Origin of the sequence: Bartonella sp. AD13SXNS (genome assembly GCF_042196465.1) — a bacterium.
Taxonomy (GTDB): Bacteria; Pseudomonadota; Alphaproteobacteria; order Rhizobiales; family Rhizobiaceae; genus Bartonella.
In genome coordinates, this window is sequence record NZ_JBHIQI010000002.1 from 57,672 (window position 1) to 173,014 (window position 115,343).

At 36.8% G+C, this 115,343-nt stretch carries 81 protein-coding genes, 1 tRNA gene and 2 pseudogenes (2 of these 84 cut by a window edge); 47 read left to right on the forward strand and 37 right to left on the reverse strand.

Annotated elements, in window-relative coordinates:
• Positions 1–482: the 5' portion of an energy transducer TonB gene (locus ACFIMQ_RS02325; protein ID WP_375616104.1), read on the reverse strand. 304 nt of this gene lie to the left of the window's left edge; the window shows 482 of its 786 coding nt (coding positions 1–482); the start codon lies at positions 480–482; its stop codon lies off the left edge, out of view.
• Positions 483–732: 250 nt separating this feature from the next.
• On the opposite strand from ACFIMQ_RS02325, the gene ACFIMQ_RS02330 reads away from it, so the two are divergent.
• The 5 genes from ACFIMQ_RS02330 (at position 733) to ACFIMQ_RS02350 (ending at position 7,030) form a co-directional block, all read left to right on the forward strand.
• Positions 733–2,910, forward strand: a complete 2,178-nt coding sequence (locus ACFIMQ_RS02330; RefSeq protein WP_375616103.1) for a TonB-dependent hemoglobin/transferrin/lactoferrin family receptor — start codon at positions 733–735, stop codon at positions 2,908–2,910.
• Between the two features lie 265 nt (positions 2,911–3,175).
• Positions 3,176–4,219 (forward strand): hemin-degrading factor, encoded by a 1,044-nt coding sequence (locus ACFIMQ_RS02335; protein WP_375616102.1) that lies wholly within the window; start codon positions 3,176–3,178, stop codon positions 4,217–4,219.
• A gap of 11 nt (positions 4,220–4,230) precedes the next feature.
• Positions 4,231–5,118 carry a hemin ABC transporter substrate-binding protein gene (locus ACFIMQ_RS02340; RefSeq protein WP_375607731.1) on the forward strand — a complete coding sequence of 296 codons (888 nt, stop codon included), beginning with the start codon at positions 4,231–4,233 and terminating at the stop codon, positions 5,116–5,118.
• 29 nt (positions 5,119–5,147) lie between these two features.
• Positions 5,148–6,227 (forward strand): FecCD family ABC transporter permease, encoded by a 1,080-nt coding sequence (locus ACFIMQ_RS02345; RefSeq protein WP_375616101.1) that lies wholly within the window; start codon positions 5,148–5,150, stop codon positions 6,225–6,227.
• Entirely contained in the window at positions 6,224–7,030 is an 807-nt protein-coding gene (locus ACFIMQ_RS02350; protein WP_375616100.1) for a heme ABC transporter ATP-binding protein, read from the forward strand. The genes ACFIMQ_RS02345 and ACFIMQ_RS02350 overlap by 4 nt, the downstream gene beginning before the upstream one ends.
• A gap of 1,168 nt (positions 7,031–8,198) precedes the next feature.
• Here the strand turns inward: ACFIMQ_RS02350 and ACFIMQ_RS02355 are convergent.
• On the reverse strand, positions 8,199–9,173 hold the full coding sequence (locus ACFIMQ_RS02355; protein ID WP_375616099.1) for a phage tail protein: 975 nt from the start codon (positions 9,171–9,173) through the stop codon (positions 8,199–8,201).
• A 2,346-nt stretch (positions 9,174–11,519) separates the two neighbouring features.
• Here ACFIMQ_RS02355 and thiC point away from each other — a divergent pair.
• From thiC to ACFIMQ_RS02400, 9 genes are all read left to right on the forward strand, one after another.
• Positions 11,520–13,346: a phosphomethylpyrimidine synthase ThiC gene (gene thiC, locus ACFIMQ_RS02360; RefSeq protein WP_375616098.1), complete on the forward strand. Its 1,827-nt coding sequence runs from the start codon at positions 11,520–11,522 to the stop codon at positions 13,344–13,346.
• Positions 13,343–14,293, forward strand: a complete 951-nt coding sequence (locus ACFIMQ_RS02365; protein ID WP_375616097.1) for an FAD-dependent oxidoreductase — start codon at positions 13,343–13,345, stop codon at positions 14,291–14,293. Before thiC ends, ACFIMQ_RS02365 begins: the two co-directional genes overlap by 4 nt.
• 3 nt (positions 14,294–14,296) lie before the next feature.
• On the forward strand, positions 14,297–14,494 hold the full coding sequence (gene thiS / locus ACFIMQ_RS02370) for a sulfur carrier protein ThiS (protein WP_375616096.1): 198 nt from the start codon (positions 14,297–14,299) through the stop codon (positions 14,492–14,494).
• 2 nt (positions 14,495–14,496) lie between these two features.
• Positions 14,497–15,267, forward strand: coding sequence for a thiazole synthase (locus ACFIMQ_RS02375; protein WP_375616095.1), 771 nt, complete (start codon positions 14,497–14,499; stop codon positions 15,265–15,267).
• Positions 15,267–15,872 carry a thiamine phosphate synthase gene (locus tag ACFIMQ_RS02380; RefSeq protein WP_375616094.1) on the forward strand — a complete coding sequence of 202 codons (606 nt, stop codon included), beginning with the start codon at positions 15,267–15,269 and terminating at the stop codon, positions 15,870–15,872. Before ACFIMQ_RS02375 ends, ACFIMQ_RS02380 begins: the two co-directional genes overlap by 1 nt.
• The gene (locus ACFIMQ_RS02385) at positions 15,863–16,621 is read left to right on the forward strand and encodes a hydroxymethylpyrimidine/phosphomethylpyrimidine kinase (protein WP_375616093.1); all 759 of its coding nucleotides are present in this window, start codon (positions 15,863–15,865) and stop codon (positions 16,619–16,621) included. The genes ACFIMQ_RS02380 and ACFIMQ_RS02385 overlap by 10 nt, the downstream gene beginning before the upstream one ends.
• A 442-nt stretch (positions 16,622–17,063) precedes the next feature.
• Complete coding sequence (locus ACFIMQ_RS02390; protein WP_375616092.1) at positions 17,064–17,891, forward strand: uracil-DNA glycosylase family protein; 828 nt, start codon at positions 17,064–17,066, stop codon at positions 17,889–17,891.
• A gap of 73 nt (positions 17,892–17,964) precedes the next feature.
• A complete protein-coding gene (pepN, locus tag ACFIMQ_RS02395; RefSeq protein WP_375703311.1) occupies positions 17,965–20,592 on the forward strand; it encodes an aminopeptidase N in 2,628 nt (875 codons plus the stop codon).
• Positions 20,593–20,880: 288 nt separating this feature from the next.
• Positions 20,881–23,202: an ATP-binding protein gene (locus ACFIMQ_RS02400; protein ID WP_375616090.1), complete on the forward strand. Its 2,322-nt coding sequence runs from the start codon at positions 20,881–20,883 to the stop codon at positions 23,200–23,202.
• On the opposite strand, the gene ACFIMQ_RS02405 is transcribed toward ACFIMQ_RS02400, so the two are convergent.
• On the reverse strand, positions 23,189–23,734 hold the full coding sequence (locus ACFIMQ_RS02405; RefSeq protein WP_375616089.1) for a methylated-DNA--[protein]-cysteine S-methyltransferase: 546 nt from the start codon (positions 23,732–23,734) through the stop codon (positions 23,189–23,191). The genes ACFIMQ_RS02400 and ACFIMQ_RS02405 overlap by 14 nt on opposite strands.
• A gap of 706 nt (positions 23,735–24,440) precedes the next feature.
• Between ACFIMQ_RS02405 and carB the strand changes: the two genes are divergently transcribed.
• The 3 genes from carB (at position 24,441) to ACFIMQ_RS02420 (ending at position 29,925) form a co-directional block, all read left to right on the forward strand.
• Complete coding sequence (gene carB / locus ACFIMQ_RS02410; protein WP_375616088.1) at positions 24,441–27,926, forward strand: carbamoyl-phosphate synthase large subunit; 3,486 nt, start codon at positions 24,441–24,443, stop codon at positions 27,924–27,926.
• A gap of 258 nt (positions 27,927–28,184) precedes the next feature.
• Complete coding sequence (locus ACFIMQ_RS02415) at positions 28,185–28,394, forward strand: cold-shock protein (RefSeq protein ID WP_100128310.1); 210 nt, start codon at positions 28,185–28,187, stop codon at positions 28,392–28,394.
• A gap of 328 nt (positions 28,395–28,722) precedes the next feature.
• The gene (locus ACFIMQ_RS02420) at positions 28,723–29,925 is read left to right on the forward strand and encodes a pyridoxal phosphate-dependent aminotransferase (protein WP_375616087.1); all 1,203 of its coding nucleotides are present in this window, start codon (positions 28,723–28,725) and stop codon (positions 29,923–29,925) included.
• A 2,033-nt stretch (positions 29,926–31,958) separates the two neighbouring features.
• Here the strand turns inward: ACFIMQ_RS02420 and ACFIMQ_RS02425 are convergent.
• Positions 31,959–32,864, reverse strand: a complete 906-nt coding sequence (locus tag ACFIMQ_RS02425) for a LysR family transcriptional regulator (RefSeq protein ID WP_375616086.1) — start codon at positions 32,862–32,864, stop codon at positions 31,959–31,961.
• 41 nt (positions 32,865–32,905) lie between these two features.
• On the reverse strand, positions 32,906–33,862 hold the full coding sequence (gene trxB / locus ACFIMQ_RS02430; RefSeq protein WP_375616085.1) for a thioredoxin-disulfide reductase: 957 nt from the start codon (positions 33,860–33,862) through the stop codon (positions 32,906–32,908).
• Between the two features lie 311 nt (positions 33,863–34,173).
• Here trxB and ACFIMQ_RS02435 point away from each other — a divergent pair, with 311 nt between their 5' ends.
• The gene (locus ACFIMQ_RS02435) at positions 34,174–35,568 is read left to right on the forward strand and encodes a TrkH family potassium uptake protein (protein WP_375616084.1); all 1,395 of its coding nucleotides are present in this window, start codon (positions 34,174–34,176) and stop codon (positions 35,566–35,568) included.
• A gap of 1,255 nt (positions 35,569–36,823) precedes the next feature.
• Here ACFIMQ_RS02435 and ACFIMQ_RS02440 read toward each other — a convergent pair.
• Both ACFIMQ_RS02440 and greA read right to left on the reverse strand, forming a co-directional pair.
• Positions 36,824–37,882, reverse strand: a complete 1,059-nt coding sequence (locus tag ACFIMQ_RS02440; RefSeq protein WP_375616083.1) for a glycosyltransferase family 4 protein — start codon at positions 37,880–37,882, stop codon at positions 36,824–36,826.
• A gap of 16 nt (positions 37,883–37,898) precedes the next feature.
• Positions 37,899–38,372, reverse strand: coding sequence for a transcription elongation factor GreA (gene greA, locus ACFIMQ_RS02445; protein ID WP_375616082.1), 474 nt, complete (start codon positions 38,370–38,372; stop codon positions 37,899–37,901).
• A 325-nt stretch (positions 38,373–38,697) separates the two neighbouring features.
• Here greA and ACFIMQ_RS02450 point away from each other — a divergent pair, with 325 nt between their 5' ends.
• The 3 genes from ACFIMQ_RS02450 to ACFIMQ_RS02460 all read left to right on the forward strand — a co-directional run bounded on the left by ACFIMQ_RS02450 (position 38,698) and on the right by ACFIMQ_RS02460 (position 43,076).
• A complete protein-coding gene (locus ACFIMQ_RS02450) occupies positions 38,698–39,012 on the forward strand; it encodes an SH3 domain-containing protein (RefSeq protein WP_375703384.1) in 315 nt (104 codons plus the stop codon).
• Positions 39,013–39,272: 260 nt separating this feature from the next.
• The gene (gene uvrB / locus ACFIMQ_RS02455) at positions 39,273–41,582 is read left to right on the forward strand and encodes an excinuclease ABC subunit UvrB (RefSeq protein WP_375703312.1); all 2,310 of its coding nucleotides are present in this window, start codon (positions 39,273–39,275) and stop codon (positions 41,580–41,582) included.
• 687 nt (positions 41,583–42,269) lie between these two features.
• Positions 42,270–43,076: a BA14K family protein gene (locus tag ACFIMQ_RS02460; protein WP_375616079.1), complete on the forward strand. Its 807-nt coding sequence runs from the start codon at positions 42,270–42,272 to the stop codon at positions 43,074–43,076.
• A 71-nt stretch (positions 43,077–43,147) separates the two neighbouring features.
• On the opposite strand, the gene ACFIMQ_RS02465 is transcribed toward ACFIMQ_RS02460, so the two are convergent.
• Positions 43,148–43,798: an MBL fold metallo-hydrolase gene (locus ACFIMQ_RS02465; RefSeq protein WP_375616078.1), complete on the reverse strand. Its 651-nt coding sequence runs from the start codon at positions 43,796–43,798 to the stop codon at positions 43,148–43,150.
• A gap of 142 nt (positions 43,799–43,940) precedes the next feature.
• Here ACFIMQ_RS02465 and ACFIMQ_RS02470 point away from each other — a divergent pair, with 142 nt between their 5' ends.
• Both ACFIMQ_RS02470 and ACFIMQ_RS02475 read left to right on the forward strand, forming a co-directional pair.
• Entirely contained in the window at positions 43,941–44,645 is a 705-nt protein-coding gene (locus ACFIMQ_RS02470; RefSeq protein ID WP_375616077.1) for a response regulator, read from the forward strand.
• An 8-nt stretch (positions 44,646–44,653) separates the two neighbouring features.
• Positions 44,654–45,994: an ATP-binding protein gene (locus ACFIMQ_RS02475; protein ID WP_375616076.1), complete on the forward strand. Its 1,341-nt coding sequence runs from the start codon at positions 44,654–44,656 to the stop codon at positions 45,992–45,994.
• A gap of 46 nt (positions 45,995–46,040) precedes the next feature.
• Here ACFIMQ_RS02475 and ACFIMQ_RS02480 read toward each other — a convergent pair whose 3' ends face one another.
• Entirely contained in the window at positions 46,041–46,541 is a 501-nt protein-coding gene (locus ACFIMQ_RS02480) for a YbjN domain-containing protein (protein WP_375607755.1), read from the reverse strand.
• A 376-nt stretch (positions 46,542–46,917) separates the two neighbouring features.
• Positions 46,918–47,181, reverse strand: a complete 264-nt coding sequence (locus tag ACFIMQ_RS02485; protein WP_375616075.1) for an accessory factor UbiK family protein — start codon at positions 47,179–47,181, stop codon at positions 46,918–46,920.
• 304 nt (positions 47,182–47,485) lie between these two features.
• On the opposite strand from ACFIMQ_RS02485, the gene lgt reads away from it, so the two are divergent.
• The 4 genes from lgt (at position 47,486) to ACFIMQ_RS02505 (ending at position 52,297) form a co-directional block, all read left to right on the forward strand.
• Entirely contained in the window at positions 47,486–48,364 is an 879-nt protein-coding gene (lgt, locus tag ACFIMQ_RS02490; RefSeq protein ID WP_375616074.1) for a prolipoprotein diacylglyceryl transferase, read from the forward strand.
• On the forward strand, positions 48,339–49,418 hold the full coding sequence (locus ACFIMQ_RS02495; protein ID WP_375616073.1) for a class I SAM-dependent methyltransferase: 1,080 nt from the start codon (positions 48,339–48,341) through the stop codon (positions 49,416–49,418). Before lgt ends, ACFIMQ_RS02495 begins: the two co-directional genes overlap by 26 nt.
• Before the next feature lie 102 nt (positions 49,419–49,520).
• Positions 49,521–50,303, forward strand: coding sequence for a peptidoglycan editing factor PgeF (pgeF, locus tag ACFIMQ_RS02500; RefSeq protein ID WP_375703313.1), 783 nt, complete (start codon positions 49,521–49,523; stop codon positions 50,301–50,303).
• A gap of 1,061 nt (positions 50,304–51,364) precedes the next feature.
• Positions 51,365–52,297, forward strand: coding sequence for a ribose-phosphate pyrophosphokinase (locus ACFIMQ_RS02505; RefSeq protein ID WP_375703314.1), 933 nt, complete (start codon positions 51,365–51,367; stop codon positions 52,295–52,297).
• Here the strand turns inward: ACFIMQ_RS02505 and ACFIMQ_RS02510 are convergent.
• Positions 52,294–53,793: a helicase HerA domain-containing protein gene (locus ACFIMQ_RS02510; protein ID WP_375703315.1), complete on the reverse strand. Its 1,500-nt coding sequence runs from the start codon at positions 53,791–53,793 to the stop codon at positions 52,294–52,296. The genes ACFIMQ_RS02505 and ACFIMQ_RS02510 overlap by 4 nt on opposite strands.
• A gap of 287 nt (positions 53,794–54,080) precedes the next feature.
• On the opposite strand from ACFIMQ_RS02510, the gene ACFIMQ_RS02515 reads away from it, so the two are divergent.
• Positions 54,081–54,710 (forward strand): 50S ribosomal protein L25/general stress protein Ctc, encoded by a 630-nt coding sequence (locus ACFIMQ_RS02515; protein WP_375616070.1) that lies wholly within the window; start codon positions 54,081–54,083, stop codon positions 54,708–54,710.
• Positions 54,711–54,786: 76 nt separating this feature from the next.
• Positions 54,787–55,362, forward strand: coding sequence for an aminoacyl-tRNA hydrolase (gene pth, locus ACFIMQ_RS02520; protein WP_375616069.1), 576 nt, complete (start codon positions 54,787–54,789; stop codon positions 55,360–55,362).
• Positions 55,363–55,778: 416 nt separating this feature from the next.
• On the opposite strand, the gene ACFIMQ_RS02525 is transcribed toward pth, so the two are convergent.
• Positions 55,779–56,519 (reverse strand): L,D-transpeptidase, encoded by a 741-nt coding sequence (locus ACFIMQ_RS02525; RefSeq protein WP_375616068.1) that lies wholly within the window; start codon positions 56,517–56,519, stop codon positions 55,779–55,781.
• Between the two features lie 270 nt (positions 56,520–56,789).
• On the opposite strand from ACFIMQ_RS02525, the gene ychF reads away from it, so the two are divergent.
• The gene (ychF, locus tag ACFIMQ_RS02530) at positions 56,790–57,893 is read left to right on the forward strand and encodes a redox-regulated ATPase YchF (RefSeq protein WP_375616067.1); all 1,104 of its coding nucleotides are present in this window, start codon (positions 56,790–56,792) and stop codon (positions 57,891–57,893) included.
• A gap of 155 nt (positions 57,894–58,048) precedes the next feature.
• Here ychF and ACFIMQ_RS02535 read toward each other — a convergent pair whose 3' ends face one another.
• From ACFIMQ_RS02535 to petA, 4 genes are all read right to left on the reverse strand, one after another.
• Entirely contained in the window at positions 58,049–58,489 is a 441-nt protein-coding gene (locus ACFIMQ_RS02535; RefSeq protein WP_375616066.1) for a PRC-barrel domain-containing protein, read from the reverse strand.
• A gap of 112 nt (positions 58,490–58,601) precedes the next feature.
• Positions 58,602–59,498 (reverse strand): cytochrome c1, encoded by an 897-nt coding sequence (locus tag ACFIMQ_RS02540; protein ID WP_375703316.1) that lies wholly within the window; start codon positions 59,496–59,498, stop codon positions 58,602–58,604.
• On the reverse strand, positions 59,492–60,748 hold the full coding sequence (locus tag ACFIMQ_RS02545; protein WP_375616064.1) for a cytochrome bc complex cytochrome b subunit: 1,257 nt from the start codon (positions 60,746–60,748) through the stop codon (positions 59,492–59,494). The genes ACFIMQ_RS02540 and ACFIMQ_RS02545 overlap by 7 nt, the downstream gene beginning before the upstream one ends.
• Positions 60,749–60,752: 4 nt before the next feature.
• Positions 60,753–61,301: a ubiquinol-cytochrome c reductase iron-sulfur subunit gene (gene petA, locus ACFIMQ_RS02550; protein WP_375703317.1), complete on the reverse strand. Its 549-nt coding sequence runs from the start codon at positions 61,299–61,301 to the stop codon at positions 60,753–60,755.
• 721 nt (positions 61,302–62,022) lie between these two features.
• On the opposite strand from petA, the gene ACFIMQ_RS02555 reads away from it, so the two are divergent.
• Complete coding sequence (locus tag ACFIMQ_RS02555; protein WP_375612986.1) at positions 62,023–62,499, forward strand: tRNA (cytidine(34)-2'-O)-methyltransferase; 477 nt, start codon at positions 62,023–62,025, stop codon at positions 62,497–62,499.
• A 485-nt stretch (positions 62,500–62,984) separates the two neighbouring features.
• On the opposite strand, the gene ACFIMQ_RS02560 is transcribed toward ACFIMQ_RS02555, so the two are convergent.
• On the reverse strand, positions 62,985–64,238 hold the full coding sequence (locus ACFIMQ_RS02560) for a CCA tRNA nucleotidyltransferase (RefSeq protein ID WP_375703318.1): 1,254 nt from the start codon (positions 64,236–64,238) through the stop codon (positions 62,985–62,987).
• 250 nt (positions 64,239–64,488) lie between these two features.
• On the opposite strand from ACFIMQ_RS02560, the gene ACFIMQ_RS02565 reads away from it, so the two are divergent.
• The 5 genes from ACFIMQ_RS02565 to ACFIMQ_RS02585 all read left to right on the forward strand — a co-directional run bounded on the left by ACFIMQ_RS02565 (position 64,489) and on the right by ACFIMQ_RS02585 (position 72,710).
• Entirely contained in the window at positions 64,489–65,520 is a 1,032-nt protein-coding gene (locus tag ACFIMQ_RS02565) for an AAA family ATPase (RefSeq protein ID WP_375703319.1), read from the forward strand.
• On the forward strand, positions 65,521–66,432 hold the full coding sequence (locus tag ACFIMQ_RS02570; protein WP_375703320.1) for a DUF58 domain-containing protein: 912 nt from the start codon (positions 65,521–65,523) through the stop codon (positions 66,430–66,432).
• Positions 66,429–69,227 carry a DUF4159 domain-containing protein gene (locus ACFIMQ_RS02575; RefSeq protein ID WP_375703321.1) on the forward strand — a complete coding sequence of 933 codons (2,799 nt, stop codon included), beginning with the start codon at positions 66,429–66,431 and terminating at the stop codon, positions 69,225–69,227. The genes ACFIMQ_RS02570 and ACFIMQ_RS02575 overlap by 4 nt, the downstream gene beginning before the upstream one ends.
• Complete coding sequence (locus tag ACFIMQ_RS02580) at positions 69,224–71,320, forward strand: glutamine amidotransferase (protein ID WP_375703322.1); 2,097 nt, start codon at positions 69,224–69,226, stop codon at positions 71,318–71,320. The genes ACFIMQ_RS02575 and ACFIMQ_RS02580 overlap by 4 nt, the downstream gene beginning before the upstream one ends.
• Before the next feature lie 499 nt (positions 71,321–71,819).
• A complete protein-coding gene (locus tag ACFIMQ_RS02585; RefSeq protein ID WP_375703323.1) occupies positions 71,820–72,710 on the forward strand; it encodes a metallophosphoesterase family protein in 891 nt (296 codons plus the stop codon).
• 1,405 nt (positions 72,711–74,115) lie between these two features.
• On the opposite strand, the gene ACFIMQ_RS02590 is transcribed toward ACFIMQ_RS02585, so the two are convergent.
• The 12 genes from ACFIMQ_RS02590 to ACFIMQ_RS02645 all read right to left on the reverse strand — a co-directional run bounded on the left by ACFIMQ_RS02590 (position 74,116) and on the right by ACFIMQ_RS02645 (position 89,195).
• Entirely contained in the window at positions 74,116–74,940 is an 825-nt protein-coding gene (locus ACFIMQ_RS02590; RefSeq protein WP_375616055.1) for an outer membrane protein, read from the reverse strand.
• Between the two features lie 765 nt (positions 74,941–75,705).
• Positions 75,706–78,651 (reverse strand): bifunctional [glutamine synthetase] adenylyltransferase/[glutamine synthetase]-adenylyl-L-tyrosine phosphorylase, encoded by a 2,946-nt coding sequence (locus tag ACFIMQ_RS02595; protein WP_375703324.1) that lies wholly within the window; start codon positions 78,649–78,651, stop codon positions 75,706–75,708.
• A gap of 77 nt (positions 78,652–78,728) precedes the next feature.
• On the reverse strand, positions 78,729–80,111 hold the full coding sequence (locus ACFIMQ_RS02600) for a sensor histidine kinase (RefSeq protein WP_375616053.1): 1,383 nt from the start codon (positions 80,109–80,111) through the stop codon (positions 78,729–78,731).
• On the reverse strand, positions 80,108–80,794 hold the full coding sequence (locus ACFIMQ_RS02605) for a winged helix-turn-helix domain-containing protein (RefSeq protein ID WP_375607776.1): 687 nt from the start codon (positions 80,792–80,794) through the stop codon (positions 80,108–80,110). Before ACFIMQ_RS02605 ends, ACFIMQ_RS02600 begins: the two co-directional genes overlap by 4 nt.
• Before the next feature lie 71 nt (positions 80,795–80,865).
• Positions 80,866–82,377, reverse strand: coding sequence for a Do family serine endopeptidase (locus ACFIMQ_RS02610; RefSeq protein WP_375616052.1), 1,512 nt, complete (start codon positions 82,375–82,377; stop codon positions 80,866–80,868).
• 186 nt (positions 82,378–82,563) lie between these two features.
• Entirely contained in the window at positions 82,564–83,016 is a 453-nt protein-coding gene (locus tag ACFIMQ_RS02615; RefSeq protein WP_375703325.1) for a cytochrome c-type biogenesis protein CcmH, read from the reverse strand.
• 1 nt (position 83,017) lies between these two features.
• On the reverse strand, positions 83,018–84,997 hold the full coding sequence (locus ACFIMQ_RS02620; RefSeq protein ID WP_375703326.1) for a heme lyase CcmF/NrfE family subunit: 1,980 nt from the start codon (positions 84,995–84,997) through the stop codon (positions 83,018–83,020).
• Positions 84,998–85,004: 7 nt separating this feature from the next.
• On the reverse strand, positions 85,005–85,484 hold the full coding sequence (gene ccmE / locus ACFIMQ_RS02625) for a cytochrome c maturation protein CcmE (RefSeq protein ID WP_375703327.1): 480 nt from the start codon (positions 85,482–85,484) through the stop codon (positions 85,005–85,007).
• Between the two features lie 312 nt (positions 85,485–85,796).
• Positions 85,797–86,555: a tetratricopeptide repeat protein gene (locus ACFIMQ_RS02630; protein WP_375616048.1), complete on the reverse strand. Its 759-nt coding sequence runs from the start codon at positions 86,553–86,555 to the stop codon at positions 85,797–85,799.
• Between the two features lie 298 nt (positions 86,556–86,853).
• Positions 86,854–88,272: an ATP-binding protein gene (locus tag ACFIMQ_RS02635; protein ID WP_375616047.1), complete on the reverse strand. Its 1,419-nt coding sequence runs from the start codon at positions 88,270–88,272 to the stop codon at positions 86,854–86,856.
• Positions 88,269–88,937: a response regulator transcription factor gene (locus ACFIMQ_RS02640; RefSeq protein ID WP_375703385.1), complete on the reverse strand. Its 669-nt coding sequence runs from the start codon at positions 88,935–88,937 to the stop codon at positions 88,269–88,271. Before ACFIMQ_RS02640 ends, ACFIMQ_RS02635 begins: the two co-directional genes overlap by 4 nt.
• A gap of 21 nt (positions 88,938–88,958) precedes the next feature.
• Positions 88,959–89,195, reverse strand: coding sequence for a hypothetical protein (locus ACFIMQ_RS02645; protein WP_375703328.1), 237 nt, complete (start codon positions 89,193–89,195; stop codon positions 88,959–88,961).
• A 338-nt stretch (positions 89,196–89,533) separates the two neighbouring features.
• On the opposite strand from ACFIMQ_RS02645, the gene ACFIMQ_RS02650 reads away from it, so the two are divergent.
• From ACFIMQ_RS02650 to ACFIMQ_RS02680, 7 genes are all read left to right on the forward strand, one after another.
• Positions 89,534–91,684: a transglycosylase domain-containing protein gene (locus ACFIMQ_RS02650; RefSeq protein ID WP_375703329.1), complete on the forward strand. Its 2,151-nt coding sequence runs from the start codon at positions 89,534–89,536 to the stop codon at positions 91,682–91,684.
• A 17-nt stretch (positions 91,685–91,701) separates the two neighbouring features.
• Positions 91,702–92,298 carry a DUF1214 domain-containing protein gene (locus ACFIMQ_RS02655; RefSeq protein WP_375616043.1) on the forward strand — a complete coding sequence of 199 codons (597 nt, stop codon included), beginning with the start codon at positions 91,702–91,704 and terminating at the stop codon, positions 92,296–92,298.
• Positions 92,291–92,830, forward strand: a complete 540-nt coding sequence (locus ACFIMQ_RS02660) for a hypothetical protein (RefSeq protein ID WP_375703330.1) — start codon at positions 92,291–92,293, stop codon at positions 92,828–92,830. The genes ACFIMQ_RS02655 and ACFIMQ_RS02660 overlap by 8 nt, the downstream gene beginning before the upstream one ends.
• Positions 92,831–93,359: 529 nt before the next feature.
• Positions 93,360–94,145: a DUF1499 domain-containing protein gene (locus ACFIMQ_RS02665; protein ID WP_375703331.1), complete on the forward strand. Its 786-nt coding sequence runs from the start codon at positions 93,360–93,362 to the stop codon at positions 94,143–94,145.
• 393 nt (positions 94,146–94,538) lie between these two features.
• Complete coding sequence (locus ACFIMQ_RS02670; protein ID WP_375703332.1) at positions 94,539–98,378, forward strand: autotransporter outer membrane beta-barrel domain-containing protein; 3,840 nt, start codon at positions 94,539–94,541, stop codon at positions 98,376–98,378.
• Between the two features lie 145 nt (positions 98,379–98,523).
• Complete coding sequence (locus ACFIMQ_RS02675) at positions 98,524–99,495, forward strand: HlyD family type I secretion periplasmic adaptor subunit (protein ID WP_375703333.1); 972 nt, start codon at positions 98,524–98,526, stop codon at positions 99,493–99,495.
• On the forward strand, positions 99,495–99,959 hold the full coding sequence (locus ACFIMQ_RS02680) for a toxin-activating lysine-acyltransferase (RefSeq protein ID WP_375607790.1): 465 nt from the start codon (positions 99,495–99,497) through the stop codon (positions 99,957–99,959). The genes ACFIMQ_RS02675 and ACFIMQ_RS02680 overlap by 1 nt, the downstream gene beginning before the upstream one ends.
• Positions 99,960–100,184: 225 nt before the next feature.
• On the opposite strand, the gene ACFIMQ_RS02685 is transcribed toward ACFIMQ_RS02680, so the two are convergent.
• A tRNA-Gln gene (locus ACFIMQ_RS02685) sits at positions 100,185–100,259 on the reverse strand.
• 1,293 nt (positions 100,260–101,552) lie between these two features.
• Between ACFIMQ_RS02685 and ACFIMQ_RS02690 the strand changes: the two genes are divergently transcribed.
• Positions 101,553–102,155: a superoxide dismutase gene (locus ACFIMQ_RS02690; protein WP_375616037.1), complete on the forward strand. Its 603-nt coding sequence runs from the start codon at positions 101,553–101,555 to the stop codon at positions 102,153–102,155.
• Positions 102,156–102,236: 81 nt separating this feature from the next.
• Here ACFIMQ_RS02690 and ACFIMQ_RS02695 read toward each other — a convergent pair.
• Positions 102,237–104,329 (reverse strand): annotated as a pseudogene (locus ACFIMQ_RS02695) (S9 family peptidase).
• Positions 104,330–105,155: 826 nt separating this feature from the next.
• Here ACFIMQ_RS02695 and ACFIMQ_RS02700 point away from each other — a divergent pair.
• The gene (locus ACFIMQ_RS02700) at positions 105,156–105,593 is read left to right on the forward strand and encodes a MucR family transcriptional regulator (RefSeq protein WP_375607792.1); all 438 of its coding nucleotides are present in this window, start codon (positions 105,156–105,158) and stop codon (positions 105,591–105,593) included.
• Positions 105,594–105,692: 99 nt separating this feature from the next.
• Here ACFIMQ_RS02700 and ACFIMQ_RS02705 read toward each other — a convergent pair whose 3' ends face one another.
• Together ACFIMQ_RS02705 and ACFIMQ_RS02710 are read right to left on the reverse strand one after the other, a co-directional pair.
• Positions 105,693–106,103 (reverse strand): SufE family protein, encoded by a 411-nt coding sequence (locus ACFIMQ_RS02705; RefSeq protein ID WP_375607835.1) that lies wholly within the window; start codon positions 106,101–106,103, stop codon positions 105,693–105,695.
• Positions 106,104–106,241: 138 nt separating this feature from the next.
• The gene (locus ACFIMQ_RS02710) at positions 106,242–106,586 is read right to left on the reverse strand and encodes a DUF5330 domain-containing protein (RefSeq protein ID WP_375703334.1); all 345 of its coding nucleotides are present in this window, start codon (positions 106,584–106,586) and stop codon (positions 106,242–106,244) included.
• 1,020 nt (positions 106,587–107,606) lie between these two features.
• On the opposite strand from ACFIMQ_RS02710, the gene ACFIMQ_RS02715 reads away from it, so the two are divergent.
• The gene (locus ACFIMQ_RS02715; protein ID WP_375703386.1) at positions 107,607–108,446 is read left to right on the forward strand and encodes a peptidoglycan-binding domain-containing protein; all 840 of its coding nucleotides are present in this window, start codon (positions 107,607–107,609) and stop codon (positions 108,444–108,446) included.
• Between the two features lie 139 nt (positions 108,447–108,585).
• On the opposite strand, the pseudogene ACFIMQ_RS02720 reads toward ACFIMQ_RS02715, so the two are convergent.
• The 4 genes and pseudogenes from ACFIMQ_RS02720 to ACFIMQ_RS02735 form a co-directional block, all read right to left on the reverse strand.
• A pseudogene (locus ACFIMQ_RS02720) lies at positions 108,586–109,493 on the reverse strand (integrase); the annotation flags it as partial.
• 705 nt (positions 109,494–110,198) lie between these two features.
• The gene (gene ppdK / locus ACFIMQ_RS02725; RefSeq protein WP_375703335.1) at positions 110,199–112,865 is read right to left on the reverse strand and encodes a pyruvate, phosphate dikinase; all 2,667 of its coding nucleotides are present in this window, start codon (positions 112,863–112,865) and stop codon (positions 110,199–110,201) included.
• 166 nt (positions 112,866–113,031) lie between these two features.
• The gene (locus ACFIMQ_RS02730) at positions 113,032–113,688 is read right to left on the reverse strand and encodes a DsbA family protein (protein WP_375703336.1); all 657 of its coding nucleotides are present in this window, start codon (positions 113,686–113,688) and stop codon (positions 113,032–113,034) included.
• An 83-nt stretch (positions 113,689–113,771) separates the two neighbouring features.
• Positions 113,772–114,272: a DUF721 domain-containing protein gene (locus ACFIMQ_RS02735; protein ID WP_375616033.1), complete on the reverse strand. Its 501-nt coding sequence runs from the start codon at positions 114,270–114,272 to the stop codon at positions 113,772–113,774.
• A 201-nt stretch (positions 114,273–114,473) separates the two neighbouring features.
• Between ACFIMQ_RS02735 and mutY the strand changes: the two genes are divergently transcribed.
• Positions 114,474–115,343: the 5' portion of an A/G-specific adenine glycosylase gene (gene mutY / locus ACFIMQ_RS02740; RefSeq protein WP_375703337.1), read on the forward strand. It continues 189 nt past the right edge of the window; the window shows 870 of its 1,059 coding nt (coding positions 1–870); it begins with the start codon at positions 114,474–114,476; the stop codon falls past the right edge of the window.

Genomic DNA, 115,343 nt, shown 5'->3' on the forward strand with positions numbered 1-115,343 from the left:
CTCTGTCTAGCGGTAGATGAACGCACGGACTTTGCAGGCGGCAGTTTCACGACTGCTTTTGGCATTGGTATCGTTTTCTTTTCAAATATTTTATCTTCTACTTTTTGAGGAAGAGATTCTTCCAGAGATTTTACTGCAAAATCATCTTTTTCTACAGTATGCTGGAGCTCTTCCGGTTGAACTTCCTCCACTGTTTCCAATATCTCTGGCTCTTGCTCTGCAAGATCTGGCTGCAATCGTTCTGGTTCTGTGCTGACACTTGATAAATCTATATCACGATCTGGATTCGACGAATCTATATCAACATCAAGATATAGAGCCTCTTGGGCAAGAGTTAGCATAACCGTCGACGGGAGCATACCATTATTCACACCAGTATTTCGAAAATAAAACTGTGCTCCCAATGCTATATGCAAAGAAAGAGCGCCAACAAATGCACCAAACCAAAGAATTGATAACTGCCTCGTATTTGTAAAGCTCATAGTTTCTTCCGCCGCACTTTCTCTGAAGTGCAATTATTGAGTATTTCATCTCATTAAAACAGGCTATTTTGAAATTGCAACTTTTTTCTTGACTGATTTTATCATGTTTAATATGGTCTCTACTATGATTTTATCTTTTTAAATCATTCCTGCTTGGTTTGCTAAGTTATGATAGGGTTAAATCAAGCATTTTTATAGGTAAAACTTTAAACTGAGAGAGGGGATGTTTAAAAAAAGGTTATAATGTGTTATGCGAATAAGACGAGAAAATATCCATAAAAGCTGCATGATTTTAGGTGCGCTGTCAGTCTGTATACCTTCATTTGTTTTTGCACAAAATAGCGAGAAGAATGTTGTAACTGAACTTAAACCAATCCTTATTAAAGGAAAAAAGATAGAGGATACTTCAAATTCAATAACCATTCTAACTGATCGTAAAACCGATAAGAATATTGATGAAAAACAAATAAGTGATGTTTATGACGTTAATCGTCTTAATCCTTCCGTATCCTATAATTCAGAAAATAACAGTTTTGTTGTTCGTGGCTTAGATGCAAACCGTGTTCTTACGACAATGGATGGTATTTCTCTTCCATGGTTTAATGATATATTCCGTGGTGGAGGTGGAAACACAACTTTTGATTTCAATGCTCTTTCTACGTTTGATACTATTCAAGGATCAGATTCTAGTCTTTATGGTTCTGGCGCCTTAGGGGGAATCATTGCATTGCGTACCCTTAATCCTGAAGACCTTATTGTGGAAGGAAAGAATTGGGGAAGCCTTATAAAAGGTGGTTATCACTCTGTTGATAACAGCTGGCGCATCGATCAAGCTTTTGCTGTACGTAATTACCAAACATTTTTGCTTTTCCAAGGATCATATGTAAATGGTCATGAGCGCAAAAATATGGGAACAGTGGGAGGATATGAAGAACGTACACGTAAAAACCCTTCAAACTTTGATAAAAATAACTTGCTTTTTAAAATTCATCAATATTTGAGTGATAATCACCGGCTTGGTTTTACTGCAGAGCGTTTTGGTCATAAGAGTAGTACACATGAATTAAATTCGTCTAAAAGATATGCTCCAGGTTCCGTTTATGAGCGGGATAATAAGCTTCGTGAGCGGTTTTCTCTTTCTTATAATTATAATGGTAATGGTGATGCAGCTCTTGATGCGTTTAATGGGGTACTTTATTGGCAAAGGCAATCAAGTCGTTACGTTATGACTGGCGTTCGTGTTTCAGCCCCCAAAGGGGATTATTTAAGAGATAATTTCTTGCGTAATATCAATTATGGTTTCAATGCTGATGCACTTAAAAAAATGGATTTTGGCACTATAAACCACACGTTAAAGTTTGCGACTAATGTTTCTTCATCTAAATTTCATCACTATTTGTTAGGTAAAGACAATTGTCATGTAAAAGAATACGCTCGAGGATGCCTTTTTGTTCCTGCTAATCGGTCGGATTCACCAGACACCAATGGTTACAATTTAGGTTTTGTTTTTGAAGATGAAATTGGTTTGGTTGATAATCGTTTTCGTGTAACACCAGGACTTCGGTATGATTGGTACAAATATGTTCCTCAAAAAACATCTGCTTATGAAGAAGCGCTGATTTCTGATAGATTCCCTCCAGAAAGGACTGGATCGCGCTTTTCTCCTAAATTACGCATGGAATGGGATATTCGAAATCAAATAACGCTCTATGCTCAGTGGGCACAAGCTTTTCGTGCACCACGTGTTTCGGAACTTTACGTCTCTTATATCAAACCTTCTGCTTATTATGTGAAGGGAAATCCTGATCTTCAACCAGAGACAAGCAATGGGTATGATGTTGGTCTTCGGTATGGAAATGTAAATTTCGGTGGTTCTTTCAATGCCTTTATCAATCAATATAAGAATTTCATAGATACCGAGGATAGAGGGCCATCAGAAGAATTTAGGTTTGCGCGTCGGCATTACATGAATCGTTCGCGCGTGCAAATTTTTGGTTTTGAAACAAAAGCGCATTTAGTTCTTAAAAATGGTTTTCATAGTAATGTTGCTTTTGCTTACTCCCAAGGAAAAGATCTTGATAAAAATGAATATCTTAACTCAATTCCCCCTTTGAAAGCAGTTATCGGATTAGGATATGCAAAAGAGATTTGGGGAAGCGATATTATCTTTACTTTGGCAGCCAAACGTGACAAAGTCGCTGAAGGGTCTGACTACCAAAAAATTCCAGGGTATCATGTCGTTGATATGACAGGGTGGTGGAAGCCATTCGGTGAAACGGGACCTGTTCTAAGAGCTGGTGTTTATAATCTTTTCAATACAAAATATTGGAATGCGTCGAGTCTTCCTTCTGGTAAAAGTTCAACACCGAAGGATTATTATAGTCAGCCTGGTCGTAACTTTAAGGTGTCGTTCGTACAAAAGTTCTAATCGCTTCTATTAACTATTAGGTAAATAGAAAATCATATCGATAAAAGGATAAATTATTTGTGTTTCTATTTTCAATATCTTTAAAACTATAAAGGTTTGATAGAGCGATTTTAATTCTTTCTATTTTATCATTTTTTGACTGTTTTGCTATTGGTGATAGAGGCATATTTTGTGATAGATTGAACTCTTTAAGAGTTCAATCTATTGCCTAGGAATTATAAAATTTAAAAGTTAGTTCTTGGGTCTGTAACATAAGGTAAAATCCATGGCACATACAGCTGAAATGATTATTCGTTTACGTGAAGAAAAAAAAGAGATGCGAAACCGTGATTTTGCGGTTTCTATTGGTATATCTGAAGCGGAACTTCTTGCAGCCTATTGTACAATTGGAAAAGCAAAAAGGCTACAAATTGATGTTGCTACTCTCTTAGAAAATGCTCCTCGGCTTGGAACAGTCATGGCATTAACGCGCAATGAACATGCCGTTCACGAAATAACAGGGTGTTTTGAAAAAATTGTTCAAAACCAACATGTTCCTATAACACTTGGTGAAATTGATTTACGTATTTTTGCAAAACAATGGAAGTTCGGTTTTGAGTATGATGTTATTGTTCTTGGAAAGCCTACAAAAAGTCTACAATTCTTTGATCATCATGGCGTTGCTATTCTAAAAATCTATTCTAAAGATATGACAAATATGGAAGAGTGGAATAAACTTGTTGAAAAGCTCCTTCTTGAAGATCAGTCTCCTGTTCTTAACATTCTTCCCGTTTCTCTCCCAGCCCAGTGTGACATAACAGAATTGGACATTGAGAGATTTCGGGATCGTTGGCGGAAAATGACAGATGTACACCAACTTCATAAAATTATTTCCGAATTTAAGATTAATCGACATCATGCTGTAAAATATGTTGGCAGTGAATTTGCGGATGAATTACAAGTAGAAGCTGTTGAAATGATGCTTAACCAAGTCGCACGACAAGAACTACCAATTATGTGTTTTGTTGGTAATAAGGGATGTATTCAAATTTTTAGTGGGACTGTAAAAAATATTAAGCAAATGGGGCCTTGGCTTAATGTTCTTGATCCAAAGTTTGATCTCCATTTACTCACATCTGGGATTGCTAGTGTATGGCATGTTCGCAAGCCTATCAGTGATGGTTATGTCAGTTCACTTGAAGTTTTCGATAAAAATGATGAAATAATTGTTCAGTTCTTTGGCATGCGCAAAGAGGGTCAAAAAGAGCGTGAGGATTGGCGTTCTTTATTGAAGTCTCTTCCTCCATATCAAGAATCAGTTGTCGCTTAGAAAGATAAAATATGCTAACTCTTCTTTTGTGCAGACAACTAAGGTTTTTTCTTCTTTTTATACTGCTTTCTTTTAGCTTCTTTTCTCAACGCGCCATCGCTGAACCTACCACATATTTTTCTGAAAATGCGCGAATTGTCTCTATTGGCGGCTCTCTTACGGAAATTGTTTATGCATTAGGAGCACAAGATCAACTTGTTGCCCGTGATAGTACAAGCGTTTATCCAAAAGAAGCCCTCAAACTTCCTGTGCTTGGTTATATGCGTGCCCTTTCACCTGAAGGTGTTTTATCTCTTGCTCCAGAAGGTATCTTACTCGTTGAAGGAAGCGGTCCTGCTTCAACAATTGAAATTCTCAAAAAAACATCAATTCCTATCGTGATCATACCAGAAAATTATTCTCGAGAAAGTGTGATAGAAAAAATTCGTCTTGTTGGAAAAGCCATCCATCGTGAAGCACAAGCTGCTGTATTAATTCAAAAAGTGAGCCGTGATTTTGTAGATAATGATGCTCTTTTGGCAAAAGTAACGAAACCAAAGCGTGTCCTTTTTATTTTGTCGGTACAAAATGGGCGCGTTATGGCATCTGGAACAGATACAGCAGCAGATGGTATCATAAAACTTTCAGGTGGGATCAATGCTATTACTGATTATAAAGGCTATAAACTTCTCAATAACGAAGCGTTATTGAAAGCGAATCCTGATGTTATTTTACTTATAAAACACGGTGAGAAATCCATTAATCTTGAAAAGGTTTTAGCTATACCAGCAATCCAAGCAACAACTGCAGCCAAAAATCATGCTATTAAACAAATGGATGCTATGTACCTTTTAGGATTTGGTCCACGTACTGCAGACGCATCAAGAGAACTTATTCATATGCTTTATGGTGCAAACTAAAACGGATAAAATTGGTAGAGAATCCATCTATGGTTTATGCATCTGAAACAAAAAAAAATAAAAAAATGAATCGTAAAAATTTGAGAACAATACTCTTATTAGGTCTAATAATGTTCCTCATCTTGAGTATTTTGGGCGGACTTTTAAATGGTGCTTCAAATACTTCTTTCTTTGATTTTCTTAATATCATGTTTACGCAAGAATTTTCTGTAAGTAGTAAAACACGTGATTATCTTATATTTATCGATATAAGGCTTCCTCGCGTTATCCTAGGATTATTGATCGGGGCAGCTTTGGCTGTCTCTGGTGTTATGATGCAAGGACTTTTCCGTAATCCTCTTGCAGATCCTGGAATTGTAGGTGTATCAGCAGGTGCTGGTCTTGGTGCCGTTTTAGCAATTGTTTTAGGTTTTGCTTTTCCTGTTTCATTTGCACCTTTTCTAGAGCCTTACAAAGTTATCATGGGTGCTTTTTTTGGTGGACTTTTATCAACGATTGTTCTCTACATAATAGCGACGCATCATAACTTTACCTCTATTGCAACTATGCTACTTGCCGGTATTGCTCTTGGTGCATTAAGCGGTGCAGTTGTTGGAACATTGATTTTTATTGCAAATGACCAACAATTACGCGATATCACTTTTTGGAGTCTTGGCTCTCTTGCAGGCGCGACATGGTGGAAAGTATGGCTCGTTCTTCCTTTCATTTTTATTGGTCTTCTTTTCTCTCCCTTTTTATCACGAGCACTTAATGCTCTTGCGCTTGGAGAAGCCGTTGCTGGCCATATCGGTTTCCATATTCAACGCGTTAAGAATATTGCAATTCCTCTCGTTGCTCTTATGTGTGGTAGTGCAGTTGCTGTCAGTGGTGGTATTGGTTTTATTGGTATTATTGTTCCTCATATTTTACGTCAGATCATTGGTCCTGATCACCGCTATCTTATTCCTTACTCTGCTCTCTTGGGAGCATCTTTACTTATTTTTGCTGATACGTTTGCACGTTTAATTGTTGCCCCCGCGGAATTACCAATTGGAATCGTAACAGCGCTTTTTGGTGCCCCCTTCTTCCTGTGGATCCTTATATGCAAACGAGGAACAGCCTTTTCATGATTGAAGCAACAAATATTTGCGTTCAGCGCGGAAAAAAACAGATTCTCAATCGCATTAATCTTCAAGCTAAAAGTGGTTCTTTTACCATCATTATTGGTCCCAATGGATCGGGAAAAAGTACTTTTGTCAAAGCACTGAGTGGGGAAATTCCTTACAGTGGAAAAATAACCTTAAATGGTTATGATGTGCGCCAAACAAAAACTTATGAAATGGCAAAAATGCGCGCTGTGCTCCCACAATCAACAACACTTGTCTTTCCATTCTTAGTTCATGAAGTTGTAAGACTTGGCCTTTCTGTAAACCAATTCACCATTGCCAAAACCGAGTTACAAAATCTTATCCAGAAAGCTTTAGATCGCGTTGATCTTTCTGATTATGGTAACCTATATTATCACCAGTTATCAGGTGGAGAACAAGCGCGTGTACAACTTGCTCGTGTTCTTTGCCAAATCTGGAAACCCATTTATAATGGAATTCCTCGTTGGATGATATTAGATGAACCTATTGCTAGCCTTGATATTCAACATCAAATTATCGTTATGGATATCGCTAAACAATTTTCCCATTCTGGTGGCGGCGTTCTCGCTGTTCTTCATGATCTCAATCTCGCAGCACATTATGCAGATAGCATGATCTTGCTAAAAGAAGGAGAGATTTATTGCGAAGGAAATGCGACTAATGTTTTGACAACACAAAATCTACGCGATGTTTATCATTGTTCCTTAAACGTTTCTGAATTACCTAAAGAAGATATCCCATTTATACTCCCTCAAACAGCATCCTCTTATGAGTTTAGATCCTAAAGCAGTCAGCTTCAATCTAAAAATTAATGTACCTAGCACAATAAAGTACGCAAATATTCAAGATTCTATTTTATTTTTGATGAGCTCCTTTCTATCATCTAACGTTTTCCGCTCACATCAAAGATATTTTTGGAAAAAACTATCTGTTTAAAATCTTTCAAGATTTTACGTACTAAAAATATTTGAGATTTTATTTTGCTATCATACTTTTATATAATGAAAGTTTATACGACATAAATATGTATTTTCCTCGCTCTTTCTATCACTCTTGTCTTTAATAAAAATGATCCAGAAATACGTACAAATACCTTTGTCATAATAATTATATGGATTATTTATATTTTCTAGGGACTAGATAAAAATTAAGTACCTCTTGACAATTTGTAAAAGATTTATTTGTTGCTTTAACGACGTTATTTTTTCTCATAACATATATGCTTTTGCTTTATCTTTTTTATATTGATTTATAATGATTCTTTATCTATCTTTGTAGTCAATAAAAACATTAAATATAATCATATTTTTATTTTTCTTCCTCTATTAGAAAAATTGTTTATTGATACATCAATTGAATAAAATATTTAAAATAAATTCAATAACGCTTCTTATCGTCCCCTTAACGTAAAAACAATGCGTAATATAGGGATGAGGAGAGAGTATAGAAATAGCGTTTCTCTGCTGCTTCACAAGCATAACGATGATTCCACTCAAAGGAGTACTATCATTTACAGATAAAACCTCCACCATGGCAATGCAAAGAAATGAAATCGACAACAAGGTGAGAAATATCTTTATAAGATGAATTAACTCATACAGGGATATGCTGTTTTTGTACAAAAAAACGCTAAAAATATTGTACTTTTTTATGCCTCAGATTGAATAATTGTATCACCTTACCCCCTATCAAAACACCTTATAAAAAATATATCTCCAGATCTCTTCACGCCACAGTTTAAATGATTTTTACACATTTTCCCTATGTTATCATCAATTATAAAAAATTATATCATTAACTCTTTCCCCCAATCATTTAAAATTATTTTTTAACTCTCTCAAGTATTGTATAAAGAGTATAGATTTCCTCTTCACATACATAAAAAATAACGCGGAATTGCTCCGCGTTAACAAAATTACCAAGGTGTATAGATTATTTATGACCCGACCATACTCATGATTTTATAGCATAGACAACAGTTGCATTAACAGGGCGCGTTTCTGCCTCACCCGTATGAGAAAGAGTTATCTTGTGTGTATGTGCACCAGCAGAAGCTGTTCTCCCTTTCAGAGTCGCATTATAAGTATAATGATTCGGTAGTCTTCCAATATCACCAGTTGGCCATCCTACCCCTTGATACTCAAAATTGTGTGCATGCTCGCCTGATTCTTCAATGGTTCCAATATGCGTATGCGATTTTATGCTATCTTGTTGTTTATCTGCAAATTTTCTACCACCATCTAAACCACGGCCATCATCAAAGCCGCGTAAAAACATGCCTCTAAAATCAGGGACTTTAAAAGTTCCATAGCTGTTTTTTCCCCATTTATCACCTATTGCTTTGAATAACTGCGGATAATCCTCACACTTATAAGACTTACCATCACATAAAAGCCAACCATTTGGCACACTTTGCATAGCAAATGTTGCAATAAATCCAGCAGGAAAATTTTCTATTTTTGGTGGTGTAGGATTTAATAAATACCACCCTTCATGCTCTTTTATTAAAACACCATTATTATATACCATTTCATAAATGCCACCTCTTTGCAGTTCTCCCCCTTCTAAGGGGATAACCCCCACATCAGTGGCTTTATAGATAAGCTTTTCTCCTATATTATTAACAGTTATTGTCGTCGTGCCAATATTCGTGCCACGAGCTTTAAAACGTATGATGATATCATTGTTGTATTTCTTTATCGGTGAAACTGTCTTTAAGGTAATTAATGTTGTTTTATCTTCCGCATTTACCATAAAGCTTGAGTCAATAGATCCACCATTATCTGCAAGATATTCTCGTACGCGCTGCATCATCGCCCGCGCACTATCATTAACAGAACTAGGCGGCTGACCTTCTGCCCAATTAATGATACTATCTGAATAAGCATTTTCATCGGCCTTTAGCGACCAATCGTAAATATTAGACATTTTAAATCCCCCATTATTTTCATAATTTTTCTAACAACTTCTCGTTCTGTGCACTAGAATGCGCTGCCACTTTTTATTGCTACATCATAACCACTGCACCATCCGTATTTACACATTTTATCTCTCTTTCCTCCTTCCAATTTAATAACCTAAATTCATCAGACCTTCTTCATAACATCAGCATTAATGCAACCAATTCTAATGTGTAATATAGCCACCTCATCTGAGGTTACTTAATATCTTGTTTTGTTGTTGTGCTGTTGTTATACAGTTATATTTTCAATATCTTGCATCTCATTGCAAAATTTATAAATACTGTTCAAAATTCCCCCTACTATGGATTTCATAGAACTGTTATTGAATGTAATAACTTATCATCCGCATAGAAAGTTTTTGATTTAAACATTCTCTTTTTTATTTTTTTCAATAGCTTAAATCTATTTCGTCGATATTTTATACTCTATATTTTAAACGAAGAATCTCTCTCTTTTGACTTCCATTTATCTTAAAATTCTAAAAGTTAACTTCAAATTCTTTGTATGCATCATTATATTTTTATTCATATGCAAATACCTTGAAAGGCTCTATTTTATTCAATTTATTTCTGAAATTGTTTTACTCGATCAATACCAACATTTTTTAAACAAGCTTCTGTTCAATCTTAATGCACCATAGGAAATATATTCACTATGACCATTTTTTTCACACCTTAATTGAACTAGAAATGAAATACTTTAAATATTAAAGAAATATCACAAACCCTCATCAGATCTGATGAATATAAATTTCTTTTACTTGAATTAAAAAAACAGCCTTTGCCCCCTATAAAATGCGCGCCACTCACCTTTAAAGAGCTGTAAGCGCCCATTCTCCTCCCCCACCTAGTGTGATTACCCGCGTGTAATATTTTATTATATATGGATTCTTTTTGCAAGAACAATAAATCCTTCTGAACATGCCCTCGCAATTATTAGCTTTTTCTCTCCTTGTGGAAAGATAAGAGGAAAAATTTACTGTTTTGATAACAAATTCTGTACTGGCTAAACCAACAGAGCAAAATACATCATATCATCGAACTTCATTGTAATCATGATTTAAAAATTTAAGTAGGCTTTCTTAATATTTTACTTTGTTACATCATCAGCTTTTATAGAAAAAATCTCAACCGTGCTTACAATATCTATACCATCATTATTTCCTCTTAGAAGAAGAATAACAAGATCTCTCAATAATAATAAATAAAACTCTGAAAATTGAAGATCTTACTGTTTTATATAAGAGACTAAGCCATCATTCCCATACTTCTTACCTTCTTTCTCAGAAACTTTCAACATTGTGTTTTTTTAAGAGGTATAGTTTTATTTGAAGCGCCTTCACTCCATTTTATACCAACAATTTGTGAGGTCATTTTTACATCGTCTGCTATATTTGATATATTTTATTCCTTATATAAAAAAACCATACTCACACTGCCTTTGCGAATAAAAAACTTTTCTGTAATTTCATATATATATATTTAAACTATAAGAATTTATAAAATACGATTTGTTTTATTATCAATAAAATAAGCTATATGTCGTGATTTTTTATATAAAAATACCTTATATTTTATTCATAAAAAATAAAACTCATCTTTATTAAATATAGACGTTATTAAACTTTTTATTATTGATCATGTAAAATCGTAAATAGAATATATTCATCATTTTCTTATTTGTAATGATATCTTAATTGAACACAGCTATGAAAAAATAAGAAAGTTTTATTTTATATTCTAAATACGTAGAATAAACATAAATTTAAAGGATATGTAATAATCTGTCATGATTTCAGAAACAAAAGCATCACGACATGACACTTTATAAAAAGGGTGCTATTGTCTGAAACTGAGTAACTAGCTTAGCAAAAAAGCTACATAAAAGTAAAAGAATAAAAATTAATGGAATTGCGCAGCATATACCCTCTGGCTTTAGCTATAAATTTTATCCTCACCATTTCTTTATAAAAGACTTTAATATTATCACTGGTTATTTCATAGTATCTGCTTTTATTTCTAACGCATGTAGAAAAATCGTTAAAAATATATCTTTGTGATTGACAATGTCAGTATTTAAGCCAATCATGTGTATTCTGGCAAAAGTGTTTACGTGGGGGGAGTGCAGGTATTATTTCAAAGATATTGCGTTGATCTTTTCAAAGTAAATCTTCTTAAGCTTTATTGAAGATGACTTACTATAAAATATTATAAGCATCTCTTCATTCAAGATACATTATTGATCATTTAAATATATCTCCATTAACATCACGCCTTAGTTTTTAAACTATGTGTTTAGAAGGAAAAAGTTTGTGCCGAAAAATATTCCATCAATCAGTTGTAGTCCCTTTCCTGCCTCACGCAAAATTTATCAACAGAGTCCTCTTTTTTCTGATGTGCGTGTTCCATTGCGTGAAATTTCATTGACCGATGGGAGTGGTGAAAAACCTTTAAATGTTTACGATACTTCTGGTCCCTATACCGACAAAGATGCAGTCATTGATCTTACAAAAGGTTTACCTGCAATTGGCTCATCTTGGCTCTTTCAGCGTGCTGATACTGAACCTTATCCTGCACGCTTAGTTAAACCTGAAGATAATGGATTAACCTATAATAGCTCTGCTATTCCAACATTTGAACAAAAACGACCTATTTTACGAGCTAAAAGTGGCAAAGCAATTACACAAATGGCGTATGCACGCGCAGGTATTATTACTGCCGAAATGGAATATGTTGCTATACGAGAAAATGAAGGACTGGCAATAAAAGATCAACAAAAAGTGCACTCAGATATATTAGATGGAGAAATACCAGAAATTTATACTGCGGAATTCGTTCGTAATGAAATTGCAAATGGACGAGCCATTATTCCACAAAATATCAATCATCCAGAATGCGAACCAATGATTATTGGACGTAATTTTCGTGTTAAAATTAATGCCAATATTGGCAATTCAGCAGTGACTTCATCAATGGCAGAAGAAGTTGATAAAATGGTTTGGGCTATTCGTTGGGGGGCAGATACAGTTATGGATCTCTCAACAGGGAGAAATATTCACAATATTCGTGAGTGGATTATTCGAAATTCTCCTGTGCCTATCGGGACTGTTCCTCTTTATCAAGCACTCGAAAAAGTACAAGGTATTGCTGAAAATCTAACATGGGATATTTTTCGCGATACTCTCATAGAACAAGCAGAACAAGGGGTTGATTATTTTACCATTCATGCAGGCTTAAGATTACCATTTATTCCTATGACTGTTGATCGTGTAACAGGTATTGTTTCACGAGGCGGTTCTATTATGGCAAAATGGTGTCTCCATCATCACAAAGAAAGCTTTCTCTACGAACATTTTGATGAAATTTGTGATATTGCAAGAACATATGATATCTCTCTTTCGTTAGGAGATGGATTACGCCCTGGCTCTATTGCCGATGCCAATGATGAAGCACAATTTGCCGAACTTAAAACTTTAGGAGAATTGACAAAAATTGCTTGGGAAAAAAATGTACAGGTTATGATTGAAGGACCAGGACATGTCCCAATGCACAAAATTAAAGAAAATATGGAGCAACAACTCAATCTCTGTCATGAAGCACCTTTTTATACTTTGGGACCTCTTACAACTGATATTGCTCCTGGTTATGACCATATTACATCAGCAATTGGTGCTGCTATGATTGGATGGTTTGGAACTGCCATGTTATGTTATGTAACACCTAAAGAACATTTAGGACTTCCCGATAAAAATGATGTCAAAACGGGGGTCATCACTTATAAAATCGCCGCTCATGCTGCTGATCTTGCAAAAGGTTTGCCCAGAGCACAGTTGCGCGATAATGCTCTTTCACGTGCACGATTCGACTTTAGATGGCATGATCAATTCAATCTGTCTCTTGATCCAGAAACAGCTTGTACCTTTCATGATGAAACAATGCCGAAAGATGCCCATAAATTGGTGCATTTTTGTTCCATGTGTGGACCAAAATTCTGTTCTATGCGTATTTCCCATGATATTCGTGATGCTGCAGCACTCAAAAAAACAAAAGGGGAAGGTATGATTGCTATGGCTGAAAAATATCAAGAAAGTGGTGATCTTTATGTCGATGCATCTCAAAAAAAGAGAGTAAATAGTTGAAGAATATTCTTATTAAAGGTGCGGGTGTTGCTGGTTTAACCGTTGCTTTTATATTACAACAAAAAGGCGCTCGTGTTACTATATCGGCTCCACTAAACTCTCCTATAGGTTCATCCAGTTGGTATGCTGGAGGAATGCTTGCTCCTTATTGTGAAAAAGAAAATACTGAACAGATTGTTGAAGACCTTGGTGTACAAGCTATACACTGGTGGCGAAAAATATTTCCAGATCTTGTTACACAAAAAGGTACTTTAGTGGTTGCTCCTACGCGTGATAGAGGAGAACTTGAACGATTCTCACTTCGCACACATCATCATAGAACCATAAACCGTGCAGAAATAGCCCATCTTGAACCAGATCTTGCAGAACATTTTGACTGTGGGCTTTTTTATGAAAGTGAAGCCCACCTTGATCCTCGTAAAGCACTTATCGCTTTAAAAGAAAAACTGATAACAAATGGCGCATGTTTTGTTGATGTTAAAACATCTGAAACAAATTTTGATATGGTCATTGATGCAACAGGAATAGCACGTTTAGGAAAAGATAAAAATATACGGGGCGTGCGTGGTGAAATGCTACTCTTGCGGAGTACAGAAATTAAAATTTCCCGCCCAATTCGTCTTCTTCATCCACGATTTCCACTTTATGTTGTTCCACGACAGGATGATCTTTTCATGATTGGCGCAACGATGATTGAAAGTGACTTTGATGGTCCAATATCGGTGAGATCAATGATGGAATTGCTCAACGCGGCCTATACATTGCACCCTGCTTTTGCCGAAGCAGAAATTGTTGAATCCGGCGTTGGTATTCGTCCAGCTTATCCTGATAACTTCCCTTCTGTATGCAAATATGGTAACCATATCTCTATTAATGGATTTTATAGACATGGTTTTCTTTTGTCTCCAGAAATGGCAAAACGAGCGGTGAAATTGGCATTGGAATAAAACATGCAAATATTTGTTAATGGTGAAACACTTCAAACAGAAGCCTCTTTTCTTAGTCTCTTGCTTGTGGAATTGGGGTATGAAGGAAATTGGCTAGCAACTGCTGTTAATGCTGAAGTTGTTCCTGTAGATGCGCGTGACCAATTTATTTTGCATGAAGGAGATAAAGTGGAAATTTTAAGCCCAATGCAAGGTGGTTAATTATGTTGAATCTTTATGGACGACAATTCTCCTCTCGTCTTATGTTAGGTACAGCGCAATATCCTTCTCCTGCCATCCTTCGTGATGCTATTCATAAATCCAATACAGAAATTGTAACCGTTTCATTACGTCGAGAAAGCGCAGGTGGAAAACAAGGAGGGCAGTTTTGGCAATTCCTTCAAGAGCTCGATATAACGATACTTCCCAATACCGCTGGTTGTTATACTGTTAAAGAAGCGGTAACAACAGCCCATTTAGCTCGTGATCTCTTTAAAACCTCTTGGATTAAACTCGAAATTATCGGTAATTCAGATACCTTACAGCCAAACGTCTTTTCTTTAATTGAAGCAGCAAAAATTTTAAACAATGAAGATTTCAAAATTTTTGCCTATACAACCGATGATCTCATTGTTGCTGAAAAACTCTTAGATGTTGGCTGCCGTGTCATTATGCCTTGGTGTGCCCCTATTGGATCAGCCAAAGGCCCTCATCATACCGATGGACTGCGTTCTATCCGTGCTTATCTTCCAGATGTTACTCTCGTTATTGATGCCGGCATCGGGCGCCCATCCCATGCCGCTGTTGCTATGGAACTGGGTTATGATGCGGTCCTTCTTAATACCGCAGTTGCTAAAGCAGGTGATCCTGTTTTGATGGCTGAGGCCTTTTCCAAAGCTATTCAGGCAGGGCGTATGGGGTATAAAGCAGGTATTCTCGAAGCACGCAATGTCGCGGTCCCTTCAACCCCCGTCATTGGTAAAGCGGTATTTTGATGAAATTGGATCCTTTTTACCTCATTGTTGATACTGCTGAGTGGGTTGAACGTTTGATTCCTCTTGGTGTCAAACTCATACAATTGCGTATGAAAAATGAAGATCTTAAAACGATCCGTCAACATATCAAGCGTGCAAAAAACATATGTGATAAATGGGGGGCACAATTAATTATTAATGATCATTGGATCATAGCCATTGATGAAAAATGCAATTTTATTCATCTTGGGCAAGAAGATCTATGCAATGCTGATCTCCTTGCAATTCGTAAAAATGGTATAAGATTTGGTCTTAGCACCCATGATGAACATGAATTGGATATCGCGCTCTCTGTTAATCCTGACTATATTGCTCTTGGTCCTATTTATCCGACAATCTTAAAAAAAATGAAATGGAAACCACAAGGATTAGAAAAAATTAAACAATGGAGAAAGCGAATTGGTGCTTTACCTCTCGTTGGCATTGGTGGTTTAACACCAGAACGTGCAGTTTGTGTTTTAAAAGCAGGAGCCAATAGCGCTGCTGTTGTGACTGACATTATCCTCCATAAAAAACCTGAAGAGCGGGTACAACAATGGATCAAGGGGACCCAACCATGGCGTTAACGCCTTCTATTCTCATTGTTGCGGGTACTGATCCAACAGGAGGTGCTGGCATTGTTCGTGATATAGAAACCTCTACGCATTTTCAAATAAAAGCAAATTTAGCAATTACTTGTGTTAACGTACAAAATGATCATCACGTTGCTGAAATTGTTCCCATGAATGAAAAACTTATCGCTGCGCAAATGCGCATAGCCTTAGAAGCTAATCCTATCAGCGCAATAAAAATTGGTATGACAGGAAATCAAGCAATTATAGCAGCAATTTGTCATGTCCTCGAAGATTACCCCCATATTCCGGTTATTCTTGATCCTGTGCTGGTTGCCTCATCAGGAGGAAAACTGACAACAGAAAAAATCATAGAAATTATGATCAATCAGCTTCTCCCACATGTTACTCTTTTAACACCAAATAGAGATGAACTTGCTCTTCTTAGCCAAACCCCATTGGCATCTCATCATAAGCAAGCAATACAACAAGCAAAAAAACTTTTGTCATTGGGAGCTCGCTCTATTTTAGTAAAAGGGGGACATGCAGATGGTCCTCTTGCAATTGATAGATTCATTGACAAAACTGAAATCATCAATATTTCTGCTCCACGTTTAAAAGGAACAATGCGTGGAACAGGTTGCATTCTCTCAAGTGCTATTGCAGCCCATTTGGCACTCAATGAACCTCTTATTTCAGCTGTAAAAAAAGCAAAAATATATACCCACACATTGCTTTTAAACCATTGTAAAAACAGTTTTTAAAAGTCTTAGTATTTCTCATAAAAGTAATATTATTCTTTTATTTATAGAGTTAATATTTTTAATAAAAATTATTAACAAAGCTAAAAATATAATAATAAAAAATTTATAGTTAAATTTACAAATAAAATACTATAAAAGTTACTTTCATTAATGATTAAATAGAGCATATAATGGTCATAAATGTTATCATTTATGCCACTTGTGTTCAGTAGAAAATTCTTTTACCATAAAGAGATTAATCTGTTTAAAAAACTAAAATGGTGCATTTGAACAAATTGTACATTTTAAAATGTATATAGTCTCAAGCACCTGTATTTAAGATCTGCCTTTTTTGTGAAAAGAGAAAATGTCGTTCTTATACACTAACGCTAATGAACATATTTATAAAACTTGAAAATAATTTTATTTGATCTATAATCACTAGATCATTAGAAAAAGTAAAATGTTAAATCAAACGCCCTGCTCAATTTCCTATGAAGAACTCTTAAATTTTTATAAAGAAAGTGGTGCGGATGCCGTTCTGACAGATTTCCCTATTGATCGTTTTAAGCAGTCTGCTTCTTCAGAGAAAAAATCAACGCCTGTTGTTAACATTTCTGATAATCAACGTCCCTCCCCAAGCGTAAAATTAGATAATCACTCACTACATAACTCTAGAGCTATACAAAACGAACCCGCAGCTATTGAAAGTGCAAAAAGTGCAAAGACACTTGAAGAATTAAAGTCTGCTCTCCTTGCATTTAATGGCTGTTCATTAAAATTGACAGCAAAAAATACCTGTTTTTCAGATGGAACAGCAGGAAGCCCCCTGATGCTTATAGGCGAAGCCCCAGGACGAGAAGAGGATATACAAGGAATTCCTTTTGTGGGAAAAGCGGGGATGTTGCTTAATAAAATCCTCGCATCAATTGGCTTAACAAGAAATAATGTTTACATCGCCAACACTATTCCTTGGCGTCCACCAGGAAATCGTACACCAACACCAAGAGAAGTTGCCTTGTGCCGCCCTTTTATTGAACGGCACATTTATTTAGCACGTCCTCGTGTTCTTATAGCACTGGGAGGCGTTGCTGCACAGTTTCTTACCGGATCTCAAAATGGGATTATCCGAACAAGAGGTAAATGGCATATTTATGAAAGCGAGGATAATATAAAAATACCTGTTATGCCAACTTTCCACCCTGCTTACCTTCTTAGAACCCCTAGTCAAAAGAAGCTTACATGGATAGACTTCTTAGAAGTAAAAAATCGTCTCGATAGCCTTTTGTAATTTTTTAATCCTATCTTTCTTCTAAAATTAACACACCCTTCTTTAACTCTTAAAATGCGAATGGGAAAAAACTATGAAACAGCCAACAACATCTATTTATCGTTTGGAAGATTACCAACCAACCCCTTACGTTATCCCTAAAACACACCTTTCTTTCCAATTGGCACCAACAAAAACCTATGTTACAGCCATATTGTTTATTGAGCCCCGTCACGATACAAAAGAATTAACACCTCTTGTTCTTTCTGGTGATGATCTTACTTTAATTTCCGTTTCTATTAATGATGAGATATTAGCCCAAAACACTTATAAAGTGACGCCTTCACGTTTAGAAATTACAACGCTACCAACGGCTCCTTTTACATTGAAATTGGTTACGGAACTGAATCCTGAAAGCAACCGCCAACTTATGGGGCTTTATCTTTCAAATGGTGTTTATTGCACACAATGCGAATCGGAAGGTTTTCGTCGTATTACTTATTTTTACGACCGCCCAGATGTTCTTTCTATTTATAGAGTGAAAATTGAAGCAGATTCCCAAACACTCCCAATCTTGCTTTCAAATGGTAATTTAGTGGAAACAGGAACTTTAGAGAATAATCGTCATTTTGCCATTTGGGAAGATCCTTATCCCAAACCATCTTATCTCTTTGCTTTAGTAGGTGGAGATCTTGATAAGTTAGAAGACCATTTTACCACTGTATCTGGACGACGTATCGAGCTTGGTATCTATGTAGAAAAAGGAAAAACCGAACGAGCAACCTATGCAATGGATGCTCTTAAACGTTCCATGCGTTGGGATGAACAATGTTTTGGCCGCGAATATGATCTTGATGTTTTCAATATCGTTGCTGTGTCCGACTTTAACATGGGAGCAATGGAAAACAAAGGCCTTAACGTTTTTAATGATAAATATGTTCTTGTCGATCCTGAAACAGCAACCGATCAGGATTATAGAAATGTTGAAAGTGTCATTGCCCATGAATATTTCCATAATTGGAGCGGTAATCGTGTTACCTGTCGCGATTGGTTTCAACTCTGTTTAAAAGAAGGATTCACTGTTTATCGTGATCAGGAATTTTCATCAGATCAAAATGTACGCAGCCTACAGCGAATTGAAAATGTAAAAGCATTAAAAGCGACGCAATTTGCAGAAGATGCAGGACCTCTTGCGCATCCTGTACGTCCTCGTCAATATAGCCAAATTAACAATTTTTACACCACAACTGTTTATGAAAAAGGTGCTGAAGTTGTTCGCATGATACGAACTATTTTAGGTCCTACTCTGTTTCGTAAAGGCACTGATCTTTATTTTCAACGTCATGATGGACAAGCTTGTACAATTGAAGATTTTATTGCCTGTTTTGCTGAAGTGTCTGGTCAAGACTTCTCCCAATTCATGCTATGGTATGAACAGGCAGGAACACCCAATGTAGAAATCGATAGTCATTATAGCGATGGTGTTTTAACAATTCATGCAAAACAACATATTCCCGTTACCCCACAACAAAAAACAAAAAAGCCCATGTTTATCCCTATCGCTTTTGGACTCCTAGGACCTAATGGAGAAACCCTCCCTTATGAAACGGATACAGATATTCAATCAGATGTTATGCTTTTATCCAAGGAAAGCCAAACCTTTACATTAAAGGGTCTGCGTGAAAAACCCGTTTTATCACTGCTGCGAGACTTTTCAGCACCAATCATTCTACACACGCCATTCAATGAAAGAGAACTTATTTTTCTTGCACAACATGATGACAATCACATCAATCGCTGGCAATCTCTTAATCATTTAATGACGCAAGCTTTGCTTCAAAGCATTCAAGATAAAACACAAGAAAAAGCAACACTCCCTTCTGCTTTGCTAAAGCTGATTGAAACAATCATAACAGATGAAACCTTAGAGCCTGAATTTCGTGCCTTCTGTTTAAATTTACCTAGTGAAGTTGAGCTTGCTCATACAATCGGTAAAAATATTGACCCAGATCGTATTCATTACGTGCGCAATCAGTTTCTCGCTTCACTTGCACGAACACATCAAAAACTCTTAACAAAATTCTATGAACAAATGCAAACCCAAGAACCCTATTCACCAAACACTGTACAAGCCGGAAAGCGAGCATTCAAGAACATAATATTGGATTATCTTTCTATTGCTGAGAACAATCCAAATCGTGCGGCGACACAGTATGCAACAGCTGATAACATGACTGACCGAATGGCGAGTATTGCTGTTCTCGTGAAGCGTTTTAATGAAAGTGAGCAGGCACAAAATGCCTTAAATGATTTTGAAAACCGCTATCGGAATGACCCTTTGGTCATGGATAAATGGTTTTCTATTCAAGCAATAGTTGCTGGCACATCAACACTCGAGAATGTTCAAAAGCTCATGCAACATCCGCTTTTCTCACAAGATAATCCTAATCGTGTACGTTCCCTAATCGGTGTTTTTGCCTCTAACAATCTTACGGGCTTTAATAGGATGGATGGAGCGTCTTATCATTTTCTTTGCCAAGTCATTTTGGAAATTGACAAAAAAAATCCACAGCTCGCTTCACGATTATTAACAACTTTGCGCTCTTGGCGACAATTAGAACCCATTCGGCAACAAAAACTTGAAACGGTATTAAAAACGATTGCTGCCGCGCCAAAATTATCAAGCGATGTTGCTGATATCATCAATCGCCTGCTTACTTGAAACAAAAAATTATTTTAAATTGATATACTATAATATTTTTTAAAATAAATTCTATAAACTATTCGATCATCATTAAATCTATAAACAGGCAACCTAAGCCTGTTTATAGATCACGTTTAAAGTGCTTTTTTCTTTTCATATTCCAAATTCATAAAAGTAAAATACTTTTTTTTAAAAAAAAGACTGGACAGAAGACTCCTGTTTTGATTCATTGCACTCTCATGGGGTTATTAATGAATATCGAAGCAGTTTTTAAATCACATTATTCCGGAATTAAAGGAACAAGAGATGGCTAAATTGGACGCATATAATGCGCCAACGGAGATATATGCTGATTCAAAATCGAGCGCTCAAAGCCATAAAGCGCAGACAAAGCGTATTTATCTGTTTTCTGGCTCTACCTATCAAAAGCTTCTCTTTATTGAACCTTGGTTGCGACGCTCACTTCCTTTTGTCATTGTGGCATTTCTTATTGCGCTTGCAGCAATCCGTTTCGTATCAATCTATGATTGGCGCAACACAATTGATAAAAGCACACGTTCGACCATCATTCTCTTAGCGTCTCATATTACCAATACAATTGATCATGACTTATTGGCTGTTTCTCAGAAAGAAAAAGTCTCTGCCCTTTCCCATGGTCATTTGCAAAATATCCTCTCCACTTTTCGTAATCAAGATCTTATTAATCCCAGCACTCTCATCGCCATCGTTGATGAAAAAGGCAATGTCTTGGCTTCATCCAATTCAGAGATCAGTCTAGGAAAGCCTTTGCAAGATTTTATCTCTGACAGCATTGCTTTACAATCTCTTGGACAACACGCTGGAGTTATGAAAATCACAATAGGAAAAGATACCCCTGCTCTTGCTTCATTTCACCAAACAGAAAATGGACAATATGGCGTATTCATTAGCGAAAAGATGCAAAATAGCGCTATGGAATGGCGCAAATTTTTTTCGCTTAATATAACTCTATTCATCGGAACGAGTGGTATTATTCTTGCTCTTCTTTATGCTTATTACAATCAACTTTTACGAGCACGTAAGACTGATCTTATTTCAGAAAAAATTCAAAACCGTATTGATATGGCAATGATGCGTGGGCGTTGTGGACTATGGGATTGGAATATGGTAAGCGGACGCGTCTACTGGTCACGAGCAATGTATGAAATGCTCGGCTATGTCCCTCAAGATGCATTGCTCTCAATTTCCCAAATTAGCGCCATTATCAATCCAAATGATGCCAACTTTTTTGATCTTGCTCAAGAATTAATGGGAGGCAAAAAAAAGCATATTGATATCAATGTTCCCATGCGTCATGCTGATGGTCATTATGTATGGATGCGACTTCGCGCCGAAGTTACTGAAGAAGAAGAACCCCATTTGGTTGGTATTTCTTTCGACATTAGTGAACAGCAGCAATTGGCTGAACAAACAGCTCAAGCCGACCTTCGTATTCGTGATGCGATTGAAAACATTTCAGAATCTTTTGTCTTGTGGGATGCTGAGGGACGTTTAGTCATGTCCAACAGCAAATTTTGTGAATATGCCGCTATTCCTAAACAAATTCTACAATCAGGTATCCAACGTGCAACCGTCGAAGCCATGACCCGTCCTGCTCTTAGTGAATATCCCCTTAAAGATGATGGTACGGGTAATTTAACCAGTATTCGCCAAACTGCAGATGGGTTTTGGCTCAAAATTAATGAACGTCGGACCCAAGACGGAGGACTGGTTTGTATTGGGACTGACATTTCTGAGCTTAAACAACAACAGGAAAAATTTGAAGACAGCGAAAGGCGTCTTTTTTCTTTCATTCAAGAACTCAAACGTGCGAGAGGGAGTGCTCAACAACGCGCAACAGAAGTTGAAAAACTTAATAAAAGTCTGAAAGCAGAAAAAGAACGCGCCGAAAGTGCCAATAAGGCTAAATCAGAATTTTTAGCCAATATGTCTCATGAATTGCGCACTCCACTAAATGCTATTCTCGGCTTTTCAGATATCATGTTACAATCAACCTTTGGTCCTCTTGGTTCACAACGCTATAAGGAATATATGCATGATATTTATAATTCAGGAACCCATCTTCTAACCCTTATCAATGACATCCTTGATATGTCAAAAATCGAAGCCGGAAGATTTACGCTTGATTGTAAAAATACCGATCTTGAACCCATCATTAGTGAAGCAGTACGAACACTAACGCCTCAGGCTCAAGAAAAAAATATTGCAGTTACAACAAACATTACCCCAGAACTTCATGCTGAAGTTGATGGTCGTGCAATGAAACAGATTTTCCTTAATCTCATCTCTAATGCCGTTAAATTTACTCCTTCTGGCGGAAATATTGATGTCTGCGCTTTCAAGAAAAAAAATAATCTTATTTTTAAAATTACAGATACAGGCGTTGGTATTCCACAATCAGCAATTAAAAAACTTGGACAACCTTTTGAACAAGTTGAAAATCAACTTACTAAATCTCATACGGGCTCAGGTCTTGGATTAGCCATTTCACGCTCTCTGTTAGAACTACACAAAGGAAAACTTGAAATTACTTCAAAAGAAATGAAAGGAACAACGGTAACCATTATAATGCCCATCACACAAAGTTAAATTTGTTTTTTATTCCCTCATTTTGTTCTCTTTGTAACAAAATCTGTTTCCGTTTGGCCCCCCAGCGATACCCTGAAATAAAACCATTTTTACGCACAACACGATGACAAGGAATGATAATCGCCAATTCGTTACGTGCACAAGCACTAGCAACGGCACGAAAAGCATTTGGCATACCAATACGGCATGCTAATATCTCATATGAAATTGTTTCACCACATGGTATATCACATAGTGCCGCCCATACTTGTCGTTGAAAAAATGTACCATTTATATCTAAGAGAAAATTATATTTTTTTACCAACTTGGGCGTTTCTATCATGGCTATAATATGAGCAACTTCTCTCTTAAATGTATTGTCACCCACAACTTGTTGTGCATCACCAAAGCGTACCATAAACTCTTGTAATAATTGCTCTATAGTATCTCCTAACGCTATATAACAAATTCCTTTTTTAGACTTAGCCACCAAAAGCTTTCCTATTGAGACATCTTCTAGACAAAATATTCTCGTTTGGGAAATGTTTAGCATTTTCATTTTCTTTATATTTTTAAAAGTTTTGAACATTATACATAAAGTAAAGGGAGGATATTTTTAATCACTTTATAAAACCAAATAAGATCATCTTGAAACTATCTGTTTAGTCATTGTATTAAAATATACTCTTTTATGGAATGGAATCATACATAGATTGACTTTCTTTCTAACCTAAAGAATTAAGTCTTCAACCAGAGTCGATTTATCAACAATCCAACTTTTTTAATATATCCCAACCGCAACCATTTCATAGGATTCAGTTCATAAGCTCTACAAACAAATCCTACACTAAATTTTATCATATACTCCAACCAAAACAACTAATATGTAATTTTCATGCTCTATACCACCACTCTAAATGGTAGTATTTTACGGGATAACAAGATAAGATTTCCATTTCATTTTACGAAACTCTATTGAACCATAAATAATGGCTTATATTTCATTTCCCACAGTATACTTGAATATTCTCGTTTTTTGGAAAACTACTACTTTTTATCAAAGGTCATACTTTTTATATACTGATTAGATGACTCAAACAAAAAAAGAAATTTATCTTCAATTTTATGAAAAAAAGCATGGAAAAGACATTTTAGTGCTTACTTTCTTTGTCACTTAACTTATAAAATGACTGTAGCCTCAAAATGGAAATATTTTGCCTGCCACAATCATGCACGGATATTTGTTATAGGAAAAAGCCATGCCCAAACGCACAGATATAAAATCTATTCTTATCATCGGAGCAGGACCTATTATCATTGGTCAGGCATGTGAATTTGACTATTCAGGTACACAAGCTTGTAAAGCATTAAAAGAAGAGGGTTACCGAATTATTTTGGTCAATTCTAATCCTGCTACAATTATGACAGATCCAGATCTAGCTGATGCAACTTATATAGAGCCCATTACTCCTGAAATCGTTGCCAAAATTATTGCCCATGAACGTCCCGATGCCCTTTTACCCACTATGGGAGGACAAACTGCCCTCAACACCGCTTTATCATTAAAACGTATGGGTGTTTTAGACCGCTATAACGTTGAAATGATAGGAGCCAACGCCGATGCTATTGATAAAGCAGAAGACCGTGCTTTATTTCGCCAAGCGATGACAAAAATTGGTTTGGAAACACCACGTTCTATGTTAGCCAATGCAACAGAACTGAAAGAAGAAAATCGCCGACAGCACGCAAAAACGCGTACTGAACTTAAAGAAAAACTTTCTGGTGCTGCGCTTGACAAAGCACTCGAAGAACTTGAGCGCAACTGGCGATATACCGAAGCTGATCGCAAACAACATTATATTGCACATGCAACAGCAAAAGCAGTTCAAGCTCTTGATATTGTTGGGCTTCCAGCTATTATTCGCCCTTCATTCACCCTTGGTGGGACTGGTGGTGGAATCGCTTACAACCGCTCTGAATTTTATGAAATTATTGAACGTGGTCTTGAAGCTTCACCGACAACAGAAGTATTGATTGAAGAAAGTGTTTTAGGGTGGAAAGAATATGAGATGGAAGTTGTTCGTGATAAGAACGACAACTGTATCATTGTTTGTTCTATTGAAAACATTGACCCAATGGGGATTCATACCGGTGATTCTATCACCGTAGCACCTGCTCTTACCTTAACCGATAAAGAGTATCAATGTATGCGCAATGCTTCGATTGCTGTCTTGCGTGAAATTGGTGTTGAAACAGGTGGATCCAATGTACAGTTTGCTGTCAATCCTGAAAATGGGCGCCTCATTGTTATTGAAATGAATCCGCGTGTTTCTCGCTCTTCAGCGCTTGCATCAAAAGCAACGGGTTTTCCTATTGCCAAGGTAGCAGCTAAACTGGCTGTTGGTTATACACTTGATGAATTAAAAAATGATATCACAGATGGTGCAACACCAGCATCATTTGAGCCTTCTATTGACTATATTGTGACAAAAATTCCTCGTTTTGCTTTCGAAAAATTTCCTGGTTCATCACCTGTCCTCACGACTGCGATGAAATCTGTAGGAGAAGTCATGGCAATTGGACGCACTTTTCAAGAATCGTTGCAAAAAGCACTCCGTGGGCTTGAAACAGGACTCACTGGTCTTGATGAAATTGTAATCCCTGAACATGCTGAAGGTGATGAAAAAAATTCTATACGCTCAGCCATTGCAATACCAAGCCCTGATCGTCTGCGCTACATTGCCCAAGCCATGCGCGCAGGCTTATCTTTAAGTGAAATTCACCAAATCAGCAAAATTGACCCGTGGTTTTTAGAACAAATAGCCTCCATCATTGAAATGGAACAACGTATCCGCATCCATGGATTACCCCAAGACGCAAATAACCTGCGTATGTTAAAAGCTATGGGCTTTTCAGATGCACGATTAGCCACCCTTACTGGACAAGAGCCTGATGACATTGCAGCTTTGCGCAAATCACTGAATGTTAAACAAGTCTTTAAACGGATTGACACTTGTGCGGCTGAATTTTCTTCTCCTACAGCCTATATGTATTCAACATATGAAATTCCCTTTGCAGGTGTAAAACACTCAGAAGCATACATTTCTGAACGAAAAAAAATTGCTATTTTAGGCGGTGGACCAAACCGCATTGGGCAAGGTATTGAATTTGATTACTGTTGCTGTCATGCTGCTTTTGCACTACGTGATGCAGGCTTTGAAGCTATTATGATTAACTGCAATCCTGAAACAGTTTCAACCGACTATGACACCTCTGATCGCCTTTACTTTGAATCTTTAACAACAGAAGATGTTATCGCTATTTTAGAAGCAGAACAGGAAAAAGGCGAGTTGGTTGGAGTCATCGTCCAATTTGGCGGACAAACCCCCTTGAAATTGGCAAGCGCTCTAGAAAAACACAACATTCCCATCCTAGGCACTTCACCTGACGCCATCGATTTAGCAGAAGATAGAAATCGCTTTCAAAAACTGTTATTTAAACTTAATTTAACACAACCTCAAAATGCTATTGCTCACTCTATCGAACAAGCGCGACTCATTGCCTATGAACTAGGATTTCCATTGGTTGTACGTCCCTCTTATGTTTTAGGAGGACGTGCTATGCAAATTATTCGCGATGAGCGTAGCTTGCAAAATTATTTGCTTGAAAGTGTTCCTGAATTAGTACCAGAAGAGATTAAAGCCCGTTATCCCAATGACAAAACAGAACAAATCAATATATTGCTTGGTAAAAATCCACTTCTCTTTGACACCTATCTAACAGAAGCGATTGAAGTAGATGTTGACTGTCTCTGTGATGGCAACGAAACACTAATCGTTGGTATTATGGAACATATTGAAGAAGCTGGTATCCACTCTGGTGATTCAGCTTGTTCTTTACCAGTCCATACGCTCTCAAATAAAATAGTCGCTGAATTAGAGCGTCAAACCAAAGCATTAGCACAAGCACTTCATGTTCGGGGCTTAATGAATGTACAATATGCCATTAAAGATGACACCATTTATGTCTTAGAAGTCAATCCCCGTGCTTCACGTACTATTCCATTTGTTGCAAAAACGATTGGTCGTCCTATTGCTAAAATGGCTGCACGTATTATGGCAGGAGAAACGCTTCACGATGCTCTTCAAGCTTATGGTGGATTACCTTCTTCGCAGAAAAAACAACATATTGCCGTCAAAGAAGCAGTGTTTCCTTTTGCTCGTTTTTCAGGTGTTGATACACTTCTTGGTCCAGAAATGCGCTCAACCGGTGAAGTTATGGGACTTGACTATGAGTTTGCGCTTGCTTTTGCTAAAGCACAGCTTGGGGCTGGTGTAAAACTCCCTAAGGAGGGAACTTTATTCGTTTCTGTAAGAGATGAAGATAAAAAACGCATCTTAAATCCTATAAAACGTTTAACAGAACTTGGCTTTTCTGTTGTTGCCACAAGTGGAACACAAAAGTTTCTCACCGAACATCATGTTGAAGCAAAAAAAATCAACAAAGTTTTAGAGGGGCACCCACATATCGAAGATGCGATTCGTAATCGCCAAATTCAATTGATTTTTAATACAACCAGCACTGCCAGTGCCATCTCAGATTCCAAATCATTACGCTATGCAGCACTCATGCAAAATGTCCCCTATTATACAACAATAGCGGGAGCCGAAGCCGTCGTAGAAGCGATCAAAGCAATCAAGAAAAAGCGCCTTGAAGTACGTTCCTTGCAAAGTTATTTCAGTTAAAGTTCTTGCTATGCGGAAAAGCATACGCCTTTTGATACCCTTTCTCGATTTTTTCTTTGTACAAAAAATAGCAATTAAAGCTTGCTTTTTATTCTAAAGGCTCTTATATGAGTTTTATCGAATTTTCGGTTACGTGACTTTCTTTCCTGTGCTTTCTGCACTTTTGACGAAACTTCTCCCACCTAATTTCGATCTAAAACCGTATTGAAGAATTATAGCTTCAGTACACAATATAATTATATATCTAAGGAGTTTCCTATGTCTACAGGAACAGTTAAGTGGTTTAATACAACAAAAGGTTTTGGATTCATTCAACCTAGTGATGGAAGTGCAGATGTATTCGTACACATTTCCGCCGTTGAGCGTTCTGGTCTAAGTAATCTTAATGAAGGGCAAAAAATTTCTTATGATGTTCTTCAAGATCGTCGTTCAGGAAAATTTGCCGCTGGCAACCTTGCAGCCCTTTAAAAGTTAAATTCTGCAATATTTTATTTAAAAATCTTCGTCGTTATAGGCGAAGATTTTTTTATTTTATATAAAGCATAATTTTACTTTGTTAAAATAAAAGACTTCTTGTCTCCTTTGCACAATTTATCAAACCTCCTCTATCTTTCCTCTAAATCTTTCATAAAACCTAAGAAGAAATGACCTTGCAAAAATCTCAAAAAAGAAGAATATAAAGCCTATGTAAGAGTATTGTGGAAGTTTTTTATTGCATACAATATAATCTCTTATAAAATATTCTTAAAGCAATAATCATTTGATATAATATGATATAATATAAGGATTTTAAATTATGGCTTTTATTGCCGACAAGCTGTCTCGTATCAAACCTTCTGCAACAATTGCTGCTTCCCAAAAGGCTCGCTATTTAAAAACATTAGGGCGCAATGTTATTGCTTTAAGTGCTGGAGAGCCAGACTTTGATACCCCAGACAACATCAAAAACGCGGCTATTGAAGCTATTCGAAGGGGAGAAACAAAATACCCTCCCATATCTGGAATTCCAGAATTGCGCCAAGCAATTTCTGCAAAATTTAAAAGAGAAAATAACCTTCTTTACCAACCAGAACAAATTATTGTTGGTACCGGTGGAAAACAAATTCTCTTTAATGCATTTATGGCAACTTTGAATAGAGGAGATGAAGTCATCATTCCATCTCCTTATTGGGTTAGTTATCCAGAAATGGTCACACTTAACGATGGTACGCCTGTCTTTTTAGAAACAAAAGCGGAATTTTCTTATAAACTCCAACCACAAGAGCTAGAAGCTGCCATTACCCCAAAAACTAAATGGTTTATCTTTAACTCTCCTTCAAATCCATCAGGTGCCGCTTATACATATAATGAACTGAAAAAACTCACCGATGTTTTAGTAAAATATCCTCATGTATATATTCTCACTGATGACATATATGAACATCTCACGTATGAGGGTTTTACCTTTGTTACTCCAGCTCAAGTAGAGCCAGCGCTTTATGATCGCACACTCACAATGAATGGTGTTTCTAAAGCCTATGCGATGACGGGCTGGAGAATCGGTTATGCAGGCGGACCACAAGAACTCATTAAAGCTATGGATACCATTCAAGGCCAGCAAACATCTGGCACGAGTGTTATTTCACAATGGGCTGCAGTTGAAGCTCTCAACGGACCACAAGACTTTATCACTAAAAATAAAAGTATTTTTCAAGCACGCCGTGATCTCGTTGTTTCCATGTTAAACCAAGCTCCTGGCATTCGCTGTCCAACGCCCGAAGGTGCTTTTTATGTTTATCCTTCTTGCAAAGGACTTATTGGTAAGAAAACACCTAACGGTCAATGTATTATGAATGATGAAGACTTTGTCATAGCGCTTCTAGAAACAGAGGCTGTTGCTGTCGTCCAAGGGTCTGCTTTTGGACTTGGATTAACTTTTCGTATTTCTTATGCAACATCAGAAAAACTGCTTGAAGAAGCTTGCTTACGTATCCAGCGCTTTTGCAACAGTTTAACTTAAAGTTTTTAACATCATTTCTTGTGATTGTTTTTTTGCCGAATGTCAGTGTATCTGGGAAAATATTGGAAACTGTATCATGGGACAAGCCAATCGATTCAGCAAAAACATCCGTTAATAAACACAGTAGAAAAATGGAGGCGGCAAGTAAACATCAAAAAAATCCAACTACCCAATAAGTGTATCGATCTATTGTCATGAGAGATGAAAAACCTATTCGGGACTTCCTTTACCAAAAACAAAAATTTCGAGCTTATTAGGAATAATCTGAACTTAAAAGTTGATGCGTTTACTCCTCTCATTAAGGAAGTACGATGCATTATACTCTGTTGTTATAAATGTGCGATAAAAAACTGAATTTTAGATGAAACTAAAATGTTATAGATCCATTTATTTTAATTTATAGGTAAGAGCATCCTCCTAACGAATTTTAGTTGAATCATAATCAATGTTTTTTCCAGATACAAAGGGAATTTGTAGAAAAGTGGTATCTTGATACATAAAAAATTTAATTGTTTTTTACAGTTTTTGAACACATATATCACATGACAGATTATCAACCAAAACATCTCCAGCAGAGTTTATATTATATAATATTTTCCCCAAAACCTGAAAATCTGTTGAAGTCTTTTATCCTCCTATGGAATGAACTGATTTAAATTTTGCATCTTTTTATTTTCTCCAAGTGGAATACAAATCATACTGTATTTTATAATTACGTTAAGTTATAATACGTGATATATAAAGAGATAATTAATTATAATAATTCATTGATTTTAACTTGAATTATCTCTCCTAGAGAGATTCTCTTATTTCAAATCTGTTCATCTAAAACCAATCAAAATCGTGTTCTTGCATATCACAAGCAAAGTTTGTGTGTAGATAAAAACACTTTAAAAAGAGTAAAAATAACTCCGTATCTCAAATGCAAAAACTACGATAATAATACCAAACATGCTTCTTTATGAGTGTAACAATAGTTGTAAAAAATAAATCATATACTCTTCACATATACCGTTGTGAAATAGCGAACACTGAAAAATACTGCTTGAAGAAGCGTGTGAATTGATAAACTTTTTCTTTTCTATTTAATTTATACCTCTAAAAAAGACCTAGTATTTTTAAACATAATCGCTCTTATAATTAAGTAGCCCTTACAATTAAACATTTTCTATTTTTCGCCTTCCTCTTCACCCTAAAACGAAGAAGAATCTACCTCCTGCCGCTGTATAAATAGTCTAATCTTTCTTAATGGTTCTACCTACTAATCACTTGATTTACTTCATGTGATTTACGAGTCTCTATCTTAAATATTCACCTCACATTCTCATAAAAAGCACTTCATATATAAAAATTTACATACCTTATATCAGGTCCTAAAGACAATGTTTATGGCGTAATAGAACAAATCTCTCTCAAATTCCCCATTGAACTCTAGTATACTTAAAAAAAATTATTGAATATCCATAAGTTTTAAAATTTTTTTCTTATCATCTTCCCCTGTATGCAATTTCTAGGGGCTCTTCTAAAAATAAAAAAAAAGCCGGACAAACGCCCGGCAAATTTGGAAAATCCTCAGAGATAAAATCAATCTGACAGATCTTCGTAAGGGAACACTCAAGAAAATGCAATGGGAGGCAACATAATCAAGAGATAGCATTCTATGTCATTTTATAAGAAAAAGCACAATAAAGACTTAAGCGTATCTGCTATGCAATAAACACATAGCTTTAAATTTTCCTCAATCGTCTAGCACTCTCTTTCATTAAATATAAAAAATGTAAGCCACACCATTATATGATTGTCTCGTTTCCAATATTGTGACAGCCTTTACATTTGAGAACGTTCATAAAAGACATTTTATCCCTTTCTTCAAAAATGTTTATTCCATACGGACGGACTCTCTCCATTTGTCGCATGCAGAGAATGGTTTAATTGATTCAATATAAGCAAATTTGAAATGAAAGAATATTACGGGAGGCTCTCGTTCAAGTTGTAAAACAGTTAATTCCCCCTTATAAATTAAAGCCTTAACATTAAAAAGACCATTGACGGGCTTTTAAAAAAATATAATCTCGAAAAGCATTCAGCTTTGCCAAATTCTTTAAATTATAGGGATAACAAAAAAAAGTATCAAAAGAAGGAATATCAACCATATCAGGAAAAAGACGCACTAATCGTTCATCATTATTGACGATATAATCGGGCAGTACAGCAATACCAATATCACGCATAAGTGCATTCTTTATTGAGATGATATTGTTTATTTGTAGGATTGAAACGCGCAATGATCCATCATTTCTACCAGCTTTTTCTAGCCAATTTAAACCAGATAAATAAGGTGGAACCGGTTCACCGAACGAAATAATGCGGTGGTTATCGAGCTCGGACAATGTTTCTGGCTTCCCACAGTTTGCAATATACTTTTCCGAAGCATAAACATGCATATGAATTGTAAATAATTTTCTTTGTATAAGATCAGGTTGTTGGGGTGGATGTAAGCGAACGGCACAGTCTGCATGACACATTGTCAAATCAAGCTCTTCATCGGAAAGCAAAAGCTGAACCTGCATATCAGGATAAAGACTAAGAAATTCTGGCATACGCTCTGCAATCCACCCTGCTCCCATTCCGAAGGTTGAGGTCACACGTAAGTGACCCGTTGGTTTTGCATAGCTTTCACTTAATTGCAAACGTACACTTTCAAGCTTCATCAAAACATCATGAGCTGTACAATAAAGAATTTTTCCCTGTTCTGTAAGGATCAAACCACGCGCATGACGCTGAAATAGGGATACCCCTACCTCTTGTTCTAAAGCCGAGACTTGTCGCGAAACTGCTGACTGGGATAAATGAAGTTTTTGAGCAGCATGCGTAAAAGATCCCGCTTCTGCTGCAGCGTGAAAAACCCTTAACTTATCCCAATCTAACGGTGGTGCCACAATTATTCTACCTCTAGATTCTCTACGTTCTCAATGAGTTACTAACGCCTAGGTATATCTAAAAACCGTTCTGCTTCCAACGCTGCCATACATCCCCTTCCCGCAGCTGTTACAGCTTGGCGGAATGTTTCATCTGTTACATCCCCTGCCGCAAAAACACCAGCAATGCTTGTTGCTGTTGAGTCCGGCGCTGTCCATAAATAGCCGCCTCGCTTCTGTTTCAGTTGCCCTTCAAACAGACAAACAGCAGGATCATGCCCAATGGCAATAAATATACCCTCTGCATTCACTCTCATCTCGTGACCTGTTTTAACATTTCTCAGGCGCGCCCCTGTTACAATAGCTCCCTTTGCCCCCTGAGCGGGTAGCCCCACAATTTCTTCGACCACATGATCCCAGAGAACACGTACATTATTACAAGCCAGCAACCTATCTTGTAAAATTTTCTCTGCCCGAAACTGCCCTCGCCGGTGAACCACACTTACACTTTTTGCTACATGTGATAAATAAAGCGCTTCTTCAACAGCCGTATTCCCTCCTCCCACAACAATAACGTCCTTATCACGGTAAAAAAATCCATCACATGTCGCACACGCAGAAACACCACCACCCATAAAGGTTTTTTCACTTTCCAAACCAAGCCAGCGTGCTTGAGCTCCTGTTGCAATAATCAGCGCATCACAAGAATATTGTGTTCCTGAATCCCCATATAAGGTAAAAGGATACTTTAATAAATCAGCCTTTGTAATCGTATCATAAACAATTTTTGTCCCCATATTCTCAGCTTGTTTTGCCATTTGTTCCATCAACCATGGTCCTTGAATGGGATCAGCAAAACCTGGATAATTTTCAACATCAGTTGTAATTGTCAATTGTCCACCTTGCTGCAAGCCCGTCACCAAAACCGGCTTGAGCATTGCCCTTGCCGCATAAACCGCCGCTGTATAACCAGCCGGACCTGAACCAATAATAAGCAAGCGAATATGCGATTGTACCATTAAATCCCCTTCACTTTTTATGACTTCGTTATTTTATAAAATTATAACAAAATGCAACCTTTTAAAAAAATATTTTTCAACAGCCTAAATTATGTTGTATATATATTTCTCTTCGCGTTTTCTGAAAAGGTTTGATTACCAATTCATCAAGGCATGCTTAATGTAAGGGGTAATCTTTATCCTATAAAGAGGAAAACGTAAATTCTTATGAGCGCAAAATTATAATAAAAAGAGATTAAAGATAGGGAACGGTCATTTTTCAATTTATTATCAATGTCTGTGCACGTTTTGCATTAATCATGGGAGGAGCAATGCTTTTGCCAATTTTTGTGGATGTGCACGATAACAACCATAATTGGATAAACTTTCTCTATTCTTGTGTCATAACCACCATGTTAGCAACGCTGATTCTTTTAGCAACTAAGGGGGCTACTTGTCGTTTTTCAGCACGGCTTGGTTTTATGCTCACTGTTTGTCTTTGGCTCACAGGAAGCATCGTGGGGGCCTTACCTCTTTATCTTTCCCCTCTACCCATTTCTCTAGCAGGTGCCATCTTTGAATCTGTCTCTGGAATTACAACAACAGGCTCTACAGTCCTTTCGGGTCTTGATAATTTGTCGCGAAGTATTTTGTTATGGCGTTCTATCATATGCTGGATTGGAGGCATCGGTTTTATCGGTTTAGCCCTCTTGATTTTGCCTTCACTGCGTGTGGGTGGAGTACGACTTTTTCATATGGAATCATCTGATAAATCTGAAAAAATATTGCCTCGCATCAACCAAATTGCTAATGGAATTATCATAGCTTATGTTGGTCTCACATTGGCTTGTATGCTTTCTTATTTTGCTGCAGGCATGAATTTATTTGATGCCATTAACCATGCAATGAGTACAGTAGCAACTGCTGGTTTTTCGACTCACGATGCTTCTTTTGGCTATTTTTCTAATACACCAGCTATCTTAATTATCTCAACAATCTTCATGTTGCTTTCTGCTTTACCTTTCGTCCTTTATGTTAAATTAGTTCTTCCTGGACACTCCAAACGCTTCCTTGATCCACAAGTGATTGTTTTTCTCCATATCGTTCTCCTTTTCAGCTTTGCTTTAGCAGTGTGGCTACGGTTTCATGATCATCGCGCTTTCCATTTAGTTTTTCTTGATGCCATTTTTCACCTTTCATCCATTATTAGTACCACAGGTTATAGTGCCGAAGATTATCAACTTTGGGGCCCCTTTGCGCTTGGAATTTTCTTTATTGTTTCTTTTACAGGTGGGTGTGCTGGTTCTACTTCTGGTGGCATGAAAATCAATCGCCTTATTATTCTTTGGCGTATTACACAAACAAATATACAAAAACTTCTTTCTCCTAATGTTGTTGTAAAAGCTCGCTATGATCACTCAAATATATCAAACGATGTTGCTCAAGCCGTTTTATTTTTTGTATGTCTTTATATGTTCTGCCTTGTTATCGGCACTGCACTTTTGCTTACAACCGGTCTTGACTTTACCTCTGCCTTTACAGGGGTCTTAACCGCACTTTCAAATGTTGGTCCAGGCTTTGGAGATATCATTGGCCCTGCAGGTAATTTCTCTACAATCAATGATAATGCTTTATGGATTTTAAGTTTTTTGATGTTAGCGGGACGTCTTGAAATCATAACGATATTTGTGCTTTTTATTCCCGCTTTCTGGCGTGAACAATTTTAATACATAATACTTTATTCTACCAAGATAAAAAGTATGAACAATATGCGTAATAATATTCAACCTTCACTCAATCGACCGAAGATTTTCTGAAATTTCAATCAAATTATCATATAGATGATTATACAAGTTAACACAAAAATAATTCGGCAAGAATAATCAAGTACCAAGAGCTTTCATATTCATAACATATAACTCTTTGCTCTATTAAGCCCTTTTATCAGTAAAAATAGGCACATAAAACATTCTTTTTTATGAATAATCTCTCATGCAAAAATATGAATATTTGCTGATAAAAGTGTTTGTTCTCTTTAATAGAACAACATCTTTATGGAAAATAGAATGCCATTCTATTACAAATTTACAAACTTGTAAAAAAACATCTCACAAGACTCATCTTATTCATTTCACGACAATTCTTATGAAAGGTATAAGATCTGATTGGTCCCATCATTTTTACTTAAATAATAAAGTGCATGCCGGAACTACAACATAAGATACAAATTAGCACCATCATATTATTTTTCTGCTGCTAATGTTACAACAGACTGCATTTCAGACAATTTATAAGAAGCCTCTTTACACCTTGTCTTCAATAGTTTTTATCCACCACATGCTCTCTTCCAATTGTGACGTGCAAGTATATAGTTTTCATTGATTTACTATAAACAGATTTGACATGAAAGAATCATACAATATCCAAAGTTCTTATTCAAATTGCAAGGATAAATTATTTATATGATATCAATATATTGATCAGAGCACATTTTGTTTATAAATTTCTACTACCCGAAAATATGCACAACTATTTTATCCATGAAAATACTACAGAAAACCTCAAAATTCTTCTCTCATAAAAATAATACCATCATTATCTTTTTTAAGATAAAAATTTTTTTGCTCTACATTTAAGTCTTACAAAACGTAATAATATTAGCATGATAGCGTTAAGATAGTGCATAAATCTCTAGACTTTAAAAGTTAAAGTATTATTTTCTTATTCTAAAATATTGCTGGAATTAAAATAATTCTTCTCTCTCCTTGTATGCTTTATCATAAGCCATATATTGCTCTCAAACGTATATTTTTTAATCTTTGATCCCAAACTTTGAGAATTTCTTATAGCGTTATATGAAAGACATGATAAATTTTTTGAAATAACACTTATATAATTGAGATGTTTTCTTGATGATCATAAAAAACCTTTAAAGGAAACACTTTTTAGCATTCCTCAAGAAGATTTTTGATATAATATATTTTAAAGTGTTTTTTCGGCAAACAGTTCTTTGTAAACACTTTCAATCTTGCTTGCTTCTTTTTCCAAAGGAAAATGAGTACGAACATGGGTTAAAGCTTTCTTTCCGGCTGCTAATGTTTTTTCTACATCAGCAAAATAAGGTTCAATTGCTGCTGTTAAAGCCGCTCCATCTCCTGCTTGAACAACCGTTCCTGTTTCTGCTACTACCAACTCTTTATAAGCTCCCGCATCACTCGTTACAACCGCAACCTGTGATGCCATTGCCTCTAATGGTGTTAAACCGAAACCTTCTGTACGAGAAGGTGCCACATAAAGTGATAAACGACGATACCATAAAGGTGTATCCAGAATCTCACCAAGAAAAATAATGCGATCATTCAAATCAGCCTTAGCAATCTTTTGGCGTAATTCTTTTTCAAAATGATAATGTTGTTCTGTCGTACGACCAGCAATAAGTGCTGTCCACTCAGGATAGTGGGGCAATAATGCTATCATAGCATCAACAAATAAATCTGTTCCCTTTGAGCTACGCACACGTCCAAAACATCCTACCGCATATTTTCCTGGAAATCCTGTTGAAGAAAAGTAATCATTAAGAGTCTGTGGTGGCGTAAAACGCCTTACATCCACCCCATGCATAATAACCTTGTGAGGCACTTCTAGATAAGCGCCCGTATGCGTACTGGTAGCAATAACTCTATCCATACGGCGAATCAACCATTTGGTAAAAGGCTTATGATGGCGTTGTGAAGCCGATGTGAATATAAGCCTCAGCTTCATTCGCAAGATATCGCGTAAAAAGATCCCACAAAGCATCTCAATATTGCGTCGTGCATGCCAAATACGAAATGATTTCCCTTTCGGACTTTTCCAAAGTCCGAAAAGGTCCCTAAAGGTAAGAGCAGGCAAGTTTTGTGGTAATCCAAATCCCAGAGTAGATATACGCACCCCCTGTTCGCGCTGTAGTGGAATAAGCTGAATAATCGTAGATGTCACTCCCGACAAACGCTTTTTTAAATGAGGCGCAATAACCTCAGTTTCTTCCAAAGAGATACGCATAACAATTTAGACATAGTTAGATGTACTGAACCTCAATGATTTCGTAATTATGCGCACCACCGGGCGCATTCACCTCAATCACATCACCCTCTTGCTTGCCAATGAGTGCACGTGCAATAGGTGAAGAAATAGAGATTTTACCAATTTTTACATCAGCTTCTTGATCCCCTACAATCTGATACACCTTTTTTTCTTCAGTATCCTCATCTAAGAGTTTAATGGTTGCGCCAAATTTTATTTTGTCACCTGAAAGACGCGAGACATCTATCACTTCTGCTCGTGCGATATAATCTTCAAGCTCATTTATACGCCCTTCATTATGACTTTGCGCTTCTTTAGCTGCATGATACTCAGCATTTTCTGATAAATCACCATGCGCACGCGCCTCAGAAATTGCTTCAATAATTCGCGGACGTTCCTGTTGTTGACGCCAACGCAACTCTTCTTTAAGACTTTCAAAACCAGCTGTAGTCATCGGAACTTTTTCCATAATCCGTCCCTTTCTATTACACGGAAAGTTTAATAAAAATACAAAAAACGGCTTCCAAAATTACTTTTGGAATCCGAAAACTACGATCTTTTTTATTATATAGTACAGTATCGCTGTTTTCCATACAAAAATAAATAAAGGAAACAAAACATGCACGAATAGTGATTAAAACATCTCATTTTGGTGTTTAAAACGTTAAACTTCACTCTTCTCTTTAAAGTATCCTAAAGAAGAAAGAATTGTATTTTTTTCTGTTTTATCATAATCTAGTAAAAGAAATCATATGGAATATGAAGAGAGAAGGATAGAAATTCTTTACAGAAAAATGAAAAAAATCGTCATTTTTTTTATGTTTGGCTCTTCCTTTTTAGCCTCAACAATATCAGAGGCAGCAGATGCTTTTGTTACGAGAAATCTTAATTTTAGAACAGGTCCCAGCACTCAGTATGCACTTTGCGGCTTAATCTTTGCTGGAGAATTAGTTTTTGTCAAAAACTGTGAAGGAAACTGGTGCCATATCCGATATAACACTCAAGTAGGTTGGGTGTCATCTCGTTATCTTTCATTTAAAGATGGAAATGATCTTTATCACACATACACAATGCCTTTAGTGCCCAAACGTACCGATTATTCTCCATAACAACCATAATAACTTATGCCCTCTTGAATATCATCATGGAAAAAATGCAATAGTGTCTATGAACAATCACAAATATGCTCCCTCCAAAGAAATACTTCGAAGAATTCGTCTCATAGAAAAAACTTGATCAAGATCTTAATGAAAGCTCCAATAAACCAAAACAAATCTGTTCAATAACGTTTTGCTGTTGTTGTAATGAAATTGTAAAAATTAGTATTTTCTTTAAAATCACCAGCACGCTTCTATCAAAGGATACAACAATGAAAAATGGTGTTACTGCAACAGTAGAAGCTCTTTCTGCTCTCATTGCTTCAGGTAATCCTCTTTTTAAGAATGGTGCATTATGGACACCTCACCGCCCTATTCGTCCTGAAAAATCTGAAGGTGGTATTCCATTTCAACTCGAAACATCTTTTAAACCCGCAGGAGATCAACCTCAAGCCATTAAAACTCTGGTTGAGGGGATTCAAAAAGATGAACGTACACAAGTGCTTTTGGGTGTTACCGGCTCAGGAAAAACCTATACAATGGCCAATATCATTGAAAAAACACAGCGTCCAGCTCTGATTTTAGCTCCAAATAAAACTCTAGCAGCGCAGCTTTATGGCGAATTTAAAAGCTTTTTTCCTCACAATGCTGTCGAATATTTTGTTTCTTATTATGACTATTATCAACCAGAAGCCTATGTTGCACGATCTGACACTTATATTGAAAAAGAATCCTCTATTAATGAACAAATCGACCGGATGCGTCATGCTGCAACACGCGCCGTCTTAGAGCGTGATGATGTTATTATCGTCGCATCTGTCTCCTGCATCTACGGAATTGGTTCCGTAGAAACCTATACGGCCATGAACTTCCAAATAGCAAAAGGGGACAAACTCAATCAACGAAAACTCTTGGCTGATTTAGTCTCTCAACAGTATTATCGACAAGATATCAACTTCGTTCGTGGTTCCTTTCGTGTACGAGGGGATACAATCGAAATTTTCCCTGCCCACCTCGAAGATCGTGCTTGGCGTATTTCGCTCTTTGGCGATGAAGTGGAAACAATTACGGAATTTGATCCTCTCACCGGACAAAAAACAGGCGATCTTCAATCGATTAAAATTTATGCCAACTCACACTACGTAATACCACGCCCAACACTTAACCAAGCGATAAAATCTATCAAAATGGAACTCGTTCAACGCCTCGATGAGTTGAACGAAGCTGGACGTCTTTTAGAAGCACAACGTTTAGAACAACGTACAGTTTTTGATTTGGAAATGTTGGAAACCACCGGTTCATGTCCGGGAATTGAAAATTATTCACGTTATTTAACAGGACGAAATCCCGGTGAACCACCTCCAACTTTATTCGAATATATTCCACTCAATTCTCTTGTTTTTATCGATGAAAGCCATGTAACCATTCCCCAAATTGGTGGTATGTACCGAGGTGATTTTCGCAGAAAAGCAACTTTAGCAGAATATGGTTTTCGCCTCCCTTCCTGTATGGACAACCGTCCTTTGCGCTTTGAAGAATGGGATGCCATGCGCCCACAAACAATTGCTGTCTCCGCAACACCTGGACATTGGGAAATAGAACAATCCCATGGTATTTTTGCTGAACAAATCATTCGCCCAACAGGGCTTGTTGATCCAGAAACAGAAATTCGTCCAGCACGCACTCAAGTCGACGATGTTGTCAATGAAATTCGTAAAACAATTCAAAAAGGCTACCGCACACTAGTGACCGTCCTAACCAAGCGTATGGCCGAAGATTTAACGGAATATCTCCACGAACAAGGTATTCGTGTACGCTATATGCATTCCGACATTGATACATTAGAACGCATTGAAATTCTACGCGATCTTCGGCTTGGCACCTTTGATGTCCTCATCGGTATCAACTTGCTCCGAGAAGGCTTAGATATTCCAGAATGTGGTTTTGTTGCCATTCTAGATGCCGATAAAGAGGGCTTTTTGCGCTCTGAAACTTCCCTCATACAAACAATCGGACGTGCTGCACGTAACGTAGATGGCCGTGTTATACTCTATGCAGATACGATCACTGGTTCCATAAAACGAGCCTTACATGAGACACAAAGACGTCGACAAAAACAAATAGCCTATAATGAAGAACACCATATCACACCGAAAAGTATCAAAAAAAATATCGGAGATATTCTCAATTCAGGCTATGAAAACGACCATATTCGTACAAATATCCCTGATGTTATCGAGAAAAAAAATATGGTTGGCAACAATTTAGCATCTCATATTAAACACCTCGAAAAATTAATGCATGAAGCAGCTGCTGATCTTAATTTTGAAGAAGCAGCACGCCTTCGCGATGAAATCAAACAATTACAAAAGATAGAACTAGAACTTGCGGAAAATCCCTTAACACATCATAGCGAACAATCCATCCATGAGTCCGTGTTACAACCAAGTCTTTTCTCCAAACCAGACCTTGCACACATGGGACCAACCATGGACACTGGTATTTTGGACAATCAAAAAGGAAAATCTCGTAAAAACACCCCTAATCAAGCAACACTAAAACGAAAAAAACGCAATCAATGAAGGAGCAAGAAATTTCACACCGCCAAAACTAATCTTTAGCTCTTCTAAAAAACTGACTATCGATGAAGAGCAAACAGTATTGCCCTAAAAATAGATAACCGCAAATATTAAAAATGTTCCAACTTTTCTAAGACAACATAAGAGAGGATATTTTACAAAAATATGCCTAAACTTATTGACTTTTCAAAAAATCTTTCTTGTTCAACCCCATTATGAAAATCTTTAAAAATGTAAAAACTTCTAAAATATAAATAAATACATACAAATTTTAAAATATATCTCCCATTAAACAAAATATTACTACAAATATATTATATTTATACGGTTATACTATAATATATAATTTAATATTAATCATAATTATAATTATATAGTGATAAAATATAGGATTTATTTATAAAATAGTTATTAAATTACATTAAATTAATTGATATGAACAAATTGTTCCCAAATAAATACTTTATACAACATAGTAAAAATCATCTACTACCAATACAATCTTATCAATTAAATACAATAATTGAAATCAAAATTTTGTCATGATTTTATTTTACTGTATCTGTGATAGGTTTTACTAAATGGCTTATTTATTTGTTTTGTCACAATAAAGTCCCAAATTATTCAGGGTCTATTCAGTTTGATACGTGTAGGATGTGAAAAATAAGAATTTAAATAAGGAGCATCATTATGAAAAAAGTGATCAAGCTAGCGGTATTATCAGCAATGTCAACTGTAACCGTTTTGATGCCGTTAGATACAACGCTTGCGGATATGGCATGGGATCATAGTGACTATGTTACGAGAAAAATAGATAATACGATGAGAGATATAAATAAGCGAATAGATAATACGATGAGAGATATAGATAAACGAATAGATGATACGATGAAGAATATGAATAGGAGAGCTGATTTTCCATCTCACAATTTTAGCTCCCATTCTTCTCATAAAAAACGTGGCTTTTTTTCTGATGATTTCCAAAAGTTTGTTGATGATTTCCACAAGAGTTTTGATGATAACAAGAGCAGATTGAAAGCCAAACATAGTAAGACGGAACAACAACAAAAACAACAACAACACCATCATCATCACCACCACCATTATCATCATGTTGAAAACAAAACATATCATTACGTCGAGCGCAAAAAGACAAAACACCGTAATATTCATATAGACAACTCAGGAGATGCTTTAGCAATGGGTGTTCTTGGTCTTGCAACAGGTACAATTCTTGGTACAGTTTTTAAAAAACCAGAACAGCCACAAATTGTCTATCAAACCGCACCACAGCAAATGGTGGTGTATCAACAAATTCCACAAGAACAGATAATCTATGAAGTGCAGCAAACGGCAACGTATCAGCCACTCCAACAATCATGGGAATCTGATTGGCTTCAATATTGCAAGAAAAAATACCGTTCTTTCAACCCTAAAACAGGGACTTTCCGAGACCGTAACGGTGTCGAACACCTTTGTTATGCCCCAATAAATTAACTTTTTGACAACTTACTAGAGAAATCTTAAATGCCACAAAAAAAACGCTTTGAAGCGTTTTTTTTGTTTGCTCATATGTTAGCCTCTTGAAGAAAAGGATTGTTTTGGCGTTCATAGCCTAGATAACTTCCAGGACCATGCCCACAGATGAAACGAACGTCATCGCCTAAAGGTAAAACTTTTTCTCGAAGAGATTGCATCAATTTTTCATGAGAACAGAAAGGGAAGTCCGTGCGTCCAATAGAACCACGAAAAAGAACATCCCCCAATAAAGCGAAGCGTTCTTTTTCATTGAAATAAATGACATGACCAGGGGAATGCCCTGGTGTATGAAAAACCTTGAACACATGTTCAGCAAAACGAACGCACTCACCATCTTCTAACCATTGGTCAGGAATACAGATGCAAGCATCAGTGATGCCATAATTTTTTGCGCTTTCGCTCACGGCATCCATCACCGGCTTATCATCGCGATGTGAACCAATAATTTTAACTCCAAGGTTCTCTTTTGCTTGCATTGCTGCTCCCACATGATCAAAATGACCATGTGTTATCCAAATAGCTTCAACGGTAATACCTTTCTTTTTAATGACTTCTTGAATTCGAAGCCAATCTCCACCAGGATCCACTAGAACCCCCACTTTTTGTTCCTTATCAAAAAGCAGAGTGCAATTTTGCTGAAAAGGCGTAACCGGAATGATCTGTGTACTAAAATGACTCATAAAACCCTTTGCAAAAATAATTTTTTTCAAGTTTATAAGAAATATTTCCTTTTACTCTAATAGTAAAATAGCCTGCTCGACAGCTTTATGCAACTTATGTAGACTTAAATCTTTTGAAAAGTTAGTTTAAAGGTTTTGAAAAATGACCAATCACGTTCAAGTTTTGTGTGATGATGCCCCTCACCTCCTTGTGATTGATGACGATACACGTATTCGCAATCTTTTATTTCAGTTTCTCATTAAAAATGGATTTCGTGTTTCAGTTTCAGCCAATGCCAATGAAGCAAGACGACTGTTGGCAAATTTAGATTTTGATCTTCTGATTGTTGATGTCATGATGCCTGGTGAAAACGGTATCAGCCTTACCCATTCACTCCGCCAAACAAAAGATGTTCCTATCCTCATGCTTACCGCTTTATCAGAAACAGACAATCGTATCCGTGGATTAGAAGCAGGCGCAGATGATTATCTGGCTAAGCCATTTGACCCTCGTGAACTTCTCCTTCGCATCAACGCCATTTTACGACGAGGTTTTCCCCTTAGCCAACCTAAAATTGAGCAAATCGTTTTTGGTCCTTATATATTTTCAATTTCACGGCGCGAACTCAAAAAAGGAGGAGAAATTATTAAATTAACCGATAAAGAACAAAAAATGATGGTCATTTTTGCCGAAAATGCAGGTGACATCATTCCGCGTCATAAATTTGCAATGGGTGACAACACTATCGGTGAACGTGCCATTGATGTACAAATCAACCGCCTTCGCCGTAAGATCGAAAAAAATCCAGCACTTCCTATATGGCTCCAAACTGTGCGAGGAATAGGGTATAAACTCTCAATTGAATAGGCGCAAGAATGTTCAAACCTTTAAGATTTTTTTTTCGATGGCTAACGAAAAAAATGCCTAAACGGCTTTATGCTCGTTCTTTGATCATTATTATTGCTCCCATGGTACTTCTGCAAACGGTCATTGCTTACGTCTTTATGGAACGTCATTGGCAAATGGTAACCGAGCGTCTTTCAACTGCTGTCGTGCATGATATTTCAGCCATTATTGATATTATTGAAACATATCCACAACAAGATAACTATGAAGATATCAAGCGTATTGCACAACAACGTATGGGATTAAACATTTCTATTCTCTCTCCTGCCCCCTTACCCCCACCAGGACCTAAGCCATTTTTTGCAATTCTTGATTATTTTCTAAGCGAAGAAATCACCCGCCAAATCAACCGTCCCTTCTGGATTGATACCGTAGGAGATTCTGATCTTGTTGAAATCCGTGTCCACCTTGGTCACAACATCTTGCGTGTCTTCGCTCCACGCAGCCAAGCCTATGCTTCCAATACCTCTATTTTTTTAAGCTGGATGGTAGGAACAGCTCTTGTTTTATTGTTGATAGCAATTTATTTCTTGCGCAATCAAATAAAACCAATTCAACAACTTGCTGAAGCGGCTGAAAGTTTTGGGCGAGGTCGTCCCTTACCAAAAGGATTTCAACCACAAGGAGCCGATGAAGTCCGTCGCGCAGGCATTGCTTTTTTACGCATGCGTGAACGTATTGAACGCCAAATAGAACAACGCACGATGATGCTTTCAGGCGTAAGCCATGATTTAAGAACTATTCTTACACGTTTTAAACTTCAGCTAGCATTAGCAAATACTGACTTTGATATTAAACCGCTTGAGCAAGATGTAAGTGACATGCAAAATATGTTAGAAGATTATCTTGCTTTTGCTCGAGGTGAAGGAAGTGAAAGTGTCAAGACTTTTGATTTAAATGCTCTTATGGAAAAATTCTCCGCCGATGCTCATCTACACAAACGTCAATTTTCTTACACTATTGAAGGTCCTACAGAAATACAAGTACGTCCCCGTGCTTTCACACGCTTGGTCAGCAATCTTGTATCAAATGCATTTTGTCACAGCACGACCGTTAAACTAACTGCTAACTCTCAACAAGAATCCTTTATATTGATAATCGATGATAATGGACCTGGAATTCATAAAAATATGCGCACAGAAGTTTTTAAGCCATTCTTTCGACTTGATAAAGCACGAAATCAAGATGCAAGTGGAACAGGGCTTGGTCTTTCTATTGCCCAAGACATAGCACGCAGCCATGGTGGCAATATACAATTAGATGAGAGCCCACTCGGGGGATTGCGCGCTATTCTTGATATCCCCCGATGAATCATATTTCAGTAAACAGTCTGTAAAAAATAACAAACTTGATATTTTAGGCATTCCCTACAGTTTCAAACAAAGTGTATTGCAGTGCCTTGTAAGCGCTTTCTCCCGATAAAGCCACCATCTGAAATGCAACATAATGGCTTTCACAGGCTTTAAGTGCATGTATCAACAATGTTTCAACTTGTATATGGGATGGATGCGCCCCACCAGCCAAAAGAAGACCTTGTCGATAAATAACCGAGTTATTTCTTTGCCAATAATCAAAATGTCCCAACAACAATTTTTCATTAATTGCTAGCAATAAGCGCTGTATTTCGGCTGTTCGGGCATGTTCAATAGAAAGATCAAATGAACAAGCCAAATGAAGTGCTTCATGCTCTTCTATCCATGAAAAAGCAAGACGATAATTGGCCCGTTTCCCTTCCACACAAACGCTAATTTCATCTTGCGCATCTCGCTCAAACGACCAATCATATTCACAAGCAATCTGTTCGATAAAATCAACAGGATGCTCTTTTCTTTCTGTGGCGCAAAATGCAAGCCTCATCACAATCCTCAATCATCTTAAAACATTGTCAACAGAATATAAACCGCTTAAATTGTAACAATATTTGCTACAATCAAACCTCTTACACCAAACAAATACACATTTAAAACATCAACAAAAACACAAACACCTAGAACATAATCGCGCTCTTTAAGGAAACCTGATAATCATGAAACGAATCATCAAGTTTTTTCAGTGTATTGATACAATTTGATAGCGCCAGCCCCCCTGATTCAAAAAAATGTACTTTTACCCCAAAAAAAATCAAAAATAAATAAACGCTTCTCTCTAATAGACTCAAGATTAAGCATTTTTTAGTTTCATGCATCACATTGAAAAATTGGGGATATTTTTAAAAGATTTTTTTTTAGAAAAACTATTTTACTTTTTTCGTGTCTGCATTTTTTTCTAAATCATCAAGGCGCCTTTTCAAATCAACATTATCAGCATGAATTTTTAGCACCATCTCCTTAAAAGTCTCAAATTCTTCGCGTGAAACAAGATCAAGTTTGTTTGCTATCTTTTCAGCCTGCACACGAAAAGCTGTTCCAGCTTCACGTCGTATACCTTGCGCAACGCCAGCAGCATCTGTTGCTAATTTCGCTAATTCATCAAGAATACGGTTTGATCCATTACGCATAACATTTTTCCTTAAATTTTAATTATTAACGCACGCATTATATAGCGTATTCTCATAACATTTAGATACTGTAATTTGTTCCTTTTACCCTATTTTCACCCTCCTGTGCAGATCTTTTATAACGATTTTGTTTAATTTTTATATTCCTTTTATTACCATATTTTTTTACCACGATAAACTAGTGGAAATCTATTGCCCTTTCTAACTTGCCTCTCTCCTGACTTGACCATTGTGCATTCATCTGTCATTTCTGATCATTAGAGTCACTTCATATTCATCTCATATAATGTAAAATGCTTAATTCATGAACAATCTCGCCTGTCCAGCCATTGCTTTTCCGTCTTTTCTTGATCCTGTCATTATCCAGCTAGGTCCTATAGCACTTCATTGGTATGGACTTGGTTACGTTGTGGGTATTCTTTTTGCTTGGTGGTATGCGCAAAAATTGTTAAAAAAAATATCTCTATGGCATAAAAACCACCCTCCTATGGATAAAGAGAAGCTCGGAGATTTTGTTGTTTTGTCTGCCATCAGTATTGTTGTTGGAGGACGTTTAGGACAAGTCCTTGTATGGGATCCTATTTACTATTTTAACCATCCAAGTGCCATCATCGCCATATGGAATGGGGGAATGTCCTTTCATGGCGGACTCATTGGCATTACCATTGCAATGATCTGGTTTGCTCGTAAAAATCATATCGATATACGAGCCATGTTTGATATCATTGCTGCGGGTGCTCCTATTGGTATCGGCATTGTACGAATCTGCAACTTCACCAATCAAGAATTATGGGGCAATATTACCACATATCCTTGGGCTGTTTGTTTTCCTCTCGACCCTTACTATCTACCGCGCCATCCAAGCCAACTTTACGAAGCATTCATGGAAGGATTTCTTCTCTTCATCATCCTGTGTCTTCTTATTTTTGGTTTCAAAGCATTAAAACGTCCCGGTACTGTATCAGGAATATTTATTATAGGCTATGCAATAGCGCGCAGCATTTCTGAAATTTACCGTGCACCTCAAGAAGATCCAGAATGGTTTTCCACCCTTTTCCATTCTACTGGTTTTACCTATGGCATGGCTTTATCTCTTCCCATGCTTCTTGTAGGGTTTTATCTTCTTCTCCACGCCTTTAAATATAAACCGACAGAAAATGGCCAATCTCAAAGAAAAAATTAAAGAAATTATTGCCCTTAATGGACCAATCACTGTTAGCCAATATATGACGTTGGCAATCACCGATCCCCAATTTGGTTATTATCACACACAAACCCCTTTTGGACATGCTGGTGATTTCATTACAGCACCTGAAATAAGCCAATTATTTGGAGAGATGATTGGCATTTGGACTCTTGCAAGCTGGAAAGCTCAAGGGTGTCCTCATCCTTTTATCCTCGCTGAGATAGGTCCAGGACGAGGAACTTTGATGGATGACATTTTACGAACCATCCAAAAGCTCTCTCAAACGGCATTTAATGCTGCTGAAATTTTTCTGATCGAAATAAGCCAAAAACTCGCAAAAGAACAAAAAAAACGTCTTTTCTCTTATCAAAAACAAATCCATAGCATTGAAAATTTTAATCAAATTCCTCCAAAACCTCTCTTCCTCATTGCTAATGAATTTCTCGATACACTCCCTATCAACCAATATATTAAAGTCAATGGAGAATGGAAAGAGCGCCGCATTACAGTCAATCAAAATGGAGATTTCATCTTTATTGCTGCTCCGCATAAACTTCCCTCTTCTTGTCTACAAACCTATTGTTCTAAAGTGCCTGACGGAACAATTTTTGAACATGCGCCCTTACGGCATCAATTCATGCAACAAATCAGCCACCATTTAGTGCAAGTGACAGGTTCTGCTTTACTTATTGACTATGGTGCTTGTGAGCTTGCCTTTGGCGATACCTTGCAAGCACTCTCAAAACATAGATTTCGTGATGTTTTTGATGCCCCTGGTCAACATGATTTAACATCCCATGTTGATTTTTCTTTTTTAAAAAACATCGCTCTTAAACAGGGCTGTTTTGCTGAAATCTTCGAGCAAGGAGATTTTCTTTTTAAAATGGGGCTACTGGAGCGTGCAAAACAGCTTGGAACGGGAAAAAGCGCTCCTTTGCAAGACAAAATCCGCCAAGACATTGAACGGCTCGCTGGTCCAGATCAAATGGGAAAATTATTTAAAGTTTTATATTTCAGTGATAAAAATATCCCCATACCTCCTCAATTTTAATGATCGGCGCTTTTGTCAATAAGCACATCATTATCTGAAATATTCATTGACAAATATGAGCATCTCCACCCTCACTTCAAATAATCCCCATAAGGAACTTTTATGAAACCTACCCCTCATCCTATCCTCGCAAAAAACCTTTCTACTTTACACACCCATGGGATAAAACATGGATTTTTTACACGACAAAGTGGTGTTTCAAAAAATCTTTATCATAGCCTTAATGTCGGGAAAAGTTCAAATGATCAACCTGAACATATCGTACAGAATCGTCTTTTGATTGCCGACTATTTTTCTATTGAGGTACAAAATTTAGTCACGGTCAATCAAATACACTCCTGTAACGTTGTTGTAGCTCATCAAGCAATTATCGGTGAACCTCCTAAAGCTGATGCTCTTGTTACGACCACACCAGGACTCGTTATTGGGGTTCTTACAGCAGATTGTGGACCTATTCTGTTTGCTGATCCACAAGCCGGTGTCATCGCTGCAACTCATGCTGGCTGGCGAGGAAGCTTAAATGGAATTATCGAGAAAACAATTGCTGTTATGGAAAAGCACGGAGCTAAAAGACAATCAATAACAGCAGTTCTTGGACCTTGTATTGGTCCATGCCACTACGAAGTAACAAGTGAATTTTATAACCAATTTATGGAGTGCCATAGCAAATTTCAAAAATATTTTTTAAAAACAGAAAAAGTCAATCATTTTCGCTTTAATCTATGGGCATTTATTATAAATCAACTCAAAGAAGCAGGCGTTAATGCTTCTTGTGTAGAGCTTTGTACCTATCAAGATGAACAGCATTTTTTTTCTTATCGCCGTGCAATACACCGCAACGAACCCGATTACGGACGGCAAATTTCTGCTATTATGCTGCAATAAGTATTTTTGTCTCACAAAAAGATCAAACCTGCAAACAAAATAACGCCAATAAAAAATAAATAAGCTCTTTATGTACTATGTTTTTTCATAAAAATTCTTATTGGCTACACAAGGTATAAAAACTGTAGTGATGAGAAATAAAAACTACAAGACTTTGATTGATAATAATAATTTACTATTTTGTATGTTGAATGAGAGACCCGAATATCGCAAGATTCTCTCATTTCAAACCTGCTTATCTTGAATCAATCAAAACTATTCGCTTGCACATTACAAGCGGGGCTGGCGTATGGATAAATTTATATAAGAAAGGACTAAAATGGCTCTTATGAACCGTCTTAATGCAAGATCTGTCGCAACATTGGGAGCAGGCAAATATAACGATGGTGCCGGCTTGTTACTCCATAAGCGCACGCTTCTTTTCAATGTTTGTTTATAATGTGCTTTAACAAGGAATTATTTAAACATAAAATATCATTAGAGCTGTTTTCTATATCAAGTCATTATAGAAAAGACTAAATTGGATGATTAAAAATATCTTCACTGCCTTCACGACATCTACAAACAACAACACATCGTTTTAGAAAACACCTAAAGATACCAACAGAAATAAAAAACATGACACGCATCATGATAGGCAAGAGTATATTTAAAACGAATAATATATAGAGATGAAAAATATTTTTAAATTATGCAATAAAATTCATCGTGCTATGAACTGTCTCATTTTTAAAATAAAAGAATATATGCATTTAAATGAGATTTTTTAACAAAACTCTTTAAGCAATCTCATTAGCCAATAATCAAAACAGATAAATGGATAAGTTTTTCTCTATCACAGATACCCACCGTGCAAATAAATCACATCCTTTGTTTTTCTTACAATTTCAAGAATAAACTCTACAAAAAACAAAAATTTTTGAAAAAAGAAAACACACCGTATAGCTCTTTAACAATAATCAATAAAATTGTAATGGTTTTGTAATTGTTTTCTTGCAATTTAATAAAAAGAAATTAAAAACCGTTTCGCATTCTCACCATAATTATTCAGAGGTTCTACTATGAAACTTTTCTGCGGAAATTCTAATCCACGCCTAGCTGAAGATGTTACAAATTATTTGAACATTCCCTTAGGCAAGGCAACTGTAAAGCGTTTTGCTGATCAAGAAATTTTCGTAGAATTACACGAAAATGTACGTGGACAAGATGTTTTTGTTTTGCAATCCACATCCTATCCCGCAAATGATCATTTGATGGAATTGCTCATCATGATTGATGCCCTTCGTCGTTCTTCTGCGCGTCGTATTACAGCGGTAATACCCTATTTTGGCTACGCCCGCCAAGATCGAAAACCTGGACCACGAACTCCCATTTCGGCAAAACTTGTTGCCAATCTCATTACTGAAGCAGGCGCTCATCGCGTTTTAACATTGGATCTTCATGCAGGACAAATTCAAGGTTTTTTTGATATCCCTACAGATAATCTCTATGCTGTTCCTGTCATTTCTCGCGATGTCAAAGTGAATTATTCTCTTGAAAATGTTATTGTTGTTTCACCTGATGTGGGTGGTGTAGTCCGTGCTCGCTCGCTTGCCAAGCGCTTGAACAGTTTGCTCGCTATTGTAGATAAACGTCGCGAACGCCCCGGTGAATCAGAGGTGATGAATATTATTGGAGATGTATCGGGAAAAGATTGTCTTTTGCTTGATGATATTGTTGATTCAGGTGGAACTTTATGCAATGCTGCAAGTGCTTTGCTTAAACATGGTGCCAATAGTGTCACGGCTTATATCACGCACGGCGTTCTTTCTGGTAATGCAATCGAACGAATTACCAATTCAGAAATGAAGGAACTGGTTATTACAGATTCAATCATGCCAACACAAGCCATTGAGGAAGCACATAATATTCGTGTTTTACCCATTGCCGATCTCATTGGGGAAGCAATAGCAAGGACAGCAGCAGAACAATCCGTTTCAAGCTTATTTGGTTAAAGTGGTTCCTTGGGATCTCCTGGTGCTGTTTCAACACCAAGATCAGGAAATGCAACAATGCGTTGGCCACTAAAATGCGTATGAATAACAATGAGACCGCGTTCTTCAAAGTAGGTTAAAAGCCGACGGACGCGGCTTAAAGAATGAGTCCCATAAAGACGTGCTAAAAATGCATCGGATGGACAAGGTTTTCCGCCCAATGCGGCTTGAGCCACGTTCAAGAAGACTCCTTGAACATCTTCTTCCAAACTTTCTGATATCTGCAAAATATGTTTCCAATGTTCACTGACAGCCGTTTGTTCATCAACAAAAGCCTGAGCAATAGCCAATTTACGCCGAAATTGTGAAAGATTAAAAGGAACCTTTGACATACCATGGATACGGCAACGAACTGAAAAATCTTGATAAAGCACCGCTGTTGAACGATAAAAAGCCTCAGAATCCTCAAGAACTTCCCGAATAATATGTTCTGCTTGGCCGTCACGCTCAACATCAGAAAGTTCAGGAAATAAACTCAAGTTTTCTTCCAACAGCTCTTGTTTTTTATGTACTACCTCCTCTAACATCTCGTGCATTGATTTTTCCCTCATCGGCTCTCGTGTTTGTTTAAATGGCGTTAAAATTTCCTCTGGTGAAGCAGTAAAAACGAGCTCTTGCACATCATCCCGCTCTGTTGGAAGTGGCATTAATTTAGGACTAGAAGAGCGTGCCAAAGTTTCAACAGAACCAATAATGATTGGTAAGGGACGTCGTGATAAAGCGGGACCTAAAGCGATAAAATTTCCCCGCTCAAGATCTCTAAACATTTCTGCTTGACGACGCTCCATTCCCAAGAGATCAGCAGCACGCACCATATCAATATCTAAAAAAGTCCGCCCTATTAAAAAGTTTGAAGCTTCAGCAGCAACATTTTTGGCAAGCTTAGCCAAACGTTGTGTCGCAATAACACCAGCAAGACCACGTTTACGTCCTCGACACATAAGATTGGTCATAGCACTAAGAGAAATCTTACGTGCTTCATCAGAAACTTCTCCTGCCGCAGTTGGAGCAAACAATTGTGCTTCATCGACAACGACAAGCATAGGATACCAATAATCACGTTCCACATCAAACAGTGCCCCAAGAAAAGCCCCAACAGCACGCATCTGTTGTTCAGTATCCAAGCCTTCAAGATTAAATACCACTGAAACTCGATGTTGTCGAATGCGATGGGCAATACGAGTCAATTCTAATTCACTACGTTGAGCCTCTACAATAACATGACCAAATTTATCTGCCAAAGTTACAAAATCGCCTTCTGGATCAATTACACAATGCTGCACCCACTGAGCACTTTGCTCCAAAAGACGGCGTAAAAGATGTGATTTTCCTGAACCAGAATTACCTTGTACAAGAAGACGTGTCGCCAATAATTCTTCCAAGTCAAGAAGTGCTGGCATCGATTTATGCAAAGCACGACTCTCTGATATCTCACCCAAGGCAATCTCAACCTTCATAACATCTCCAGTGTTTGATTTTGAACATATCAGCGCATATTGGTTGATTCTCCATCCCGTACCATAATGTGTAACATTTCCTCTTTTTTAACGATAGAAATCATCGATTTTTCCCACAACTCTTGCATCTATGAATAGTTTGAATTATAGAACAAACTTCTGCGTAGACACCCTTGGAGGCAACGCAGAATGGAGCAATCGCTGCTTATCAGCGCATATCTTCATATCCATGCAAAAACTATTATTGTTTTTGAAGGATCTCCAATCATGTAAAAAGGACTTAAATTATGAGCAAAAGCTACACTCTTAAGGCCGAAAAACGCGAGCGGGTTGGTAAGGGGTCCTCCCGTGAACTTCGCCGCAACGGTCTTATTCCTGCTGTCATTTATGGTGAAAAACAACCACCTTTGGCAATAACAGTTCCCTATAAAGAAATTTTCTACAAAATTCATGCTGGTGGCTTTCGCACCACCATTGCAACGATTATTCTTGACAAGCAAAAAATTATGGTTTTGCCAAAAGATTATCAATTAGATCCCGTGCGTGACTTTCCCCTCCATGTAGACTTTTTGCGCATTTCAGCAAAATCCGTTGTAGAAGTGAATATTCCTGTCCACTTCCTCAATGAAGATACAGCACCTGGACTTAAAAAGGGTGGTGTCCTCAATATTGTTCGGCACGAAATTGAATGTACAGCTCCAGCAAGTGCTATTCCTGAAGCTATTGAAATTGATCTCTCCAGCTACTCTATCGGTGATTCTATTCACATTTCAGCAGTGCAACTGCCCAAAGATGTGACTCCCATCATCCAAGATCGCGATTTTACCATTGCAACCATTGCAGCTCCTGCTGGCATGGATATCAGCGATGAAACCTCTGAACAAGAAAATGATGATGAAGACACGCAAACTTCATAAAACTCAAAAGGCGGAAATTTTTTCCGCCTTAATTTATGAGACATTACCTTTACTCATACTTTGACTGAAGATACACATGTGGCTTATTGCTGGTCTTGGCAATCCTGGTTTACAATATCAAAATAACCGCCATAATATCGGTTTTATGGCTGTTGATGCCATTTACCAATCTTTTTCTTTTTCTCCATGGTCGAAAAAGTTTCAAGCAGAAATCTCCAATGGTTTCATAGATAATGAGAAAATTTTTCTTATAAAACCGCAAACTTTTATGAATTGCTCTGGTCAAGCGATCGGTGAAGCTTTGCGATTTTATAAATTAGATTTGAAGAATTTGATCATCATTTATGATGAGTTAGACCTGCCTCCGGGAAAAGTCCGTGTAAAAATTGGTGGAGGAAATAATGGACATAATGGTATTAAATCCATTGATACCCATTGTGGTACTAATTATTGCCGTATACGCATAGGAATTGGTCATCCTGGAAGCAAAGAACTTGTTCATCAGCATGTTTTAGGAAATTTTACCAAATCTGATCAAGAATGGCTTCCTCCTCTCTTAGAGGCAATTGCAAAAAATACTTCTCTTCTCATAAAAGATGACAAATCTCTCTTTATGAATGAAATTTCACAAACAATAAAAAATAAGAACTAACCCTAACAGCTTATTTCTCTCATCAACAAAAAAATCAACCCTTCTCTATAGAATCTTTACATATAACTTATTGATTTATAAAAAATTAATTGTTTTATATTCTTGAATAGAAATGCCAAATATCACAAGATTTATTTTAAATCTATTGATAATGAAACAATAAAAACCATTGGCTTACACCTCACAAGTTGGAAGACATATGGATAAAAACTTTTGAAAAAAGAAAGAAAAATGCCTCTTATGAATTTCCTCAAAGGCAAAATCTGTTGGGAAAATATGAAAACTAGAAAATAGAATAATGATATTTGTACATATCTTTTGAAACAGAGAAGAGGTCTATACTCTTTTTTGAAGAAAGAGAAGATTGAACAGCAAACCAAAATACTCAATGGTCCTCTCCAATCTTCTCCCTCAAATTAAAAATCATCCGGCTGAATGGTTGATTGTAGTGGATCGTAGCCATTTAATTGCTGACTGTAAACTGTAGGGTTACTCCTATTGTTTTGCAACACCACAACACGCGAACCAACGGGAACACGATTATAAAGATCAATAATATCTTGATTGAGCAAACGGATACACCCACTTGAAATAGCACGCCCAATTGACCAAGATTCATGTGAGCCATGAATACGGAAAAGTGTATCTTTTCCATTTTTGAAAAGATAGAGTGCCCGTGCGCCCAATGGATTATCGGGGCCTGGAGGCATTCCTTTCCCTAAATGACCATAACGTTCTGGCTCTCGAGCCATCATTGCTGCAGTAGGAGCCCAATTAGGCCACCGACGCTTGCGCTGTACAACCCCTTCACCTTCAAATGCTAGTCCTTCTTTACCGACTCCAATCCCATAACGTAAAGCTTTCCCATTTTCACCAATAAGGTAAAGAAAACATTCTTCCGTATCTATAACCAATGTTCCAGGAGGATAAGATGTATAATAAAGCACTTCTTGTCGCCAAAACTTTGGATCAATTGTCGCAAGATCAACAGCAGGTAACAAATAAGCCTCATTCGTTACAGGACCGTACAAAGCCTGTATCTCTGGTGGAATGTATCGAATTTGTTGAACAGGAACCGACGATATATCTGACGGATGTGTAGCACACCCAGCCAAAGCTAAAAGTGCTAAAATTAAAAAGGTACAACGAGATAACACTCTTCTATTTTCTCCGATTAATTACTTATGCAGATTTCCGTACCACAAAAAACTTAGCACACTATTAACACTAATTTGAAGTTCTCTTATTCTTGAAACTAAGAAAGTAATTAAGATAAGAAGAATTTTAAAAGATAAAAAAGTAGATTGTCTGTTATTGTAGACTTTTTTCTCATTTATTGCAATACAAAGACTATAACTCTTCTGAAAATATGCTATAAAAAAGAAGCTTTATCTTGATCATAAAATCAATAGAAAAGAAAGACTCTCATGGGCTTTAAATGTGGTATTGTCGGATTACCTAATGTTGGGAAATCAACTCTTTTTAATGCATTAACAAAAACAGCCACTGCACAGGCTGCCAATTATCCTTTTTGTACCATTGAACCCAATACCGGTGAAGTTGCTGTTCCAGATTTACGAATGGAAAAAATTGCATCAATTGCTGGTTCAAAAGAAACGATTCCTACACGCATTAACTTCGTTGATATTGCGGGGTTGGTACGAGGAGCCTCAAAAGGCGAAGGTTTAGGGAATAAATTTTTAGCCAATATCCGTGAAGTCGATGCCATTGTCCACGTTTTACGCTGTTTTCAAAACGAAGATATTACCCACGTAGAAGGACGTATTGATCCTGTTAGTGATGCAACAACGGTTGAAACCGAACTCATGCTTGCAGATCTTGAAAGTCTTGAAAGACGAATCGTACAAATCCGTAAACGGGCAACTGGAAAAGACAAAGAAGCCCTTACAATTCTACCCATTATGGAAAAAGCATTAAACATACTGCAACAGGGAAACCCTATCCGCTTATTACTCAAAGATATCTCTTCTGATGAACAGAACATTCTTAAAAGTTTAAATCTTTTAACCTCCAAACCTGTACTTTATGTTTGCAACGTAAGCGAAAATGACGCCGCTCATGGCAATAGTTTTACCCAAACAGTTGAAAAAATGGCAACAGAGCAAAATGCGCAAAGCATTATCATTTCGGCTTCTATCGAAGCGGAAATCACGCAACTGAGTGATGCTGAAGCCTCAGAATATCTCAATGCTCTAGGACTCTTTGAACCAAGTTTAAATCGCCTTATTCGCGCTGGTTATCATTTACTTGATCTCATTACTTACTTCACCTGTGGACCTAAGGAAACGCGAGCATGGACAATTGCGCGTGGTACCAAAGCTCCCCAAGCAGCTGGCGTTATTCACTCAGATTTTGAGCGCGGCTTCATTCGTGCACAAACCATCAGCTACAATGACTATATTGCTCTGGGTGGAGAAAGCGGTGCAAAAGAGGCAGGCAAAGCCCGCGATGAAGGAAAAGAATACATCGTGCAAGACGGTGATATTATGTTATTTAAACATAATACTTAAATCTTCACTCTCCTTTAATATTTTATCTTGAAAATTTTGTATTAAGTTCATGAGAGCTTACCGCAAAAATTCCCAAAGGTCTCCTGAACAAAAAACAGGTGCTATCATTATTGTGACAGCAACTGTTTTATCCATTCAAGAATGGAAATATAAAATTAGCGCGTCCACCGCCCTTCGTATTTAAATGTTGGAGCGTCCTTTAAAGAATCTTTTGTCGCATTTGTAATAAGTTTCCACTTACCATAATCATTTGTCATCTGGATTGTTTCTGGAGAAACGACCACATAACTCTCCCCTATACCAAGGAAACCACCAACTGCAACAACAAATCCCGCAATATTATTTTCACGTAAAATAATATCTTTTACTTCACCAATATTTTCATCTTCTATATTATATACCTTAGCACCTATAAGGCTAGAAGCAACAAAATCCGTTGCTAAAGGTGTTACATAACGCACAGAATTATCTATCCCTACCTGTACAATACCTGTCGAAGAAATCATTTCAGGTTTAGAAGGTCCTTCAAAAGACTGCGCATAAGTACTAGAAATCATCAAAATTGACATAAGAGTAGTACATGCAATTTTTTTCATTTTAACATCTCCGTTTTTACTTTGCTTTTACTTTATAAAACCTCAATGCATTATAAACAGATTTGTTCCTTATGTTTTTTATACTCTTTCAAAACCAGTCGCCTTATCCTTCTTACTTTATTTCATCTTTTGTTTCTTTCTCAAACTCTTCTTCTAAACTACGCCAAATACGACCTTTTAAAATATAAACAAGCCCTGCAAAAATGATTAAAAATAAAATAACACGAAAACCGGTTTTTTTACGAATTTCCATATGAGGATCGGCAGCCCACATCAAAAAAGCAGAAACATCACGGGCGTAATGTTCAATGGTTTCTGGGGTTCCATCTTCATAAGCAACCACACCATCACTCAAAGGAGGTGCCATAGTTAAAAAATTACTGGCAATAAAATAAGGATTATACCAATAACCATCAGCAACTTTTACCTTCTTCGGCGCTTCCTGATATCCTGTTAAAAGAGCTGTAATATAATCTGGACCAGCCGTATCATAATGAGTCAAAACATCCGTAATTAAAGCAGGAAAAGGTAAAGATACACCACGTGCACGTGCCATCAATGACAAATCTGGAGGATAAGCACCATTCAAAACCTGTCTTGCTTCTTCTTCATACGCAAAGGGAGAAGGAAAATAATCCGTTGCAACCCCAGCACGTTTAAAAAATTTTCCTTCTCGATTAGGACCATCACGCACTTCATACTGCCCCGCCAAAACTTTAATCTGTTCTTGATCATACCCAAGAGCTTTTAAATTGCGAAAAGCCACATATTTTAATCCATGGCAGCTGGAACAAATTTGTTTATAAACCTGTAACCCACGCCTTAATTGCGCCTTATCATAAAGCCCAAATGGCCCTGAAAAACTCCATTCTTGTTTTTTCGGAATCCGTAAAGGAAAAGAACTAAATTTCTCCTCTTGATCAGATTGATCAGAGGCATTACTGGCTAAACTCTGAACAGAAAAGCTCATAGTAATAATAACAATCAATCCAACAAAAATATTTACCATAATCTATTTTTTTTCTGTTTCAGATCTTGCATAATTGAAGAAGGAAGAGAATAATTTTTTTCAAACGTGGGCAAAATCGGCAAAATAACCAAAAAGAATATAAAATAATAAACCGTAGCCAATTGTGTCCATAAAAGAATTTTGTCACTTATTTCTCTTGACCCCAACCAACCAAGAAAAACGACATCAATAACCAACGCCCAAAAGAAAATTTTATAAACAGGTCGATATCTTGCTGAACATATTTTAGAGCGGTCTAACCATGGCACAAAAATTAAAATGCAAATCGAACTGACGAATAAAACAAAGCCAACAAAGTTTGAAGAGAAAATACCAATATCAAAAGTTATAGCACGAAGCATCGCATAAAAAGGCAAAAAATACCATTCTGGAACCACACGAAGAGGTGCCTTTAAAGGATCTGCCACACTATAATTTTCAGCCTGCCCCATATAATCGGGCATATAAAACAAAAACCAAGCAAAAAAGATCAGAAAAACAGTAATGGCAAAAATATCTTTGATCAGTGCATAAGGCGAAAATGGAACCGTTTCTTTATCTGACTGTATAGCAAGACCCGTTGGATTTCCTTGCCCAACACAATGAATTGCCCAAATATGAAGCCCCACAAAAAGAAGCAAAACAAATGATAAAACATAATGGAAAACATAAAAACGATTCAACGTTGGTTGTCCTACGACATAACCACCAAGAAGTGTCTCATGCAACCATGACCCCACTAAAGGAATCGTTTTAAAAAGCCCTGCAATCACTGAAGCAGCTGAAATAGACATCATCCCCCAAACAAGCACATAACCAAAAAACGCTATTGCCATCATGATGATATAAATAAAAATACCTGTGACCCATACCATTTCTCGCATATTTTTATAAGAACCATAATAAAGTCCGCGCGCCAAATGGATATAAACGGCAATAAAAAAAAATGAAGAGCCTACACAATGCCATGGACGAAAAAGCCAACCAAATTGCCCTTCACGCCGAAAACGTTCTCCCGTTTCAAAAGCCAAATGAATATCTGGAACATAATGCATTGCTAAGACAATACCGGTCAAAAGCTGTGACACAAGCATAATGGTCAAAATACCGCCAAATGTATAAAAGTAATTAAGATTACGCGGAACAGGAAAAATCACAAATGCATTATAAAAAAAACGAGGAAGAGGAAAACGCTTATCAAACCAACGGGCAAGTGCATTTTTAGGACAATAAGGAGAAAACCTTGTCATAACCTTATCCTATTTTGAGCAAAGTATCAGAAAGAAATTGGTAAGGAGGAATAGCCAAATTATAGTTAGCTGGACCCGACCGCACTCTTCCAGCTGTATCATAAACAGACCCATGACATGGACACAACCACCCTCCAAATTTCCCAGATTGCCCAAGTGTTACACAGCCTAGATGCGTACAAAGATTAATAACAATAAGCCAATTTTCACGTCCTTTACCTGCTGAACGCGCAAAATCTGTTGCTTCCTTTTCACCTTCAAGATTAGGATTGCGCGCTTGACGATCTTTTAGAAGTCTCAATTCAGTAGCGCGCGCATCAGCAATTTCTTTTGCCGTACGATTTCGAATAACAACAGGCTGTCCTCGCCACTTTACCGTTACCGACATCCCCTCTTCAATACCAGAAAGATCAACCTCAACAGAGGAAGATGCCAAAACAGCTTCATCTGGACGAAACTGACGGACAAAAGGCCACGCAACCACCCCCATTCCAACTGCTCCTGCAACAGCTGTTACCAAAAACAGAAAATCCCGTCTCGTCTGCTTACCCATTGCCTTAACTTAAAGAGACATTTTGCTAAAATATTTTTTTAACATACCCTCCCCCATTGTACAATGCCTGATCATTCAGTTGCCTTAACCATGAAATTGTCCCCGTAAAAAACTCTTGCCATTTGTATGGTTTATACAAAAAACTGTTTTATAATGATAATTCATCGTTTTACAGAGTGAATGAAATCCCTAAACACTGTGAGTTTCTTTTATTTCAAATCTATTCATATTAATCAATCAAAAATACTCCCCCGCCCGTGAAATCAGAGATAGCATGTAAATAAACACTCCTAAAGAAAGAAACATAGTCTTGTTATGACCATATCTCAGTAAATAAGTTGAGCTTATCGGTTATTTCTTTAACATATTTACAGCATCTCTCCCTCCCTCAATTCCAACTGGTTACATGAGTATTTTTTTCGCTTCTGTTTTTGCATAAAAAGCATATTTTGTTGATTTTAATTAAAATGGATGATCTAATCTTATTAAATATCCTACTTTTCAACATGAGCCAATCCATTTCATGGATCGCTCAATAAAATGAAGTCCCTAATAGGGAGCTTTTCTCTTATCCCAAACAGACCTGTATACATAACTTTTCCCTGAAATTTAAAGGGAATAAAAATGAACCGTAAAAAACATGTATTTCTCAAAGCATATTTTTCGAATAAATTGTGGTGCTTCTTTACAAAGTCGAAAGAAAAATCATATTATAGAGAACATGACACTTCATATAGCTCTTTTCCAACCTGATATTGCTGGTAATACTGGAACGATTTTACGTCTTAGCGCTTGCTTTGGTTTACATGTGCACATTATTGAACCTGCAGGCTTTAATCTGTCGGATCGTAATCTCAAACGCGCAGGATTGGATTATCTCGAATATGCTTCCTTAGAACGACACATTGATTGGCAACATTTTATAAGCTCCATGAAACACTTTAACCGCCGCCTGTTGCTTTTAAGTACAAAAGCAAAAACATGCTATACGCAGATATGCTATCAAAGAAATGATGTTTTACTTTTTGGTCGTGAAACAGCTGGCGTTCCCGATTATGTTCATGAAGCGGCCGATTACACATTAAAAATTCCCATGCAACCACAGGCACGCTCTCTAAATCTCGCCATGAGCGTAGCCATAACAACAGGAGAAGCATTACGCCAAATTGGTTATCATGAAAGAAACTGTAATCTATAAAAACATAAATTATCACGAAAAACAATAATACAATATATAAAGAACAGTTAGAGCGTATAATGCCTATCATTTTCCAACAATTAAGTGCTGGTAAAATAAACATTTCTTAGTGCCCATCACATCCATTTTATATCACCTCATATCACCACCTATGAATGATTAAATACTCCTCATAGTAAAAATCCAGTGAACATCCCCCTCTTTATGGTCATACAAGGTGCAAACCGCTACCACTATTCTCTTTATTCGTTCTCATTTTCGAGAATCCTTATCTTTGAGATGATTCATAAGAGACATTTTTCCTCTCTGTAATCATTTTTCCTCACTTGTGACGTGTAAGGCAATAACTTTGATTGATGTAATATGAACAGGTTTGAAATAACCTTACAGTATTGTGAACTCTTATTTCACATGAATAATGATTATTATAAATTAATATATTGACTTAAAAAATATAAACAACAGTGAGTTTATAAACAGAAATATTATAAATCAATTTTTTCTAATAGTGCATGACGATCCATTAAAAATCCGCTTTCAATCCATATCATTTCTAGCTCTTTAAGCTTTTTTCCTAAAAGTACACCTTTTGTAAAACCTTTCTTTATTAAATCGTTACCATTAATAGGAAAAGTTGGAATTTGCCATTTTTGGGCAAATTGATAAAGCTTGACATAACCCTCTGCTTTTTGCAAAGCATCACTTTTTTCCAGATGATCAAGATGTGATGCAGCGACAGACAACGATAATTGATCTAAAACTGGCTGTCGTCCATGAAAATAAATCAGTTTTTGCACAAAATGATCAGAACAGTTTTGGTTTATTATTTCTAACTCTGCCCATTCTTTTAATCGCGTTGTTTCCTTATGGGAAAAACGCAAGCGCTGTGCCATTTCATGAAGACGTACGGTGTCAGGAGGAAGAAGGCTTTCTAGCCGTAATAATGGATCAACTTTCCAACCAAGAGCCTGTTCCGTTTTCACCAATGCGTGAATTGCATCAATGCCCCATTTTTCTGTTTCAGGAAAAAGGAGTGTCAAAATTCTGCTTTGTCGCATCCATAAAAGAGCACGCGTTGGATCAAACGCCGTAAGAAGCTTTTTCATTTCTGCCCAAACACGCTCAGAGGAAAGTTTTTTTAAACCGTGTTTTAAACGAACACATGCCTTCAATCCTTGCACATCAGGGCGCCCCGCTCCATACCACGCAAAAAAGCGAAAAAACCGTAAAATACGCAAATAATCTTCGCAAATGCGATCTTCTGCAACCCCAATAAAACGAACTGTTCGGCTAGCTATATCACTCAAACCTCCCACATCATCATAAAGGTTGCCATAAGCATCACAATAAAGTGCGTTTATCGTAAAATCCCGCCGTTCAGCATCTTTTTTCCAATCACGACCAAAGGCCACTTTTGCATGACGACCATCCGTTTCAATATCGCAGCGAAGCGTTGTAACCTCATAAGAACATGAATGAGCAACCACTGTTATTGTACCAAAAGCAATCCCCGTAGGAATAGCTTTAAATCCTGCTTCTTCTACACGCGTGATAATCTGTTGTGGCAAGCAGGTTGTGGCAATATCAATATCACTAATAGGTTGCCCTAGCAGTTGATTACGTACCGCTCCCCCTACAATACGCGCCTCTTCGCCCTCCAAAGACAAAACACGAAGAAGCGTTTGGATATCGCTTTGTTGCAACCACGCAACCTGTTTGAAGTCCTGCTTCATATTCACCCTTTAACCTTTCAAAAAATCTGTCTTTATTGCTTTAAAAAACTCTCTTCATAAAATAAGCTTTTTAAGATATCCCTTATAAAAAACACGCCTATTCCTTCCAAAGAAACTGTTCTCTTCTATACACAGAATATGAAAAAAACGGTATATGATACTTCTTTTCTTTTCATTTTCTGTTACAAACAATAAGATATCCATTATCATGCAGAGAAAATTACTATTTTTGCGACAAACACCTTAAGGAAAAAATATGAGTCAACGTGATCTGTCACCCAATTCTGTGAAAAAGGTTAACACCAATCATGAGGCCCAAGTAATTATTGATGATATTGATACAGCCCATAAAGAATTGGATATTCTGCAACAAGAAATTGACAAAGTTATTTTTGGGCAAAGTCATGTGATTGAATATGCTTTAGTTGCTATTTTTGCTGGTGGTCATGCTCTTCTTGTCGGCGCTCCAGGACTTGCTAAAACACGTCTTGTTGAAACATTGGGAACAGTTTTAGGGCTTGATGAAAAACGCATCCAATTTACTCCTGACTTAATGCCATCGGACATTATTGGTTCTGAAATTATGGATTCCGATAAAGAAGGTAAACGTTCTTTTCGCTACGTTCAAGGTCCTATTTTCACGCAACTTCTCATGGCCGATGAAATCAATCGTGCCTCTCCACGAACACAATCAGCTCTTTTACAAGCTATGCAAGAATATCATGTTACCGTTGCAGGTACCCGTTATGATTTGCCACAACCTTTTCATGTTCTTGCAACGCAAAATCCTCTCGAACAAGAAGGAACCTATCCACTTCCTGAAGCACAATTGGATCGATTTTTAATGCAAATCGATATTGACTATCCTGATCTTACAACAGAGCGGCGGATTATTTTAGAAACAACAAAAGAAAAAAAATCAAATGCAAAACCAATTTTATCCGCCAAAAAATTGCAAAAAATTCAAAATATCGTTCGTAAAATGCCCCTTTCAGAAAATGTTATCGAGGCTATTTTAAAAATTGTCCGATCCGCGCGCCCTCATAAAGACAATGGCCTTGCCAATACTTATGTTTCTTGGGGCCCTGGTCCACGAGCATCACAAGCCCTTTCACTTTGTGTTCGCGCTCGTGCTCTTTATTATGGACGCTTAGCTCCCTCACTTGACGATGTTGAAGCATTGGCTTATCCCGTATTACAACACCGCATGGCGCTCAATTTCTCCGCACATGCTGAAGATATAACCGTAAAAGATATTATCAATAACCTTGTGAAAGATGCTCTTTGAATGGCACTTGGCAAAAAAGTTTTACAAAAGCCTCCATTGTTGTTGGCAGCTGAAATGCATAAGGATATTGGCAAAATGCCCTATCTCCTTCTACAAGCACGTCATATCGCCAATACACTGATAACCGGATGGCATGGACAACGTAAACGTGGTAATGGAGAAAATTTTTGGCAATTTCGTCCCTATGTTAAAGGAGAATCTATTACCCGCATTGACTGGCGTCGTTCAGCACGGGATGAAAATACGTATCTACGTGAGCATGAATGGCAAATGACACAAACCGTTTGGCTTTGGCCTGATCAAAGCGCATCAATGCATTATTGTTCACGCTTTTCTAAAATCTCTAAAGGCAATCATGCCATCATTCTTACCCTTGCCTTGGCATCACTTCTTGCACGCAGCGGCGAACACATCGCTATTCCCAACTTAATGCCTCCCACAATGGCATCCAATGTCGTAGAACGAATAGCCTTCGCTTTAGAAAATCATTCAGATGAAAATTCATTTCCGGATTTTTCAACGATTACACGCTTTTCACATGTCATTATAATAAGTGATTTTCTCGACCATCCTGAAAAAATCATCCAACATTTAACCGTTTTAACTACAAAAAAGGTGACAGCGCATTTAATTGAGATTGCTGATCCCGCAGAAGAAAATTTTCCCTATGCAGGTCGTACAGAATTTTTTGATCCTGAAACGAAAGAGAAACATGTTTCCACTAAAGCAGAAGATCTTCGTAACAGCTATTGTAAGCTGTATCAAGCACGGCGACAAGAATTGGTAAATTTTTGCGCACGCCAAGGATGGTCTTATCACGTCAATACAACAGATCAACCTTTAACAGAAACCATTTTGCATCTTGCAAATATAATGGGCGACTCTCCATTGCAAAAAAGGAGGGCACTTTGAGTTTTGCTGCTCCCTTTGTGTTACTAGGGCTTTTGTTCCTACCGGTTATTTGGTGGCTATTGCGGATAACCCCTCCATCTCCGCGTAAAGAGCTTTTTCCTCCTTTACGCCTCTTACCCAAACCAACTCATCAACAAGAAACCGCAAAACATACACCTTGGTGGTTGCTCTTGTTGCGTTTAACCATAGCGGCACTTGTTATCATAGCTTTAGCCCACCCCACTTGGAATCAAAAACCAATAAGCTTTTCCGGGTCTCAACCCCTTGCACTCATTATTGATAATGGTTGGGCATCTGTAAAAGAATGGAAAAAACGCATCTCTATCGCTGAAATGCTCCTTGCACAAGCAGAAAAACAGCAAAAAAATATTTATCTTGTTGCAACGGCTGAAAATGATATCTCCAATATAGAGCCTCAAGCAGCAAAGATTATAAAACAGCATTTAATGCATTTGCAACCGCATCCTTGGCCTGTCAACCGTGTGCATGCCTTCAAAAAACTCAGCGAAATAACCAAAGGAAAACCTCTTGATATTGCTTATTTAAGTGATGGATTACAAACAAATGAAGATGAGCAAGCTTTTGCTCTTCTTGAAAAATTAAAACCTAGAAACTTCTTATGGTATTTGGCTGATATTTCCGATTTAACCGGCATAACATCTATAGAAAATAACAATGGAAACATGGTCGCGCGTATTATCCGCTCAATAACACACGGCAAAACTCCCGCTACACTCAGCCTCTACGATTCAAATAATCATCTTCTCGGTCAATTTACGAAAAATTTCTCTGAAGGAGAAACAACAGCACTTGTTCCTTTTGATATCCCACTTGAAATCCGCAATGATATCGCTTGGATAAAGATGAATAATCAAAACCATGCTGCCGCAACCTTCTTGGTGGATAGCCATAGCAGGATAAGCCGTGTTGCTCTTCTCTCACCAGATACCAATGAAATGGCACAGCCTTTACTTGCTCCATTTTATTATATTATCAAAGCATTACAAGGTCATACACAGCTTATAACAGCCGGTGGAAGAGAGCTTTCAACGGATATTGATCATTTGCTTAAACAAAATCCATCTGTTTTGATTATGGGTGACATTGTTAACATACCCCCAAAAGCAGAAAAAAAACTTTCTGATTTTGTGAATAAAGGGGGAACACTCATCCGCTTTGCAGGAGAAAAACTCAGTAGCGCAGAACATTACGATAACCTTCTTCCGATACCACTGCGCCCAGGTCAACGTTCCCTTGGAAGTATTATGTCTTGGACAAAACCACAAAAGCTTGCACCTTTTGCAAAAAATAGCTTTTTCTTTGATCTTCCTTTTCCAGAAGATGTTACTGTCTCTCGCCAAATCTTGGCAGAACCAACCCCAGATCTTTTTGAAAAAACATGGCTTAGCCTTTCAGATGGAACCCCTCTTGTTACAGCAGAAAAACGTGGTAAAGGAACCCTCATTCTTATTCATATTGCCCCTGATCCTACATGGTCTAATCTTCCTCTTTCTGGCTTTTTTGCACAAATGTTGCAAAAACTAATCACATTAAGCACCTATGAAAATACAAACCCAACACATAGAGAAAAAAGAACAGTGGTACAAAGCCCTTGGCGAACTATAGCAGCTGACGGACAATTACAAGTCCCGCCCTCTGATGTTATTCCACTGGTCTTTGATGCTCAAAATCCACCCCGTCCTTCCTATCATACTCCACCAGGACTTTATGGTGTCAAAAACGATTTTTATGCGCTTAATCTCTTAACTCATTCATCGCGCTTGGTGAAACAATCATCATTGCCACCTTCTCTTAACAAGAGTCCTTTATCTTACGATACAAAAGAAAAAAATCTTACCGGTCCACTTTTAGGATTAGCCATCTTATTATTCGCCTTTGATAATTTTCTCATTTTATGGATGGGAGGTATTTTTTCTTTCAATAAACGGCATAATATGTTTTTCCTCCCTCTCATAATTCTTATTGCCTTGTTTGCATATGCTCCAATTCTTCATGCACAAACGACAGAAAATCATCATGATAGTGTACAAGCCGCTGGCGCAACACATCTTGCCTACGTTATAACCAACAATCGTGAAATTGATACAACGAGTAAAAGTGGTCTAGAAGCCTTAAGCCAATTTATCGCAGAGCGCACAATGCTCTCCCCTGGCTCTGTTACAGCACTTGATCTCGATAAAGATGAACTCTCCTTTTACCCTCTTATTTACTGGCCAATTGATATTGAGAGTCCTATACCAACTCCCAAAAGCCTTGAAAAAATAAATAATTTTATGAAACATGGGGGAACAATTTTATTTGACACACGCGATCAGATAAAGAGCAACCTTAATCTTGAAGGAGATGCCACTCCAGAAACGCAAAGATTACGAACCATCTTAAAAGGATTAAATATTCCATCCATCGAGCCAGCATCAACAGATCACGTTGTTGCACGTTCCTTTTATATTATGCCAGATTTTCCTGGTCTCTACCGTGGTTCACCTTTATGGGTTGAATCCTCATCAACAAACAAAAAAAATAAAAATTCTCTTGCCAGTGGTGATAACGTAAGTTCCCTTCTCATCACCGCCAATAATTTTGCCGGTGCTTGGGCACTCGATGAAAAAGGAGCATGGAAATATCCCCTTGTTCCCAATGATCCAATGCAACGTCTATGGGCATTTCGCGCTGGTTTAAATATTGTCCTTTATGTGCTTACAGGAAACTATAAAGCGGACCAAGTTCATGTTCCAGCGCTCTTGGAACGCTTTAAAAGAGAAAGAAGGCAATGATACCATTTTTCACTTTTCAGCCTTTCTTACCACTCTTTTGGATTCTACTTTTAAGTGGAATCTCCTTTCTTTTTGTCGGTGTTAATCTTGTTACGCAGCGTCAAGGCTCTTTATTTCGTCTGATGGCATTAAGCTCCCTCATCCTTGCTTTGCTCAATCCAATGATCATAAAAGAACAGCGCGAACCACTGAAAAGCACAGTAGGTATTGTCATTGATCGCAGCAAAAGCCAAACATTTGGAACACGGACAAACGATAGTAATGAAGCACGCACGCAATTAATTAAAACATTGGCGCATTATCCACAATTTGAACCACGCTTTATTGAAGCTGGAAAACTTGCTGATAATCAATATGCGCCCTCAACGAATTTGTTTGATGCTTTAACACAAGCACTATCTGATGTACCGTTCTCTCGTTATGCAGGAACCATTTTTATCACCGATGGACAAGTGCATGACGTCCCTGACCTTTCAGATCTTTATCATGACGCACCTCTCAATGCTCTAATCACAGGACACTCAAATGAATTTGATCGCCAAATAAAGTTTATTTCTCCTCCACGCTTTGCCCTTGTCAATAAACCACAAATGCTCTCTATTTTGGTAGAAGATAAAGGCATCCCCCAAGAAACAATACCACAGAAAGCCAATATTACGGTAAGTGTCAATGGACAAGAAGTTGGCCATTATTCTGTGACTCCTGGAATCATTTTTCAAACTGAAATTACCCTTCCTCATGCTGAAAAAAATATTATCCAAGCGATAACAGATCGATACAAAGGTGAACTAAGCTTTGAAAACAACCGTGCCATAACAACCATTGAAGGAATCAGAGAAAATTTACGCGTTCTTCTTATTTCAGGTGCCCCCTATAATGGAGAACGGACATGGCGTGACCTTTTGAAAGGTGACTCCAATATTGATCTTGTGCACTTTACTATTTTGCGTCCCCCCACCAAAGCAGATAATACGCCCTTAAGCCAATTATCCTTAGTGGTCTTTCCCACAAGAAAACTCTTTGTTGAAGAGATTAATAACTTTGATCTCATCATCCTTGATGGCTACCAGCACTCTGCTGTTCTACCCTTAATCTATTATGATTATATCGCCCAATATGTACAAAAAGGTGGTGCATTGTTGATGGTAACAGGACCTGAATTTACCCAAAAAAACTCACTTGCAAAAACACCTTTAATAAGCATTCTACCGGCATTGCCCAATGGAACTATTATTGAAAAACCTTTTCGCCCCACATTAACCAAAGAAGGTGAGCGCCATCCTGTCACAAGGGGTCTAGCAACACTTAACTTTCCCGCTTCTCAATGGGGACAATGGTTGCGACAAATTGCTATTCAAAATATAAACAACGGAATCGCCCTCATGAAAGGAGCCAATGAACAACCACTTTTAATTCTCTCCCATGTTGATAAAGGGCGTGTAGGCATATTGCTTTCCGATGAAAGTTGGCTTTGGGCTAGAGGTTTCGAAGGCGGAGGTCCTTATGCTGCTCTTTATCGACGAATTGCCCATTGGCTTATGAAAGAACCAGAACTTGAAGAAGAAAAATTAAGTGCGACCAGCAGTAATCATCATTTAACAATTCGCCGCCAAACCCTCAAAGAGCGTCCAGAGCCCGTCGAAATAATCTTTCCCTCTGGAAAAAAAGAAAATATTACTCTCACCAAAGAACAAGAAGGCCTTTTTACTGCAACTGTGACCACTAATGAGACAGGAGTTTTTACCATTAAAAATGGCGATTTAACAATACTTTCTTCTGTAGGGATGCTCGATAATCTTGAGTTGTTTGACTTGATTTCAACACAAGAAAAACTAGCCCCCATTATTAAGCACACTGGTGGCTACATCGGACGTTTACACCCTGAGGGAAAAGAAAATTTTCATCTTCCTCCATTCAAGCTGATTCAATCAAAAACAAATCCGTCCTCTTCCCCAGCACATTCAATTGTTCTGAAAGAAGCGACCGAAACCCGTTTAATCAATACCTTTTATTTTTCGATATTTTCTGGCTTTTTTGCACTGCTTGCCTGCCTTTTACTGTTGAGCAGCATGTGGTATCGTGAAGGTCGTTAAAAAATCTGAAATTTAGTATAATTGGTTTTTTTAAATTGAGTTTATCCTTTTACGTGTTTACGTGTCTTTTATAATTATAAAACAGTTTGATTGATAATTATAATTTGTATTTTATATTGAGTAATAACGCCAAATACAGGGGGATTTTTCTTATTTCAAATATCCATTACATCAATAAAAATCATTCTCTTGCGTATTATTAAAGAGATGCTGTATGGATAGAAACCATTGAAGAAAAGAGTGAAATACCTCTTATGAATCCTCTTAAAGCAAAGCAAGGATTTTCATAAAATTGGGGGAAAATAGTATGATGTTTTTTTTTACAAATATGTGAATCTACAACACAATGATATTTTATTAGGGATATTCTATTTGGAACATTCCGCTTGAGACATTCTTTTTTGCAAGCTAATTTTCATTTTACAATCTTTCTTGCCTTTAAGCACTAACTTATCTTATGTTTATTCTTTAAATCGTTTTTAATACTTTACGAGCTTTTATGTTTTATCTTGCCCATATATCGGATGTACATCTTTCCCCTCTCCCGCAACCTTCCCTTTTTGAACTTTCTGGGAAACGTCTTACCGGTTATCTGAATTGGCAAAAAAAACGTAAGGGGCAAATGGCAACAAATGTCTTAGAAACTTTAATGGATGCCTTGAAAAAAACAAAGCCTGATCACCTTGTGATCTCTGGTGATCTTGTCAATCTTGCTCTCGATAAGGAATTTGAACAAGCGTATCGTTGGCTCCTTAACTTAGGACAACCCCAAGATATTTCTTTGACATTTGGAAATCATGATGCCTATGTCCGCGGAGCTTTATCAAAAGCATGTACCCTCTTTAAACCTTGGATCACAGGTGATATCCCTCAAAAAAGCGCCTTTCCTTTTCCTTATATGCGCATTCGCAAAGATGTCGCCATCATAGCAACTTCTTCAGCCATCGCGACACCACTTTTTCAAGCTTCTGGTTATTTTGGTAAAATGCAAGCACAAATTTTACCGCTCTTTTTAAAGGAAGCAGCACAACACAACTTTTTTCGTGTCGTCATGATTCACCATCCCCCCTTTCCCAAAGCAACATCTTGGCATAAAAAACTACGGGATATAAAACGTTTTCTAGACGTTATCAAAGATCACGGTTGTGAACTTATTCTTCACGGACATACTCATTTACCCACATTGAATTACATCGAAGGACCAATTAAAAAAACTCCTGTTGTTGGTGTCCCTTCCGCATCACAAGCTTTTGGTGATAAAAAACCACCCGCAGGCTTTAACTTATTTTCCATTGAACGCTTACAAAACCAATGGCATTGCCAGTTGCAACGTTATAGCATTATTAACCCTCAAAACGAGATCGCATGTACCGAAACAATTACTCTTTAAACGCTTTGTAAAAACGCTTCCAAAGTTGCCCCAACAACCAAAAACGAAAATATTTTTACTTTATATTCCCTTGCAAAACATAATTTTATTTCCCTCCTTCTCTTAACAAAACAAAGTTTTACCTTTTTTATCGATAGATCAATTTCTCTCAGAGAGCTCCACATGCTAATTACTTATGTAATTTATTTTACAAACGTACCGGTTGCCTTCCTTTCTTAAAGAAGGAAAATTTCTACTACAACTGATCTATAAATAATCCGGATTCTTGTCGAACGAATTCCACCTGCTCATCGCACATGTAATTTACCTCACAAAATTCTACAAACAAACCCTACTTTGAATTTCATCACACAATCCCCCAAAAGCATCTAAGACATAAAACCCTCATACCACCACCTTAGGTGATGATATTTTATAGCATAAAGCATAATAGAATAATAAAGAAACGCATTCAGCTTCTATGCCTGAATACCAATACCATAAAAAGCCAAATAATAACTAAAGTATATAATTTAAATAACCTAACCTACTTGTGATTCATAAACAAATGATGTTGATTGATTTATCGTAAATAGATTTGAAATGATCCATTACTATTTCACTCGAAATTTATTATCGTACATTAAAAAATTAGGAAAAATAATAGATTATATTTCGATAACAGACATAGGTAATAATATTTTTTATGTTTCAATAAATTCCTAATTTTCTATCTATTTTTTCCTATAAATCACTTTATAATACTCTTTATAATTATTTTATTATTGAGTTACATTGCGGATGTAATTTTACGTTCTTTAGAATTTTTTTGCGAGCTTTTTGTTATTAAATAAAATATTTTACGATACCGCAAAACAGAAAAGTTGATTGTATGAGAGATCTTTCAAATAAAATAAAATAAAATGCCATTAGCTTGCCAATTCACATGTTGGTTTAAAAAAGCATCTTTTAAAGCACCCAAACCCATTTCCCGACGGCACCTATGAATGATGTAATGTTAAGTCCATTTAGCAACACCATCTTCACGTTTATGGAAAAGCAAGCTAGTATCAAATCTCATACTTTTCCCCCCCTAATGTAGCGACAGCCTTTAGCACTTAAGATGGTTCATAAGAAGCATTTTTATTCTTTCTTTAATGTTTTTATCTCACGACTCCCCCTCTTTTTGACGTGCAAAAGACATGGTTTTGGTTGGTTCAATATGGTATAGGTTTAAAATGAGAAAATCTTATGACACTTGGGTCTCTCACTCAACATGACAAAAAGTAGTTTATATTTACAAATCAAAGTATTGTTCGAATAAAATAGTAGCTCTTTTGAGTAAAGGATATTTACTAGAACATATCTGAAAAATAAAAGCCTCATTCGAAAATGAGACTTTTTAAGTGTTTAATTCTGCAAAAAATTAAAATTTATAAGCTACACCTACGCGGAAATCATTCGTCTTGTAGCCCATTTCAAATCTATCATGTACAAACTTCTTTTTGCCAAAATCTGAGTAACGATATTCTGCACGCACAATGATGTTATCAGTCATTGCAAAATCAACACCACCTCCAAGGGTATAGCCAATCATAGTCTTTTTTTCATCATGGAACCAATCAGAAAAATCAACTTCCTCATTTTTGCTATCAGCTACTGTCGCAAAAATATTCTGAAGTTGCGTATAAGCAATCCCTCCAGAAACATAAGGCATCATACGTTCAAGTGCAAAACCAACTTTCACTCGCGTAGCACCAGACCATTTTTGTTTTAAAGTATGCTGTATAGCCTCAATAGGCAACGCTGGAGATTCCTCCTCATGAGAATCTCTTGTGTGACCTATTCTTTCTAAAGATTTTGATGTTTCTTCAGGTTGATTTTTTGGTAGAGGGATATCCTTCGTACTTTTTTTATTAGACCACATAACATCCGTATCAATACCTATAATAAAACCATTATCGATATCAATATTGGAACCTGCATAAACGCCCCCGATAAAACCAGAAAGTTTAGGCAAATTCTCTTTTCCAACTGGATTCCATATCCCTGTCTCTTTTTTTAAATAACTTGCAGTCGTTTTGCCTGAAAAGTTTCCAATCTGCCCTCCAAGATAAAATCCTGTCCAAGAAAAAGAAGGCGCTACAATAACAGGAACAGGCTGTTCAGGAATAACGCTATCTGCCGCCTGTACGATAGAAATTGAAATTAAAGAAAATATAGATGTTGAGATTAAATACTTTGTAATCATAATTGCTCCCCTAAAAGCTAATGTGATACATAAATAATAGTAAATCGTTTCACATTTTTTGCAAAAAATCTATAGCAAAAATGACACAGTTAAAAAATTTAAACTCCTATTTAAAAATAAAATTATTTTTTAATAAATAATTATTATAAATACTTTAAAAAAATTATTTATAATTTTCTTAAATTATTACTCTATAATAGCTTTCATAGATGGATATTTTTCATTATTATCCATAATAATATAAACAACTCCAATATCAATTTTAAAAAAATGAGATATATAATCAATAAAACTTTTTATCATATTTACTTCAATATATTTGTATAATAATAAATAATATATCCACTACCTCTATAATATATTATATAAATCTAATATGATAAAAACATTATCGAATATATTATTGTGTTTAATATCTCTAACTTGATAAATATATCTAATATAATACTACTGTTTTATAACTTCTTCATATTCTTTTATCATATACATGAGAAACATCATTCGCTAAAATTTAGTCCTTATTTCTTTTTGTATAAAGAATAACACCTAGAATGATTTTTTTTGATAGAGAAACTCTTTCATGACACTTGAGGAAATAAGTAGAGAATGGTTTTTACTCTCTAGATCTCTCAAACCTATAATGACATAAAATCTCAAAATTAATATAAAAATGGAATTAATAATTTTTAAGCTTCTATAATATCTTTTTATGATTTTATCTAATAATCGCATTCAATAATTTCATAAAAGCATTATAAAATACATTTAATGTTTCATGACTTTCGTAAAAACTGAACAGACTAATTGCCCAGTTTCTGCAATTAATTTTTCAACACGAAGCAAATCAGGTTCCCCAACACTCTTTAACAAAAGATCACTTAATCCAGCTGGCATATCATTGGGATCAAAAGAATCATTTAAGCAAAGCCGTATAATTTGACTCAAGTTTGTATAGAGACCATAGGCATAATGTAAATCAGCAACACATGACTGATTAAGAAAACTATTTGGTAAATTATCTAAAATATCTGCTGTCGTCTCTCCAATGTGAAACTCAATGACATGTGTAATAAGAGCAAATTGAGCGATAAACTCCAAATCCATAATGCCACCAGACATCGTTTTAAAATCCCACTGATTTTTGGGCGGCTTTTCTTTTGCAATTAAAGAACGCATTTCGCATACTTCTTTTGCAACTTCCTCCTTATTACGAGGAATAGCAATAATTGCGCACACTTCATTTTCTAGCCTTTGTAAAAAATCAGGATCTCCTGCAATGCCTCGAGCTCTTGTTAAAGCAAGATGTTCCCATATCCATGCTTCTTGGCGATAATATTTTTTAAAAAATGGAAAAGAAACAGCAACAGGTCCTTTATTGCCTAAAGGCCGTAACCTTAAATCAACGGCATAAAGAACACCTTGGCTTGTAAGAGTAGATAAAGCAGAAATAAGGCGCTGTGCTAAACGGGTATAATATTGAGAAATATAAAGAGGCTTTTCTCCATCAGATATTTCTGCATCCTCATCGTGTTCATAAAGCAAAATAAGGTCAACATCAGAGCCCGCTGTTAATTCGCGACTTCCAAGCTTCCCCATACCCAATATGCCAACACGCCCCCCTTTAATACGACCATGAAGACAAGAAAACTCCTCTTGAACGGCAGCAAATGTTTTTGTAATCATAAGATCAGCAAGAGCAGTAAAAGCAAAACCCGCTCTTTCTCCTGTAATTGTACCATTCAAAATTCGAATACCAATCAAAAAACGTTGTTCATCTGCAAAAATCCTTAAATGGTCGAGAATTTTCTCATAAGAAAGAACATTTTCAAGAAAATATTCAAGCCGTTTTTCTAAATACGTTTTTGTGGGTAATTCTGAAAGAATATTTGGGTCTAACATTCCATCAAAAACATGAGATCTGCGTGTAATAATTTCTGCAAGACGTGGAGCTGCACCCATAATAAGGACAAGCATATCCAAAAGAGAGGGATTAGATTGCAAAAGACTAAAAAGTTGAATTCCTGAGGGTAAACCCTGTAAAAAACTATCAAAACGCAACATCGCCTCATCAGCTCGCTTTGTCGCGCCAAAAGCTTTCAAAAGAGCAGGTGTTAATTCCGTTAATCTCTCGCGTGCTTCGGCTGATTGCGTTGCTTTATAACGACCACAGTGAAGGGTGCGCATAATACGACAAATATCACTTGCTCTTTCAAAGCCTAAACGGCTTAACGTTATTAATGTCTCTGGATCATCTTCTTCACCTGTAAAAACTAAATTACCAATTTCTAAACCAAGTTCTTGCTCATTCTCAAACAGTGCTGCATAATGCTTTTCAACAACATGAAGTGTTTTTAATAAATCGTCAATAAAACTGCTCCTATCGTGATAGCCCATTAAATAGGCAACACTCATGAATTGAGTAATATCATTTGGGAGAAGATGCGTTTGTTCATCTGCAAGCATCTGAATACGATGTTCCACATTTCGCAGAAAAGCATAACTTTTTATAAGACTATCTCTCGTTTTCTCACTAATCCAACCAAGCGCATGAAGTTCTGTTAACATCGCAACCGTCTGACGTCCACGCAATTGAGGAAAACGCCCACCAGCAATGAGTTGTTGTGTCTGAACAAAAAACTCAATCTCACGAATACCCCCACGACCTAACTTTATATTATGGCCATAAGCTGCAATTTGACCATAACTTTTATGCGCATGAATTTGACGTTTGATCGAATGAATATCAGCAATAGCAGCATAATCTAAATATTTCCGCCACACATAGGGAAAAAGCTCTTTGAGAAAGTTAAACCCCGCCCTCTTATCGCCAGCGACTGGACGTGCTTTAATCATAGCTGCGCGTTCCCAATTTTGTCCACGCCCTTCGTAATAACGCAATGCAGTCCTTACTGGTAAGGCTAAAGGTGTTGATCCTGGATCTGGACGAAGCCGAAAATCAAGACGAAAAACATACCCTTCCGCAGTACGTTCTTGAATGATACGGATTAATCGACGTACCATTTTAGAAAATATGTCGACACTTTCAGAAAGATTACCAATATGAGATGATGTTTCATCAATAAAAACAATAAGATCAATATCAGAAGAATAATTAAGTTCCCCTGCTCCTAATTTTCCCATCCCTAAAATAATTAAACCACAGTCTTTTTCTGGATTTTCGCGGCTTAGCAAATTAATCTTACCATGATCATGTGCTTCTCTTAAGAGAAAACGCAATGCTACACCTAATGCTGCTTCACCCAAACGTGTCAACCAAGCACATGAAACTTCGTAAGTAAAAATACCACCCAAATCAGCTAAAGCAATGAGAATATGCGCTTCTCGTTTTTTGCGCCTTAAAGCAGCCATTAATGAAGTTTCATTTATAGTTTCATCCTGATCAATAACTGTAATATCATCTATAATTTCGCTCAGTCTTGTTTCTATATCAACGTTTAATAAAGCACTAAGATATGATGGATTGGCAATTAAAACCTCACGCAAAAAAGGAGATAAGGTCATAACCGCACTGATAAAATCAATCTGTGTTCCATGCTCTGAAATGATGGAAACAAGCGGTTCTAAACCTTCTTTCCTTGCTTGTTCTTCCATGTCTTTTAACCATTGGGAACCACTTTTATCGAGAGGACATAAAGGGAGAAGCTGTGTTTTTAAAAAAGCTTGTTTCGTCTGCGCTCCCTTGAAAAGCATTTTGCTTTCCTTTCTATTGCATTATACTTTTAAAATAGTTGTTACGTATAAAAAGAGAAAAATGAAGAAAAATATCTTTAAGGAAATAACAAAACAGCCCTAAGCCCTGGATTTGCATTTTCAAGTAACAATTCACCGCCATGAAGCTTCATAACTGCTTTTGCTATACTTAAACCAATCCCAAAACCAGCTTGTGTACGACTTTCTTCAAGACGAACAAATCGTTCTGTTACTTTTTCACGTTTATCCTCTGCTATTCCTGGTCCATTGTCGCTCACAACAACTAATAAATGTTCATCACGATATTCCATTGATAAGCAAACTTTTGCTTTCCTTCCACCTTTAGGCGCATATTTAATGGCATTATCTATAAGATTAAAAATTGATTGCGCAACAAGCTCACGATTCAACTTAAGCTCTTTATCAAATATATCCCCCAACTGAAGTAAAACACCTGACTCTTCAGCAAAAGGTTCGTAAAGTTCAATAGCATCTTCAAGGATCAATTTCATATTCATCATCTCAAGATGCTCAATTGCACTGCTCGCTTCAATGCGTGAAATCATTAAAATTGCATTAAATGTACGAATAAGTTGATCTGATTCAGCAATAACACTATCAAGTACCTGACGATATTCAAGCTTTGTTTTATTTCCCGAAAGCGCTTCTTCAGCGCGATTTCTAAGGCGTGTTAACGGTGTTTTTAGATCATGAGCAATATTATCTGATACTTGACGCAAACCAATATTTAACTCTTCAATGCGATCTAACATAACATTAAGATTAGTTGACAGTCGATCAAACTCATCCCCTACCCCAGAAACAGGTAAACGCCCACTGAAATCACCATCCATCAAACGCTGTGATGCAGCCGTTACGTGATCAATCCTTTGTAAAGCCCTCCTGCCAACAAAAAACCATATGAGTAAAGCCCCCCCAACCATTGCAGCAAGTGCAATGATTACAGCTTTATGAATAACCGCCGCAAAACGTTCTGGCTCATCCAAATCGCGTCCGATAAGAATCTTCATAGCATTAGGCAAATCAACAACAACTGCCAAAGCGCGATGTTCACTTGTTTTGCCAGGTTCTCCAAAACGGGAATACAAAAAAGAGGTAGAAATAAAACCGCTCTGATTCAAAAGGCCTAATTCAATACGTGCAACATTTCCTGCTAAAATACGCCCCATAGGATCCGTGACAAGATAAAGAAATGCACCTGGTTGTCTTGAACGATAATTAATAGTGCGCATTAATAAAGATAACCCCCCATAATTATAAGCATTTTCAATATACTTTAATTCTTCATGTAAAGCCTTTTCAGTTTGCTTTGTTAACAATGAAACAGAAAATGCTGTCATATAAATAGAAAGCCCTGTTGCCACCAATCCAAACAATAAAATATAAAGTGCTGAAAGCCTTAACGCTGTCGTGCGCATTATATTAATCAAACGATTCATGCTTTATTATCTGGCGCTTTCAGCATATATCCAGCTCCACGTACAGTATGGAGAAGTGGAACATCAAAATCTTTTTCAATTTTGGCTCTCAAACGGGATATATGAACATCAATAACATTTGTTTGTGGATCAAAATGGTAATCCCAAACATTTTCCAAAAGCATAGTGCGTGTAACAACTTGCCCCGCATATCGCATTAAATATTCAAGTAAACGAAACTCTCGCGGTTGCAATAGAATGTTTCTATCTCCCCGTTTTACTGTATGTGCCAACCGATCAAGCTCGAGATTACTTACGCAATAAACAGTTTCTGCTTCTTTAGGATTCTTCCGCCGTTGTAACACTTCAACACGCGCAAGAAGTTCAGAAAAAGCATAAGGCTTTGTCAAATAGTCATCTCCCCCTGCACGCAACCCCGTGACACGATCATTAACTTGCCCTAATGCCGACAGGATAAGAACCGGTGTTTCATTGCCTTTAGCACGCAATTCAGCAATAATAGAAAGACCATCGCGATGCAAAAGCATTCGATCAATAACCATAACGTCATAATTTTCCGTGGTCGCTAGAGTATATCCCGTATCTCCATCATAAGCAACATCAACAGAATGCCCTACTTCCAAAAAAGCTTTTTCGAGATAACGCCCCGTCTCATGATCATCTTCAATAACGAGTATCTTCATAAAACGCATCTCCATTATTTTAGTGTGTTTTAGGACAAATTTTAATAAACATTTGTCCTAAAACCAAAGCTTTATTTTTTGAAAATTGGAAGAGCAACAAAACGATTTTGATCATTTGTTCGCACTTGTAAGAGTATAGCTTTTCGTCCTAACTGCTGAGCATTTTCGATTGTGCTAATAATATCAGAGACTCGTTTAACCGGTTTATTATTCACTGTCACAATGATATCACCAGGGCGTATCCCTTTATCTGCTGCATCTGAATCGGAATCTACATCGGTTACAACCAACCCTACACCATCATCAGAAGGAATAACAATCAAACCATAATCTTCCAATGTGTCATCTAAATCACCGCGTCCACTTGAATATTTTGAACCCTCTTCTTTACTTTCATCTTCAGACATTGAAGCAAGTTTGACTTTGATATTCTTCTCTTTACCTGATCTCCAAATCCCTATATCAACCGTTTCTCCTGGTTTAATATTTGCAATACGTCTCGCTAACTCACGCGCATCGGCAACCTTTTCATTATTCACTGAAATAATGACATCACCAGCCTTAATACCAGCCTTTTCTGCTGGTCCCTTTAACGGATCAGTAACCAAAGCGCCCTTTGCTTCTTTTAGACCTATTGAATCAGAAATCTCCTTTGTTACCGGCTGAATCTGAACGCCTAACCAACCACGCTGAACTGAACCTTTTTCGATAAGTTGCTGTACAACCTGTTTGACAGTCGTTGCCGGAATAGCAAAAGCTATCCCAACGTTTCCTCCAGAAGGAGAAAAAATTGCTGTATTAACCCCAACAACTTTTCCATTAAGATCAAAAGTTGGTCCACCAGAGTTTCCTCTATTAACAGCGGCATCAATCTGAATAAAATCATCATAGACACCCGTGCCAATATCACGTCCGCGCGCTGAAACAATCCCTGCTGTTACAGTCCCACCAAGGTCAAATGGATTTCCAATGGCAACAACCCAATCTCCAACACGAAGCTTTGAATCATCTCCAAAATCAACATAGGAAAATTTCCTGTTATCATTCACTTTTAGTACGGCAAGGTCGGTTTTGGGGTCTTTCCCAATGAGCTTTGCATTCAATTTTGTCCCATCATCAAGAACAACAGAATAACTTGTCCCCTCAGAAATTACATGATCATTGGTCACAATGTAACCATCAGACGAAATAAAAAAACCCGATCCAAAAGCGACAGGACGGAGTCGCTGCGAATGATTGGGAAAATTATTTTTAGGTTTATCAAGATCATAAAACTCTTTAAAAAGCCTCTTCAAAGGGTGTTGATCTGGTAATTGATCAATACCCGGCCCACTAAAAAAGTTACTAAAGAACCAATCTTTTTTCTTTTTATTGCTCTTTACTTGTACTGCAACAACTGCTGGCTTCACTTGAGCAACGATATCTGCAAATCCCTGTTGTGGTATTAACGAAGTCAATACAGAACTTGCATGAGCTTTTGTCGTCCACAAGCTTGATGTACATCCACTAAAAAACAGTGCACTCTCCAATACTGCGGAAAAACTTACTGCAACAAATGTTTTAAAGAATGTTTTTTTTAACATTTATTCTATGCTCCTATTCAATCATTCCTTTATCCCAATTTTGATAACTTATAAAATACCTGACCTTACCGTTTTGTGTCTAAATTATTAAAATTTTGTAAGGTTTCAGTATTCCCCAATATAATACGATAAGGTTGAATGTTCATTGCAGATAATCTGAATTTTTTCTTTATATGTGCATCATTTTTAATGCAATGGCATTTTTGATTGTTCTTTTTCATTCACATAATCCATTATTTTTTCACTATTATACCGTCTTAATTGGAAAAATATGACACTGGCACCAATGATGATAATTATCAAAGGCGAAAACCATAAAAACCAAGTTTTTTTATTCAATGGTGGTTTCAAGAGAATAAATTCACCATATCGTTCAACAAGAAAGTCAATGACTTGCTGATTACTATAACCCATTTTTAATCTTTCCCGAATGAAAAGCCGTAAATCACGTGCTAAAGCAGCATCTGAATCATCAATTGATTGATTTTGGCAAACAGGACAACGTAAATGCGATGAAATATCTCGTGCGCGCGATTCAAGAATTGTATCCTTTAAAATCTCATCCGGCTCTACTGCTGTAGCTAATCGAAAAGGATACGCTGCTATAAAAAAAAATAAAATCCAACGAAATTTTTTCATCTCAATGTCTTCTCTCAAAATTTAAAGCGCGCAGTACCCTGTGGTACACGCCAATGCGAAACCAATACCCCAGAAGAGAAAGACAGCCTCCCATAGCCATTATGAAAGCCCCTAACCAAATACATATTACATAAGGCTTCCACCATATGTGCACAACAAGACCCCGATTATCGATCTGTCCCGGCACAATATAGAGCTGCGATAAGCCATGATTTTGAAGACCAACTTCCGTTGTTGATGTATTTTGACTTGAATAAAATCGCTTTGAGGCTGTTACATGACCAACAATATTTTTATTTTCATATACTTTAAAATAAAACTCCATTGCCGAATAATTTGAACCAACACCATCATGCATTGCATCAAAATAAAGAGTTTTATCCGCTATTGTCACCCTATCTCCTATATTCATGGTTAAAATACGTTCTTGCCCAAAATTGGCCACACAAACAATGCCAAATAATGTAACGCCTAATCCCATATGTGCTATTGCGGCACCAAAAACAGACCATGGCAATCGCAAAAATCTCTTAATGCGTATTAAAAAATCTGTCTTGCCATATCCACTCTTTCCCCACAGATCCGCTAAACTGCCTAAAAAAACAAATGCTGAAAGCCCAATGCCTAAAACTGCAAAAATATCATGCAACGATGTCGCGTAAAATGTTATAAAACAGATGATACCAACCAATACAAAAACAAACCACAACCGTTCAAAAACTGCGAGAAAATCACCGCGTTTCCATGCCATCATTGACCCAAATGGAACAAACAACAACAGCAAAAGCATGAGCGGTCCACAGGTAAGATTAAAAAAAGCAGCTCCTACAGAAATTTTTTGCCCTGTTAACATCTCAATAAAATAAGGATAGAGCGTACCAATCAATACGGTTGCTGTTATTGTTATGAATAACAAGTTATTTAAAACAATAAATCCTTCACGTGAAATTGGTTGAAAAAATCTTTCTGTTTTAAAAATAGGAATGCGCAAAGCAAAAAGAAGAAAAGCTGCTCCCGTAAAGAAAAATAAAAGGGCAAGAATTGCCTGCCCCCGTGCTGGATCAATAGCAAAACTATGAACAGAAACTAAAAGTCCCGAACGAACAAGAAAAGTCCCCATCAATGAAAGAGAAAAAGTCAGTAGTGCCAAAAACAAAGTCCAACTTTTTAATATTTCTCGTTTTTCGAGAACGAGAATAGAATGTAAAAGAGCTGTTCCTGAAAGCCAAGGCATCAACGAAACATTTTCAACAGGATCCCAAAACCAATAGCCTCCCCATCCTAGCTCATAATAAGCCCAATAAGAGCCAACCATAATACCCAATGTCAAAAAACACCAAGAAAGTAAAAGCCAAGGACGAATCCAACGCGCCCAGATTCTATCAATATGCCCCATAATCAATGCAGAAACTGCAAAAGAAAAACAAAGTGAAAAACCAACATACCCTAAATAAAGCAGCGGTGGATGAATTGCTAACGCAACATCTTGTAAAAGAGGATTGAGACCATTTCCCTGCAACGCTGGTGGATTCACACGTAAAAATGGGTTGGATAAAAACAGAATAAATAAAAGAAAAGCACTTGTAATCCAACTTTGGCAAATTAAAATGAGTGTTTTAAAATCTTCTGGTAAATGTTGGCTAAATAACGCCATCAATGCACTAAAAAAAGCGAGACTTAAAACCCATAACAACATAGAGCCTTCGTGGTTGCCCCAAACACCAGTAATTTTATAGAGCATCGGTTTTTCTGAATGAGAATTCTCAACAACATTCAAAACAGAAAAATCAGATACGACATGAGCGTAAATCATCACTAAAAAAGATAAGAGCAATAATGTAAAAGTGATGTATGTTAGAGGAACAGCTGTTTGCATTAACAAACGCTCTCTCCACCAAAAACCTAAAGCAGGTAATAAAATCTCTAATAAGCTTACTGCAAATGCTGCAACTAAAAAAATATGACCCAATTCAACAAGCACAATCGAATTATTTCTCCACACTGTAATGTTTTTTCAAACGATCAGCTGTTCCTTTAGGCATATAAGTTTCATCATGTTTTGCTAAAATACGCCTACCTATAAAAAAACCCTGTTTATTAAAATGTCCTTCGATAATCACTCCCTGACCTTCACGAAAAAGATCAGGTAGGATACCATTGAAAACCACTTTTTTACGCTCTACGCTATCCGTTACAAAAAAAATAACGCCCATCTCTCCAACATATTTAACAGTTCCCTTTTCAACAAAACCACCCAAACGCAAAGGGCGCCCCGTTAAAATATCTTCTCTTGTAATGTCAGAGGGCATTCTAAAAAAACTGACCGCATTACGCATTGCATAAACTATGAGACTTGCTGCAATCGCCATAACCAAACAACACAATAAGATGATGAGTAAACGCTCTTTTTTTCGCTGCTTTAAAATAACCTTCAACGAAGTAGAATTTTTTAAAGATTGATTGTTCATAGACACTCTACAAAAAAATTTTAAACACGTTAAACACGTTATATAAGCATCCATTTCTATATTTTATTTTTTAAGAGTTTTGCACATCTTCTCTATAGGTGCAACTTTTTATCCAATCTCTCACCTTTGCTAATAAGCTTACCAATAGCTTTCTTACTTTTTGCACCAATTTTTATTTAATATATAACCACTTATATTGCGCCTCTTTCCATTCTTCATTTCTGTTCTTTAATCGTCTCTACACATACCTTTCCCTTCTAGAATGCCCCCTCTTTTATCTTCCTAAACAGCTTTTCTCATCTCAATTGACGCCTATTCCTTTTCTTTGTATGGCCCACTCGATAAATTACGTAACTGAATCATCATTTTTTCAACACGTGATCGTCCTGCAAAATCTTCAGGCATTGTATCAAGAAAGCTTTGCAAAAATTGCACTGCCTGCACAGTTTTTCCTGCTTGATGAAAGGCATCGGCCAACAATAAGCGCGGATAAAAATCTGTTGGCGCTAAATCCGCTGCTTTTTGAAAAGCATTTTGTGCTTCTTGCGTTATCATTCCTCCTTCATAACCAACCAATGCTAAACCATATCCTACAAGTCTTGGAGCTGTCTCTCCATTCAAACGAAGTGCATCTAAATAAGCATTGACCGCCTCTTGAAAATGGCGCTCTTCAAGATACCCTACCGCTAACGCATCTGCGAGCTTGCCATCACGAGGTGAGCGGAAAAACAGCACTTGTAAGCGAACAAGCTTTTCTTGCTGACTTAGAATTTTAGGATCTTTATCCATTAATTCGCTAAAAAAATAGCTTTTCACTTCCGGATTGCCTGTCAGCCCATAAATACTCCATGTGATGAGAAGAACAAACAAAACACTTAAGTCCTTAAGAATATTCCTTTTTTTATAATGCATATAAAGCTTGTTACACTCAATCGTATGCCTATGACTTCTATCACCATCCATGGTTTGAACTTTTCCTTCTTTCTTTATCCTATCGTCAAAACGAAGTGAAAGAAAAAGAATACCTGCCAGAAAAGCCAGAAAAAATGCTGCAAAAATGAGTAAGAGCATATCACTTTTTTCCAATACGAACAGAGAATCTCTCGCTTACCTTTTATCCTCTTCATAAGAAGAGTGATGCTAAATGATAAAAATCATTTTTTCATGGAGTACATTATAAACTTATATAAAATATATTGTTCATTTTTCTCATATAGATCACCTCTATCAAGAAAACAAAAACAAGGCTTTATTTTCATATTTTGATTATAAATACAAATCTTCTGAAATACCTCCCTACTTTTTTGTATTGTCTGAAAATATTGCTTTACACACCTTATAGATGTTTTCTGATAGAGGAGAAAATATGTTATTCTCCTATCTTGGGTAATAAAACTTTTGCATACAACCCACCCAAATCAGAACGCAATAAAAAGAGATTTCCACCATATTCATTGACCATATCTGAAACAATTGCTAATCCTAAACCTGTCCCCGGTTTACTTTCATTAAACCGCCGCCCTCTTTTTAATGCTTCATCAATTTTGTCTTCTGTTAAACCAGGACCATCATCTTCAACAAGGATACTGAAATATTTCTCTTCTTCAACGTTTTCTTCTATACAACAAGAGATCAACACCTTTGTGCGAGACCACTGAGTAGCATTTTCAATCAAATTTCCTATAATTTCTTCTAGATCTTCCTTCTCTCCAGAAAAAACAATATCATCAACATCCATAATAAATTCAATTTTTTTTTCAGGATTAAGCTTTTTCATAACCCGCACTAAACGATCAATCACACTGCGAACAGATGTATGATAGATAATACTATCGCATTGTGCTGCAATCCGCGCCCGCTGAAGATAATGATTGATTTGAGCACGCATAATTTGCGTTTGCTCTCTCAACAGACACGCCTTTTCTCCGTGCATCTTATCGGTCTCATTCATAATCACGGATAGAGGCGTCTTCAATGAATGCGCGAGATTACCAACCTGTGTGCGAAATCGCTCAATAATACGCTGATTATTATTAATGAGAGCATTCATCTCTTGTACAAGCGGCATCACTTCGCTGACTAAATCCGTATTCACATAATGAACTCTTCCTTCGCGAATATCATTCAATGCACGTCGAATAAGCTTCAACGGTTGAAAACTAAAGAAAATAATAGCAATATTAATAAGAACACTCCCAATACCAAAACTCCAAAGAAAAATTTGCAAAGTTTGCTTAAATTCCTTTACTTGCGCATGGGCTTCATCGATATTCCCAACAAGCCGAAAACGTGCAATATGATTTTTATTATCAAGAACAACATCACTCTCAATCACTTGTAGCTTTTGGCCATCGTTTCCCTTGATCCGATAAGAGCGAAAAAATTTATTATCAAAAGGTATATCGACTTCGCTTGGGGTAAATATCTTTCCTGTTCCCAATGAGGGAGATGTCAATCTTCCTTTTAAATTATGGGATATCGCAACAACTTCCCAATACCATCCCGTTGTTGGATCAGAATAACGAATATCATCAATCTCAGCCCCTCCTTTCAAAATGCCTTCCGGTGAGACCATGACTGTTGCAATAAGACTGTAAAGTTGAGCAGAAAGGATACGCTCTAAGCTTTGTTCAGTTGAACGTTTATAAAATAAAATACTCACTGCAGAAATCGATAAAAGAGAAATCACAACCCATAGTGTTGATAAGATCATAACACGTAAACTGAGAGATCGCGTAATGACAAAAAAGAACTTCCCAAACCAATTATCCTCCTTGAAAATATTCATTTATCACCTGGCGTTCCCACGCGATATCCCATTCCTCGAATAGTCTCAATCAAATCTACTCCAAGCTTTTTCCGTAACCGACCTACAAAGACTTCCACCGTATTCGAGTCCTTATCAAAATCCTGATCATAAAGATGTTCGGTAAGCTCCGTTCTTGAAATAACTCTGTCACAATGATGCATGAGATACGAAAGAAGTCTAAATTCATAAGATGTTAGTTTAATCAATTGACCATCCACAAAAACACGAGACGTCTTTGTATCCAACAAAACATTTCCGCAACATAATGCACTCGTCGCATGTCCCGTAGTGCGACGAATTAATGCTCGCAAGCGCGCCATCACTTCCTCCAAATGAAATGGCTTCACAACATAATCGTCAGCTCCAGCATCAATACCGTGCACCTTATCAGACCAACGGTCTCGCGCTGTTAGCATTAAAACAGGCATGGAGAGCCCTTCTTGACGCCACTTTTCAACAACACTAATACCATCAATCTGCGGTAAACCTATATCAAGTATCACCGCGTCGTAAGACTCTGTGCTACCTAAAAAATAAGCCTCTTCACCATCGAAAGCACTATCGGAAACATATCCTGCACGTCTTACAGCTTCTGCTAATTGATGGTGAAGATTCCGATCATCTTCAACGATTAAGATACGCATCACAACACCATCTGCCAAAAACTAATCAGCAGGAACAAAAAACTCAACACGACGTAATTTTTCACCATTACGGGCTGGTACAACAACCACAATTGCACACATGTCCTTTCCATCCTGAACAACCGGTTTTGAACGGACGAGAACCCCGCTCTCTTGCGCAGCAGCCTTCTTACCTAATTCAGCACACCCCGAAGCTAGAACAGAATCTGCTTCTAAAAAAGCTGCTATTATTACAAACAAGAATTTTTTTTTCATCATAAATATTTCAATAACCCATCTCTTCTCTTCCTTGATAAAGGATAAAAGAAATAATGTTTTTTTTGGTCGATTAAAAAATCACAAATGGAAAAACTTTATCCTCTATCTTACAGAAGTAACATATTAATATTAATCCAAATTTTTAAAAAATCAAAAAAATATTTTTAATAATGAGAATAAAATTTATTCAATAAAATAATAAAATACTATCTTACAAAAAATGCATAATTCTAAAACAAATTCTTTCTCTGTTATAACTATAGAAAAAAAATACTTCTACTCCATATACTTATTGTAGATTTGTTTGGTTGTATTGCTTTGCCATAGGCTCTCTTTAAATGTTTGATTTTTTTAAAAAAAAGAAAGGGCAACACCGTAAGCCATTTCATAGTCCTGCTCTCATTGAATTAGACGCACGATTAGACACAGCGCTTTATCACATTCGTTCTGCTAACAGTTTTTTCTGGAAAAAGGCAAAAATCGTCTCACAAAATTTTCATCTTCAAGGATGGAAATACTTTATCGTTGAAGTTCTCGATGAAATACTAACATTAGGGTTGATGGGATTTACTCTTTTCACCATTTTGGGCATTTCTGTTTTTGAACTTACCAAAACAGATTGGTCTTCCCCTAAAAACTTTTCCATTCTTTTTCTCGATCTCTATGGAAATCCAATTGGACACCGTGGTGCAATGCCGGCTATTTCTGTCCCTGTTGAAGAAATGCCTGACACTGTTATTAAAGCCGTTCTTGCCACAGAAGACCGTCGTTTTTTTGATCATTGGGGCGTTGATTTTCAAGGACTTACACGGGCAATTTCACAAAATATTCAAGCTAAAGGGGTGGTGCAAGGTGGTTCAACTCTCACACAACAATTGGCTAAAAATTTATTCTTAACAAACGAGAGAACCATAACACGTAAAATCAAAGAAGCTTATCTTGCTCTTTGGCTAGAAGCAAATTTTAGCAAAAAGCAGATTTTGCAACTTTATCTTGACCGAGCCTATATGGGAGGAAACAATTTTGGTATTGCAGCCGCTGCAAAATTTTATTTTGGAAAAGATATCCGTCATGTATCTTTGAGTGAATCTGCTATGTTAGCAGGACTCTTTAAAGCTCCAACAAAATATGCCCCTCATAGTCATCTCTTTGCTGCTCAAACACGTGCCAATGTCGTCCTTTCTAATCTTGTTAATAGTGGCTTTATGACGAAAAGCCAGATTATCAATGCGCATCGCCACCCTGCTAGGGACCTTCCCCAAATAGACAATAATCAGCCTGATTATTTTCTTGATTGGGCATTCGAGGAAGTCAAAAAAATGCGCAATCAACTTCCAAGCCATAGTTTAATTATTCAAACGACCCTTGATCCGAATATTCAAAAAGCAGCAGAAGAATCAATTGCCTATCATTTACATCAATATGGTCAACAATATCGTGTAACACAAGCAGCCACCGTTATACTCGATAATAACGGTGCGGTATGTGCAATTGTTGGAGGACTAGATTACAAAAAGAGCCAATTTAACAGAGCAACACAGGGCGGTCGACAACCTGGTTCTTCATTCAAACCTTATGTTTATGCAGCCGCAATGGAACATGGATTATCACCCTCAACAATCGTTCTAGATGCTCCCATCAATTGGGGAGGTTGGACACCCAAAAATAATTCTGGTCGTTATCTGGGAAAAATTGACTTAGCAACAGCTTTAGCCTTTTCCATTAATACAGTCCCTGTTTATCTCACCTACCAATATCTTAACCGCGATACCCAACCTATCATAGATCTCATTAAAAATATGGGGATTAACGCGCATATTTTATCACACAAAACGATGGTTCTTGGCACTTCCAACATGACCCCCATGGATCAAGCTACAGGCTTTAATGTCTTTGCCAATGGAGGAATAGCGGGTAATCGTCATGGGTTTACGCAAATCAAAACAATTGATGGTCGTGTTGTGTGGGATTTCGAACATAACGGAAAAAAACTACACCGAGTTCTGAGTGAACAATCAGCAGCTTATATGAATCAAATGATGGTGGGTGTCACAACACGAGGATCTGGTAAGCGTGCTGCGTTGCCCATGACTCTTGTCGCTGGGAAAACTGGAACATCACAATCTTATCGTGATGCTTGGTTTGTTGGCTTTACGGGAAATTATACGGGAGCGGTATGGATGGGAAATGATAATTTTTCACCGATGAATCGTGCTTTTGGGGGTGGCGTTCCTGCCATGATATGGCATCGTATCATGCTTGCTGCGCATCAAAATATTATGCTCAAACAGCTCTATGGTGTTAAAGATTCTCTCCTTCCTTATCAGCCTCCAGTACTTTCCGCCCGTGTAGATTCTGAAGTTCCTTCCCCAATACCCTCTACGCTTTCTCCTGAAACATTAAATATCGTGCGATTGATTAACAAAGATCTGAAAAAACCATCTGCAATTTCTTTGAAGATGAAAACAACTGGAGATTCAACATTTTGAATTCAAGATATTCACTGATGTTTTTTAATATCACCATTTTCTTTTTTATCTTCGCTTTTTCCATTTTATGTGGAAAACTGAGTGTCGATTATGTGCTCAATTCCTTTCCTCATTTTGGACGCTTTAGAATTGGAAAATGGAGTGCTTATCCACAAATGGGAACTGCCAATATGGATCCTTATACCCGCGCTCGCACCGCCAAACGAGGCATTGTTTCACTCGGACGAACTGAAGGTATTCAATTCCAGATTTGGCAAGATAACCAAGGGCGTCCACTTCATCATCACTGTCATTATTTGCTCAAAGGCACCATCCCTGAAACCCGTCTTTTTACCCTTTATACAGCTGACAAATCCCTTAAACCCTATACTTCATCCAAAGAAATACCTTTTGAACTTCACACTAACAATATTATCTATGAGCATGATGGCTCATTGCGCATCAATATTTCACCCACACCGCAAACCGGCAATTGGCTTGCAACAGTTAGTCAAAAAGAATTCGGGCTTATTCTCACCTTATACGATACCTCAATCATCTCTGCAACGGCATTACAAAAGCTCACAATGCCCTCTATAGAACAAATTCCATCAGGACAAATAAATTGTGATTAGATTCATTTATACCGCACTTCTTGCAATCATTGGCGCTATTATCGTTCATATTTGCTTTTTATTTCTGATCCCCACTTGGGCACAAGATAATATATGGACAACACTAAAAAAATCTGGAATCTCTTATCAATTTGTCGATTTTACGCTCGATAACCCTATTCAGCAATCTGCTGATCCACTCTTTCTTCTTAAAGTCTGCAGATTTAATCTTGAAAATGGACCTGTTCATTTAAAAGCTTTGAAAACACGACAATTTTGGTCACTGGCAGCCTACACACACGACGGAATTATTTTCTATAGCCTTAATGACCGAACAGCCCCTGATGCGATACTCGATCTTATCATTGGAAAACCAATACAAATCATAGAACTCAAAAAATCAAAACCTAAAAAAAATGCCAATTCAGTTTTGGTTGCTAAAAATTTGAATGAAGGGTTTGTTATTTTACGTACTTTTGTCCCTTCTTCCCTTGCGAAAAAAGAAAGTGAAGCTTTCCTTTCATCTGCGACCTGCCGCATATTTTATGAATAAAAACGGACTAAGCTCTCATTTGTACAATACCTTACTTTCTATACAAAATACATGAAGCCTATCAAAATGGTTATCTTTTTTCTCTATTAATTGAATATTCAAATTTATCTGATTATAAATCCCTCAATTTTTTATTGAGGTCGAATGAAATCTCTATTGCACATAATCATATCCTATTTGAGACGCATTATCTGACAGAAAAAACTCCCCGCAATCAGAAGAGAAAAATCAAGAGTAAAGATCTAAAAAAATATGCTGCTAACAATTGTAAAACTTGTTATCTGAGTTTATTTCTTTTTATTTACAAACATTCCCATAAAATTCGCATCAATGACATGATAAATTATAGAAGAAATATTGTTTACCTTCAATGAAGTGCCAAAATAATCGCTGAAAACTTATAAGACATTACGCATCCTTGACCTCAAAAATAAGTGCTTTATTTTTGTTTTATGAGCATAAGCTTTTTGTAAGATATACACTCTGAAAAAACTTGGCTTATAATTTACAATTGAGGGGAAAAAACTTCATGAAGAAGAGATATGTTCGGTTCGTTTCAAGAGCAGCAGTATGGTCCCCTCGATTTGGTGGATTATCGTTCTTTATTTTATTATTTTCAGTCATTTTACAACGTTTTTCCGTACTTAACGTAACCGATTTCATAATTTTGATAGGTATCTCTACTGGCTGTGTAATTATTTCTCTTTTTCTGGCTCTTAAAGCACTTCATAGTTTGTGGGTCTATGGTGCTCTAGGGGGAATGAAAGCTTTAAAAGGGATCATTTATTCGTTGATAACAGCCACACCATTGATGCTCTTTTTTGGACTTTGGTTTACCTTACCGGCTCTTTACGACGTTTCTACCGATACACAAAGACCACCGGCTTTTTTTCGCACAATACGTCCCAGTGATGCTTTACCGCTCAAAAGTGTTTTGACTGAACAAGCAGCAATACAGATCTCACAATGGACAGAAATGTCAGGGCGCCGTTATGATGGCTCACCTGATCGTATTCGCGAATCTGTTCTCAATGTTTTAGAAGCCTATGATTGGCCTGTTGTGGCTCAAAAAAAGTTTAAAGGTGAAGAAGATGTGCTTTATATTGAAACAATGGCCAAAACTTTTTACCTTGGCTTTATTTCAGATATTGTTATTCGTTTAACGAATGAAGGGGATACAACTTTTGTTGATATGCGTTCTGCTTCTCGTTATTTGCCAAGAGATTTGGGAACCAATGCTGCTTTTATTATCGATTTTATGGATGCGCTTGATACAGAAATCGCCTCACTTCCTCTTTCTCAAGATGATGAGTAGAAACTTGTACTTACTTCCAACAGAAAAATCCCTACCAACCTGTCATTTGTTTCCACTATTATTACTTATTACTGAAAGTACTTTTACTCTTTCAAGACAAAGCTTTTAAAGCAAAATATCTCAATCCCAAATTATTTCATAACAAAAATATTGTTTTGTCCCTCATTTGATGTTTTTCTTTAAAAATATTTTAAGTATTAATATATATTAACTATTAATATACTATATATTAAACAATAAAAATGATTTATTTTATTAAAAAGTAAATTTATAATATTTGACAAACAGTAACAAAGCAACTAATAGGTAAGTATTGTAATTAAAATTTTAATTGTTTATTTTTCTTACTTCTAAGCGGGGAGAACATGCGGAGCTTATAAGGGAGGAACAGCTATGTCTAAAAAATCTTTACTCTCCTGTACAGCTGTCGCAGCAATTATGCTTTTTGGAAACAATCTCGACGTACATGCTGAATCTCTTGAAGTTGATAAAGGAGAAGTAAAAAACGTATCAAACAAGACTTATGAATATATTCAAACAACAAATGGTGGAAAAGTCATCGGTAAAAATTTAACACTGACCGGAGGTCATCCAATAAACAACGATTTGGATGCTGTAGTCCTTAGAACCAAATCTTCAATTGAGTTATGGGATACAACCATTAAAAGTGCAAACAATACTCAGCTGCATAGTGGTGTTGGAATATGGCATGGTAGTACATTTAAGATGATAGGAGGTGTTATTGCAGCCGATTATGGCGTTATATCAGACACTGATGACAGTGGCACAACGATATTGGAAAACGTGAAATTATCAAGCGGTAAAGACAACACTTCGATGACCAAAGGAATCTCCGCTATAAAAAGCATAATTACTTTAAAAAATGTAACTGTCGTAAAAGCAAAACGCAGCATCTATGCAGATAACAAATCTCAAGTAATGGTTTCTAGTGGATCTTTTGAGGCAAAAGAAGATGCAATCAATGCTCAAAGCGGTAGTACCATTACTTTGGACAATGAGGCTAAAATCACATCATCTGAGGGTGATGGCCTCCATGCAGTTGGTGAACAATCAAAAATTTTTATGACAGGGGGAACTGTTACTGGTAGCAATAGTGTATTATATACAAAAGCTGGTGGATATATTAATGTTAAAGACGTTGCTCTCACAGCAAATGGAAAAGGAACAAAATTCGGCGCATTTGCAAGAGGTTCCAGCACCATTGAATTGAATGGAAACACAACAATTAAAAATGCTACGATCGGTGTTAAAGCCCAAAGTGATAATGCGACAATCAAGATGACAGGAGGGTCTATTGAAGTCACAGGAGGCGAAGCAGTAGGTGCATTATTCCTTGACACCACAAGCAAAGAAAACACGCTGAAAGATGTGAAAATATCAAGTGGAAAAGATGGCTTTCTTATGGAAAAAGGAATAAATGCTGATAATGGAAGCACTGTTACTTTAAAAAATGTAACCGTCACAAAAGCAAAACGCAGCATCTATGCAGATAACAAATCTCAAATAATGGTTTCTAGTGGATCTTTTGAGGCAAAAGAAGATGCAATCAATGCTCAAAGCGGTAGTACCATTACTTTGGACAATGAGGCTAAAATCACATCATCTGAGGGTGATGGCCTCCATGCAGTTGGTGAACAATCAAAAATTTTTATGACAGGGGGAACTGTTACTGGTAGCAATAGTGTATTATATACAAAAGCTGGTGGATATATTAATGTTAAAGACGTTGCTCTCACAGCAAATGGAAAAGGAACAAAATTCGGCGCATTTGCAAGAGGTTCCAGCACCATTGAATTGAATGGAAACACAACAATTAAAAATGCTACGATCGGTGTTAAAGCCCAAAGTGATAATGCAACAATCAAGATGACAGGAGGATCTATTGAGGTCACAGGAGGCGAAGCAGTAGGTGCATTATTCCTTGAAACCACAAGCAAAGAAAACACGCTGAAAGATGTGAAAATATCAAGCGGTAAAGATGGCTTTCTTATGGAGAAAGGAATAAGTGCTGACAAAGGAAGCACTGTTACTTTAAAAAATGTAACCGTTAAGAATGCAGAAAAAGCTCTCTTGGCTAATGATAATTCCCAAATAACAGTAACGGGCGGCGGTTCCTTTGGTGGAGAAGTACAAACTCTGAAAGGTAGCACTATTACTTTAAACGATAATGTCACAGTAACATCTGATACGACTGGGTTATATGCAGATGATGAAGAAGCCAAAATCACAATGACGGGAGGGAGTGTAAGTGCAAAAGGAGCAGCATTTGTCTTAAAAGATGGCGGACATATTGATGTCACAGATATTTCTGCAAAAGCACAGCGCAATGGACTACGCTTTGATAACTCAAAAAACGATCAAACTTCAGAAATCAACCTGACCAATACAAACCTTCTCATCGAAGATGGAACGGGTATTGTTGCCAACAATTCATCAAATGGTAAACTCAACCTCAAAGATTCAGAAATCAGAGCCGATAGGTTATTCGTAGGGATAATCCACGATACACCAAAACATAATCAAATCTTTTCACTCTCCGCAGACCGTTCTGTCTTACAAGGTGGTGTAAGAAATGACGAAAATGGGCAAACAAGCTTTGATCTCAAAAACAGTACAACATGGTTTGTGAACACCAGCAGAAAAGAAAAAGATGATGCGGGAAAGTTACTTGATATCACTCAAAGATCACGTTCTGATGTTTCTGTACTCAACCTCAATGACAGCAAAATTGTTTTTGAAAAAACAATAGAAAACCATTACCACACATTACATATCGGTTCTGGTAAAAAAAATACTCCAGAAGTCTATAACGCTTCTGGAAACGCAGAAATTCACTTTAACATGGCATGGAGCGATGGGGTTGCAGTAGACGATCAAAAAACCGATCGAGTTCTCATTCATGGCGATGCATCAGGTACAACAACAGTTTATATCAAGAGTGATGTAGGGGATAAAAACAGTGTAGAAAACGCTGCAGCTCCCTCGAATGCAGGCGGTATTTCCCTTATCCAAGTCTCTGGAAAAGCGATGGAAGACTCCTTCAAATTAGCCAATGGTTATATCACAAGAGATGGTTTGCCTTATAAATACATACTAACTGCTTATGGACCAGAATCAAGCCATGGCACAGCCAATATTGAGCAAAACCTCTTTGATGAAAAAAATGAAAACTTCTGGGATTTTCGCTTGCATAAAGCATTTCTAGACTCCGGTGGTGGTGATGGCGGTTCTGGCGGCGGTTCCGGTGGCTCTGTTCCTGGTCCACATGTGGAAGCTGTCGTACCGCAAGTGGCAAGCTATATCGTGATGCCTAACGCGCTCTTCTACGCTGATTTTACCGACATTACTAAGCAAAGCAAATTGTTAGCTGATATCCGTACAACACAAAATTATTCTTTCTTCTTTTTACCCTATAGTAGCACTGCTACCTTAACCTCTGAGCGTGGTCCCTTCAAATATGGCTATGGCGCTGATATTCGCTATGCTGCCGTACAAGCAGGTGGTGCATTAGCTGCAATGGAAAGCCAAAATATCACCATGCATTTTGGACTTATGGGAACCTATGGGCAACTCTCTTTCACACCTAAGGATATGGAGGGTGCAGACAAAAGCACACTCAATAAATGGGCGGTTACAGCTTATGGCAGCATACAACACAACAATGGCTTATATGTCGATGTCCTAGCTTCCTATGGCATGATCGATGGAAATATCACTACGGCTGACATCAAGAATGCCGCAAACTTGAAGGGTGCCAAAACCTTGAGTGCTTCGGCTACCATTGGAAAAGTATTTGCTACAGGAATGGCAGGGATAGAGTTTGAGCCACAAGCACAAATTGTTTATCAACAATTGTCGTTTGACACCATGAAAGATGCTGATAATCTAGAAATTGATATGAAAAATCCTTCCCAATGGTTGGTTCGGATTGGCGGACGTTTAACTAAAACTGTTTCTGCCGAAAGCGATCATCCCTTTTCTTTTTATGGAAAAGTGAACTTTCTTAAAACCTTTAGTGATGATGGGAAAATACAGATTGGTAGAGAATTTGACCTTGATCCTGCTGGAACTGCCATTGAAGGCGGTTTGGGTATCAATGCACAACTCTCCCACAATATCGCACTTCATGGTGATGTTAGTTACCAAAAAAAGCTGCAAAAAACGGGTATAACAGGAGCGAGCTTTTCTGGTGGAATACGTTATCAGTTCTAAGAAAAGACTGTAAAGTGAGCATTATTTTCCCATTTGCTTGCATAAAAAGGCTGCACAACTCCATACTGTGTGGCCTTTTTGATTTGCACAAACCTACCGTGGAATACCGGTTATTCTTGTCTTTATAACATACCTACAACACTTCTTGCTGAAAGCAATCCTTTGGATAAAATTTTGTAACCAAAGCGCTTGCCTATCTGCCAATTTCTCCTTCTGGCAACACAACTCAAGAATAGAAGGAGAAATACTCATTAGTGTTACCCTTCAATCTTTCCAAGATAAATTAAAAGCGCTAAAAGCACAAGCGGACCGCGTCGAGCGCAGCGGTGCAACACAACATGCGCAATTAGGTAGGTTGGAAGATGATCGTCAATTAAGCCAAGGGAAATTAAAGGCTGCAAAAAGCCTAATGGAAACAAAAGTCATTAGCCAAGCCGTTTACTTAGAGCGTTTACATGACTTTAAAAATGTCGAGCATGAAATTTTAACCAATCAAAGACGTTTGGAAGAAAATGCCGCCGAAATAAAAACCCTCCGCCAACAACGGAAAAGTCTCATTTCCGATGAAAACGCCCGCTATCGACAATTTTCGCGTGAAACAGAGCTGAATCTTCAAGGATTAAAAGCAAAGCTTGATAGTACTCAATACCATCTTGACCACTTATCACTTTATGCACCTGTTGATGGACGTATTGATGATTTAAGTATCCATACTTTGGATGGCTTTGTAGAGGCTGGTAAAACTCTCATGCGCATTGTCCCTGGTGCGGGCGGTCTCATTATTGAAGCATTTTTTGATAATCGAGATATTGTTTTTTTAGAAAAGGGCCAACGTGCTTATATCAAGTTTTCTGCCTTTCCGCCTGAACGTTTCGGTGTTATCCACGGCTCAGTCGTTAATGTAGGCGCTACAGCGCGCTATAATAAAGAAATTAATGGTGTCTACGCTGTTTTAATCAAAATTGACCAAGATCATATCACTTTGAATAACAAACAATTTAAATTTATCCCTGGCATGACTGTAACAACGGATGTCATTACCTCAAAACAGCGTCTCATTTCTTATTTCTTTGAACCTATCACCAAAATTTTAGAACAGTCCCTAAAGGAAAGATAATGTCTGTAAATGAAAATCCATCACCATCACTCATAGATCCTCTTACGGCTTTGGGTGCCATGGTTGTTTTAATGCTTACATCTCCCTTATACCGCCGCTGGCGAATTTGGGATATAGACCGAAACTTAGGTCCAGCTTTACAGACTGGGCAATACAAGCTCTATAAAAATGAACGTGGAGAATTTTGCGCCTTTATCACATGGGCTTTTTTAGATGAGAAAAATCATCAATCTATGCTTGAAAAGGGAGAATTTTTACCCGATGCCAATTGGCAAAATGGAAAATACGTATGGTTTATTGATTGTGTAGCACCTTATGGCCATACTGCTCATATTGTACGTGATATGCAACGAAATATATTTCCTGATCAGCGTTATTGTTATGCTGTACGACGTAATGAAGATGGTGGAATAAGAAAAATCGCACGCTGGTGTTGCTATAGAGCGCAAAATCCAGCCAAATAGTTTTTCTAAAGCAAGTGCGCATAAATCATTTAAGCCCCACTCTTATAAAGAAAAATCCCTAAAATAACTATTTTGACTATAGTTATAGTAAGAGCCACTCCGCTACAGACGCGTATTTCCTCTCTGACCAATCCGATATGAATGGCTAAAGGTAATATAAGAGGTTTAATCCACTCTCAACTCTATGATTTCTCAAGTTTATGATTGATTCATTTCACTAAAGGCTGGCTGGGGTACCTGGATTCGAACCAGGGAATGCCGGTACCAAAAACCGGTGCCTTACCGCTTGGCTATACCCCAAAAAAACACGCTTTACAATTACTTTTGCACCTTATAGCGATTCCTGTGATTGGACGCAATATCTGAAAATCAAAGATCTTATTTTTTATTGTAAAGTTTCTAAGTCTTGAATGATATTGCATCAATACAAATTCGCAGCGAAAACTAATATACAGCTGCACCTTTAACACAACAACCATTTATCCACCAATTATTATACCCTTTTATTAATTTTCTAAGAGCATAAAATGAGAATCTTGTCGTTTACTCATTTATTGAATAAATCAGCATATTCTGTATTTTTCTTTGTATCTTCAAATCTCATCTTACTCAATTAAAACAAAACAAAGAGAAAATGTTGTGTGTTGATGATTTTTTTTATCTTCTTAATTGTATTTTTGTTTTTGGATTCCTCAATATAAAATAATTTGCCTTTCCTTACGAATAGATTGGCTTTGAGTAAGCTTTTTATAGAAAATTCTATTTTTAATCAATATGTGTAAACCTTCAGTGGTAATAAAATTTACAAAATATTTTTTTAATCTTGTGCAAAAATCAGCAGTATCCGCACAAGATAAATATTGATTTACAATAAAAATTAACAAATTTGCACTTCTGAGTAACAACCTCAAACATCGTAAAATTTTTTCATTTCAAATTCTTTTATATTAAACCAATCAAAGTCATTCTCTCGCATGTCACAAGCAGAGGTATGGATAAAAAACAATAGAAGACTAAGGAGTAAAACGCTCTTATGGACCATCTCCAAATAAAAGCTGTGACAACATTGGGGATCAGTAACATATATGATGATGCCGGTGCACTTTTTCATAAGTGTAAAGATGATAATATCCAATGTTTTTACGTTATATTATTCATGAGTAGCGCTATAAAATGAAATCAAGCACATTGGGAAATGTCTCTTAAAAAATAACACTTAATATTCCTGTTGCAAACACCATGGATACACCATATCAATAGGTTGGAAAAATTTTACAAAAATTAAAAACAATTTGTCTCGTATTTGAAAAAATATTTTGAGGTACAAGAACAAGGAATGATAACTATTTCCATTTACCTTCTATTCAAAAGGTCATGATATTTTTTACCCGTTCATAGATGTAAAATTTCTTTTGAAGCAATATTTATATAGACCAGTGCCCTTTTTTGATTGATGAGCATACATTGCCTAAAAGCTCCTTTTACAAAGAGAGACATTAAATTAATTAATATAAATACGCATTCAACATTTGCTTTTAGGTGATGCAAATGGCAAATTGGGCGCTTAACAATTAGAATCGAGGAGATTTTTAAATGGCTTTTGAATTGGCTGAATTGCCTTATGACTACGATGCTCTTTCGCCCTATATGTCACGCGAAACTCTTGAATATCATCATGATAAGCATCACCTCGCTTATCTTAATAATACCAACAACTTGGTGAAAGATTCAGGCTTGGAAAATGAAAGCCTTGAAGAAATTGTTAAAAAAAGTTTTGGGAAAAATATTGGTTTATTTAATAATGCAGCGCAATACTACAATCATAACCATTTTTGGCATTGGATGAAAAATGGTGGTGGTGGTAAAAAAATGCCTGAAAAACTAGCAAAAGCTATTGAATCTGATCTAGGTGGTTATGACAAATTCCGTGCTGATTTTATTGCTACTGCTGGTGCCCAATTTGGCTCTGGGTGGGCGTGGGTTGTGGTTAAAGATGGCAAGCTTGAAATTATGAAAACGCCTAATGGTGAAAATCCTTTGGTTCATGATGCTAAAGCTATTCTAGGCGTTGATGTGTGGGAACATTCCTATTATATTGACTACCGCAACGCTCGCCCGAAATATCTCGAAGCTTTCGTGGATAATTTGATTAATTGGGATTATGTTTTGAAACTTTATGAAGATTGTGGATTGTAAGCTGTCTAAATAATTGTATAGCCTATAAAAGTCCCTATAGTCTAATGAATTATAGGGCTTTTAAAGTGGGGATATTATAGATTAACAACAGTTTTTCTTGCTATCTTTAGAATATATGCATAGATATAGGCAACTTCTTCTAGCTTTGAAAAACGTCCAGCTGCACCTGCATGCCCTGAATCCATATTAATGCGTAATAAAATCGCATTATCATCTGTTTTAAATTCACGCAATTTAGCTACCCATTTTGCAGGCTCCCAGTAAGTTACACGAGGATCGGTTAATCCTGCTATCACAAGCATAGGGGGGTATTTTTGCGCTTTGACATTATCATAGGGAGAATAAGAAGCTATAAGTTTATAATCTTCTTGTGATTCAAGAGGATTTCCCCATTCTGGCCATTCAGGAGGCGTTAGAGGTAAGGAAGCATCTAACATCGTTGTTAAAACATCAACAAAAGGCACATTAGCTACGATTCCAGCAAAATCCTGTGGGGCTATATTGGCAATAACACCCATCAACATTCCTCCTGCCGAACCACCATGCGCAATAAGCCGATCATGAGCTGTAAATTTATTGTTTACAAGATAGCGCCCACAAGCAATAAAATCGGTAAATGTATTATATTTAAAAAGATGTTTTCCTTTTTCATACCATTCAACACCCTTTTCCTTTCCCCCACGAATATGAGCAATGGCATAAATAAAACCTCTATTTACCAGAGAGAGTACATTGCTATTGAAACTGGCAGGAATAGAGATGCCATAAGCACCGTAACCGTAAAGTAGACAAGGTGCACGACCATTCAGAGGAGTGGTTTTATGATAAAAAAGTGAGATGGGAATTTTCTCACCATCGTCTGCAATGGCCATAACACGTCGCGTTATATACTCATCTTTATTATGGCCAGAGGGAATTATTTGCATCTTTAACAATATTCGTTTGCGTCTTTTCATCTCATAATCGAACACTTGATCAGGCGTTGTCATAGATGAATAAGAAAAGTGAATGGATTGACTGTTATATTCTGCTGCCCCTTGCAGACCTAAAGAATAAGCCTCCTCATCAAAAGTAATAGAATGGATTTGTTTCGTCGTACGCTCCATAATTTTTATACGAGGAAGCCCCTCAAAACGTTCGAGCCAGATAAGAAAATCTTGATACGCATCATGAGATAGTATCAAACATCCAAGCTGATGTGGAATAAGCTCTGACCAATTTTCTGATTGCGGCGCAGCATACGGCGCAACCATAATTTTAAAGTCCTTGGCATTATCTAAATTGGTAAGAATATAAAAGATATCACCACCTTCTGTAAGTGAATATTCAATACCTTTTTGCCGCTTGCGCACACATTGAGGAACGCTAAGAGGCGCTTTAGCAGGTATTAACCAAATTTCTGACGTTTCATGATCATGAATATTAATATAAACAACATCATGAAGCTTAGAGCCGCTTACATCTAAGAAAAAACCTGGATTATCTTCACGAAAAATAAGCTTATCTTGCGATTGATCAGTGTTTAAGCGATGATAATAGAGCTCTGAAGGTCGATGATTTTCATCCACTTTTGTATAGAAAAAACCTTCAGATTGAGCATCCCACACAATCTGTCCGGATGTGTCAGTAATAATATCCATACAATCAGATAATGTTTCTAAATTCCGAATTTTAGCTGTATAAAATTCTGATCCTTTATCATCATAGGTCCATACAACATATCTATGATCAGGAGATTCTTGAACTGAACCAAAGTTGAAATATTCTTTACCTTCAGCCAAAAGATCACCATTAAGATAAACATGTTTTTCTCCACCATTCCTTGGCATGCGAAAATAATGTGGTTGTTGCCCCCCGGTAACATAAGAAAAACCGTAAGCAAAAGGTCCATTTTTTATAGGAACGGAACTATCATTCTCTTGGATCCTGTTTTTCATTTCAGTAAAAAGCAAATCTCGTAATGGCTTTGTATCAGCCATTTGAGCCGCTTGATAAGCATTTTCTTTTTCGAGATGATGTCGAATATTTGAGTCAAGACAGTTAGGATTTTTAAAAACATCTTGCCAGTTAGACGCGCGTAGCCAATGATACGAATCATCTCGAAAAATACCATGATATATTTCCTTATGAGAGATTCTAGATGCTTTAGGAGGAATTGTAAAAGTGCAAGTCATACACAATCCTATATAAAATATGTTAATAGTTTCGTTTATATGTTAGAATCATAATTATTGATGCAAGTGTAAAAATCTATAAGTCCTACTCACTTGCAAAAATAGTGCTATCATAATTTTTACAATTAATATCCTTCTATTCATTACATATCACAGCTATTGTTTTCTAGGAATATAATACCATTTTTATAATAAAAGAGGTTGGTAAGGTAATTATGCTATAAAAAGAAGAATTTTATTTTTAAAAAAACAGTATAACTGAACACTTTTATAGAAATGAATAAATATATATAAAGATTTTTCATTATATTATGAAATAATAAAAAATATTCAATGATATTTTAATGAAATAATTTTATATTTTAATATTAATAATTTGTATTTTTAAAATTTAATAAATTTAAAATTAGACTAAATTTAAATTTTATTTAAAAAAATACTTACTAAATTATAAGTATTAAAACAAAAATACTTATTTATATGGTGTATTTTTATAGTTAACAATTTTATTTTTATGTTCTAAACAAATAATAAATTTTATCCTATATTTTTTTATATTTGTGATATATTGGATATTATGTAGGATATGTTATAGAATAAAACTATCTTCTAGCATGTAAGGGGGACGTTTTTCTTATTGTATATTATGACGAAAAATAGGTATTTATTTGATTTTTTTGTGTTTTGGCAATTTTATAGAATAATTTAATTGACAAAAAAGATTTTTGTACAATATGAAACCCATGTGCATGAGATCTTTATATTATGAATATATGCACTATATCTCGATTTTGAATTACTCGATTTTAAATTAAAGGAAACAAGAATGGAACATCGTCCAGTCTTAGAGACTGAAAGCAATTTAGTTATTACATTGGTTGCTGATATTGTTGCTGCCTACGTGAGTAATAATTCTATTCGACCGACTGAAGTGCCAAGTTTAATTGCTGATGTCCATGCTGCTTTTCGTAAAGCAGGAAATCTAGAGCTAGCAGAAGTTGAAATTGAAAAACAGAGGCCTGCTGTTAATCCAAAGCGTTCAGTATTTCCTGATTATCTCATTTGCCTTGAGGATGGAAAGAAATTTAAATCTTTAAAGCGTCATCTCATGACACATTATGGAATGTTACCAGAGGAATATCGTGAAAAGTGGCAATTAGACAGTTCTTATCCTATGGTAGCGCCTAATTATGCAAAAACACGATCAGCTTTAGCCAAAGAAATGGGTCTTGGACGTAAAAGCAAGCGGAAAAAAACTAAATAATTATATTTTGCGAAAAAATAGTTTCGTGTGTAAAATTGATTTTTAGTATACATGTTTCCTGTGAAGCCTTGGTATGTATAGACCTTTTTAAAGGAGAGGTTATATATAACTTTCGTTACGAATCCGTTTGATCATTGATTTCAGACCATTTGATCGTTGTGGTGTAAGATTTTCATTTAAACCAAGTTTTTCAAAAAGTCCGTGAGCATCAGAATTGCGAATTTCAGAAGCTTTTTTTCCTGAATAAAAAGCTAGAAGAATGTAAATGAGTCCACGCACAATATGGGCATCGGAATCACCTTGAAACGTTAATATTGGATCTTCTGAATTATTACGTGAAGATAAAAGCCACACTTGGCTAACACAACCACGAACTTTGTGGGCATCATTTCGAGCATTTTCCGGAAAAGGTGGAAGTTCGTAGCCAAGCTCAATTACATAACGATAACGATCTTCCCAATTATCTAGAAGCGAAAAGTTTTCTATAATATTATCGATTGTTTCCGCCATCATCTTAATCCTGTTTCATTTTAATCATCATGTTAAATACACTTATTGGATAGATAAATATTTATTATCCTAATACAAATAACATGAGGAACGTTAAAAATTCCTATTTCAAGATAACATTGTATGGTTGTGTAAGAATTATTTTACTTCCATTTTGCGAGAAGCGTTTGGGGAAGGCTCTGTATTATTTTTGTTGCCTAATATGTGCCCAAAATACTCATAAGCAGCTCTTGCACCGTAATATGCGCGTTCTCCAAGTAAACTTAAAAAGGATTTTCCTACTTTGCAGGTTTCTATATTACGGTCACAAAATGCGCCTAAGTCATTTAAGGCTTCCTTAAAAGCAATAATCACATCGCTCGTTGTTGTCTCATTATTTTTGGGGCTAGAAGAATGGTTACTGCTTGGATCTGCTACAAAAAATGAAATAATGACAAAAATAAAAAATAAAAGAAATGATAATTTGATTAAAAAACGTATCATGGACAATCAATGTACGGCAGTGGTAAATACAATAAAAGAAGCATTTTATACACTGTTGCTTTATAAACAATTTATAAAATGTGTTTTTTATAAAATTGAGTATTCATGTATTGGAGCTATATAATTGGCTTTTTTTATAAATATGACACAATTCCTCTGTATAAAATAGTATACATTGTCTATTCAGTAAAAAATTAATATCAAAATTATACACTTACAGGCTGATCATGTTAATGAACATACTATGGTAAAAAATGAGAGATATAATCATGTTATGTACATACTTATTTTAAATAACAATTTACCATCTTAGCTTAGTTGAAAAAGCTAAAAAGAGTAAAATTCTGTTATTCTGACTTTAATAGTGATAAAATATTTACATTATCTCTAAAATTTTTACGAGCACATCATCAACATGATCAATAGGTCGATCAAAAAATTAAACAATTGTTTCATCTCTTATAACTCCATCTCCAGATCTCAAGGCAAGTTTTTTTATAACATTGTAAATCAATTTAATTGATATAAAAGTAGCTACACTAAAATATAATAACCTTAAGAGACCAGTATTCTCACCAAACCGTTTACAGAAAAGTAACCCTATATATGTAAATTGTAAAGAATATAATGACTCTTATCTTTTTAACGTTATAGAAGAATAATCTCTAACTTGTTTTTAAATAATAGGCAAACATCTGCGCCAAAAATGAAGAATAACGTGATATTATTATTGAGATGATTATATGTGATAATGCAGTTTGCAAACACTAAAATGATCTTGAACGTTAATCATTTGATGTTCTCTTTATACATATTAAAGATTTGTAAAATCTGAAATTAATAAAAATTGATAAGAGCTCTTGTTGATTGATCAACTTATACATTGATAGAATGAAGCTGCTTATTCTAGGAGTTTGAAAGGAAAAAACAATAATGTAAATGCATTTCTCTCTAGCGAAAAGTAAAACTAATTTGCATTCGTTTCTTTGTGAAACATAAACGCAACTGAAAATAAAAATGATGACAACAAAACGAAAGACGTTTCGAAAAAAAACTGTAAAACGCCGTAAATACTCTAGTAGTATCGTTATCACACTTCTTCTTACAATTTTTCGTTTCATTTTTTGGAGTATAAAAAATCTTTATTTCTATACACGAAAAAATACTTTATTTTTTGTTGGGTCTATTCTTTTTACTATTAGTTTTTTATTTGTTTCATTTAATGCTTTATTTTTGCAAATGACAATGCATCAAGATATTTTCACTCGAATGAAGTTTTCCTCCGCTCAAAGTATAGGGAAGAGCTCTATTTTATCCGAAAAAGAAGCAAGATCACAAGAACTCTCTCGTATGACTTCTCTACATTCTCAAAGTCATAACCACAAAGATTCACCTTTACCCCCTCAATCAGCAAGAATGCTGGAAAAGCAAAAAGAACTCGCAAAATTAGGACTTTATGATGGACCATTAGATGGACTGGAAGGACCTAAAACACGCCGTGCGATCACTTTATGGAAACAACAAACTGCTCAGAAAATGCAAAACAATGTTTTACCTCATCCTACAACAGATGAAATTGCGCTATTAATTAAGCAGAGCGAAATAGAAATGGAAAATAAAACAAAAAGAAATATAACACACTCAAAAGAAGCTGTTTTAGAGCCTTCTGTTGAAGATATTATACGGGTACAAAAAGCTTTACATATTTTTGGTCATGAGGAGGTTATTGTCACAGGAATAGAAGATCAAAAGACGATAGAAGCCTTAAAACAGTTTCAAAAAATGTTTGATCTTCCTGTAACTGGTAAAATTAATCATACAATTTTAATAAAAATGCGTGAAATTGGTTTATTAAATTGAAGCTAATCATCAACATTATAAAACAATCTCTTGATTTATAATGATAATTTTCTTGTTGAATACCCTCTCCGAATACAAAAAAATTCCTTCATCTCAAGCCCTCTTATATTAAATCAATCAGGGGCATCTTCTTACACATTACATATTGAGCCATACAATTTATGGCAAGGGGATCGAGGCTTCTAGCAGAAAAAAGAAATCATTGCGAGAAAACAAACGCGTTTATTTTAAAATTTCCAATGCTTCAGATGATAAGGACACGCGAAATTCTATTGTAGCATCACGCTTTCCTTTTATATTCTCGAGCCAAGAATTATCCAGATATCCCCATCAATCTGATCTCACATAACGCAAAGAATTTGTGTACCTGTAAGAATAAGCAAACGCTAAGTCAAATTGTATCATTGTTATCGTTTTACTGAGTATCTAGACAAAAGACGGAAACCTCTTTCCAATCCATTGCTGGTCTATTTTGCATTTTATGGAGTTGTTTTTCTCAGAAAGTATGTGCTTTTGTTGTTGCCTGTAAATCAACATCAAAACCTAACGCTGCAGTATGTTTGAAACAAATATTAAGGTGGTTCAGTGCTTTTTCTGCTGTTGCAGCTTTTGGTATGCCAGATGGGAGAAAAAGTATTGCATATCTCTGTTTGCCTAATCTCTGAAACGAGGAGGCAGCCTAATTGGGGGAGAATATGAAGTTTTAAAAATAGAAACCACTTCTCACCTTTACCATTTTCTCTTAATTTTGCTTTACGTCTTTCAAAAGCATCTAAAGCAATGTTCTTTTAGATAATGGAGATGACGCATTGCTTCACGCTTTTGTTTCTCACTTTCTTTAATGAAGTCACGTCCCTTCATGTAAAACAGAACGCTCCAAACCAAATATACTTGAGTTGCACATTCACGTGCTTTCTTTAAAGAAACAACTCTCAAGGCATCCAAACCTATTTCACAATGATATGCGTGAATGGTATAATAATAAACCCACTGTGCGCTACCATCTTGACGCTTGAGCAAACCCGCACCATCCACTTTGCCTCTAATGTTGCTCCAACTCTTGGTACTTGAGACAGTTCATTATAGGCATTGTTTAGTCTTTTCTTTAATGTTTTCCCCGCATACATCGATATTCCTTATGTGAAAGCGAATGATTTTGACTGATTCAGCATGGAATAAATTTGAAATGAGAGAATCTTATGATATTCAAAGCTCTCATTCAAGATGAGAAATTAAATTTATTATTATAAATCAATTCTTTGTATAATTATGATATTCCTTCATAAATGTAAAAGATGGTAGCGCACAGTGGATTTTATAAACTCTGAGGGTATAAACTTACGAGAAACTTTACGTAATTCCATTCCACGAATACCAATGTGAAATGAGTTTTGCACTGAGAAATGTTTCTTCAAAACAACAGATGAATGTGCAAAACAAATGCATTTGTTTTGAGTGCTCTGTTTTGCGTGAAGAGAGTTCATAACCCTATTAAAAAGAAAACGTGTAAATTGACTGCACAATAACACGTTTCTCTCTATCAAGAGGTTCGTCAATAGAACGTGTACTAATAATACATCTTTGTCTATCCTGCTTTATATTTTCTCTCATAAACCTCTAAAAAAACACTTTCTCGCGGAACACAACTTATCGTGCATTTTAGAAGCATTTTTATTCCCTTTATTAAAGAAAATAAAAAAATATATAAAAATTTATTTCTGTAATAACTATACAATAAAAAATATTAACCCATTACATCCTTTTTGCTATTGCGGCCTGAGCTGCTGCTAAACGAGCAATTGGTACTCGAAAAGGAGAACACGAAACATAATCTAGGTTATTTTCTTCACATAAAGCAATAGAGGCAGGATCGCCTCCATGTTCACCGCAAATTCCCAATTTTATTTTTGCACGCTTTGAGCGTCCACGCTGTGCAGCAATGGTAATAAGTTCCCCTACTCCATCACGGTCAATAGATACGAAAGGATCTTGCTCTAAAAGACCTTTTTGAAAATAGGTTGCCAAAAAAGGAGCAGCATCATCACGGGAAATCCCAAAAGTAGTTTGTGTCAAATCGTTTGTTCCAAATGAAAAAAATTCAGCAGTTTCAGCAATTTCATCTGCTCGAAGCGCTGCCCTTGGAAGTTCAATCATCGTCCCAACCATATATTGAATAGTACCTCCCTTTTCTTTCATCACTTCCTCAGCAACCTGATCAATACGCGCTTTTACAAAATCGAGTTCAGATTTAAGCGCAACCAATGGCACCATAATTTCAAGCATAACAGGAGATCCAGATTTTTGGGCAGCTTCTGCTGCTGCTTCAAAAATCGCCCGCGCTTGCATTTCTGCAATTTCAGGATAAGTAATAGCTAAACGGCATCCTCGTAATCCAAGCATAGGATTAAATTCGTGTAACTGCTGAGCACGTTCAGCAAGCACTTCAGCAGAAACCCCCATAGCTGTTGCAACATCAAGAATTTCTGCTTTCGTTTTAGGCAAAAATTCATGGAGTGGCGGATCTAACAAACGAATGGTAACAGGTAAACCACACATAATTTCAAATAGTTCACTAAAATCTGAACGCTGCATTGGCAAAAGCTTATCTAGTGCTTTACGACGACCACTTTCATCATGACTTAAAATCATTTCACGCATGGCAACAATACGTTCTCCAGAAAAAAACATATGCTCCGTACGGCAAAGACCAATACCTTCAGCCCCAAAAGAACGCCCCATACGGGCATCAGATGGCGTCTCAGCATTGGCGCGAACTCTTATACGTCGCATCCCATCAGCCCATTCCATTAATTTTGCAAAGTCTCCGCAAAGCTTAGGCTGCAACATTGCAACTTTCCCTTTGAAAATTTCCCCACTTCCACCATCAATCGTGATAACATCGCCTTTTTTAAAGCTTTCTCCTGAAGCAAATAGCGTATTTGTATTATAATCAATCCGCACACTACCAGCACCAGAAATACATGGTTTTCCCATTCCCCGCGCAACAACAGCAGCGTGACTTGTCATGCCGCCACGCGTTGTTAAAATTCCTTCTGCAGCATGCATACCATGAATATCTTCTGGGCTTGTTTCCACACGGACCAAAATAACTTTTCGCCCTTCTGCCGAAACCGTTTCTGCCTCTTCCGAAGTAAAAACAATTTCACCCGTTGCTGCTCCAGGAGAAGCAGGTAAACCACGTCCTATAACAAAACGCTCTGCTTTGGGATCAAGTGTTGGATGTAAAAGTTGGTCAAGTGACTTTGCATCAATACGCATTACCGCCTCTTCACGGCTTATTACCCCCTCCTCAACCATTTCAATTGCCATCTTGAGAGCTGCACGAGCCGTACGTTTTCCCGAACGAGTCTGCAGCATCCATAATTTACCTTTTTCAATGGTAAATTCGAGATCTTGCATATCCCGATAATGCTGCTCAAGCTTCTGCGCGATCTGACATAACTTCAAAAAAGCCTCAGGCATAATTTTTTCTAAAGACGGCTTATTTGAACCAGCAACAATACGCGCATTTTCTGTAATATTTTGAGGCGTTCGAATACCCGCCACAACATCTTCTCCTTGCGCATTAACTAAAAATTCACCGTAAAGTTCTTTTTTTCCTGTCGATGGATTGCGTGTAAAAGCAACACCTGTTGCCGAATCTTCACCCATGTTGCCGAAAACCATAGCTTGCACATTAACTGCCGTTCCCCAACTTTCAGGAATGCTATGTAAACGACGATAAGTGACTGCGCGTGCTGTCATCCAACTTGAAAAAACGGCTCCAATCGCCCCCCATAATTGCTGTTCAGGATCTTGCGGAAAAGGGATTCCTAATTTTTCTTCAATATATGCTTTATAAGAAGCAATAACATGTTTCCAATCATCTGCTGTCATTTCTGTATCAATAGTGTAACCATTGCGTTCTTTTGCCTCATCAAGAATCTCTTCAAAATAAGAATGGTCTACCCCCAAAACAACGTTAGAATACATTTGGATAAAACGCCGATAACTATCATAAGCAAACCGTTCATTATTAGCTTGTAAAGCAATAGCTTTTACAGTCTTATCATTCATGCCAAGGTTAAGCACTGTATCCATCATTCCTGGCATAGAAGCCCTAGCCCCTGAACGAACAGAAAGCAAAAGTGGTCTTTGCTCATTACCAAATTCACGTCCTGTTTGTTCACCAACGCGTCTTAATGCTTGCTTAACAGATTCCTGTAGCTCTTCTGGGTATGATTTGTCATGTGCGTAATAAAAATTACAAACTTCTGTTGTCAGAGTAAATCCTGGCGGTACGGGCAAACCAAGATTACTCATTTCTGCTAAATTAGCCCCTTTACCTCCGAGAAGATTACGCTCGCTTGCACTTCCTTCTGCGTTTCCATCTCCAAAACTATAAACCCATTTTTTCATTGTACAAATCCTCCCATATCAGCATCAAAACACCATTCAACCTAGGCTTAACTTAAATGATTCAAAATCGGCGAAATAAAAAAGATCGCTTCATAAATGCATAATACCTAATCTTCTTAAAAGAGATAATGACCACATCACCATCTATCTTCTAGAAGATTAAGATTCAGTTTTTAAGAAAACTATCAATCACCGAAAAAAAGTCTTCTACTTTCATAGCACCTTCATATTTATTACCATTGATAAAGAACGTAGGCGTTGCTGTCACACCAAGTTCTTTACCACGCTCAAAAGATGCATTCACTTCATCTAAAATGGTCTGATTTTTCAAACACGCCGTAAAACTTTCATCTGTAAAACCCGCCATTAAGCTAATTTTTTTCAATGGTGTCAGAGCATCTTTTCCCCAAACCCACTCATTTTGTTTTTGAAATAAAACTTCTATCAAAGGGAAATAACGATCTTCTGGTGCACACCGTGCTAACATAAAACCTGCTGTTGCCCGAGGGTCAAAAGCATAATCGCGGAAAATCAGTTTCACTTTTCCTGTTTTGATATATTTTTTGCGAATTTGAGGAAGTATATCATTGTAAAAATGTGCACAATGAACACATGTTAACGAAGCATACTCAACAATGATGACTGGTGCATCCGCCTCTCCCTCAAAGCGATCCTTTACTTTACCCGTTTGAAGAAGCTCAGCCATATCAACTGTTGCCACTGGTTTGAGATCACGCGCTAAAGCAACTGTTACACTATTTTGTACAATCGTTATGAAGAGAAAAATTATCCCGAAAGATAAAAAAGAACGAAATTTTACCATAAATAATACTTTTCTGTTGTTATTAAACGAATAGGAATCCAATGCTTTCTCATATATTAAAGAAAAATATATAAAATATCTTGCTATTTATTATTTTTTTCCGAAAAAATGCAACAGCCAAGTTTATAAAGTGATTGGCGTAAACTTTTATCTTCAATTCCTTCAAGCATTTTCTCCACGCATTTTTTGTCTTGTTCACTCAAAGTCGGCTTTAGAGGCAAATGATTCATAAAAACCGACAGACGCCTTTGTTCAATCTTGATGCGATCAATAGCAATATAGCCAAAAAATCCATTAATTTTATGAAGAAATTCCTCTGTTTCATGCATCAATTTCAACGCCGCAAATCCTTCACATGCGACAACAAGTGTTGCTGGCTGAAAAACTTCATCTTGATCTGCACGACGTTTCCAAATAATTTTAAGCGGCATTGTATGTTCACTGATATCATGGCCCACAATTTGTGGCCAATGCTCTATAAGCTCTACATTTAGCCCTGTCCGTTTGCGCAAAACGGGATCAAGTATTTTGAATACCGTCTCAGAAAGAGAATAAAAGATATGTTTTTTTAGTTGTTTTCTCATTTTTAGATCATTTTTCAACCATTTACTTAATTACAATAATTTGTTTTATCTAAAAATAATTGCCTCCCTAATTTATAAAATATCAACAAAATAAAAATCCACTCCTCACCAGGATCTCAACAATAAAAGAGCAAAAAAAAGAACTACAAAATAAATATTTTTTCTTTTGCATTTTACATCTCTCTATGCTTGAAAACAATCATGTATGAAATTTCTTCGCACCTCCTTTCTTGGTACGATCAAAATCATAGAAACCTCCCATGGCGGATTACCCCCGAAGAGCAAAGACAAGGTATCCGTCCTGATCCTTATCAGGTTTGGCTTTCTGAAATCATGCTGCAACAAACAACCGTTGAAACGGTTAAGCCCTATTTTAAAAAATTTCTGAAATTTTGGCCTGATCTTCCTTCTTTAGCAATAGCCTCACAAGATGATATTATGAAAGCATGGGCTGGACTTGGTTACTATTCACGCGCACGTAATCTTAAAAAATGTGCGAGACAGCTTGTTGAAAACTACGCAGGACAATTTCCACAATCTGTAAAAGAATTGCGAACTCTAGCCGGTATTGGAGAGTATACTGCCGCAGCCATTGCCGCAATTGCTTTTAACCATCCTGTGGCAGTGGTTGATGGTAATGTCGAACGTGTAATAGCGCGCCTTTTTGCTATCGCTTCAATATTACCAAAAGCAAAAGCTGAAATTAAAGAAAAAACACAAAAAATTACTGCTTTAAATCGTCCTGGTGACTTTGCTCAAGCAATGATGGATTTGGGAGCAACCATTTGTACTCCACGCAAACCATCTTGTTATATCTGCCCTCTTCAAAGTTTATGCAAAGCGGCAAAGATGCAACAACCGGAGTCTTTTCCAGTTAAAGCCCCTAAAAAAGAACGCCCTTCAAAAACAGGTAGTGCCTTTGTGGTTCTTAATAAAAATAAACAAATTTATTTGGAAAAACGACAGACGCAAAAACTCCTTGGTGGAATGACCCAAATTCCTAACAATATTGATATAAACAACAAAAATGGGCTCCAAAACGCCCCCTTTCCTGCCAATTGGCAATTCAAA

What these genes read in the sequence shown, in the direction of transcription:
- ACFIMQ_RS02330 (WP_375616103.1), top strand. Translation starts at nt 733, where the DNA reads ATGCGAATAAGACGAGAAAATATCCATAAAAGCTGCATGATTTTAGGT.
- ACFIMQ_RS02335 (WP_375616102.1), top strand. Translation starts at nt 3,176, where the DNA reads ATGGCACATACAGCTGAAATGATTATTCGTTTACGTGAAGAAAAAAAA.
- ACFIMQ_RS02340 (WP_375607731.1), top strand. Translation starts at nt 4,231, where the DNA reads ATGCTAACTCTTCTTTTGTGCAGACAACTAAGGTTTTTTCTTCTTTTT.
- ACFIMQ_RS02345 (WP_375616101.1), top strand. Translation starts at nt 5,148, where the DNA reads ATGGTTTATGCATCTGAAACAAAAAAAAATAAAAAAATGAATCGTAAA.
- ACFIMQ_RS02350 (WP_375616100.1), top strand. Translation starts at nt 6,224, where the DNA reads ATGATTGAAGCAACAAATATTTGCGTTCAGCGCGGAAAAAAACAGATT.
- ACFIMQ_RS02355 (WP_375616099.1), bottom strand. Translation starts at nt 9,173, where the DNA reads ATGTCTAATATTTACGATTGGTCGCTAAAGGCCGATGAAAATGCTTAT.
- thiS (WP_375616096.1), top strand. Translation starts at nt 14,297, where the DNA reads ATGCAAATATTTGTTAATGGTGAAACACTTCAAACAGAAGCCTCTTTT.
- ACFIMQ_RS02375 (WP_375616095.1), top strand. Translation starts at nt 14,497, where the DNA reads ATGTTGAATCTTTATGGACGACAATTCTCCTCTCGTCTTATGTTAGGT.
- ACFIMQ_RS02380 (WP_375616094.1), top strand. Translation starts at nt 15,267, where the DNA reads ATGAAATTGGATCCTTTTTACCTCATTGTTGATACTGCTGAGTGGGTT.
- ACFIMQ_RS02385 (WP_375616093.1), top strand. Translation starts at nt 15,863, where the DNA reads ATGGCGTTAACGCCTTCTATTCTCATTGTTGCGGGTACTGATCCAACA.
- ACFIMQ_RS02390 (WP_375616092.1), top strand. Translation starts at nt 17,064, where the DNA reads ATGTTAAATCAAACGCCCTGCTCAATTTCCTATGAAGAACTCTTAAAT.
- pepN (WP_375703311.1), top strand. Translation starts at nt 17,965, where the DNA reads ATGAAACAGCCAACAACATCTATTTATCGTTTGGAAGATTACCAACCA.
- ACFIMQ_RS02400 (WP_375616090.1), top strand. Translation starts at nt 20,881, where the DNA reads ATGGCTAAATTGGACGCATATAATGCGCCAACGGAGATATATGCTGAT.
- ACFIMQ_RS02405 (WP_375616089.1), bottom strand. Translation starts at nt 23,734, where the DNA reads ATGCTAAACATTTCCCAAACGAGAATATTTTGTCTAGAAGATGTCTCA.
- carB (WP_375616088.1), top strand. Translation starts at nt 24,441, where the DNA reads ATGCCCAAACGCACAGATATAAAATCTATTCTTATCATCGGAGCAGGA.
- ACFIMQ_RS02415 (WP_100128310.1), top strand. Translation starts at nt 28,185, where the DNA reads ATGTCTACAGGAACAGTTAAGTGGTTTAATACAACAAAAGGTTTTGGA.
- ACFIMQ_RS02420 (WP_375616087.1), top strand. Translation starts at nt 28,723, where the DNA reads ATGGCTTTTATTGCCGACAAGCTGTCTCGTATCAAACCTTCTGCAACA.
- trxB (WP_375616085.1), bottom strand. Translation starts at nt 33,862, where the DNA reads ATGGTACAATCGCATATTCGCTTGCTTATTATTGGTTCAGGTCCGGCT.
- ACFIMQ_RS02435 (WP_375616084.1), top strand. Translation starts at nt 34,174, where the DNA reads ATGCTTTTGCCAATTTTTGTGGATGTGCACGATAACAACCATAATTGG.
- ACFIMQ_RS02440 (WP_375616083.1), bottom strand. Translation starts at nt 37,882, where the DNA reads ATGCGTATCTCTTTGGAAGAAACTGAGGTTATTGCGCCTCATTTAAAA.
- greA (WP_375616082.1), bottom strand. Translation starts at nt 38,372, where the DNA reads ATGGAAAAAGTTCCGATGACTACAGCTGGTTTTGAAAGTCTTAAAGAA.
- ACFIMQ_RS02450 (WP_375703384.1), top strand. Translation starts at nt 38,698, where the DNA reads ATGAAAAAAATCGTCATTTTTTTTATGTTTGGCTCTTCCTTTTTAGCC.
- uvrB (WP_375703312.1), top strand. Translation starts at nt 39,273, where the DNA reads ATGAAAAATGGTGTTACTGCAACAGTAGAAGCTCTTTCTGCTCTCATT.
- ACFIMQ_RS02460 (WP_375616079.1), top strand. Translation starts at nt 42,270, where the DNA reads ATGAAAAAAGTGATCAAGCTAGCGGTATTATCAGCAATGTCAACTGTA.
- ACFIMQ_RS02465 (WP_375616078.1), bottom strand. Translation starts at nt 43,798, where the DNA reads ATGAGTCATTTTAGTACACAGATCATTCCGGTTACGCCTTTTCAGCAA.
- ACFIMQ_RS02470 (WP_375616077.1), top strand. Translation starts at nt 43,941, where the DNA reads ATGACCAATCACGTTCAAGTTTTGTGTGATGATGCCCCTCACCTCCTT.
- ACFIMQ_RS02475 (WP_375616076.1), top strand. Translation starts at nt 44,654, where the DNA reads ATGTTCAAACCTTTAAGATTTTTTTTTCGATGGCTAACGAAAAAAATG.
- ACFIMQ_RS02480 (WP_375607755.1), bottom strand. Translation starts at nt 46,541, where the DNA reads ATGAGGCTTGCATTTTGCGCCACAGAAAGAAAAGAGCATCCTGTTGAT.
- ACFIMQ_RS02485 (WP_375616075.1), bottom strand. Translation starts at nt 47,181, where the DNA reads ATGCGTAATGGATCAAACCGTATTCTTGATGAATTAGCGAAATTAGCA.
- lgt (WP_375616074.1), top strand. Translation starts at nt 47,486, where the DNA reads ATGAACAATCTCGCCTGTCCAGCCATTGCTTTTCCGTCTTTTCTTGAT.
- ACFIMQ_RS02495 (WP_375616073.1), top strand. Translation starts at nt 48,339, where the DNA reads ATGGCCAATCTCAAAGAAAAAATTAAAGAAATTATTGCCCTTAATGGA.
- pgeF (WP_375703313.1), top strand. Translation starts at nt 49,521, where the DNA reads ATGAAACCTACCCCTCATCCTATCCTCGCAAAAAACCTTTCTACTTTA.
- ACFIMQ_RS02505 (WP_375703314.1), top strand. Translation starts at nt 51,365, where the DNA reads ATGAAACTTTTCTGCGGAAATTCTAATCCACGCCTAGCTGAAGATGTT.
- ACFIMQ_RS02510 (WP_375703315.1), bottom strand. Translation starts at nt 53,793, where the DNA reads ATGAAGGTTGAGATTGCCTTGGGTGAGATATCAGAGAGTCGTGCTTTG.
- ACFIMQ_RS02515 (WP_375616070.1), top strand. Translation starts at nt 54,081, where the DNA reads ATGAGCAAAAGCTACACTCTTAAGGCCGAAAAACGCGAGCGGGTTGGT.
- pth (WP_375616069.1), top strand. Translation starts at nt 54,787, where the DNA reads ATGTGGCTTATTGCTGGTCTTGGCAATCCTGGTTTACAATATCAAAAT.
- ychF (WP_375616067.1), top strand. Translation starts at nt 56,790, where the DNA reads ATGGGCTTTAAATGTGGTATTGTCGGATTACCTAATGTTGGGAAATCA.
- ACFIMQ_RS02535 (WP_375616066.1), bottom strand. Translation starts at nt 58,489, where the DNA reads ATGAAAAAAATTGCATGTACTACTCTTATGTCAATTTTGATGATTTCT.
- ACFIMQ_RS02540 (WP_375703316.1), bottom strand. Translation starts at nt 59,498, where the DNA reads ATGGTAAATATTTTTGTTGGATTGATTGTTATTATTACTATGAGCTTT.
- ACFIMQ_RS02545 (WP_375616064.1), bottom strand. Translation starts at nt 60,748, where the DNA reads ATGACAAGGTTTTCTCCTTATTGTCCTAAAAATGCACTTGCCCGTTGG.
- petA (WP_375703317.1), bottom strand. Translation starts at nt 61,301, where the DNA reads ATGGGTAAGCAGACGAGACGGGATTTTCTGTTTTTGGTAACAGCTGTT.
- ACFIMQ_RS02555 (WP_375612986.1), top strand. Translation starts at nt 62,023, where the DNA reads ATGACACTTCATATAGCTCTTTTCCAACCTGATATTGCTGGTAATACT.
- ACFIMQ_RS02565 (WP_375703319.1), top strand. Translation starts at nt 64,489, where the DNA reads ATGAGTCAACGTGATCTGTCACCCAATTCTGTGAAAAAGGTTAACACC.
- ACFIMQ_RS02570 (WP_375703320.1), top strand. Translation starts at nt 65,521, where the DNA reads ATGGCACTTGGCAAAAAAGTTTTACAAAAGCCTCCATTGTTGTTGGCA.
- ACFIMQ_RS02580 (WP_375703322.1), top strand. Translation starts at nt 69,224, where the DNA reads ATGATACCATTTTTCACTTTTCAGCCTTTCTTACCACTCTTTTGGATT.
- ACFIMQ_RS02585 (WP_375703323.1), top strand. Translation starts at nt 71,820, where the DNA reads ATGTTTTATCTTGCCCATATATCGGATGTACATCTTTCCCCTCTCCCG.
- ACFIMQ_RS02590 (WP_375616055.1), bottom strand. Translation starts at nt 74,940, where the DNA reads ATGATTACAAAGTATTTAATCTCAACATCTATATTTTCTTTAATTTCA.
- ACFIMQ_RS02595 (WP_375703324.1), bottom strand. Translation starts at nt 78,651, where the DNA reads ATGCTTTTCAAGGGAGCGCAGACGAAACAAGCTTTTTTAAAAACACAG.
- ACFIMQ_RS02600 (WP_375616053.1), bottom strand. Translation starts at nt 80,111, where the DNA reads ATGAATCGTTTGATTAATATAATGCGCACGACAGCGTTAAGGCTTTCA.
- ACFIMQ_RS02605 (WP_375607776.1), bottom strand. Translation starts at nt 80,794, where the DNA reads ATGAAGATACTCGTTATTGAAGATGATCATGAGACGGGGCGTTATCTC.
- ACFIMQ_RS02610 (WP_375616052.1), bottom strand. Translation starts at nt 82,377, where the DNA reads ATGTTAAAAAAAACATTCTTTAAAACATTTGTTGCAGTAAGTTTTTCC.
- ACFIMQ_RS02615 (WP_375703325.1), bottom strand. Translation starts at nt 83,016, where the DNA reads ATGAAAAAATTTCGTTGGATTTTATTTTTTTTTATAGCAGCGTATCCT.
- ccmE (WP_375703327.1), bottom strand. Translation starts at nt 85,484, where the DNA reads ATGAACAATCAATCTTTAAAAAATTCTACTTCGTTGAAGGTTATTTTA.
- ACFIMQ_RS02630 (WP_375616048.1), bottom strand. Translation starts at nt 86,555, where the DNA reads ATGCTCTTACTCATTTTTGCAGCATTTTTTCTGGCTTTTCTGGCAGGT.
- ACFIMQ_RS02635 (WP_375616047.1), bottom strand. Translation starts at nt 88,272, where the DNA reads ATGAATATTTTCAAGGAGGATAATTGGTTTGGGAAGTTCTTTTTTGTC.
- ACFIMQ_RS02640 (WP_375703385.1), bottom strand. Translation starts at nt 88,937, where the DNA reads ATGCGTATCTTAATCGTTGAAGATGATCGGAATCTTCACCATCAATTA.
- ACFIMQ_RS02645 (WP_375703328.1), bottom strand. Translation starts at nt 89,195, where the DNA reads ATGATGAAAAAAAAATTCTTGTTTGTAATAATAGCAGCTTTTTTAGAA.
- ACFIMQ_RS02650 (WP_375703329.1), top strand. Translation starts at nt 89,534, where the DNA reads ATGTTTGATTTTTTTAAAAAAAAGAAAGGGCAACACCGTAAGCCATTT.
- ACFIMQ_RS02655 (WP_375616043.1), top strand. Translation starts at nt 91,702, where the DNA reads ATGTTTTTTAATATCACCATTTTCTTTTTTATCTTCGCTTTTTCCATT.
- ACFIMQ_RS02665 (WP_375703331.1), top strand. Translation starts at nt 93,360, where the DNA reads ATGAAGAAGAGATATGTTCGGTTCGTTTCAAGAGCAGCAGTATGGTCC.
- ACFIMQ_RS02670 (WP_375703332.1), top strand. Translation starts at nt 94,539, where the DNA reads ATGTCTAAAAAATCTTTACTCTCCTGTACAGCTGTCGCAGCAATTATG.
- ACFIMQ_RS02680 (WP_375607790.1), top strand. Translation starts at nt 99,495, where the DNA reads ATGTCTGTAAATGAAAATCCATCACCATCACTCATAGATCCTCTTACG.
- ACFIMQ_RS02690 (WP_375616037.1), top strand. Translation starts at nt 101,553, where the DNA reads ATGGCTTTTGAATTGGCTGAATTGCCTTATGACTACGATGCTCTTTCG.
- ACFIMQ_RS02700 (WP_375607792.1), top strand. Translation starts at nt 105,156, where the DNA reads ATGGAACATCGTCCAGTCTTAGAGACTGAAAGCAATTTAGTTATTACA.
- ACFIMQ_RS02705 (WP_375607835.1), bottom strand. Translation starts at nt 106,103, where the DNA reads ATGGCGGAAACAATCGATAATATTATAGAAAACTTTTCGCTTCTAGAT.
- ACFIMQ_RS02710 (WP_375703334.1), bottom strand. Translation starts at nt 106,586, where the DNA reads ATGATACGTTTTTTAATCAAATTATCATTTCTTTTATTTTTTATTTTT.
- ACFIMQ_RS02715 (WP_375703386.1), top strand. Translation starts at nt 107,607, where the DNA reads ATGACAACAAAACGAAAGACGTTTCGAAAAAAAACTGTAAAACGCCGT.
- ppdK (WP_375703335.1), bottom strand. Translation starts at nt 112,865, where the DNA reads ATGAAAAAATGGGTTTATAGTTTTGGAGATGGAAACGCAGAAGGAAGT.
- ACFIMQ_RS02730 (WP_375703336.1), bottom strand. Translation starts at nt 113,688, where the DNA reads ATGGTAAAATTTCGTTCTTTTTTATCTTTCGGGATAATTTTTCTCTTC.
- ACFIMQ_RS02735 (WP_375616033.1), bottom strand. Translation starts at nt 114,272, where the DNA reads ATGAGAAAACAACTAAAAAAACATATCTTTTATTCTCTTTCTGAGACG.